The organism is Phytohabitans sp. LJ34 (assembly GCF_052068095.1).
Lineage (GTDB): Bacteria > Actinomycetota > Actinomycetes > Mycobacteriales > Micromonosporaceae > Phytohabitans.
Window position 1 is genome coordinate 1 of record NZ_JBQHDG010000026.1, and the last position, 112254, is coordinate 112254.

Genomic DNA, 112254 nt, shown 5'->3' on the forward strand with positions numbered 1-112254 from the left:
AAGACCCGAAGTCAGTCCGTCGTAGGGTCAGACCCCCGACGGGAGGTGCTCACAAACATCATCTCTGTCCGTCGTGGTCCCGACCGTCGCTCCCGCGGCCTCACCCCTGCTTCGTTGGTCGCGCCGCGACAACGGATCGTGGTACCTAGCTGTCCCTATGGCGGCAGCTGAGTACCACGATCTTTTGAGTTGAGCGCTCGACGGATCAGCAGAAGGCTCCCACTTACCCAGGACAACGACGCTCGGCTCGCCTGTCGATCCAGCGAAAGAGCACTGGGGTGGGCGTGACCCGCGGACCCGGCAGTGGAGGTCGGGGTTTCGGCGAGCCCCGCGAGCCGCCGACCGGAGCGGTGCCCGCGGGAGCATACGGTCCGCAGCTGGCGCGGGCCGGGGCGTATGAGACGGATTGCGCCGGGCGGAAGCCGCAGCGATGCGGGGGGCTGGACCTTTATTCGGCTACTTGCTGTCGACCAACGGGAGGTCGATGCGGGTGCCGGCGCCGCCGCCGGGGAGGGCGATCGACGAGAAGTGCGAGACCACGCGGTCGTCCACCGGGTCGTCGGCCGGCGTGTGGTGCACGGCCAGGTGGCGGTAGAGCGTGTCGCGCTGCGCCGGGATGCGGCCCGCCGACCGGATCATCCAGATCAGGTCGTGCAGGTTGGAGCGGTGGCGGGCGCCGGCCGAGGAGATCACGTTCTCCTCCAGCATGATCGAGCCGAGGTCGTCGACGCCCATGTGCAGCGAGAGCTGCCCCGCCTCCTTGCCGGTGGTGAGCCACGAGGCCTGTAGGTGCGCCACGTTGTGCAGGAAGATCCGGGCGACCGCGATGAACCGCAGGTATTCGATCGTGGTGGCCTGCGTGCGGCCCTTGAGGTGGTTGTTTTCCGGCTGGTAGGTCCACGGGATGAACGCCCGGAAGCCGCCGGTGCGGTCCTGCACGTCACGGATCATCGCGATGTGCTCGATCCGCTCGGCGTTGGTCTCGCCGGTGCCCATCATCATCGTGGCGGTCGACTGGACGCCCAGGCGGTGGGCCGCCTCCATGACCTCCAGCCAGCGCGCGCCCGACTCCTTCAGCGGCGCGATCGCCTTACGGGGGCGGTCGGGCAGCATCTCCGCGCCCGCCCCGGCGATCGAGTCGAGGCCGGCGGCCTTGATGCGCACGATCGCGTCTTCGATCGAGACGCCGGAGACCTTGGCCATGTGCAGGATCTCGCTCGGGCCGATCGAGTGGATGGCCAGCTGCGGATACGCGCGCTTGACCGCGGAGAAGAGGCCCTCGTAGTACTCCACCCCGTACTCCGGGTGGTGGCCACCCTGGAGCATGACCTGCGTGGCGCCGAGCTCGACCGCCTCGCCGCACCGCCGCAGGATCTCCTCCATCGGGTGCGTCCAGCCCTCGGCGTGCTTGGGCGCCCGGTAGAACGCGCAGAACTTGCACGCCGTCACGCAGACGTTCGTGTAGTTGATGTTGCGGTCGATGAGGTACGTCACGATGCCGTGGGGGTATCGGCGGCGACGCACCGTGTCGGCCGCCTCGCCCAGCGCGTGGAACGGCGCATCGGTGTAAAGCAGGAGCGCCTCGTCGGGCGTGATCCGCCCGCCACCGGCCCCACGCTGGAGGATGTCGTCGATCTCAGCGCTCGCGTTCACGAATCCGAGACTACGGGAAGGTGAGCGCCTCGATATGCTGGCGCCGCGATCTGTGAAGGGCGCCGCACAGCGGGCATTGTCCAGGCTGTGGGGTGCGCCGGCATGGGCTTGCCCAATTCGCCTCAAGTGCGGGCAAAGGGCTCCTAGTCTGACGGCTGACCGCCACCGGAAGCGAGGCGATCCGTGACCGCCACCCTCAGCCACGACGACGTGGAGGCGCAGCCGGCACCCGCCGACCCGCCAAGCCGACGAAGGCGCATGGAGCGGCTCTTCCGGCTCGCCCGGCGCCACAGCGCCTTTCTCGCGATCATCGCGCTCGGCGGCCTACTGCGGGCGCTGTTCATGCTCTCGTACAAGCCGGCCTTCTGGTACTTCGGCGACAGCGGCGTCTACATCTCGATGTCCGAGGCCAAAGACCTCGTCGCCAGCCCCACCCGGGCCCTGGGCTACGTGGTGGCGCTGAAGTTCCTAGAGCCCACCCACACGTTCATGTCGCTGATCTTCCTTCAGCACCTGGCCGGGCTCGTGCTGGCCGCCACCATGTACGCGTTTCTCCAGCACCGCGGCGCGCCCCGCTGGCTGTCCTGCCTGGCGATCGTGCCGGTGCTCTTCGACTCGCTCTTCCTCACCGTCGAGCACTACCTGCTGCCCGACCTGATCCTCACGTTCTGCATCGGCATGGCCATCATCGCCGTGCTCTGGAACAAAAAGCCCAGTTGGCGGGCGACCGGAGTGGCCGGCTTCCTGCTGGCCTGCGCGTGGTTCACCAAGCCGACCGCGCTGCCCGTCGTGGTCCTCATCGGGCTCGTGCTGATCATCCGTTGGGTGGGCTGGCGCGCGCTCGTCGCCTACGCGGTCACGTTCCTCATCCCGTACCTGCTGGTGATGAACTGGATCGGCGACCGGCAGAGCGTCTACGGCTCGCAGTCCGGCATCGCCCTCTACGGGCGAGCCGCGATGATCGCCGACTGCTCCCGGATCGATCTCACCTTCGAGGAGCAGACCCTCTGCCCGACCCGGCACTTCGACCGCGCCGACGCGTACTTCTGGACGAGTCCGCCGAAGCGGCGCTACATGGCGTACACACCGGAGGGCGCCAAGCTCTACACCGACTTCTCGATGGCCGTGATCAGGCAGCAGCCGGGCGACTACCTGCGCTCGGTGGGCAAGGAGAGCCTCGCGCACTTCATCCCCGGCTTCCGGCTCGGGCCGGACAACGACTGCCTGCGCCTTCGCTGGTCGCCGCCGACCGAGTTCCGCGATACGCAAACCGTGCCCAACCGCTGCTATCCGGCACAGGCACGGGGCGATTTCCAGAGGTGGGCGGCCGATCCGAAGACCGGTCCGGAGGCGACGGCGGTGACCCGCACCCTGCACTGGTACGGCCAGTATGTGCGGTTCATCCCGACCACGCTGTCGATCAGCCTGCTGCTCGTGATCGCGTCGCTCGTCTGCGGCGTGCGGCTTTTCCGGTGGCGCAGTCCCGGCCCCATCGTGCCCGGACGCATCCGGCTCGACGTGGTCGTGCTGCTCTTCGCCGGTGTCGGCCTCACGATCCTCACGGTCGCGATCGGCATGTACGAGGCCAGATACGCCATGCCCGCAGTGCCGCTCGCCTCCCTGGGCGCCGCACTCGCCATATTCGGTCTCACAAGCGGGAGAGTGCGGCCGTCACCCCCGGACGATGCGGAAAAGGCGGAAGAGGAGAAACCTGAGCCTCAGGCGTCGTAGTCGACGATCAGCCGCTCGGTGTCGGGGCTGGACTGGCAGGTCAGCACGTAGCCGGCGGCCACCTCGTCGGGCTCGAGCGCGAAGTTGCGCGCCATGGTGACCGAGCCCTCGACCACCCTGGCCCGGCAGGTCGAGCAGACCCCGCCCTTGCACGCGAACGGCAGCTCCGACCGCACCTTGAGCGCCGCGTCGAGCACCCGCTCGCCAGCGCCCATCGTGAAGCTCGACGCCCGCCCGTCCAGCAGGATCGTCACCTCGGTGCCGCCACGTCCGTCGGGCTCCGGCCGCCGGGGCGGCTCCGGCACCTCGTCGACGTGGAAAAGCTCGGTGTGTACGGCCTTGTCCGGCACGCCCCGCCCGGACAGCACCGCCCGGGCGTCGGTGACCATCCCGTACGGCCCGCAGAGAAACCACTCGTCGATCGAGTCGCCGGGCACGAGCGTGTCGAGCAGCTCGGCCAGGCGCGCCGCGTCGACCCGGCCGGAGAGCAGCCGCGCCTCCTGCGGCTCGCGGGAGAGCACGTGCACCACGTGCAACCGGTGCCGGTGCACGTCTTTCAGGTCGGCCAGCTCCTCGGCGAACATGACGCTGCGCGCGTACCGGTTGCCGTACACGATGGTGAACCGGCTGGCCGGCTCGACGGCAAGGGCGGTCGCGACAAGCGAGAGCACCGGGGTGATGCCCGAGCCGGCGACCACCGCGCCGTAGTGGCGGGCCCGGTCGGGCGCGAACCCGGTCGTGAAGTGCCCCAACGGTGGCATGACCTCGACGGTGTCGCCGCGCCGCAGCGAGCGGGCGGCGTAGGCGGAGAACGCGCCGCCCGGGATCTCCTTCACGCCGATCCGGAGGCGGCCTTGTGCGGCCAGGTCGGCCGGGGTGGAGCAGATCGAGTACGACCGGCGCACGTCTTCGGCCTCGCCGGCGAGGCGCACGGTCAGGTGCTGCCCGGCCCGGAAGTCGAACGTCTCGCGCAGCTCCGGCGGCACCTCGAAGGTGACCGCCACCGCGTCGTCGGTCAGCCGGTCGACGGCCTCGACGGTCAGGTGGTGAAACACCGGCCGGCGGCGCACCGGCGTCTTGATCGTGACCGTCATAGCGCCCTCACGTGGTCGTGCCGCGGCGGACGCTGAGCCGGCGGCCTGGGCAGCGTGCGCGTCATAGCGCCTTCATGTGGTCGAACGGCTCGGAGCATGCGCGGCACCGCCACAGCGCCTTGCACGCCGTGGAGCCGAAGCGGCTCAGCTGCTCGGTGTCCGGCGAACCGCAGCGCGGGCAGCGCACGCTCAGCGTGAGCGTGACCGGACCGGCGGGGTGCGGCGGCGCGATGTGCGCCGCGGCCAGCTTCGCCCGGCCCGACTCGCTGATCCAGTCGGTCGTCCACGGTGGACCGAAGACGGTGCGCACCTCCGCGTCGGCGTGGCCGGCGGCGGTGAGCGCGGCGCGGATGTCCGCGCGGATCACGTCCATCGCGGGGCAGCCGGTGTACGTCGGTGTGATCGTCACCGTCACGTGACCGGTGCCGGCGTCGACGCTGACGTCGCGCAGGATGCCCAGCTCTTCGATCGTGACCACGCGCAGCTCGGGGTCGACGACGGCCGCGGCGGCCTCGCGGGCGGTCACCATTTCGCCCCCGGATGGGCGCGGTGCAGCACCTGCATCTCCGCCAGCAGGTACGACAGGTGCTCGGTGTGCACACCGGCCCGGCCACCGCCCGGCGCCCAGCCGTCAACGGGCCGGTCGAGCGTCGCCTCGGCCAGCACCGGCTCCACGTTGGACAGCCAAATGTCGCGGCTCACGTCACCGCTGGTCAGCTCGTGCGTGTACGGCCACAGGGCGTCGACCGCGTCCTGCGCGCGCCGGTGCGACTCCTCGGTGCCGTCACCGAGCCGGATCATCCACTGTGCACTGTGGTCGAGGTGGTACGCCGACTCCTTGCGCGCCTTGGCCGCGATCGCCGCCAGCCGCTCGTCGTCACCACCGGCCAGCTTCGTATAAAGCGGCAGCTGGTACGCGGACAGGAACAGCAGCTTGGCGATCGTGACCGCGAAGTCGCCGTTGGGCAGCTCGACAAGCAGGCAGTTGCGAAACTCCCGGTCGTCGCGGAGGAAGGCGAGCGCGTCTTCGTCGCGGCCCCGCCCCTCGATCTCGCCGGCGTACGTGAGCAGCAGCCGCGCCGCGCCGAGCTGGTCGAGGGCGAGGTTGGCGAGCGCGACGTCTTCCTCCATCTCCGGGGAGCTGGCATGCCACTCGGCGAGGCGCTGCGCCGCGATCAGCGCGTCGTCACCGAGCTGGAGCAGGTAGTCGGCCTTCACAGGTGCTGTGTCCCCTCGGGCACCTCGTAGAAGGTGGGGTGCCGGTAGACCTTGTCGGCGGCCGGGTCGAAAAACGCGTCCTTTTCGTCCGGGCTCGACGCGGTGATCTCGGCCGCCGGCACCACCCAGATCGAGACGCCCTCCTGGCGACGGGTGTAGAGGTCGCGGGCGTTGCGCAGGGCCATCGTGGCGTCCGGTGCGTGCAGGCTCCCCACGTGCCCGTGTGACAGCCCGCGTCGCGGCCGGATGAACACCTCCCACAGCGGCCAGTCGTTTCCGCTCATGCCGCCGCCTTCTTCTTGGCGTACGCGGCGGCCGCCTCGCGCACCCAGGCGCCTTCGTCGTGGGCCCGGCGGCGGTGTGCCATCCGCTGGCGGTTGCACGGCCCGTCGCCCTTGATGACGCGCATCAGCTCGTCGTAGTCGGGCTGGGTGTAGTCGTGCGCCTGCCGCTCCTCGTCCCACCGGAGGTCGGGGTCGGGCAGCGTCAGGCCGAGCACGCCGGCCTGCTGCACGCACATGTCGACGAAGCGCTGGCGCAGCTCGTCGTTGGAGAAACGCTTGATCTTCCAGGCCATCGACTGCTCGGAGTGGGTGGAGTCGGCGTCCGGCGGGCCGAACATGGCCAGCGACGGATACCACCACCGGTCGACCGCGTCCTGCGCCATCGCCCGCTGCGCCTCGGTGCCGTGGGAGAGCGTGTGCAGGATCTCGAAGCCCTGCCGCTGGTGGAAGGACTCCTCCTTGCAGATGCGGATCATCGCCCGCGCGTACGGCCCGTACGAGCAGCGGCACAGCGGCACCTGGTTGACGATCGCGGCGCCGTCGACCAGCCAACCGATCGCGCCCACGTCGGCCCAGGTGAGCGTCGGATAGTTGAAGATCGAGCTGTACTTTTGCCGGCCGGCCAGCAGCATGTCGACGAGCTCGTCGCGGCTGACCCCGAGCGTCTCGGCGGCGGCGTACAGGTAGAGGCCGTGGCCCGCCTCGTCTTGCACCTTGGCGAGCAGGATCGCCTTGCGCTTGAGCGTGGGTGCTCGGCTGATCCAGTTACCCTCCGGCTGCATGCCGATGATCTCGGAGTGCGCGTGCTGGGCGATCTGCCTGATCAGCGTCTTACGGTACGAATCCGGCATCCAGTCGCGCGGCTCCACCTTTTGGTCCGCCTGGATCACGGCATCGAAGTACGCGACCTCACCATGGGTCGCCTCAGTGTCACGGGCCGCAGCCTCGCGAAGTGCCGCCTCGGCCGCCTCAACCTCGCCCAGGAGGTCCGGGATGTCGTTGCCGTACACCTCCCGAGTGTTACATCTCGTGGACGTCTTGGCCAGTACGTGTAATAGATCAGGGCGGAAAGTAACGCCGCCGTAACCGTGGGTATCCACTGTGGAGTGAGCCGCGTCACGGACGCTTCGGTAATACCGGCTTCTATGTACCGATAAGGGCGCAAATGGGTTCGAGTACTCATGGCAAGGCGAGTTTGGAGCCGTAGACTCCGGGACGCACATCCCTCGGTATTGACCCCATGAAAGCCCCCTCATGCGTCTTCGCACGACGGGCCTCGCTATCGCCGCACTCGTTCTCGGTGGCGGAGCCCTGTTCGCCGTCACCTCGCAGTCGGGTGACGATCCGGTGACGCCGGCCGCCAGCGGCGTCGGCGCGGGTGGTGCCGTACCCACAACACCGTCGCAGTCACCGTCTTCCTCGCCGGAGACCACCATGGCCACGCTCGCCGCCGGTCCAGTCGAGGTCTCGGTGGACGGGTTCGCGGCCTGGGCGCTGCTCCACCGCCAGACCGGCAAGATCGCCGGCTCCGACAACATGACCGCGACCAGCTCCACCGAGTCGATGATCAAGGTCTGGCTCGTCGCCGACTACCTGCGCCGCAACCCCGAGCCCTCGGCCGACCGCCTGGCCGAGGCGAGCACGGCGATCCGCGACAGCGACGACGACGCGGCCCAGTCGCTGTACCTGGCCGGCGGCGGCGACGAGGTCGTACAGCGAATGATCTCGATGTGCGGCCTGACCGACACGAGCATCGCCCGGCCGGGCTGGTGGAGCTACACCCAGATGTCCCCGCGCGACGCCGTGCGGCTCGGCGAATGCGTGAAGAACGGCACCGCGGCCGGGTCGAAGTGGACCGCGTGGGTGCTCAAGGAGATGACGCTCGTCCGCGGCACGACCGCGGCCGAAGACCAGCACGAGACGTCCGGCGGCGGCCGGTGGGGCATCATCGACGGCCTGCCCGAGGAGATCGTCAAGCAGGGCGTCGCCATCAAGAACGGCTGGACGGCCATCTGGGCCGACGGCAACTGGCACGTCAACTGCCTGGCCGTGACCGACGACTGGGTGCTCGCGGTGATGCTGCGATACCCCACCGCGCACGGGCTCGACTACGGCGCCAACATCTGTCGCACCATCACCGAGCAGCTCGTCCGGAGGTAGTTCGAATGGCGGCAAAGCGGCAGTCCAACCGATGGATGTGGTGGCTGCTCGGCGGCACCGCGCTGCTGGGGCTGGTGCTCGCCGGTGTCGGCCTGCGTACGCTCCCCGGCTCCCCGATCTCCGCGAATGCCGCGTCGCGTTTCGAAACCGCGACCCCATCGGCGTCCCCGTCGGTCAAGCAGACACCGAAGCCCACGCCGAAGCCCACTCCCTCGCTCAAACCCCTTGCCGTACACCCGGCGAAGGTCACGATCGACTCCAGCGGCTGGTGGTCGTGGTCGATGATCGACCGCCGCACCGGCAAGGTCTACGGCTCGTCCAACATGACGCAGACCAACACCACCGCCTCGCTCATCAAGTCGTGGATCGGGGCGGACTACCTGCGCCGGGCCGCCGAAAACGGCCAGACCCCGAGCGCCGCCCGCATGCAGCAGCTCAGGATCATGATCCGAGACAGCGACAACCAGGCCGCGCAGTCACTGTGGGAGGCGAGCGGCGGCTCCGCGTCGATCAGCCGACTCATCAAGACGTGCAAGCTGACCGACAGCAGCGCGGACAAGACGAGGTGGAGCAACACCAACCTCTCCGCCCGCGACACCGCGCGGCTGGGCGTGTGCATCGCGGACGGCCGCGCCGCCGGCCCCAAGTGGACGAAGTGGCTGCTCAACGAGATGCGCGCGGTACGCGGCGTGGGCGACTTCGGGATCCGCAAGGCGTTCCCGGCGACCACCCAGAAGAACATCGCGATCAAAAACGGCTGGGTGACCCGCGACGCGCTCGGCGAATGGCACGTCAACTGCCTCGCCATCGGCGACGGCTGGACGATGGGCGTGATGACCCGCTACCCGGCCAGCCTCGGCTACACCCACGGCGCCAAGATCTGCGAAAACGTGGCCCGCCAGCTCAAGAGCTGAAGAACGCCGGCCCGTCCGCGGGCAACGACGGCACGTCGCCCCGCTCCGCGGCCCGGGCGGCAAACTCGCGCAGCCCGGCCACCTGCCGTTCGCCGAGCGAAAAGTCCAGCGTCCGGAAGTACGACGCGAGGGTCGCCGCGTCGAACGGCTCCCACCGCGCCGCGCTGGCCGCCACGTCGTCGAGCTCGGACAGGCACAGGTCGCGCGAGTGCAGGAACGACTCGTGCACCTCCTTGACCACGCCCGGATGGTCGGCGGCGAAGTCGCGGCGCACCGCCCACACGGCGAAGACCATCGGCAGGCCCGTCCACTCCCGCCACGCCTGCCCCAGGTCGGTGACCGAGAGGCCGCGGCGCGGCGCCTCGTACAGCGCGCGCAGGGCCACGTCGCCGATCAGCACACCGGCGTCCGCCTCCAGCAGCATCTGGGTGAGGTCGGGCGGGCAGCTGAAGTACTCGGGCCGGGCGCCGTACCGCTCGGCGAGCAGCATCTGGGCGAGCAGCACGCCGGTGCGCGAGGTCGAGCCCAGCGCCACCTTGGCGCCGTCGAGGTCGGGCAGCGGGCGGGTGGAGACCACGTTGACCGAGAGCACCGGACCGTCGCTGCCGACCGCGAGATCGGGCAGGAGCAGCAGGTCGTCGGCCTTGCGCAGGTACTCGACGAGCGAGATCGGCCCGATGTCCAGGTCGCCGGCGACGAGCGCGGCGCTGAGCCGGTCGGGCGAGTCTTTGTGCAGGTCGACGTCGATGAGGGCGCCGGAGCGCATGAGGCCCCAGTAGATCGGCAGGCAGTTGAGGAACTGGATGTGGCCGACTCGTGGACGCCTCATGATCCCCACCGTATCGGCCGGTAGGCGTCAGGAATCAGGCGGATGCCGCAGAAGTGGCCCACGCCGCACGCGGTGCTTTTCGTTCACCGCGTACCGCCCGCGTCACGGGGATCGCCACCAGCGCGACCACGACGAGGCCGGCCAGGCCGCACGCGGCGACGAGGGGCCGCGGCGCGAAGCTCTCCAGCAGCAGCCCACCCGCCAGGTATCCGAACATGCCGGCACCTTGGATCGCCGCCCCCTGCACCGCGAAGGCTCGCCCACGCGCCTCCGCCGGCACCCGCCGGGCCATGACCATGGCGAGGAAGACGTTGAGGCCGCCGTTGAGCACGCCGCCGGCCAGCCAGAGCGGCACGAGCCAGCCCACGGCGGGCACGGCCGCGCCGGCCAGCACCGCCAGACAGCACAGCCCGAGCATCAGCACCAGCCCGTTGACCAGCGCACCGTCGTCGGCCGCCCGTCGCGCCGGCCGGGTGAGCAGCCACGCGCCGGCCAGCATGCCCGCCGTCCAGGTGGCCTGGACCAGCCCGAACGCGGTGGTCGAGCCACCCAGCGTCTCCCGCACGAAGAAGATCTCCACGACGCTCACGGCACCCACCCCGGCGATCGTCGCGGCCACGGCCGCGGTCACCGCCAACACCATCGGATCCCGCCGCAGCCGCCACGCGACAGTCGCTGTTTTGTGGGTGTTCCGGCTATTTCTGGTGGTACGCAGGAGAAGTCCTGCCGCCACCAGAGCGAGATAACTCGCACCATCGATGAGCAGCGGGACCTTGGTGCCGAACTCCCCGACCAGCAGGCCGGCGAGCGCGGGCCCGACCAGCACGCCGACCGAGCCGGCGGTCTGGTTGAGCGCGGTGGCGCGAGGCAGGTCGTCCCGGCGCACCATCTCGGGCAGCAGCGCGGAGAGCGTCGGCTGGGTCACCGCCAGCCCACAGGCGAGCAGCGCCACCAGCGCGATGATCAGGGCGGTGCCCTCCGCGTACGCCAGCACGACGCAGATCCCCGCCTGCGCGACACCCGCGCCGACCAGCAGCGTGCGGCTGTCCACCCGGTCGGCGAGCCGCCCGGTGAGCGGGGCGAGGACGACCAGCGGCAGCACCGCCGCCAGCATCAGCCCGGAGACGGCCAGCCCGCCCGCACCCGCCGACTGGAGGGCCAACGCCAGCGCGGTCGCGGCGAGAAAGTCACCGCACGTCGAAACCCCACGCGCCCCTGCCGCGAGGTAGACGTCACCCCACCGTGAACGCGCCTGTTCGGCAGATGCGAAAGACATACTTCGAAAGTAATGCTTCACATCTGCGAGGGCAAGGGGTGGCGTTCAGTCGAGCGGCACCGCCTTGTAGGTGACCGCCACGGTCCGCGCCCCCTCGGGCGGGTCAGCGACGCGATGCCGCCGCTTGTACGGCTCGATCAACCGCATCACCTCGGCGTTGAAGGACCTGAGCTCGTCGGCGGTGAGCAGCAGCACCGACTCGTTCATCAGCGCGGACGACGCCCACTCCGCCGGCTCGTCGCCCACGCGGGACAGCCACCCACGGATCCGGTCGACCTCCCGGGACAGGTACGCGTCGACCAACGCCCCCTCGGCCGCCTGCGTCTCAGGATCACCGGACACACCGGGATCCACCTGCCACGAATGCACCGTGCTGCGCCAGACCCGCTCGCGCGCGTCACCCCGGCTCGGCGCCTCCTCGACCAGCCCGTAACGCGCCAGCGCACGCAGGTGGTAGCTGGTCGCACTCGGCGAAAGCCCAGCCACCTCGGCCGCCTCGGTCGCCGTCAGCGCCGCACCGCTGGTGCCCAACTCCTCCATGATCGCCAGCCGCGCCGGATGCGCGAGCGCCCGCATCACCTGCGGGTCGGTGATCGTTAACCGCTGCTGCTCCGCCGTCACCCCCGTAGTCTCCCGCCCCCTCATGCGATGGCCGCAATGTCCCCGTCGTCGCGAGCCCGTCGCCGCACCTGCTCGGCGGGAACGTCCAATTCGCGTGCCCTCGATAAATGGATGGAGGTAGGCGGGCTACGGAGCGTAATCTGGATGGCCGCTTGACGGCCGTGGTGAGCATGCACCGCATCGGACGTCCCCTACGCGCCGAGGCCGCTTGTTTCTCGGATACGCGAGCAGTCACCAACCACTGCTGAAGGATGACCGTGCCCGCACAGGATCTTGACACCGAACTCACTGCCGAACAAGAACATCTGGCCGCCTCCCGGGCGGCGCTGAAACGGATGCGGGAGCGGGCCGAGGCGCTCTTCGCTACCGGTGACCAGGTGGCCGGCGACGCGTACGCGGCCGAGACGCTCGGGCGTACCCTCTCGCGCCGGGTGGCCGAGCTGGCCGACAGCCCGGACACGCCGCTGTTCTTCGGGCGGCTGCGATTCTCCGAGAGCGACCACCACATCGGACGGCGGCATGTCGTCGACGCGGTTGGTGAGCCGATGGTGCTCGACTGGCGGGCGCCGATCTCGCGGGCGTTCTACCGGGCCAGCGCCCGCGACCCGCAGGACGTGCGGGTGCGGCGCCGCTTCGGCTACAGCGGTGGCGTCCTGACCAGCTTCGAAGACGAGCACCTCGACCGGGGTGAGGAGCTGGGCACCGCGAGCCGCATCCTCACCGCCGAGATCGAGCGGCCGCGCGTGGGGCCGATGCGCGACATCGTGGCCACGATCCAGCCGGAGCAGGACGAGCTGGTGCGCGCGGACCTGGCCGACTCGATCTGCGTGCAGGGCGCGCCGGGCACGGGCAAGACCGCGGTCGGCTTGCACCGGGCGGCCTACCTGCTCTACCTGCACCGCGAGCGGCTGCGCCGCAACGGCGTACTCATCGTGGGGCCCAACCGGGCGTTCCTGTCGTACATCTCGGCGGTGCTGCCCGCCCTCGGCGAGGTCGAGGTGGCGCAGACCACGTTGGAAGACCTGATCGCCCGCGTACCGGTACGTGCCACCGACCCGCCCGAGGTGGCCGCCCTCAAGCACGACGAGCGGATGGCCAGGGTGCTGCACCGGGCGCTGTGGGGCGGCATCCGCAAGCCGGACGCGCCGATCGTGGTCTCCGACGGCTCGTACCGGTGGCGGATCGCCGAGGAGCCGCTGCGCCGGATCGTCGACGAGGCGCGCCGCGAGGGGCTGCCCTACGAGACGGGCCGCGAGCGGGTACGCGCCCGCGTCGTCGGCCTCCTCCAGCGCCAGAGCGAGGCCCGCCGCGGCGACTCGCCGGGCGAAGCGTGGCTGCGGCGGATGGGGAAAGCCAAGCCGGTGACCGAGTTCCTCGACGCGGTGTGGCCGGCCGCGACGCCCGAAGGGCTCGTGTACCGGCTGCTCGCCGACGCCGACACGCTCGCCCGCGCGGCCGGTGACGCGCTCACCCCCGAGGAGCAGGCGGCTCTACTGTGGACGAAGCCGGCGCGTACCCCCAAGGCGACGCGGTGGAGCGCGGCCGACGCGGTGCTGCTCGACGAGGCGGCCGGGCTGATCGAGCGGCCCGGCGGCTTCGGCCACGTCGTGCTCGACGAGGCGCAGGACCTCTCCGCCATGCAGTGCCGCGCGATCGCCCGCCGCAGCGAGCACGGCTCGATCACACTCCTCGGCGACCTGGCGCAGGGCACCGCGCCGTGGGCCGCCACCGACTGGCGGGAGTCGCTGCGTCACCTCGGCAAGCCGGACGCGCCGGTGGTGCCGTTGACGGTCGGCTTCCGGGTACCCGAGGCGGTCGTGGCTCTCGCCAACCGGCTGCTGCCGGCGCTCGCGGTGCGTGTACCCGAAGCTCGGTCGCTGCGGCATGACGGGGAGCTGACGGTTCGCGCGGCGGACGACCTGGATGCCACGACGGTGGGTGAGGTGCGGGCGGCGCTGGCGCACGAGGGTTCGGTGGCGGTGATCGCGGCGGACGCCGCAGTGGAGCGGCTGCGCGCGGCGCTGGCCACGGCCGGCGTGGCGGCCGCGACCCTGGAGGACCAGGAGGCGCGGGTCACGGTGGTGCCGGCGAGCATGGCCAAAGGCCTGGAGTACGACCACGTGGTGGTCGTCGAGCCGGCGGAGATCGTGGCCGCGGAGCCGCGCGGGCTGCACCGGCTGTACGTGGTGCTCACCCGCGCCGTGTCCCGCCTCTCCGTCGTCCACGCACAACCACTGCCGGCGGCCCTTGTGTAAGACGTGTTGCAGTGTAATTGTGTAATCATGCGCGACAGGACATGGGCGGGAGCCCGCCAGGAGCCGCCGCCGGCACACGACGCGGCGGCGTGGGTCACGGGTGCGGTGCCGGAGGGGTGGTTCACCGAGCCGCCCGAGATCGTCATCGACCGGGACGAGATCGTGATCGTCGGGCGGCTGCCCGAGCCCCAGCTCGCCGAGGGTGCGAGCGACACCGACAAGGCCGCCGCCGAGGCCGGCCGGATCAACCAGCACCGCGAGGACACCCGCGACCGGCGGATCAAGATCGCACAGCAGCTTGAGCGCCGCTACCAGCGCAAGGTGGCCTGGGGAGCAGCGTGCGGCGGCACACAGGTGCTCTTCACCAACCTCTCCGCCCCCGTCATGACCCGGCTCCGCCAGCCCGAGCGCCAGGTGCTCGACACGCTGGTCGAGGCCGGCGTCGCCCGCTCCCGCTCCGACGCGCTCGCCTGGTGCGTACGGCTGGTCGGCGAGCACACCAACACCTGGCTCGACGACCTGCGCGGCGCGATGGGCGCGGTCGCCGAGTTGCGCAAACGAGGTCCAGAGGTCTCCTAGCGTCGAGAGACGCGACGGGGCAGCATGCAGGACATGCGTACCCAGGTTGCGATCGTCGGTGCCGGCCCCGCCGGCCTGATGCTGGCCCACCTGCTGCGGCTCGGCGGCATCGACTCGGTGGTGCTGGAGCGGCGCAGCCGCGACTACGTCGAGCGGCGGGTCCGCGCCGGCGTGCTCGAGCACCCCACCGTCGAGCTGCTGCGGGAGGCCGGCGTCGCCGACCGCCTCGACCGCGAAGGCATGCCACACCACGGCATCTCGCTGCGCTTCGACGGGGCCGACCACCGCATCGCGCTGTCCGACCTGACCGGCAGGAGCATCACCGTGTACGGGCAGCAGGAGGTCGTCAAGGACCTCATCGCGGCTCGGGTGGCCGCCGGCGAGCCGCTGCTGTTCGAGGTCTCGGACGTGATGCTCGACCCCGCGACGCCACTGGTCACCTTCACCGACGCCGGCGGCACGCGGCAGGAGTTGGAGTGCGACTTCATCGCCGGCTGCGACGGCTCGCACGGCGTCTGCGCGCCCCACGTGAAGGCGACGGTGCACGCGCACGACTACCCGTTCGCGTGGCTGGGCGTGCTGGCCCAGGCGCCCCCGTCGCACAGCGAGCTGATCTACACGCACCACGAGCGGGGCTTCGCCCTGCACAGCATGCGCACACCCGAGATCACCCGCCTGTACCTCCAGGTCGCGCCGGACGAGCGGATCGACGACTGGTCCGATGACCGCATCTGGGACGAGCTGGGCAGGCGGCTCGCGGCGGACGGGTTCACGCTGGCGACCGGCCCGATCCTGGAGAAGGGCATCACGACCATGCGCAGCGTGGTCACCGAGCCGATGCGCCAGGACCACCTCTTCCTGGCCGGCGACGCCGCACACATCGTCCCGCCCACCGGCGCCAAGGGCATGAACCTGGCCATCGCGGACGTGTGGGTGCTGGCGGAGGCGCTGGGCGCGTATCTCAGGGAGGGCCGCTCGGACCTGCTCGACGCGTACGACGAGACGTGCCTGCGGCGAGTGTGGCGGGCCGAGCACTTCTCCTGGTGGATGACCAGCATGCTGCACCAGGCCCCCGGCGCGGACGACTTCCAGCGCAAGCTCCAGCTCGCCCAGCTCCGCTACGTCGCCTCATCCGAGGCCGCCGCGACAAGCCTCGCCGAGAACTACGTCGGCCTTCCGCTACGACGTTGAGCCGAACAGACCGCCATATCGGAGTCTCAATCTCCGCGTGCCGACCACCACTGTGGACGATCATCCGCTAGCGTTCGGGCCTGTGTCTCCCGACCATGGCGCGCCCTTCGGGCGGATCGATCGGCGACTGGGGTCGACGCCCCAGGAACGCGGCAGTATGGACAACGGCACGTGCCCGGACATTTTTGAGCTGAGCGATGGCCGGTTCGCCATCGTCGGCACCGACGCCACCGCCGAACTCGACGGGCACCTACCTGCCGACGCGGGCAGGGCGAGCTATGAGCGCATCGTCGTCATCAGTAGGGAGACGCTTCTGCACGCCAAGCGCCACATTCCCGATCTTTAACCAGAGGGATTCGTCACGGGCCGTGCGTCCGCGTCTAGGTGTTTCCAGGCCTTGGACGGCGTCTCCCGCCCCTGATCAGCCGATCGCGCAGCCGCGAGGAGGTCTTCGTACTCCTCGCAGATGCGATTCGCCGCGGACGCGAAGGCGTACTCGTCGGTGCCCGGGACCAGCGACGTACGCGCCTTGGCGGCCGCGCGCCAGTACTCTCGCATGAGCGAGCTGGTGAAGAGCTGGCGCAGATGGTTCTGCACTTGTTCGTCGGTGGTGTAGTCACTGATGCGCAAGCCCAGGCGCATGTGCTGAAAGATCAGGTTTGCGTAGAGGTACTGACGCTCTTTCTCGCGGGATACGCCAGGTTCCAGGGGTGGCCACACGGCAGCCAACGAGGGGTCGTCGATGCTCATGCGGATAAGATCGACATGCAGCATCCGCAGGCTAGCTTCGGCACTACGATGCAACTCGATTTGGGATTGGTGAAGCGACTCACGCTGCATCGCGAGCTCGGTCCGCTGCAACGCCAGCTCCCGAGACTGAAGCCAGAGCGTAGCGATCAGGGCCGCCAGCGCGAGCCCGGAAACGATCGCGTTGACCACACCGAAGCTGTCGCCGACACTCGCCCGCTCAGCCCAGTCAGTGGGTGTGTCCAGTCGTTGCAGTGCGGCCACGACTCCCAGCCCCAGCAGCAGAATAACGAAGATCACCAGCGCGGACGCGGCTATCCACTTACTGGTTCGGACCGTGACCTCGGCATTGATCTCGGGGCCACCGGATCTCGTACTCATGGCTGTTCCGTTAGAAGTACCGAACTTGCATACAGGAACCCGTCCGCTACAGGCCAGTCCTGCAATTGCAATTTTCGGCGCGTGAACCCGATCGCCACTATTTCCGCACGGAGATCTTTGCGTCGAACGCCGTCGTTCCTCCCCATGGATACATAGTGTGCTAACCTGCGCAAGGTTGCCAGCATGCAGCGATGACTGATTGATGAAAGCCGCCTTCACGACATTCAGTCGGCACAGTCATCAATGCGAAATGAAATCTGTCGAATAGCCACGTGGCGATTGGCAACCTCTCTGATCTCGGCAATAGCCACCCGCCTGGACGGCTGCTAGCGTCGGGGCGGGAGGAGGCGCCGATGTCCCTCGCTGAGCTGCGTGACGAGCTGACCGCCCGCCTTGGCCGTGACGGGGTGATCACCGATCCGGCGCACCTGCGGACGTACGAGTGTGACGCCCTCACCGGCTACCGCGTGGTGCCGGCCCTCGTTGCCCTGCCGCGCGACGCCGCCGGGGTCGCGGCCGCCGTCGCCGCATGCGCCGCCTACAAGGTGCCCTTCGTGGCGCGGGGCGCGGGCACGGGGCTCTCCGGTGGGGCGTTGCCGGTCGCCGACGGGGTGGTGATCTCGCTACAGCGGCTGCGGCGGGTGGTCGAGGTCGACCCGGTCGACCGGCGGGCCACGGTGGAGCCGGGCGTGACCAACCTCGACATCAGCCGCGCCGCCGCGCGGTACGGGCTCTACTACTCGCCCGACCCGTCCAGCCAGCAGGTCTGCACGATCGGCGGCAACGTGGCGGAAAACTCGGGCGGGGCGCACTGCCTCAAGTACGGGTTCACGGTCAACCACATCCTCGCGGTCGACGTGGTCCTTCCCGACGGGAGCACCACGCGCCTCGGCGGGGACGCGCCGCACCAGGCGGGGTTCGACCTGCTCGGGGCGTTCGTGGGCACCGAGGGCACGCTGGGCATCGTGACCGGCGTGGTCGTGCGGCTGCTGCACACGCCGGCGACGGTGCGCACGCTCGTCGCCAACTTCGACTCGACCAAGGACGCCGGCGACGCGGTCACCGCGGTGATCGCGGCGGGCATCGTGCCGGCGGCGATCGAGATGATGGACAACCTCGCGATCCAGGCGGTCAACCAGGCCGTCGACGCGGGCTTCGACCCGGACACCGCGGCCGCGCTCATCGTGGAGCTGGATGGGCCGGCCGACGAGGTGGAGGCGCGCTTCGCCGACCTCACGCGGCTCTGCGCCAGGGCCACCGAGGTGACGATCGCGCGGGATGCCGCGCACCGGGCGAAGATCTGGCAGGGGCGGAAGGCGGCGTTCGCGGCGGTGGGCCGGCTCAGCCCCAACTACTTCGTGCAGGACGGGGTCGTGCCGCGCACCCGGCTGGGCGAGGCGCTCACCCGGATCGCGGAGATGGGCGACGCGGCTGGCATCCGTGTGGCGAACGTCTTCCACGCCGGCGACGGCAACCTCCACCCCCTCGTGTTGTACAGCGAGGAGCGTGGCGAGCACGAGCGGGCCGAGGCGCTCTCCACCGCGATCGCCGAGCTCTGCGTCGAGCTGGGCGGCTCGCTCTCCGGCGAGCACGGCATCGGCACCGACAAGGCCTGTTCGATGCCGCGCATGTTCTCCGAAGACGACCTGGCCACGATGCAGCGGCTGCGGGCGGCGTTCGACCCGGAAGGGCTGTGCAACCCGGGCAAGGTCTTCCCCACCCCGCGGCTGTGCGGGGAGCGGCCGGGGCCGTACCGCCCGCACCCGCTGGAAGCGGCCGGCGTCATCGAGCGGCTATGAGGCCGGGGTCGCTGGCCGAGCTGCGTGACGCGGTACGCGACACGCGCGGCACCCTGCTGGTCAAGGGCGCGGGCACGGCGCAGGGCTGGGCCGGCTCGCCTGACCCGACCGACCATGTGCTGGAGACGACCGGGTTGACCGGTGTGGTCACGTACAACCCCGCGGACATGACCGTAGCGGTGCGGGCCGGCACGCCGTTGACGGTGCTACAGCAGGAGCTTGCGGCGGGCGGGCAGCGGGTCTCCCTGGATCCCGCCCGCCCCAAGGCGACCGTCGGCGGCCTCGTCGCCACCGCCGACTCGGGGCCGTTGCGGCACGCGTTCGGCGGGCCGCGCGACCTGCTCATCGGCGTCACCGTGGTGCTCGCGGACGGCACTGTCGCCCGCTCCGGCGGCCACGTCATCAAAAACGTCGCCGGGTACGACCTCGGCAAGCTGCTCTGCGGCTCGTTCGGCACGCTCGGGGTGATCGCCGAGGTGGTGCTGCGGGTACACCCGCTGCCGCCCGCCTCCCGGACGGTCTCCATCCCCTGTGACGCGGCGGAGGCCGTCGAGCACACGGGACGGGTGCTGGAGGCGCGCCTGGAGCCGGCCGCGCTGGAGTGGTGCGACGGCGAGCTGCTCGCCCTGTACGAAGGCGTCGAGTCCAGTGTGGAGCTTCGTGCGGCCGCGACGCCCGGCGGTACGACACTGTCCACAGCGGACGCCGAGGCGGCATGGCGGCGGGTTGCCGCGGTGCACGACGGCGACGTGGTGGTGCGCTGCGGCAGCCGGCCCAGCCAGCTCGCCGCGGTCGCCAAGCACGCGACGTCGATGACGAGTAGCGCGGCGGTGGGCGTGCACACGCTCGAAGTGGCCGACGTCGATCGGCTGCGCGAGGAGTTCGCGCAGGTGACGACGATCCGCCGGGCGCCGGACACCGCAGCCTGGGGCGAGCCACACCCGGCAGTGCCACTCATGCGCGCGGTCAAGCAGCGCTTCGACCCGGACGGGCGGCTCGGCCCCGGCCGGTTCAGGCCGTGGTTCTAAGGGGGAGACGTGGCCTTCGACCTGGACCGGGCCCTGCTCGACGAGTGTGTCCACTGTGGCTTCTGCCTGCCCACCTGCCCCACGTTCGTCCTGACCGGTGACGAGGCCGAGTCGCCGCGCGGCCGCATCTACCTCATGGGCCTCGCCACCCGCGGCGAGGCGCCGGTCGCCGGGCCGGTCACCCAGCACCTCGACTCCTGCCTGGGCTGCCTCGCGTGCGTGCCGGCCTGCCCGTCCGGCGTGAAGTACAACGCGTTGATCGAGTCGGCCCGCCCGCAGATCGACCGCGAGGTGCCCCGCGACAGGTTCTTCCGGTCGGCGGTGTTCGCGCTCTTTCCTTATCCACGACGGCTGCGGGCGGCCGCGCTCCTCGGTCTGCTCTACCGGCGGCTGGGCATCCGCTGGCTGACTCACCGCTCAGGTTTGCTGAAACGCCTGCCGGCCAGGGCGCGCGCGCTCGAAGGGCTGCTGCCGCCGGTGCGGCTGAAGGACCTGTTCACGAAGACGAAGGGTGATGAGAAAGGCACCGTGGCCCTGCTCACGGGCTGCGCCCAGCGGGTCTTCTTCAAGCCGGTCAACGACGCGACCGCGCGCGTCCTCGCGGCCGAGGGCTGCGCGGTCGCCGTGCCGAAGGGGCAGGGGTGCTGCGGCGCGCTCAGCCTGCACACCGGGCGCGACGAGGAGGCGCGGGCGTTCGCGCGGCGCACGGTGGACGCGTTCGAGGGGTACGAGACGGTCGTCGTCAACGTCGCGGGCTGCGGCTCGGTGCTCAAGGAGTACGGCGAGCTGCTGCGCGACGACCCGGAGTACGCCGAGCGGGCGGCCGCGTTCGCCGGCCGGGTGCGAGACGTGAGCGAGGTGCTCGCCGGGTTGGAGCCGGTGGCGCAGCGGCACCCGCTGCCCATCCGTGTCGCCTACCACGACGCCTGCCACCTGGCGAACGCCCAGCGGATCACCCGCGAGCCGCGCGACGCGCTGCGCACGATCCCCGGGCTGGAGCTCGTCGAGGTGCCCGAGGAGAAGATCTGCTGCGGATCGGCGGGCGTCTACAACCTGCTCCAGGCCGGCACGGCCGAGCAGCTCGGGCGGCGCAAGGCGGAAAACCTGACGTCCGCGCGCCCCGATGTGATCGCGACCGGCAACGCCGGATGCCTGCTGCAAATCCGCCGGTACACAGAGGACGGTCCGCTGATCATGCACCCGGTGGAACTGCTCGACCACTCAATTCACGGGCGTCCGCTGACGCGGTGACGCTGCCGAGCAATGCCAGCGCCTGCGCGGACGGGCTGCCCGGCTCGGCGTGGTACACGACAAGGAACTGCCCCGGGCTGCCGTTCACCGCGAACGTCTCGTACGCCAGCGTGAGCTCGCCGACCAGCGCGTGGAGGAAGCGCTTGGTGCCCGCGGTCTTGACGCCCACGTCGTGCCGCGCCCAGAGCCGCCGAAAGTCTTCGCTCTTCAACGACAGCTCGCCGACAAGCTCGGTGAGGCGCGGGTCGTCGAGGTCGGTGCCGGCGCTGGCGCGGAGGGTGGCGACCGTCTCCGCGGCGACGGTGTCCCAGTCGGCGTAGATCCGCCGGGCTTCGGGATCCAGAAACATCACTCGCAGCTGGTTGGCCCCCTTGACCGAGCAGTGGTTGAGCGCGGCGGCGAGCCGGTTGTTGGCCAGCACGTCCAGGTAACGGCCCAGCACGAGGGCCGGTGTGTCGACCCACGCGTCCAGCAGGCGCGCCAGCCGCGGACTGGCCCGCTCCGGCTGGCTGGAGCGGCGCCGGCGGCGGGTCGCCGGGCGGGCCAGCTCGCGCAGGTGTGCCACGCCCTCGTCGTCGAGCGTGAAGACCCGGGCGAGCGCCTCGATGATCTGCTCGGACGGGTGCTTGTCGCGCCCCTGCTCGAGCCTGATGTAGTAGTCGGCGCTCATGCCGGCGAGCAGGGCGACCTCTTCGCGGCGCAGGCCGGGCACCCGGCGTCGCCCCGGGTCGGGCAGGCCGAACTCTTCCGGGCGGGTCAGCTCCCGCCGCGCTCGCAGAAACTCACCGAGCCGGTTGTCGCTGTCCATCCCCCGAGCCTAGGCCGGCCCCCGGGCGGCGAGCCTGGTCCCCGCACTACCAGGATGCGAACCCCCAGGAAAAGGCCGTCCTGGTAGCCCGTCCGCGAGGCGGCGACGGTGGAGCCATGACTGACAACAACACCCTCTCCGGCCGGGTCGCGGTAATCACCGGCGCCACCAGCGGCATCGGTGCCGCCACCGCCCACCGCCTCGCCGCGGCCGGCGCGTCCGTCGCCCTCCTGGGGCGGCGCGAGGACCGCCTCAAGGGGCTGGCCACCGAGATCGGCGCGGCCGCACTGCCGGTCGCCGTCGACGTCACCGACCAGGACGCCCTGAACGCGGCCGCGACCACCATCCGCTCGGCCCTTGGCCGGGTCGACCTCGTGGTGGCGAACGCGGGCGTGATGCTCCCCGCGCCCTTCGAGTCGGCGCAGACCGCCGAGTGGGACCAGATGGTCAGCACCAACATCAACGGGCTGCTCTACACCGCCCGCGCGTTCGTCGACGACCTGCTCGCCGCGGCGGCGGACGGCAAGCCGGCGGACCTGGTGCTGGTCGGCTCGATCGGCGGTCACACCGTGTTCTCCAACTACGCCGTCTACACCGCCACCAAGGCGGCCGTCGCGCACCTGACCCGGGGCCTGCGTGCCGACTTCGGTCCACGCGGGGTACGGGTCAAGAACGTCGAGCCGGGCTTCGTCAGCACCGAACTGGGCGACGGCATGCTCGACGGCGGCCAGCGCGAGGTACTCGCGCAGATGCGGCAGGCCGTGCCGCCGCTGCCGCCGGAGGACATCGCGGACGCGATCGCGTACGCCACCGCCGCCCCCGCGCGGGTGAACGTGGCCGAGATGATCGTGCTCCCCACGGTGCAGGGCTAGCCGTTACGGCGGTATGACGCGGGTCGCCGGCTCGGTCTGGTGGATGCGGGAGCGGTCGTCGAAGATGATCGGGTCGTGGTCGCGGGTCTGGTTGAGCGCCCAGAGGCCGATCAGATCGGCAAGTGCGAAGACGATCGCGACCAGCACCGCCAGCACGAGCCGGCGCCGGCGCTCGCGGCGCAGCCACTCGGCGCGCGCCTTCTTGTACGCGGGCGGCGCGGCCTCGATCCCCGCGGCGAGCGCGCCGAGCGTCTCCCGCAGCTGGTCTTCAGTGCCGCTCACGACCGTCCTCGCTTCGCCGCGGGCGGCCGCGAGGCTCCAAGTCCGCTGAGCCTGATGATTCGCTCGCTTCGCTCCCTCATTGTCGTTCCTCCAGCACCCGCGTGAGGGCGGCCATCCCGCGCGAGGTGTGTGACTTCACCGCGCCGGGCGAGATGCCCATCGCCTCGGCGATCTCGGCTTCACGCAGCCCCAGCCAGTGTCGCAGCACGAGCGCCTCCCGCTGCCGTGCGGGCAGTTCTTTGAGCGCCGCCACCAGCGCCCGCTGGTCGTCGTGGAGCAGCGCCTCCGCCTCGGCCGAGCTGCCGGCCGGCGGGGCGGTCTCCGGTGTGGCGTGCTTTCGCACGACCTGGAGGTGGCGCAGGCGCATGCGGGTGAGGTTGCAGACCACCGACCGCAGGTAGGGCAGGGCCTTGTCCGCGCCTTGGAGCTTCTTCCAGCGCCGGTACAGCTGGTAGAACGCCTCCGCCACGATGTCTTCCGCGTCGTCGGCGCCGAGCAGCACGGCGAGGCGGTGCATGGCCGCGTACTGCGTCTGGAAGAGCTCGGCCAGCGCGGCGTCGGCCTCGGCGGCGTCCTGCTGTGCCCGGATGAGCGGTGAGGTCATGTGGCGCGCACCGCCTGCCGTTCACCGGCCCGCGCGAAGAACGGCGTGAGCAACACCGCCACGGCCAGGTTGAGGGCGAACGCGACAAGGGCCGCGTAGACCGGCACGTCCGCGCCGCCGATCCCCACCGAGACCACCGACGAGAAGCCGCCCCAGACCACGAGCAGCGTGCCTGCGACCATGCCGACCGCCCAGCCCGCGAGCAGCGCTCTCCGGTGCAGCCAGGTGGTGAAGAGGCCGATCGCCACCGCGGGGAACGTCTGGAGGATCCACACCCCGCCCAGCAGCTGGAGGTTGATCGCGTCCTGGTTGCGCAGCCCGAGGACGAACGCGACCGCGCCCACCTTCGCGGTCAGCGACACCGACTGGGCGATGCGCATCTGGTGCTTGGGCGTGGCGGTCGGATGGAAGTACTCGACGTAGATGTTGCGGACGAAGGCGGTGGCCGCCGCGATCGACATGACCGCCGCGGGCACCAGCGCCCCCACCACGAACGCGCCGAACAGCACGCCGGTCAGCGCGGCCGGCATCAGCTGGTCGACCAGCAGGGGTACCGCCGACTCGGCGTTGCCCGGCGGCGCCTGCACCCCGGCGGCGAGCGCGGCGATGCCCAGCACGCCGAAAAGTCCCAGCACCGCGGTCCAGGCCGGCAGTGCCACCGTCACCTTGCGCAGCGTGTCCGGCCCCTTGGCGGCGAACGCGGCGGTCAGCACGTGCGGGTACATCAGCAGCGCCATCGCCGAGCCGAGCGCGAGCGTGGCGAAGGCCGGGAACAGCTCGGGCTCCAGCGCGAGCGCGGTGTGGCGGGTCGCCGCCGTCTCGAACATCCGGCCCGGCCCGCCCAGCTCGTCGAGGACCACCGCGACCACCGCGAGCGTGGCCCCGAAGATCGCCGCGCCCTTGACGATCGAGATCACCGCGGGCGCGCGCAGCCCGTGCCGGTAGGTCGCCAGCGCCAGCACGCCGAACACCGCGATCAGCGCGAGGTCACCGGCCAGCCCGCGGGGGTACAGGCCACCGGCGGTGAGCACGGCCCGGATGCCGAGGAGCTGGAGCGCGATGTACGGCATCGTGGCGAGGATGCCGGTCAGCGCGACCGCGAGCGCGAGCGGCGGCGAGTCGTACCGACCCTTCACGTAGTCGGCCACCGTGATGTAGCCGTTGTCGCGTGCCGCCGTCCACAGGCGCGGCAGCAGCACGAACGCGAGCGGGTAGACGATCACCGTGTACGGGAGCGCGAAGAAGCCGAGCGCGCCCGCGCCGTACACGAGGCCGGGAACCGCCGCGAACGTGTACGCCGTGTAGATCGTGCCGCCGAGCAGCAGCCACGTCGTCGGTGCGCCGAAGCGGCGGCCGGCCAGCGCCCAGCCCTCCAGTGTGGGCAGCGAGTCGTCCCGCCGGAACCAGCGCGCACCGACCGCCACCAGCGATGTCCCGCCGACGACGGCGAGGAACGCGGCCACGGTGGCGAGCACGAGATCTCCCTGAAACATCGGGTAAACCGAATGCACTGGTTGGGCAACTCTGCCATGTGACGTCGAACACTGCACGGGCGATCGCGGGCGGCTGCCTGGCCGCCCCATTTGTCGCCTTGCTGTGGGTGCCCTTCTATGCCGGCGGCGGTCCCTCACTCGCCGGGGTGCCGTTTTTCTACTGGTACCAGATGCTTTGGGTGCCCTTGAGTGTTCTACTCATGTTCATCGCCTACTTGCTGCTGCGTCGTTAGCTCTCGGAGGCCCCCTATGACGACCACCACTCCCGCGAGCCCGCCGAGTTCCCCCGCCCCCGCCCGCCGCCAGCTCAACCCGAGATCGATCGCGATCTGGGGCGCCGTGGCCATCGCCGGCGCGATCGCCTGGGGCGTGCTCGCCCTGTCCCGCGGCGAAGAGATCAACGCGATCTGGCTCGTGGTGGCCGCGATCGCCTCGTACGCGATCGCGTACCGCTTCTACGCCCGCTTCATCGTCCGCAAGGTGCTCAAGGTCGACGACACCCGAGCCACCCCCGCGGAGCGCCTGGACAACAGCATCGACTACCAGCCGACCGACCGCCGGATCCTGGTCGGACACCACTTCGCGGCCATCGCCGGCGCCGGCCCGCTGGTCGGCCCGGTGCTCGCCGCGCAGATGGGCTACCTGCCCGGCACCATGTGGATCATCTTCGGCGTCATCTTCGCCGGCGCCGTACAGGACATGGTGATCCTGTTCTTCTCGATGCGGCGCAACGGCAAGAGCCTGGGCCAGATGGCCCGCGACGAGATCGGCACGGTCGGCGGCATCGCCGCGCTCATCGCCGTCTTCTCCATCATGATCATCCTGCTGGCCGTGCTCGCGCTGGTCGTGGTCAACGCGCTGGCCAAGTCGCCGTGGGGCACCTTCTCCATCGCGATGACCATCCCGATCGCCCTGTTCATGGGCTTCTACCTGCGGACACTGCGTCCGGGCCGGGTCATCGAAACCACCGCGATCGGCGTCGCCCTGCTGCTGCTCGCGATCGTGGCGGGCGGCTGGGTGCAGGAGTCCGGCCTGGCCGACACGTTCACGCTGAGCCCGGAAACCCTCACGATCTGCCTGATCATCTACGGCTTCTTCGCCTCGGTGCTGCCGGTCTGGATGCTGCTGGCCCCACGCGACTACCTGTCCACGTTCATGAAGGTGGGCACGATCGCACTGCTCGCCATCGGCGTGATCATCGCCGCGCCGGCGCTACAGACCGAGGCCGTGACGAAGTTCGCCAGCAGCGGCACCGGCCCGGTCTTCTCGGGCGAACTGTTCCCGTTCGTCTTCATCATCATCGCCTGCGGCGCCCTCTCCGGATTCCACTCGCTGATCTCGTCCGGCACCACGCCCAAGATGATCCAGAAGGAGTCGCAGGTGCGGCTCGTCGGCTACGGCGCGATGCTGATGGAGTCGTTCGTCGCGGTGATGGCCCTGATCGCCGCCTGCATCCTCGAGCCCGGCCTGTACTACGCGATGAACGCACCCGCCGGCCTCCTCGGCTCCACAGTGGAGAGCGCGTCGGCCGCGGTGACCAACCTGGGCTTCACGATCACCCCGCAGGACCTCAGCGCCGCGGCCGCCGAGGTCGAGGAGCAGACGCTCGTCGCCCGCACCGGCGGCGCACCAACCCTCGCCGTGGGCATGTCGGAGATCTTCTCCAGCGTGATCGGTGGCTCGAGCCTGAAGGCGTTCTGGTACCACTTCGCCATCATGTTCGAGGCGCTCTTCATCCTGACCACTGTGGACGCCGGCACCCGCGTCGGCCGGTTCATGCTCCAGGACACGCTCGGCAACATCTGGAAGCCGATCGGCCGAGTCAGCTGGAAGCCGGGCCTGTGGGCCACCAGCGCCGTAGTGGTGCTCGCCTGGGGCTACTTCCTCTACACCGGCGTCACCAACCCGCTCGGCGGCATCAACCAGCTCTTCCCGCTCTTCGGCATCGCCAACCAGCTACTGGCGGCCGTCGCCCTGGCGGTGGCGACCACGATCCTGGTCAAGAGCGGCCGGCTGAAATGGGCCTGGGTGACGGCGATTCCGCTGGCCTGGGACGCCACGGTCACGCTGACCGCGAGCTGGCAGAAGGTCTTCTCCGACCAGCCGGCGATCGGCTTCTTCGCCCAACGCGACCGGTACGCCGACGCCCTGGACCGCGGCGAAGTGCTGGCACCCGCGAAGAACCTCGACGACATGCGGGCGGTGGTGACAAACTCCACGGTGGACGGTGTGCTGTCGGCGCTGTTCGCCATCCTGGTCATCATCGTGATCGCCAACGCCGCCTGGGTCTGCTTCAAGGCGATCCGCGCCCGCGCGCCACTGCCCACGACGGAGGCGCCGTACGTGAAGTCCACCATCGTCGCCCCGGCCGGCCTCTTCGCCACCGCCGAGGAAAAGCGCGAGATGGCGGCGGCGTCGGCCGGCTCCGGGGGTGACCGGACATGAGGCGCGCGCTGGCGGCCGTCCGCTGGTACTTCCGGGAGCTGAGCGGCGAGGCGGAGTACGACCACTACGTCGAACGCCACCGCCGCCTCCACCCGGACCAGCCCCTGATGACCCGCCGCGAGTTCGAACACTGCCGCACCGACCGCCGCGACGAAAACCCCACGGCCAGCTGCTGCTAATGCGGTGACCATGACCATGCCGGGTCCGCCCTCATCGGGGCGGACCCGGCCGATTCCCGAAATGTGACCTACCGCGATGCCCGTCGTGGTCCATGCCGCCGCTCCTGCGGCTTTATCCGCCCGCCGCTGGTCGCACCCAACTCCCGGCCGCGCCCACCCCACTCATTGAGATCCAGAGACCTTTCGGGATCAAGGTCGCCGTCCGTCGTGGCGTTGCCTCGAGGCAGATTTGCCCACGTCCGCGTCAGCGGCGGACCGTATGCTCCCGCGGGCACCGCTCCCGGCCGGCGGCTCGCGGGGCGAGCCGAAATCCCCGGCCGTCCGCTGCCGGCTCCGCGAGACAAGCCCCGAGGGGGTCTTCGCGGCCCTTACCTCCGCCATCCAGACGCACCGTAACCAGCCCAGGGTCGGGACTTCGGTTGCTTTCCGATTGCCGATCCCGGAAAGAGACATTGTGGGACGAACGTCGACCCCGGCCTGGCGCGAGCCACTTCACCCGCCCTGTTTCCTCGGCCGGCTGGGCGCAGGGGTGAGTGTGACCAGCGGCGGACGGGTGAGGCCGCGGGAGCAACGGTCTGGACCACGACGCACATCGCGGTAGCTCAAATCTCTGTCGGCATAAGGGATTCGCGGCACCAGCCGGGCTGGGGGTATGCGACGGGTAACCCCACGTCCACGCTGCGGTAACGTGCAGACGACCGCCCGCAGCGAATCCGGACGACAAACCGGAGCTGTCCCGCAACTGTGATGCCGTACCGGCGCAAACCGGACGGACTAGCCAGGTCGCCTGCGGACGGTCGCGAACAAGCGCTCTCGAGGAAGGGCGCCTCGCGGACGGAGCGGACGACCCCTCCAGTCGGCGAAGCACCAGATCCTCGACCGACAGGAGGACCATGAGAAGACAGGTCACAGCGGCCGCGATAGCGGCTGCCGCGGCGATCGCGATGAGCGGGTGCGCCAGCGACGACAACGCCGACCCCGGCTCGGGCGCCACCAGCGCACCGGCCGCCGCCTACCCGGTCACCGTGGGCACGATCACGCTCGACAAGCGGCCCGAGAAGATCGTGTCGCTGTCGCCGAGCGCGACCGAGATGCTCTTCGCCATCGGCGCGGGGTCGCAGGTCACCGCCGCCGACGACAACTCGAACTACCCACCTGAGGCGCCCAAGTCGGAGCTGTCCGGCTTCCAGCCCAACGCGGAGGCCATCGCCGCGAAGTCGCCGGATCTTGTCGTGCTCTCCAACGACACCAACAAGGTGGTCGACCAGCTCACCACGCTGAAGATCCCGGTGTACCTGGCGGCGAGCGCGGTCACGCTGGACGACACGTACAAGCAGCTCGACGACCTCGGCGCGCTCACCGGGCACGCCACCGAGGCGGCCTCCACCGTGCAGCGGATGAAGGAGGACATCGCCAAGCTGGTCAAGGACGTGCCGCAGCGGGCGACCAAGCTCACCTACTACTACGAGCTCGACCCCACGCTGTACTCGGTGACGAGCAAGACGTTCATCGGTGCGCTTTTCGCCCAGGCCGGCCTGGAAAACGTGGCCGACGCCGCCGACGCGGACGGCAAGAAGGGCGGCTACCCGCAGCTCTCGGCCGAGGCCCTGGTCAAGTCCGACCCGGATCTGATCTTCCTGGCCGATACCAAGTGCTGTAAGCAGTCGCTGGAGACGGTGAAGGCGCGCACCGGGTGGGCGAACATCACCGCGGTGAAGAACGGCAACGTGATCGAGCTCGACGACGACATCGCCTCCCGCTGGGGTCCGCGGGTCGTCGACCTCGTGCGGGTCATCACGGAAGCGGTAGCCAAGGTCCCCGCGTGACGAACGCCAGATCAAGGGCCGGCTGGATCGTCGCGGGCGTCCTCTCCGTCGTCGTCGCGGCGCTGGCCGGCCTGGCGTTCGGCCCGGTCAACCTGCCACCGGGCAGCGTGGCCGCCGAAGTGCTCAACCTCGTCCCGGGCGTACACATCCACAGCGGCCTGGACGAGCGCGAGATCGCCATCATCACCGAGATCCGGCTGCCCCGCGTCGTGCTCGCGCTGCTGGTCGGCGCGATGCTCGCGCTCGCCGGCGGCTGCTACCAGGGCGTCTTCCGCAACCCGCTGGCCGACCCGCACCTGCTCGGCGTCGCGGCCGGCGCCGGCCTGGCGGTGACCGCGGTCATCGCGTTCCGGATCGGCACCGGCTCAGCGGGCGGCGACGTCACCTCCGGCCTGCCGCTCACCACGCCGGTGGCCGCGTTCGTCGGCGCGGTGGGCGCGGTCGCGCTCACGTACCTGCTCGGCGTCTCCGGTGGCCGGGACCGCTCGCCGGCCACGCTGATCCTCGCCGGGGTGGCGGTCTCCGCATTCCTCGCCGCCGGCCAGACGTACCTGATGCAGCGCAACGTCGACGCCATCCGCGAGGTGTACTCCTGGCTGCTGGGGCGGCTGGCCACCGCGGGTTGGCACGACGTGCTGGTCATCCTCCCGTACGCGGTGGTGACCGGCGCCGTCCTGCTGCTCTTCCGCCGCGAGCTCGACGTGCTGTCCGTCGGTGACGACGAGGCGAGCAGCCTGGGCCTGCATCCGCAGCGCTCGCGCTACATCCTGCTCGCCGCCGCCAGCCTCGGCACTGCCGCGGCCGTGTCCGTGTCCGGCCTGATCGGGTTCGTGGGCATCATCGTGCCGCACACCGTGCGGTTGCTGGCCGGTGCCAGCTACCGCGTGATCCTGCCACTGTCGGTGCTCTTCGGGGCCGCGTTCCTGGCCCTCACCGACCTCGTCGCGCGCACGGTCGCCAGCCCGGCCGAGATCCCGATCGGCGTGGTCACCGCCTTCTTCGGCGCACCCTTCTTCGTGCTGGTGCTGCGCACCACGAAGCGGGTCACACTATGAACGCCGCGCTGGACGCGCTCGACGTGCGGGTCACCCTGGGCGGCGCACGGATCCTCGACGGCGTCGACCTCACGGTCGCCACCGGCGAGTGGGTCGCGGTCATCGGACCGAACGGCGCCGGCAAGTCGACGTTGTTGCGCGCCGTCGGCGGCCTCCTCCCCGCCGCCGGTGCCATCTCCATTTTTGGTACGCCCACCGAGCGCCTGTCCCGGCGGCAGCGCGCCCGGCTCGTGGCGACGGTCGCGCAGTCACCGGTCGTGCCGGCCGGCATGGCCGTCTTCGACTACGTGCTGCTCGGCCGCACTCCGCACATCCCGCCGCTGGGCCGGGAGTCCACCGCCGACCTGGCCGCCGCCGGCGAGGTGCTGGCCCGGCTCGACCTGCACCGCTTCGCCGACCGCCAGCTGGCCACGCTCTCCGGCGGCGAGCGCCAGCGGGTGTTTCTGGCCCGCGCGCTCGCCCAGGGCGCCCCGCTGCTGCTGCTCGACGAGCCGACCACCGCGCTCGACATCGGCCACCAGCAGGAGGTGCTCGACCTCGTCGACGAGCTGCGCCAGGACCGCGGTCTGACCGTGCTCGCCACCATGCACGACCTCTCCATCGCCGGCGAGTACGCCGACCGTATGGTGCTCCTCGCGAACGGCCGCGTGGCCGCGAGCGGCACCGCCCGCGAGGTGCTGACCGAGGAGCTGCTGGCGACCCACTACGGCGCCCGCGTACGGGTCATCGACGGCGATCACGGTCCCCTGGTGGTGCCCGTCCGCTAGGGCGCATGACAGGGGTGTCGGGCCTTGATGCGGTTGGCTACCTTGATCCCCGAGGTGGTGACGGTGACGACTCTCGTACGTGAACCGGAAACCCGGGCTCCCGCCGCCGCACCCGCGGCCCGGTTGCGCAGGCGGGCGGCAGGACAATTCCGCGGCACCCCGGGCCGGCTCGTGCTCGCCACGGTGGCACTCGTCGTGCTGGGCCTCGCCACCGGCGTCGCCGGCGTCGTGGGTGTGCGCCAGCGGGCCGGCCTCGTCGACGGCGCCGTGGCACAGAGCGGCGAGCTGGCCGTCGCGGCACAGCGGCTCTACCGCGCGCTCTCCGACGCCGACGCGACAGCCGCGAGCGCGTTCCTGACCGGTGGCGTGGAGCCGGTGGCCCTGCGCGAGCGCTACCAGGCCGACATCGCCGACGCGGCGGCCGCGCTCGCGATCGTCTCCGGCGGTGGCGCCGGCGGCGAGGAGGGTGCCGGCGCGGTTGCCCGGATCGCCGCGCAGCTGCCGGTCTACACCGGCCTGGTGGAGACCGCCCGGGTCTACAACCGCCAAGGCGTGCCGGTGGGCGGTGCGTACCTGCGCGAGGCCTCCGGCGTGATGCGCGAGCGCCTGCTGCCCGCCGCACAGGCGCTCTACAAGGCGGTCTCGGACGACCTCGACGAGGCGCGCGGCGACGCGGGCGCCTTCCCGTGGTTCGCGGTGGCGCTCGGCCTGCTGACGATCGCCGCGCTCGTGGTGGTCCAGCGCTACCTGACCCGGCGCACCAACAGGGTGTTCAACGTGGGGCTCGTCGTGGCCACCGTCGCCGCCGTGGCCGTGCTGCTCTGGCTGGGCGTATCCGCGCTGGTGACCGCCGGGCGGCTGGAGGCCAGTCAGGACCGCGGCTCGGAGGAGGTGGCCCGGCTCGCCGACGCCCGGATCGCCGCCCTCCAGGCCCGTGCCGACGAGTCGCTGACGCTCGTCGCGCGCGGCAACGGCAAGGTCTTCGAAGACGACTACGACAAGATGATGGACCGGCTCGCCGGTGACAAGCGCGACGGCGGTCTGCTGGTCGCGGGCGACGCCGACGGGCCCACGCGCGAATTCCTCGCGGCCGCGCTCAACGAGGCGAGAAACTGGGACTCGGCACACGGCAAGGTGCGCCAGCTCGACAACGACGGCCAGTACGACCAGGCGGTCACCTCGTCGGTGGGCACCGACCAAAACAGCACCGCCACCATCGCCAACCGGCTCGACGAAAACCTGTCCAAGGCGATCGACCACAACAGCGAGGTGTTCCGGGAAGAGGTGCGCGGCGCCGGCGGCTCGCTCTCCGGAGCCGACATCGGGGTCGGGTTCCTGGCCGCGCTGCTGGTGTTCGGCGCGGCGGCCGGCATCCAGCGGCGGCTGGCGGAATACCGATGAAAAAGCCCTTCGCCGCCGCGGTGGCCGCGCTGGCCGCGTTGGTGCTGGCCGGGTGTGGTGGCTCGGACAGCCCGCCGCCGGGTCCCGATCCGGCCCAGCCGGCCCGCCCCGTGGGCGTGCAGGATCCCGCGGTGCTGCCCACCACCAGTGCGGCGCCGACCGGCTCGTGCGACCCGCGGGCCAGTTACCGCCCCGCCGGCACGCTCCCCGCGCCCGGCCGGATGCCGTCCGGCTCGACGATGGCGCGCATCCAGCAGTCGGGCCGGCTCGTCGTCGGCGTCGACCAAAACAACTTCCGCTTCGGCTACCGCGACCCCAAGACCGGCAACCTCGTCGGCTTCGAGATCGACCTGGCCCGCGAGCTCTCCCGGGCCATCTTCGGCAGTCCCGACAAGGTGCTCTTCCGGGCCATCACCACGGCCGACCGGATCCCGGCGATCAACGAGGGGCGGGTCGACATCGTCATCCGCAGCATGACGATGAACTGCGACAGGTGGGAGCAGATCACCTTCTCCACCGAGTACTTCTCCGCGGGGCAGGCCATCATGGTCGCCCGTGATTCGCCGATCAAGGGGATCAAGGACCTCGCCGGCAAGAAGGTCTGCGCGGCCACCGGCAGCACCTCGATCCGCAACATCGCCGCCAAGGCGCCGGAGGCGAAGCCGGTGTCGGCCAGCGACGCGCTCGACTGCCTCGTGCTGCTCCAGCAGCTTCAGGTCGACGCGGTCTCCACCGACGACGCGATCCTGGCCGGCTTCGCCGAGCAGGACAAGGGCACCAAGATCTTGCCGGAGCGGTTCACCGAGGAGCCGTACGGCATGGCGATGAAGAAGGAGTCCGTCGACCTGGCGCGGTTCGTCAACGGCGTGCTGGAGCGGATCCGCTCCGACGGCACCTGGACCCGCCTGTACGACCGGTGGCTCTCCTCGCTCGGCGCCACCCCGCAGCCACCCGCACCGCGCTACAAGGGCTGACCGTGTCGACGCCGCCGCCGATGATGAGCCGCGACGAGGTCGATCGGGCCATCGTCGGGCTTGTCGCGGCGTACGACCGGATCTCCGCGGCGATGTTCGAGATGGACGCGCACCCGGCGCTCGTCCTGCTGCGCGGCGGCGGGCTGCGCGGGCGTACGGCGGATGTGGCGACCGAGGTGCTCGGGGCGGTCGAGGTGCTCTGGTCGCAGTTCGCCGCGCTGGGCGCCCACCTCGACCGCGCGAAGACGGTACGTGCCGAGCGTTCCCGGCCCGGCGAAGGCGAGCTGCGCCTGCTCACCTCGGTGCTGCGCCAGCCGATCGTGGGGCTGAGCGCCTCCGGCATCGTGCTCGACACCCTCGCCGGCGGCACACCGGCCTCGTGGCAGACCGTCCCCGGGCTCGCCGACGACCTGGAGACCGTGGCCGCCGAGGTCGTGCACGCGCTTGGCGAGGTCGAGGCGGCCACCACCCGGGTCGCCACGCTGTACGGGCAGCCGACCAGGGCATTGGAGAAGGCGACCGCCGACGCGACGAACCTTGGCGGTGACGCGCTCAAGGGGTCCGATGTGGACGGACTCGCGCGCAGGCTCGCCGACGCGCACGCCGAAGCGCTCAAAGACCCGATCGGCGCGAAAGCGCCACCGACCGGGCTGGTGTCCGAGATCGAGGCGCTGACCACACGGATCGCCGGCTTGGCGGCACTGCGCGGCGCGTACCCGGAAAAGATCCGGAGCCTGACCACCGCGGTCGACGAGGTGGCCGCGGCGGAGGCGGAGGCGCGCAGGGTCGGCGACCTCGCGGCGACGAAGATCGCCAACGCCGGCCTGCCGGCGGTGCCCGACGCGGTGGGTGGGCTGCGCGCACACATCGCGCAGCTCGGGCAGCTGCACCGCGAGGGGCGGTGGCTGCGCCTGGCCGACGAGCTGTCCATTGTGGAACGCTCGGTGGCGCAGGCGAAGGAGCGGGCGGCCCACCTCTTCGAGGCGGCCGACGGGCTGCTGGAGCGCCGCACCGAGCTGCGCGGCCGGCTCGACGCCTACCGCGCGCGGGCCGGCCGGATGGGGCTCGTCGAGCACGAGGAGCTCGCCGCCCTGCACCGCGCCGCACAGGATCTGCTCTACACAAGCCCTTGCGACCTGCCCGCCGCCACCCGCGCGGTGGTCGCCTACCAGCGTTACCTCAACCAGCTCACGGAGAGGGGCAACCCATGAGGTGTGTCCGGCCCGGCTGCTCCGGCACGTACGGCGCCGAGGGCTACTGCGACGAGTGCGGGCGGCGCGCGCCCGCCGGCGCGGTGCCGGCACAGCCCAAGGCGCCGTCGACGGTGTCGCCGGTCAGCGTCGCCACGTCGGCCGGCTCGGTGCCGACCACCACCGGGCGGGGCTCGACGCGCGGCTCCGGCCGCAGCCGCGGCGCCTCGCGCGGCGGGCTCGGCGCCGGCCTCATCGAGCTGCCCCGGGTGCCGCTGCGCGACCCGGCGACGGCCGTCATGCGCGACCCCAAGGTCTCCGAGTCACGCCGCTTTTGCAGCAAGTGCGAGGAGCCGGTCGGCCGCGGGCGCGACGGCAAGCCGGGCCGGAGCGAGGGCTTCTGCCCCAACTGCGGCACGCCGTTCTCGTTCGTTCCCCGGCTGTCGCAGGGCGACCTCGTCAACGACCGGTACGAGGTGCTCGGCGCGCTCGCGTACGGCGGGCTCGGCTGGATCTACCTGGCCCGCGACCGCAACCTCGCCGACTCGGCCACCGAACGCTGGGTCGTCCTCAAAGGACTGATCAACACCGCCGACGCGGACGCGATGGCAGCGGCGGTGACCGAGCGGCGATACCTGGTGGAGATCGACCACCCGAGCATCGTGAAGATCCACGACTTCGTGCAGCACCCCGACCCGAAGACCGGCGTGCCGGTGGGCTACATCGTCATGGAGTACGTGGGCGGCCAGTCGCTGCGCGATCTGCTGATGGCTCGCCGCGCCGAGGGCCAGCGGGTGCTGCCGCTCGCCGAGGTGCTGGCCTACGGCGCCGAGGTGCTTCCCGCCTTCGGTTACCTGCACGGGCGCGACCTGATCTACTGCGACTTCAAGCCCGACAACGTGATCCACGCCGAGGAGCAGCTCAAGCTCATCGACCTCGGTGCGGTGCGCCGCGCCGACGACGACGTGAGCGCGGTCTACGGCACGCCCGGATACCAGGCGCCCGAGGTGGAGCAGGTGGGTCCGTCGGTGGCCGGCGACATCTACACCGTCGGGCGGTCGCTGGCGGTGCTGAGCTTCGAGTTCCGCGGCTTCTCCACCACGTACGCGAAGAAGCTGCCGGACCGTGCCGACGTGCCGCTGTTCCAGCAGGAGGAGTCGTACCACCGGTTGCTGCTCCGTGCCACGCACATCGACCCGGCCCGGCGCTTCCAGACCGCGGCCGACATGAGCGAGCAGCTGCTCGGCGTGCTCCGCGAGGTGCTCTCGGCCGCCGACGGGCTGCCGCGGTCGGTGGTGTCGCGGCAGTTCACCCCCGAGCGGCGGGCCTTCGGCACCGCGGCGGGCGAGGTGACCCCCGAGTCGGTGCCGGCCGACCTCCTGCCGTCGGGAGTGGCCGCCGCGCTGCCGCTGCCCCAGGTCGACGTGCTCGACCCGGGCGCCGGCTTCCTCGCCACGCTCAGCAGCACCGACCCGGCCGAGCTGGTGCGGCAGCTGGAGTCGCCGCCCGTGCAGAGCACCGAGGTCGCGCTGCGCCTGGTCCGCGCCCGCATCGAGGCAGGCGACCTGGACGGAGCGGTGAACGGGCTGGACGTGCTGTCCGTCACGGACCCGTTCGACTGGCGGATCGACTGGTACCGGGGCATCGCCGCGATGGCCGCCGGCAAGGCCGGTGAGGCGCGGGTGGCGTTCGACGCCGTGTACGGGGACCTGCCCGGCGAGCCCGCCGCCCGCCTCGCGCTCGCCGCCGCGGTGGAGTGCACCGGCGACAAGGAGGCGGCCCAGCGGCTGTACGACCGGGTGTGGCGGATGGACCGGGGGTTCATCAGCGCCGCGTTCGGGCTGGCCCGCATCATGCTTGCCGCCGGCGACCGGAGCGGTGCGCTGGCCGTGCTCGACCAGGTGCCAGACAGCTCCAGCCACCACGTGACCGCGCAGGTCGCCGCCGTGCGGGCCAGCCTGCACGCGGGCGGGCCGCTCGCGCACGCCGACGACCTGCTGCGCGCGTCGGGCCGGCTGGAGCGGCTTGGGCTCGACGTGGAGCGGCAGGCCCGGCTGACCGTGGAGATGCTGGAGGCCGCGCTCGCCTGGCTCACCGCGGCCAACCTGCCGGCACACCGGCTGCCGGCCGGGGCGAAGGTGCTCGGCCACGAGCTCTCCGAACGGGGCCTGCGGTTCGGGCTGGAGCGGGCATACCGCACGATGGCCCAGATCGCCCGCGACCCGGATACGAAGATCGCGCTCGTCGACCGGGCCAACGCCGTACGCCCCCGGACGCTCGTATGAGGGTCTGTCCGGAGCACGGCCCGCCGAGTTCGCCGGAACACAAGTTCTGCGAGGTGTGCGGCCGCAACCTCGTCACCGGTGAGACGCTGCCGGTGCTTACGGTGTCGCTCTCCTCTCGCGCCGGCCTGGCGTGCACCGGGTGCGGTGAGTCCGGCACCGAGCCCTACTGCGACAACTGCGGGCGCCGGCGCTCCGCCGGGCGCGACCACGCGGAGCTGGACCTGAGCGCGGTCGCGGCGGTGACCGACCGGGGCCGGCGCCGCCCGCGCAACGAAGACGCCGTGGTGATCGCCCGATACGACGGCGGCCTGGTGTCGATCGTCTGCGACGGCGTCTCCACCTCGACCCGCTCCGACGCGGCCTCGCACGGCGCCGCCGAGGCGGGCGTGGCCGCGCTCCTCGACGCGCTCACCACCGGGGCCGACCCCGCCGAGGCGACCGCGCTGGGCGCCCGCGCCGCCGCGAAGGCCGCCCGCGCCGCCGCCGTACCCGACGAGAGCGACACCCCGCCCAGCTGCACGTACGTCTCCGGCATCGTCACGGCGGACGCGGTGACGGTGGGCTGGATCGGCGACAGCCGGGCGTACTGGCTCGGCGCCGACCCCGCCTGCCTCACCATCGACGACTCGATCGCCGGGCAGCTCGCCGCCGGCCGCCCCGCACCGGCCACAGTGGACGCCGATCCCACCTCGCGGGCGCTGATCCGCTGGCTGGGCGCCGACTCCGACGACGCCGAGCCGCAGGTGGTCTCGCTCCAGCCGGGCGGGGAGGGGCGGCTGCTGCTCTGCTCCGACGGCCTGCACCACTACCTGTCCGACCCCGCCGAGCTCACCGCCGCGGCCACCGGCACCCCCATCGAGGTGGCCCGCCACCTCACCACCGTGGCCCTCGAGGGCGGCGGCCACGACAACATCGCCGTCGCCATACTGTCGTTCCCCGCTGTAGGAGGCTCCTCCGCATGACCGCGCAGTTCACGGCCGAGGTCGACCAGAACGAGTACCTGCCCGAAGGCGGCCGCGTCGTCGACGCGATCGTCACGGTGACCGCGCAGGGCGGCGACCTGCGCACCGCATCCCCGGCGCTGAGTGCCGCGCAGGTCATCATGGTCGACACGTCGGGCTCGATGGCGATGCCCGGCACGAAGATCGCGGAGGCAAAGAAGGCCACCGCCGTCGCGATCGACACGCTCCGCGACGGCGTGGCGTTCGCCGTCGTCGCCGGCACCGCGGGCGCCCACATGATCTACCCGGGTGACACCCGCATGGTGCCGGCCAACGCGCAGACCCGGGCCGAGGCCAAGGCCGCCGTCTCCCGCCTGCGTGCCGACGGTGGCACCGCCATCGGGCGCTGGCTCGACCTGGCCAACTTCCTCTTCGCCGGCCAGCAGGCCGAGGTAAAGCACGCCATCCTGCTGACCGACGGGCAAAACCAGCACGAGACGCCGCAGGACTTCCAGAAGGTGCTGGACGCCTGCGAGGGCAAGTTCATCTGCGACAGCCGCGGCGTCGGCACCGACTGGGTGGCGACGGAGCTGCGTAAGGTCGCCTCCACCCTGCTGGGCACGGCCGACGGCCTCGAAGACCCGTCCGAGCTGCCCGCCGCGTTCCGCGCGATGACCGAGGCGGCGATGGGCAAGTCGGTGGCGGACGTCTCGCTCCGCGTCTGGACCCCAGCCGGCTCGACGATCCGGTTCGTCAAGCAGGTGTACCCGCAGGTCGAAGAGCTGACCGGCCGCCGCGTCGAAGTCAGCGCCCGCATCGGCGACTACCCGACCGGGGCCTGGGGCGCGGAGAGCCGCGACTACCACATCTCCGTCGAGGTCGAGCCCGACGCGGTCGGCGAAGAGGTGCTCGCCGCCCGGTTCAGCCTGGTCAGCGGTGGCCAGGTGCTGACCGAAAAGCTCGTGCTCGCCCGCTGGACCGACGACACCGCGCTCTCCACGAAAATCAACCCGCAGGTCGCCCACTACACCGGCCAGGCCGAGCTCGCCGAGGTCATCCAGGACGGTCTCAAGGCCCGCGACCAGGGCGACATCGAGACCGCGACGGCCAAGCTGGGCCGGGCGGTGCAGCTCGCCAACGAGTCCGGCCACGAAGGCACGGCCAAGCTGCTCGCCCGCGTGGTCGACGTGGTGGACGCACCCACCGGCACGGTACGGCTGAAGAAGCAGGTGGCCGGCGTGGACGCCGAGCTGACCAACGTCCGCAGCACCAAGACGGTCCGCGTGAAGAAGAAGCAGCCGGAGGAGGGCTGATGGCCACCTGCCCCAAGGGCCACGAGTCGGCGACGCTCGACTACTGCGAGGTGTGCGGCGCCCGCATGGGCGCGGCGCCCGCCGCTGCCGCTCCTTCGCCGGCGCCCGCCGCTGCTCCTCCTCCCGCCCCGGATGCCGTGCTGTGCCCCGTGTGTGGCACTCCCAAGACCGGCCGCTTCTGCGAGGAGGACGGGTACGACTTTCTGCTCGCCCCGCCGGTGTCCACTCCCGCGGCCCCGTCGCCGGCCGCGGAGGCTCCGGTTGCCCCGCCCGCTCCGCCAGCCCCCGCCGCGTCCTGGGAGGTCGTGGTCCGCGCGGACGCGGCCTACTTCGAGGTGGTCAAGGCCATGGGCGGCGAAGACGCCGGCGGGCTGGCCATGCCCCGCTTCGTGGCCGAACGCCGCTTCCCGCTGACCGGCCAGCAGATGGTCATCGGCCGCCGCAGCCGCTCGCGCGGGGTCAGCCCGGACATCGACCTCGTCGGCCCACCCGAGGACCCGGGCGTCTCGCACGTACACGCGCTGCTGGTGCCCCAGGAGTCCGGGTGGGCGGTGGTCGACATGGAGTCCGCGAACGGCACGTACCTGAACGACCCGAACTCCAACCCGCTCGACCCCAACGTGGCGGTGGCCCTGAAGGACGGCGACGTGGTGTACCTGGGCGCCTGGACCGCGCTGACCATCCAGTCGACCTGACGGCGGTGCTTGGACGAGAGTAGGCCCCGGGCGCGTGCCCGGGGCCTACTCCTGTGGGGAACTGCCGCTAAGCCGAGGTGATGGTGACGTTGTCGAACCCGGCCTCGACCAGGCTGGCGCCCGACGCGTCGGTGGCCTCGATCAGGATGCGGATCGACTGGCCGGCGTACGGGGTCAGGTTGGCCGTCGCCGTGGCCCAGGAGCCGTTACGGTTGCTCGCCGCGCCCGCCTGGGTGAAGACCGGCGTCGTGCCGCCGGAGTGCACCACGCTGACCCGGAAGAAGTCGGCGGACGAGGAGTTCGAGCCGTGCGCCAGGTACCAGGCGAACGACAGGGACAGCGTGCCGCTCGACGGGAGCGTCACAGCCGGCGAGCGGGCGCTCGTCAGGCCGCCGTCGATGTCGAAGTCGCCGGCGGCGGCGCCGGCCTGGAGACCGGTCGCCAGGTCGTTGCCGCCGGCGAACGGGGTGAGCTGCTTGGCGCCGCTGGAGTTGGTCGCCTGGGCGGCGCCCCGCGCCCACTGCCCGGTCGTGGCGGTGTCGGTGCTGGACGGGTTGACGGTCCAGCCGGTGTCGGTCTCGAGCGTGTCCGACCACACCGTCGTGCCGCCGCCGGTGCCGCAGTACTGGGCCTGCTTGCCGGTCGCGCGGTACGGGCAGTCGGCGTACTCGCTCAGGATCAGCACCGCCTCACGGTTGCGTGAGGTCTGCGCCGGGATGACCTCGTCGGGCGGGTAGAAGCCGCCGCCGGTGGCCGAGCCCGGGTACATCTCGAACGTGTACGCCCAGATGCCGTGCTGCCCCCACATCCAGTCGATGCTGTCGCCGTCGGTGATGTACAGGTCGGAGGACTGCTCCGGCGTGTACCCGTTGGTGGCCGCCATCTGCTGCCCGATCGTGCGGAAGACCGCTTCCTGGTCGGCGTTGAGGCCGGGAGCGGTGTTCGCGGTGGTGTAGCCGAACGGCCAGAGGACGAGCTGGGAGTACGTGTGGAAGTCGATGTTCATCTTGATCTGCTGCGTGCCGCCGACCACCCGGCTGTTGACGAAGTCGCGCAGCCGCTGGGTTTCCGGAGCCGAGAAGGCGGACGGGCCGCGGTAGGTCTCGGAGCCGGTCGAGCCGGACGAGCCGCCGCAGCAGCCCCAGTTGTACGACCAGTTGCGGTTGAGGTCGGTGCCCACATTGGAGGAGCCCGAGTTGGGCTGCCGGTTCTTGCGCCAGGACCGGTACGAGCCGGTGGCGACGTCGTACTCGCTGCCGTCCGGGTTGACCGTCGGGATGATCCAGATCTCGCGGCTGTTGACGATGTTGGTGACCCGCGAGTCCGAGCCGTAGCTGTCCGTGAAGAGGTTGAGCAGGTAGATCGCCATCTCCACGGTCAGGTGCTCGCGCGCGTGCTGCTGCGAGTTGAAGAGGATCTCCGGCTCCGCCTCGTCAGTGGCGACGTTGTCGGAGATCTTGACGGCCATGATGTCGCGGCCCTCGTACGAGTTGCCCAGCGAGATCCGGCGGGCGATCGAGGGGTGGTCGGCCACCACCTGGTTGACCACGGTGTTGAGCTCGGCGTAGTTGTGGTACGCGGAGTCGGCCGGCGGGAAGTCGAACGTGGTCACGCCGTCCGGCGCCGCGACCGGCACCGGCACGACCTGGAAGCCGAGCTTGCGGATCGCCAGCACCTCGGACTGGATCGCCGAGACGTAGATCTTCCCGTGCTCGATGTAGTCGACGGCCGCGCCGGTACGGGCGATGGCGTCACGGTCCGCGAACGTGCGCGGGCCGATCACCGTGTACTGCACGGCGACCTCGGCCGTCTTCGGGCCGGGATCTGGCTGGGCGCGGCCGGGGCTGCTGGTGATCAGCAACAGCCCGGCCGCGAGAGCCGCGCCGAGGATGATCGCCCGGCGTGGCTTCAGACGGGTGGACATCAACGACCTCCTGGGGGTGGGGAGATCCCATGTGTACTGAAGAAACTGCACCACATCCCGAGCCATCGCCGTAATGCCAATGTGGTCGTCCCGCCGACAAAGACTTTCTTGAGTGCCACCTCTGGCGAAACTTCCCTTCAAACGGGATAGTGTCCGCATGGTCAGAACCACCGCCGTAGCCGTCACGGCCCTCGCGCTGTTTGGCCCCGCGGCACCGGCCGTCGCCGCCTCCGCGGCACCGGCCACAACCGGAGGAGCCATCAGCCAAGACGAACAAATCACCTTCCAGCGCTGGTCCACGTATCAGGACTGGCGCGGCGGCACGCACCAGGGCACCGTGGCCCTCCCGGGCGTGCGTACGGGCATCACCATCGGCCGGCCCGCCGGCACCGTCGACTACACCGACCCGCACACGGGAGCGACGAAGACCTGGGCGTACGCGACCTGGACCTCACCGGTCCGCAAGGTCGGCTTCGACGCCAGCGAGCTGGTCGCCTCGTGGAACGCCGAGACGCCTGCCGGCACGTGGATCCAGGTCGAGATGCAGGGCACCTACAACACCGGTGACCGCACACCGTGGTACGTCATGGGCCGCTGGGCCTCCGGCGACCAGGACATCCGCCGCACGAGCGTCAACCGCCAGGGCGACCCGTGGTCGACGATCTTCACCGACACGTTCTCCATCGACGACGTGGCCAACGGCGTGATGCTGCGCGGGTACCAGCTGCGCCTCACCCTCTACCGCGCGCCGGACCAGTGGCGCTCGCCGCGCGTGTGGATGGTCGGCGCGATGAGCTCGTTGGTGCCCGACCGCTTCACCGTGCCGCTCAGCAAGGGCCGCATCGCGTGGGGCCGGGAGCTGGTCGTGCCGCGCTACTCGCAGAACGTCCACGAGGGCCACTACCCCGAGTACGACGGCGGCGGCGAGGCCTGGTGCTCCCCCACGTCGACGGAGATGGTCGTGGAGTACTGGGGACGGCGACCCTCTGAAGAGGACACGTCCTGGGTGGACCCCACCTACCCCGACCCGACGGTCAACCACGCGGCCCGCATGGTCTACGACTACACGTACGACGGCGCGGGCAACTGGCCCTTCAACACCGCGTACGCGGCCTCGTTCCCCGGGCTGGACGCGTTCGTGACGCGGCTGCACTCGCTCGACGACGTGGAGCGCCTCATCCGCGCCGGCATCCCGGTCATCACGAGCCAGTCCTTCCTCGCCAGCGAACTCGACGGGGCCAACTACGGCACCTCGGGCCACCTCTTCGTTGTGGTGGGATTCACAGCCGAGGGCGACGTGGTGATCAACGACCCGGCCAGCTCCTCCAACGAGGCGGTGCGCAACGTCTACCCGCGCGAGCAGTTCGAGACCGTGTGGCTGCGCACCAAGCGCATCAACGTGAGCGGCGGCGTGTCCAGCGGGTCCGGCGGCATCGCGTACCTGATCAAACCCTGGTGGAAGCCCTGGCCGCAGGCGGCGGGCCTGCCGCGCTGAGGGCTCCGCGGGCCCGCCGCCATTTGGCGGCGGGCCCGCGACAGGGTATTCGGTTGACCATGACCGACGTGTTTCCGCCCGAGACCCATGCGGACCTCCTCGACCGTCCCCTCTTCGCCCACCTGGCCACCGTCCGACCCGACGGCTCACCGCAGAGCAGCGTCATGTGGTTCGACTGGGACGGCAAGCGGATCCGCATGACGCACACCAAGACCCGCCAGAAGTTTCAGAACCTCGCCCGAGAGCCGCGGATCGCGCTCTCCATCGCCGACCCGGAGGACGGGTACCGCTTCCTCGAGGTGCGCGGCGTGGTCGAGACCATCGAGGACGACGACGCCGAGGCATCGTTCTACAAGTCGCTCCAGCAGCGGTACGGCATGGACTACCCGATCAAGGACGCGCCGGTGCGGGTGGTCATGACGATCCGCCCGACATCGTTCGTCGCGGTGACCAACGGCGGCGTGGTCGCGCGGGTCCCCTAGCCGTCGCTCTTCTTCGGCTCGTCGTCTCCGGCCAGGGCGGCGCGCAGGCGATCCTTCTCCGCCTTGCGCCGCTCTGCCGACGAGGACATCTGGTTGGCCACCTGGTCGCGCAGCCCGCGCAGCAGGATGAACGAGAAACCGGCCGACGCGACGAGCGCGATCAGCAGCTTGACGAAGATGTCGAGGCTGACCGGCACCAGCGCGGCGAAGACGACCGCGAACAGACCGACCCGAGCCAGGGTGTACTTGACTACCGGGCTCATGCCGTATTCCTTACCCTGTCCGGTGGGCCAGCCACCGGATGCCGTAGAACCAGATCAGCGAGTAGGCCAGAGCAAAGGCCACCGCGGCCGCGGCGCCGGACCAGAGCGGACCCGCCTCGTTGAGCAGGCCGGCGATCAGCAGCCCGAAGGTGATCGAGACGGCCGCGCCGACCAGCGCGACGACCACCCGGGCGGCGCCGAACGACCAGGCCCGAAACTCCTCGACGAACGCCCACGCCGGCAGGATCACGGCCAGCCAGCCCGAAGCCCGGCCGAAGTCGCCGAAGCCGAGCAGCGAGAAGCCGCCGTCGAAGACGAGCAGCGCGAGCACGCCGATGACCAGGCCGGCCAGGACCAGGCCCAGCAGATCGGTCACGGCGAGGATCCGCCCGTCGGCGTCGCGCCGGGGAAAGCCACTCTGCGCCTCAGTCATGACCCATTGAGGGTACTGCCGCCGGGGTGAGCCCCTGTGCTCAGGCCCAGACCTGCTGCGGCGTGGCGCGGCGCTCGGCCAGTGAGACCGGCGGGTCGAACTCGCGGACCACGTTGCCGTCCGCGTCCCGCTCCACCGGCCGGAAGCCGGCGTCCCAGATCAAGTGAAGGATCTCGTCGCGGTCGGCGTCCGCCGGGGCGACAAGGTCGTCGACGCCGAAGTTGAGGGCGAGCTGGGCCAGCGCGGTGGAGTGGTCCGCGGTCGAGCAGGTCACGTGGCGCGGGCCGATGATCGCGAGACGGGCGACCGCGAACCGCCGGAGCACCTCGGCCGGCGCCGGCGCCTCCGCCGTCTTGTCGGAAACCCGACCGCCGCCGATCATGAAGGTCACCCGGTCGCCGTGATGGGCCGCGCGACGGTCGTCGGCGAGCCGCCCGAGCCAGGCGAGGTCGTCGCAGGCGGCCAATTCCTCGCTGTCCCGCCCGGTAAGCCGGTCACCTGCGTAAACACGCTCTTCGATCTCTTGCCTGCGCGCCGCGTCCATGCCGACGAGCCTAGTCACCCCTTACGTCATCCAGCTCTCAGGTACCCGTTACCTGCTCTCCAATCGACATAGCTGCCTCCGTGCGGTAGGACAGAATAGGACGCGAGTGGCGGGGAGAGACGCGTATGGCGAAGCGCAAGGGCAGGCATCAGGCGCGACCGGACGGGTTCATCAGTCCCGTCCTACGGCCGCTGGCCTGGTCCGCCATGCTCGGCGCCGCCGCGGCGGCCGCGTTCGCCGCGCCGAGCTACGCGGAGCCGACGCCCAACACGATCCCCGACGCCGGCTCCCGGCCCGCGACCTCGGGCACGTTCCAGCTGCCCGGCGCGACCACGCCGCCCACCGGCAGCACCTACACGCCGCCCACCTCGGTCACCGGCCCGCTGGCCACGCAGATCTACAACGCCGAGGTCGAGATCGGCCTGCTCAGCGAAGACCTGCTGAAAAAGCGCGAGGAGCAGGCGCAGGCCCGCACCGACCTCGCGATCGCTCACCGCCAGCTCGACGAGGCACGCGCCGCCGTCGCCAAGGCCGAGTCCGCGGCCGAGAGCGCGGCCGCCCAGGCGATCAAGGAGGCGGCCGAGCTGCCGCCGGGTGCGTTCGGCTCCGACCTGCACGGGCTGAGCGAGCTGTCCCGCATCCAGCGCGGCGAGTCCTCCACGGCCAAGAGCGACGCGGCCGAGCACGAGGTGGCCCGGGCCAAGGACGCCGAGCGGGTCGCCCAGGAGGCGTACAACACGGCGCTTGCCAAGGAAAAGACGCTCGTCGGGCAGTTCAACACCCTCGAGGCGACACTCAAGACCAAGGAAGCCGCTCTCACCGAGGTCAAGGACCGCAACGCGGCCCAGCTCGCGGTGATCGAGCAGGAGCGCGAGGTCAACGAGTCCAAGCTCAGCAAAGACTTCCTCAACGACGAAAACATCGCCGGGATGGCCGCCCACCCGCTGGCCATCAAGGCGGTCAACTTCGCGCTCGGCGAGCTCGGCAAGCCGTACGTGTGGGGAGCCGAAGGTCCAAACGCGTACGACTGCTCCGGCCTGATGTGGGCCGCCTACCGCAGCGCCGGCTACCAGCTGCCTCGGGTTTCCCGCGACCAGTTCGCAAACACCCGCTCCAAGAGCGTCTCCACCAGCGCGCTGCTCCCCGGCGACCTGCTGTTCTTCAGCTCCAACGGCCTGGCCAGCGGCATCCACCACGTCGGCATGTACCTCGGCGACGCCAAGATGGTCCACGCGCCCAACAGCCGCGAAAAGGTGAAGGTCTCCACGGTCTGGTATTCGCGGCTCTTCGCGGCCACGCGGATCTACGGCGCGGTGTCGGCGCCCACCACGCCGCCGACGACGACCCCGCCCACCAAGCCGCCCACGACCAAGCCGCCGAAGACCACCCCGCCGCCCACCAGCAAGCCGCCGACGACGCCACCGACCACCCCGCCCACGACGCCGCCGACCACCCCGCCGACGACGCCACCCACCACGCCGCCGACGACCCCGCCAACTCCGACGCCGTCCCCGACGCCCGACCCGCCGGATACGGAGGAGCCGAGCAACCCGCCGGCTACCGCCACCAGCAGCGCGGCTCCGGCCACCTCGGAGGCAGAGCCCAGTTCGTCCGCTTCCTCCGATTCGCCCGAGGCGACGACCTCTGGCGGCTGACGGCGCCGTCCGCATGGTGGGCGGCATGGTTTGACGGTTGGGGCAGGTAGGCGCCCACAACCCGACTCCGGGTGTCCGGGCGCCGGTCGATGTGGCACGGTAAACCTGAAGGGCGCTCCGGTCCGGCCGTCACCGGTCCGGCGCGGCGGGGGAGCGGGAGGCGATGATGGACGAGCGACGAGATCCGCCGGCCGCCGGAAAGTCCGGCGAGCCGACCGGGCCGGCGGCTGAGCTGCCGCCACTGCCGCCTCCCCCACCGGTGGGCACGATGCTGCCCGAGCCGCCGCCGGAGTACCTGCCGGAGGCGTACGAGATGCCGCCGCCCCCGCCCGAGGGTGCGCTGTGGCCCGGCTTCGCCTCCCCCGCCGAGCCGGACGCCGCTGCCACGCCCAGCCCGCCACCACCGCCGGCCGCCTCCACGCCTGTCAGCGCGCCACCGACCCCCGCGTCCGTGAGCGCGCCGCCGGCGTCTCCCACCTTCGGGTCCGTCAGCGCGCCACCGGCGGCCGCCGCTTCCGCGTCCGTGAGCGCGCCGCCGGTGTCGCCGGCCGGGGCGCCGGGTTCCGGCGCGGCGGTTTGGCCCGCGCCCACGCCACCGCCGTCACCGGCGGCCGCAGTCGCGCCGATCGTGCCGGCCTGGAGCAATCCGACGCCCAACGACCCGCCTGAGCCGGTGCGCTCACGGCCCGGCATCGTCGGTCGGGCGTCGGTCTCGGGTGCGGCCCCACCCGCGCCGTCCGACCTGGCCGCGCTGCCGGCACCGCCCGCGACGGGGCGTACGTACCGGGCCGGCGAGTCGAGCGCTCCGCCCGCGCCCAGCGTCCCGCCGGTGGTGCCGCCGCCCAGCCCGGTCGCCTGGGCCGCCTCCGCTTCGGCGCCGCCCGCACCGGTGTCGGGTGCATCGGCCTCCGCGCCTCCGGCACCCGTCTCCGGCGCGCCGACCTCGTCGCCGCCGGCATCTGTCTCGAGACCGCAGGCGTCCGTTTCGACACCGCAGGCGTCCGTCTCCTCGCCGCCCGCGTCGTCGCACGCGTCTGCGTCGCCACACGCGTCGGCGTCGTCGCCTGCGTCGTCGGCGGCTGGGCTGCCGGTGCCGGTGAAGTCGCCGGTCCCCGGCCCGCCCTTGGAGCGGCGCCAGCCGAAGGTGCCGCAGGCCGAAGCCTCGCCGTGGTCCGCTTTCGAGGTGCCGTGGCGTGACTCCGCCTCCGGATCTAGCGACGCCAAGCCCGAGGAGCGCGCGTCGCAGCCGCCCGAGCCGCCGGCGGTGCGCGAAGTCCCGGCGTACTCGGTGCCGTCCGCCACGCCCACCCCGCCCGGTGGTGCGCTCACGCCGCCTGCTCCGCCCGGTGGCGCGCTCTCGCCACCCGCTCCGCCTGGTAGCGGGCTCACGCCGGCCGCTCCGCCCGGTGGCGCTGCCGCGTCGGAGAGCGGGCCGGCCGAGCCCGAATACCTCGTGCCGCAGCAGCGGCCGGCTCCTCGCGGCGACTCGCTCGCCCCCGCGCTGGGCGCCCGCGCCAGGGTGAGCGTGCCCGGTGCGGGTCCGGTCTCGGCCGAGGAGGCGGCGGTCGCCGCGCAGCCCGCGGCGGGTCGCGCCCGGGTCTACCGTGCCGGCACTCCGGACCCGGAGCCACCCGAGCCGCCCGGCCCGCCCGCTCCGGAGCCACCCGGTCCAGGGCCGGCGCCCAACCCGTTCCCGCCACCGGAGCCGGTGCCGCCGGTGCCGATCCCGCCGGCGCCGGGGCCCGATCCTGGGCCGTCGCCGGGGCCGGGGCCGCAGCCGCCGGAGCCACCGCCGCCGTTCCCGCCGCCACCGGCGATGTCGGTGCCGCAGGTGGTGCCCCCGTCGTCGGCCGCACCCGTCCGTGGTGCGGCCAGCCCGCTGACACCCCGCGGAGCGGCCTCGCCCGCCGTGGCGCCGTCGCCGCACCTCGCGTCGCCATCCGGGCCGCAAGCGGCCGCGCCACCGTCACACCTCGTGCCGCCACCCGGGCCGCAAGCGGCCGCGGCGCCGCCATACCTCGCGCCGCCGTCATCTGGGCCGCCCATAGCCACGCCGCCGTCACACCTCGCGCCGCCGTCCGGGCCGCCCGCGCCCGCGGGGGCGCCGGTCGTGCCGGCGGCCGCGCTGCCGAGTTGGCCGCCGGCCGGTAACCCCACGGCGCCCGGCCGGTGGAGCGCTGTCGACCAGCCGCCGCCGGTGAGCGAGCCGGCAGCAGCACCACCACCGCCCGCTCCGAGCCTTTTCTCGGCGGCGCCGGCACCGGCGGAGCCAGCACCCGCCCCGAGCAGCCCGCCGCCTACCTCGGCACCGCCGGTCTCCACCTCCCCCGAGTACGGGGAATGGGCACGTGACCAGGGCGTCCGCGGCGATCAGCGTCCACAAGGGACGGTCTACGGTGGCGGCGGTTCCGCGCCCGCCCAGATGACCATGGCGGTGGCCGGCGGCAGCCCGCTGGAAAACTCCGGCTCGCTGACCGGCCACATCCTCTCCCAGGGGCGGTCCGATGGGCCGGCGCCTCGGGCCAATACCGCCAAGGTCTTCCTGATCATGGCGCTTGTGTTGGGAATCCTCGTGGCCGTCGGTGCGTTGGTCGTACTGGCAACCGGAGACACGTTCTCCAACCTGTTCGACAGCTTCCTCAACAGCTGACCCCAGGGTGAGCCTCCCCACGACCGGGTATATGCGTGTGGCCGCGCGAGCGGCTGCCCGTACACTTGTCGAGATCTACTGACCCGGCGCGCTTGAAGATCGCGCGTCCTTGGGCGTTCTTTGGGGCGATACACCGGCGGCTGCCCATGGCCGCGGCGGGGCCACGCGAAGAGGCGCCCTCCGCTGAGAGGTTTACTTGACCGCGTTCGCTGATCCCAGCACGTTCCCATCCGCCTTCGACTCCTCCACCACTGAGGCTTCTTTCGCCGACCTCGGCCTGCCCACGCCGCTCGTGCGCGAGCTCGACCGGGAGGGCATCCTCACCCCGTTCGAGATCCAGAGCGCGACCGTCCCCGACGCGCTGGCCGGCCGTGACGTGCTCGGCCGCGGCCAGACCGGCTCGGGCAAGACGCTGGCATTCGGCCTGCCGCTGCTCACCCGGGTCTCGGCCGGCGAGCGGGCCCGGCCGCGCCACCCGCGCGCGCTCATCCTGGTGCCGACGCGTGAGCTGGCCATGCAGGTCGCCGACGCGCTGCGGCCGCTCGGCCGCGCGGTGGGTGTGTTTATGAGCACGGCCGTCGGCGGTGTGCCCTACGACCGGCAGATCGACTCGCTGCGCCGCGGGGTCGAGGTCCTCGTGGCCACGCCCGGCCGGCTCAAAGACCTGATCGAGCGCGGCGCCTGCTCGCTCGACGACATCGCCATCACCGTGCTCGACGAGGCCGACCAGATGGCCGACATGGGCTTCCTGCCCGACGTCACCGAGCTGCTCGGCAAGACGCCGGCGGGCGGCCAGCGGCTGCTCTTCTCGGCCACGCTCGACGGCGACGTCGACACGCTGGTGCGGCGCTTCATGACCGACCCGGTGACGCACTCGACCGCCCCGCCGGTGGCGACCGTCACCACGATGGACCACCACCTGCTGCTGATCCCGCCGCACGACAAGTTCGGCGTGACGGCCGCGATCGCCGCCCGCAAGGGCCGCACGATCATGTTCGCGCGCACCCAGATGGGCGTCGACCGGCTGGTCGGGCAGCTCGCCGCGGTGGGCGTGCGGGCCGGTGCGCTGCACGGCGGCAAGACCCAGCGGGCACGCACGCGGACGCTCGCGGAGTTTCGCGAGGGCCGCACCAACGTGCTCGTCGCCACCGACGTCGCCGCGCGCGGCATCCACGTCGACGGCATCTCGCTGGTGGTGCACATCGACCCACCCAAGGACGAGAAGGACTACCTGCACCGGGCCGGGCGCACGGCGCGGGCCGGCGAGTCCGGCGCGGTGGTGACGCTCGTGCTGCCCAAGCAGCGCAAGCCCACCCTCGCGATGCTCAAGCGCGCCGGTGTCGAGCCGGGCGAGACCCGGGTGCGCGCCGGTGAGGCCGCCCTGGCCGAGCTGACCGGCGCCCGCGAGCCCAGCGGCGTCCCGGTGGTGGAGGAGCCCACGTCCCCGCCCGCGCGCCGGAGCGACCGCCCACGCGGCTACCGCCACGACGGCCGTCCCCGTGGAGACCGTCCGCACGGCGGCCGCCGCCCCGGCGGCAACGATCGCCGTCCGGCCCGCACGCACTGAGGAACGCCCCAAGAGGGCAGCCCTGTTGGGCGTGAATTCCTGAAAGGGCTCCCCTATACCCGTCCAGACGGGTACAGGGGAGCCCTCTTGGCTCCTCGGAGGGGTGGCGCGGCGGTAGCGTCTCCACCATGGCGCCGCTACCCAAGGCACTGCTGTGGCAACGTACCGACACGACCGGCACCGATCTGGCGCTCGTCGACGACCGGCGCGGGCTCTACGCGCGGGGCATCGCGACCGCCGTCGACCCGATCCCGTACGTCTGCCGCTACGAGCTCGTCACCGACGAGACCTGGGCCACCGCCCACCTCGACGTGAGCGTCGAGGGGGCGGGCTGGCTGCGCACGCTGCGGCTGGAGCGGGCGGTGGGCCGGTGGCGGGCGACCACCGCCGAGCAGGGTGACCTCGACCGGGCATTGGCCAGCGCCGGACACGCGCCGGTGGGCCTGCCCGGCACCGAGGACCCGGGCCGGCTGCACGACGCGACAGACGTCGACCTCGGCGGCTCGCCGCTGCCCAACACCCTGCCGATCCGGCGGCTTTCCCTGCTCACCGAGCCGCCCGGCACCACTCACCGCCTCAACATGGCGTGGGTGCTGGTGCCGAGCCTGGAGGTGCTGCCGAGCGAGCAGACCTACCGGGTGGTCGACGAGAGCACGGTCCGCTTCGACATCGACGGGTTCGGCGCCGAGCTGGCCGTCGACAAGGAGGGGTACGTGGTCAAGTACCCGGGGCTGGCCGAGCGGAAGGCATGACCCCGGTCGCCAGGAAGCGGTCGAGGATCCCCAGGTAGGGGGCCATGTCGAGGCCCTGTGCGGCGACCCATTCGTCCGAGTAGTAGGTATTGACGTAGCGCTCGCCGCCGTCGCAGAGCAGTGTCACCACCGACCCCGCCGCGCCGGCCGCGCGCATTTCGGCGATCAGGCCGAAGGCGCCCCACAGGTTGGTACCCGTGGATCCGCCGACGCGGCGGCCGAGCAGCGCGGAGGCCGCGCGCATCGCGGCGAGTGAGGCGGCGTCCGGCACCCGCACCATGCGGTCGACGAGCGTCGGCTGAAACGACGGCTCCACCCGCGGCCGCCCGATGCCCTCGATGCGCGAGCCGAGGCCGGTCTCGTGGGTCCAGTCGGCCGCCTGCCAGGCCGGGTAGAACGCCGAGTTTTCCGGGTCGACCACACACAGCTTGGTGGGGTGGCGGCAGTAGCGGGCGTACCGGCCGATGGTGGCGCTGGTGCCCCCGGTGCCAGCGCCGACGACGACCCAGGCCGGCACGGGGTGCCGTTCCAGCGCCATTTGCGCGTAGATCGACTCGGCGATGTTGTTGTTGCCCCGCCAGTCGGTGGCCCGCTCGGCGTACGTGAACTGGTCCATGAAGTGCCCGCCGGTGTCTTCGGCCAGCCAGCGGGCCTCGACCACGACGGACGCCGGGTCCTCGACAAGGTGGCACTTGCCGCCCTGAAACTCGATCAGCGCCACTTTCTCCGGCTGCGTGGAGGCCGGCATCACGGCGATGAAGGGCAGGCCGAGCATGCGGGCGAAGTACGCCTCGGAGACGGCCGTGGAGCCGGACGACGCCTCCACGATCGTGGTACGAGGGCCGATCCAGCCGTTGCAGAGGCCGTAGAGGAAGAGCGAGCGGGCGAGCCGGTGCTTGAGCGAGCCGGTGGGGTGGACGGACTCGTCCTTGAGGTACAGGTCGATGCCCCAGTCGGGGGGCAGCGGAAACGGCAGCAGGTGGGTGTCGGCGGAGCGGTTGGCGTCGGCCTCGACCTTGCCGATCGCGTCGGTCACCCAGGCGCGGTCGGAGTCATTACACCGATCGAGGAGTTCCATCCTCGGACCGTAACAGGGGCTGCGGCCGGTCTTCCCACTTGGTGGAGAGGGCGATCGCGGTCCGCGTAGAGGCCACGCCCGCGGTGCGGTTGAGCCGCACGATCAGGGTCTCCAGCTCGTGGATCGTGGCCACCCGCACCTTGATGAGGAACGACTCCACGCCGGCCATGAAGTAACAGGACTCGATCTCGGGCAGGGCGCGCAGGGCGTCGAGCACGTCGTCGGGGTCGGCGGCGGAGTCCTGCACGATGCCGATCAGGGCGGTGACACCCAGCCCGATCGCCTCCGGCTCAGCATCCGCGCGGTATCCGCGGATCACCCCGCCGCTCTCCAGCTTGCCCACGCGATCGTGCACCGCGGGCGCGGAGAGGCCGACCTGCCGGGCCAGCTCGGCGTAGGAGAGCCGGGCATTCGCCCGCAATAGCTCCACAAGCCTCAGATCTATGTCGTCCACCGGTGGTAGACATTAACAGTCGGGGAGATGAGCAAGGCTCGCAAATCCTACTGGCTAACTTCCCAGACAGTGCGTTTTCCCTGTTTCCCGGACACGGCACGCTCGCGGTGCTGTAATGACCGTACGTCCCTATCGAGGCTGTCGGGTCCAACCTATGGCCATCGTGCGACGCGAGGGAGGGGCCGTGGACACTGGAGATCGTCTGCTGACGCCGGGCGAGGTGGCTGCGCTGTTCCGCGTCGATCCAAAGACCGTGACCAGATGGGCGGCCGCGGGCCGGATCGGCAGCATTCGCACGCCCGGGGGCCACCGCCGCTTCCGCGAGTCGGAAGTGCGCGCGCTCCTTGAGGGTGAGGGCGAGCTGGACGAGCTGCGCGATGAGCAGCAGCCTCCGTCCACCGCCAACAGGCCGCGCAACGAGGGTCCAGGCGCACATCCTGGTCCGTCTCGGAGCGCCGGCCACCACACGCCCAGCCCGGGCAACGTCAACATGCGCTGACGCGCTCCGGGCTCCCGTGACGATGCGCCATGGGCTGACATGAGGCCCTTAGTGCCTGTTGTTGGAGTTTGCCGATTCGGCGACCGCCTTGACGCCGGCCAGCCAGGAATCCACGCCGGCCTGTAGGGCGGCGCTCGGCAGAAACCGCGCCAGGATCGGGGCGGCCAGCGACTCGCGGCAGCTCAGCACGGTGCCGGTGCCCTTGGCCGCCAGCTCGTAGACGTGCGCCACCCGTGTGCCAGCGGCGACGCTCGTATACGTGAGCCGCTGGCCCGGCTCCACCAGGGCGAAGCGCGACGTGAGCCGGTTGGCACCGGCCTGCCAGGTGAACCGGACCCCGGGCGCGGCCGGCCCTTCGGCACGCACGTCCGAGATGTCGGCCCGGATCGTGGGCCAGCTCTCGACCTCGGCGAGCACCGCCCAGACGCACTCGGGCGTGGCCTCGATCACAATCTCGCCAGCGGCCTGCGTGGGCGCGAGCTCGTCGACCCGGCCGCGGCCCACATAATCCGAGTGAAGCGTCTCCGCGCTGGGCCCGGCGTAGGTGAGCTGCGCGACCGGGTCGTCCACGGACCCTTGCCCCAGCAGGTCCAAGTCGAGGAGCAGGGCTCCCGCGGTGAAGCCGGCGCCCCGGGCCGAGGCGAGCAGCTCCTCGGGCGCGTCGACCTCGGTGACCTCCAACCCGCCCGTCGCCTTCGAGATCGTGACGACCCTCCCGTCGCCGGCACCCGGCGCGATGATCGCGTACTGCATGTTTCCTCCCCGATCTTTGGCGTTACCGTACGTCGTACGATACACCGTACGATAGACGGTACGTTAAGCACAATGGAGGCCATGCCCATCCCAGTCGACCCGGCTCGGTCGCTCGCGTTGCTGTGGCGCACCCAGGAGCGCACCTCGCGCCGCGGCAGCGAGCTGTCGGTGGACCGCATCGTGACCGCGGCGATCCAGCTCGCCGACGCCGAAGGGCTGGCCGCCGTGACCATGCGCTCCGTCGCCGGCGTCCTCGGCGTCGGGACGATGAGCATCTACACCCACGTGCCCGGCAAGCCCGAGCTCGAGGCGCTGATGCTCAACCAGGTTCTCGGCGAGGGACTCGACGGCGCCGTCGCCCAGCTGCCCTGGCGCGCCGCACTCGAAGAAGTGGCGCTGCGCGACTGGGACCGATATCACCGGCATCCCTGGCTGCTGGAGCTGGCGACCCGGCGGCCACCGGTCGGTCCCAACGTCATCGCGAAGTACGAGGGCGACCTGCGGGCGATGGCCGGCACCGGCCTCGGACCCGCGGAGATGAAGGCGGTCCTGATGACGCTCATCTCGTACGTCCAGGGCGCCGCCCGCGCCTCCGTCGAGGCGGCACAGTCCGGAGTCAGCGAGCAGCAGTGGTGGGCGGCACACCAGCCGTACCTGTCGACGGCCTTGGACCCGAAGCGGTTTCCGACCGTGGACGCGGTCGGCCTCCTGGAGCCCGGGTCCGGGGACAGCGCCGCCGATCACCGGTTCGCGTTCGAGTTCGGCCTCGCGCGCATCCTCGACGGGATCGACGCCTTCGTCCGCGGCTCCTAGGACCCGAGCTCACCCCGCCAGCGGCGGAAGAGCGAGTGCGGCACACCCAGTGCGTCCAGCGCCTTCCCCGCGACGAAGTCGACGAGCTGCTGCGCGGAGGCGGACGCCCCGGCGCCGTAGAAGCCCGGACTGGCCGGCAACACCACGGCACCGGCGTCGTGCAGCGCGATGAGATGGCTCAGGTGGCTGCGGGTCACCGGCGTCTCCCGTGGCACCACGACGACCCTGCGCCGTTCCTTGAGGTTGACCTCGGCGGCCCGCTGAAGCAGGTCCTTCGAAAGGCCGATCGCGATGCCGGCGCACGCGGCGGTGCTCGCCGGAACGACCACCATCCCCCGCGCCGGGTAGGAGCCGCTGCTCGGCCCGGCAGCCAGGTCGCCGGCCGGCCAGTGCGCCACGTCGGCACCACCCAGGTCGCGCCCCAGCCACTTGGCCAGGTCGTCCTTCCAATGGGCGTCACGGAACGGCGCGCCGGTCTCGTCGAGGATCGTCAGCCGGGCCGCCCGGGACACCACAAGGTCGACGGACTCACCTGCATCGAACAGTCCACGGAGGACCGCCGCAGCGTACGGCGTCCCGGATGCACCTGAAACACCGACGATCCACGGATTCCGCATTGTTCCAGCGTAGGGCTACCGTCGGCCAAAGCTGATGTTGGCGGGACAGCAGGAGGCTGCGATGTTGCCGACGATCTCCCTCGATCTCCAATGCCCGATTCATCCGGTTATCTCACCCTACGCGGAAGACGCCCACAACTGGCTCGACGGTTGGACCCGCGGCCACGGGTTGCCCGACGTATACGCCGACCGACTCGCCGAGGGTCGCATCGCGCGGTACGCGGCGCGCCTCTACCCCGACGCGAGCCCCGGCGACCTGCGCGTGCTCTCCGCGCTGTTCACCTGGTTCTTCCTCATCGACGACGAGTGCGACCGGGCCAGCGTCCCGGAGCCGGAGCGGGTACGCGCGCTCGTCGGCGGTGCGCTGTCCCTGCTGCGTGGCGAGCCCGCCACCGGCGGTCGCGCGCTGCCCGGCCCGCTCGGCACCATGCTCGCCGACGCCTGGCGCGAGCCGAACCGCCGCATGCCGGCACGGTGGCGGGCCCGGTTCGTCGCCGCGGTCGAACATCACCTCAGCGGCGTGATCGTGGAAGCCCGCAACAAGGCCGGCGGCCACCGCCCGCGCGTCGAGGAGTACGTCGAGCTGCGCCGGGCCACCTCCGCGGCGTACGTGGCGCACACGCTCATCGACTTCGCCGGCGGCGGCCAGCCGGTGAGCGAGTCGTTCTACCGTCACCCGGCCGTGCGAGCCTTCAGCCGAACGGGTAACGACCTGCTCTCGTGGTTCAACGACCTGCTCTCACTGGAGCGGGACGCGGCCACGTCGGGCGGGCACAACCTCGTGCTGGCCGTGGCCGCCGAGCGTCACGTCCCGATCGAGGAGGCGGCCGCAGCGGCCCGGGAACGCTGGCACCGCGCCATGCGCGAATTCCCATCCCTGCGAGCCGCGGCGCCCCCTCACGGCCCAGCCGGCCGCCGCTACCTGGACGGCGTAGAACACGCCGTCCGCGGCACCATCGACTGGTCCCACGAAAGCGCCCGCTACAACTGACGCCGAGGCACACCCGAACAAGGCTGTTGATCAGGGACTTGGTGGCGCACCACGCCGGCCGCCACGCCCACCAAATCCCTGATCAACAGCGCGAGCCGCGCGGGCGTCGACCCCAGCAAGGTGCCTTGGGCTTGAACCGCGGACGTGGCAGCGGAGGTCGGGGATCTCGGCGAGCGCCAGCGAGCCGCCGACCTCCGCGTTCTCCGGCGGGAGCAGCGGTCCGCCGCTGACGCGAACCCGGGAAAGTAAAGGCCTTAGGAGTAGTAGTCAAGGACGGCGAATGCGAAGAGGGCGATGCCGACGAAGCCGTTGGCGGTGAAGAAGGCGCGGTTGACCCGGGACAGGTCCGTGGGCGTGACCACGACGTGCTGATAGCCGAACGCGACCGCGGTCAGCGCGAGCCCGACCCACCACAGCCAGCCGAAGTCGACAAGCTCGCCGTAGTAGACGAACAGGGCGAACGTCACCAGGTGGACTACCGACGACAGGCCGAGCGCGAACGGTACGCCGTAGCGCGCCGGGACGCTGCGCACGCCGATTTCGCGGTCGACGGTGGTGTCCTGGCAGGCGTAGATCAGGTCGAATCCGCCGATCCACAGGCCCACCGCGATGCCGAGCACCCAGGCGGGCCACGAGCCCTCGAACGTGCCGGTCACGGCCAACCAGGCGCCGACCGGGCCGACCGCCTGCGCGACCGCCAGGATCGCGTGGGGCCAGTCGGTGAAGCGCTTGCCGTACGGGTAGACGACGAGCGGCACCACCGCGAGCGGTGACAGCACCAGGCAGAGCGGGTTGAGCAGGGCGGCGGCGCCGAGGAAGACGACGAGCGCGACCGCCGCGCCGGTCCAGGCCGTGCGCACCCGCACCGCCCCGGTCACCAGCTCGCGCTTGGCGGTGCGCGGGTTTTGCGCGTCGATGTGACGGTCGATGATGCGGTTGGCGGCCATCGCGAACGTGCGCGCGCCCACCATCGCGACCGTGATCAGCAGCAGGTCGCCCCAGCGCACGCCGCCGCCCAGGTGGCGCATGGCGGCGAGTGCGGAGAGGTAGGCGAACGGGAGCGCGAAGACCGAGTGTTCGATGGCGACGAGACGCAGGAAAGCTTTCATGAGATCCCGTACTCTTTCCAGCGCTTGTCGACCAACGCCTTGACCTCGGGCGACATGACCGCCTCGTCCGGCCAGCCGCGCGTGTACCCCTCGGTGGCCAGCTTGCGGGTCGCGTCGACGCCCGCCTTGCCGCCCCAGAACTGCTGGTACGACGAGTGGTCGAGGTGGTCGACCGGGCCCTGGGTGAGCAGCAGGTCGTGGTCGTAGTCGACGTTGCTGAACGCGCGGAACGCGACCTCGTTGTAGTCGTGCACGTCGCAGTCGTCGTCGACCACCACGATCAGCTTGGCCAGCGAGAGCAGGTGGGCGCCCCAGATCGAGGACATGACCTTCTGCGCGTGCTTCGGGTACCGCTTGCGGATCGAGACGATCACGCAGTTGTGGAAGACGCCGGCCTCCGGCATCGAGTAGTCCACGATGTCCGGGATGAGCAGCTTGAGCAGCGGTAGGAAGATCCGCTCGGTGGCGTGGCCGATCGGGCCGTCCTCCTGCGGCGGCTTGGAGGTCACGATCGAGTGGTACACCGGATCGCGCTGGGTGGTCATGCATTCGACGTGGAACACCGGAAACGGCTCGACCGGCGTGTAGAAGCCGGTGTGGTCGCCGAACGGGCCCTCCGGGAGGCGCTCGCCCGGCTCGACGTACCCCTCCAGCACGACCTGGGCGTGCGCCGGCACCTGAAGCGGCACGGTCAGGCAGTCGACCATCTCCACCCGCTCGCCGCGCAGGAAGCCGGCGAACAGGTACTCGTCGATGTCGCTCGGCAGCGGCGCGGAGGCGCTGTACGACACCACGGGGTCACACCCGAAGGCGATCGCGACCGGCAGCCGCTCGCCCCGCCGCTCGGCCACGGCGTGGTGCGCGGTCGAGTCCTTGTGGATCTGCCAGTGCATGCCCAGCGTGGTGGGCGAGTGCTGCTGGAGCCGGTACAGCCCGAGGTTGCGCTTGCCGGTCTCCGGGTGCTTTGTATGGGTCAGCCCGTAGTTGTGGAAAATCCCACCGTCATCGGGCCACGTCTGCAAGCCGGGCAGGCGGCCCAGGTCGACGTCGGCGCCCCGGTAGATCACCTGCTGGCAGGGCGCGGTCTTGACCTTCTTCGGCGGCACGGACTTGAGCTGCATCACCTTGCCGAGGCCCTCGCGGATGCCCGACCAGCCGACCGGCAGCTCCGGCTTGATCAGCTCGCCGATCCGGGCACCGATCTCCTCGACGCTCTCCACGCCGAGCGCCATCGCCATGCGGCGCTGGGTGCCGAAGAGGTTGATCGCCAGGGGCATCTCGCCGCGGGTGGGGCGCTCGAAGAGCAGCGCCGGCCCCCTAGCCGCCACCGTGCGGGTGACCACCTCGCTGATCTCCAGCGTCGGGTCGACCGGCACCGTGACCCGGCGCAGCTCGCCGGCCTGCTCCAGGGCCCCGAGGAAGTCCTTCAGCCCCGCGTACGGGAATCCGCGTACCGCCATGGGTGCAAGTCTCGCCTACCGGCTCGTAACCCCCATGACGCGGGTGGCCGCCGAGTCAGGTGCGACACCTGGCTCGACGGCCACCCGAGGTGGAGCTTGTCGATCAGTACACGTAGCCGAAGGCCTGCCACGTGTCGAAGGACTCGCGGCTGGCGATCAGCGGCTTGGCACCGGCCTGCTCAGCGGTCACCAACAGGAAGTTGGCCTGCGACTGGAGACCGATGGAGCCGTCACCGAGGTGGTAGTACCAGAAGCTCTGCCACTCGGCGATCGCCGTACGGCTGGCGATCAGCGGCTGGGCACCGGCCGCCTCGGCGGTGACGTACTTGTTGTTCGCCTTGGCCCGGAAGGCAACCGCGTCGCCGCCCAGGTCGATCATGTCGAACTGCTCCCACCCGCCGACCGCCGTGCGGCTGGCGATCAGCGGCTTGGTGCCACCGCTCTCCGCCGACACGATCTTGCCGTTGGCCAGGGCCCGCAGGCTGATCACGGAGACCGGAGAAGCCCAGTTGAACTTTTCCCAGTTACCGATCGCGGGGCGGCTGGCGATCAGCGGCTTGGTGCCACCGCTCTCCGCCGACACGTAGTTGCCATTGGCCAGCGCCTTGAGGCTGATCGTGCCGTCGGCGTTGTTGACCAGCTCGTACTTCTCCCAGTTACCGATCGCGGGACGGCTGGCGATCAGCGGCTTGGTGCCACCGCTCTCCGCCGACACGTAGTTGCCGTTGGACTTGGCCTTGAACGAGATCGTGCCATCGGCGTTGCTGACGACGTCGAACTGCTCCCAGGTGTTGACCACGCTGCCGCTCGCGATCAGCGGTGACGCGCCCGCGCTGGGAGTGGTGACGAACTTGTTGTTGGCCAGCGCGCGGAGACCGGTGGTCACCGGCAGCGCCGAGCCGATCCGCAGGAGCCGGTCGGTCGAGCCCGGCCCAGGGTTGCGCACCGCGGCGCGGGTCGCGGCGCCGACGATCCGGGCGTGCACCTGCTGCGGTGTCCACCCCGGGTTTTCGGAGAGGAGCAGGGCGGCCGCGCCGGCGACGTGCGGGCTGGACATCGAGGTGCCGGTGTACCGGGCGGTCGCGGTGTCGCTGTCGTTGACCGAGGACAGGACGTTGTTGCCCGGTGCGAAGATGTCGACGCACGTGCCGTAGTTGGCCCACGACATCCGGAAGTCGGCCTGGTCGGTGCCGCTCACCGTGATGGCCGCCGGAATGTGCGCCGGCGACTGGTCGCAGGCGTCGAGCGGCAGACCGAACTCGTCGCCGTTACCCGCCGACACGACGTAGGTGATACCCGAGTTGATCGAATTCTGCACGGCCTGGTCGAGCGCCACGCTCGCGCTGCCGACCCCGAGACCGAGGCTCATGTTGGCCACCGCCGGCTTGACGGCGTTGGCCGTCACCCAGTTGACACCGGCGATGATGTCGGCGACCTCACCGAGCGGGCCGCAGGGGAAGACCCGCACCGCCACCAGCTGTGCGCCCTTGGCCACGCCGTAGTCACGGCCGCCGATGGTGCCCGCGACGTGCGTGCCGTGCCCGTCACAGTCGTTGGCGTTGGTCGGCTCCTGGTCGTCGACCGTGTTGATGCCGTAGCTGGCGCGGCCGCCGAACTGCTCGTGCGAGATGCGGATGCCGCTGTCGATCACGTACGCGTGGACGTTGCCGGCCACGTTGGGGTACGTGTACGAGCGGTCGTAGGGCTGCCACTGCTGGTCGATCCGGTCGAGGCCCCAGGCTTGCGTGTTTTGCTGCGTGTCATTGAGCGCCACCAAGCGGTTTTGCTCGACATACGCCACATCGGGGTGCTTCGCGACGAGCTTGGCCTGAGCGGCCGTCATCTTCGCGGCGTAGCCCCGCAGGCCCTCGGTGTAGGTGCGGCGGACCGTGCCGCCGTACGTCTTGGCGAGGGACTTGGCATCGGCGTTCACGTCGGCGGCCTTCGCCTTACCGTCCTTGAACACCACGATGTAGCTGTCTTTGATGACTTTGCCGTTGTCCGGGTGGACGACGGCGGGCCGCTTGACGCTGCCCCGATCGCTAGGCGCGGCAGAGGCCGCACCACCGCTGACGACCGCGGTGACGGAGGACGCCATCGCGGTAAGGACGACGGCGGCCACAGCCGAGCGACGCGCTCGGCGAAGTTGGAACACGACAGACTCCCCGTAGGTTCAGCGTCCACTGTGGAGGGGTGGACGGACACTGCCTTCCGGCAAAAGACGAGGCCCATCCTCGTCTATGGGGTGCGATGTACGGCTCATCCGTTCGGACGAAAGGCTCTGAACGGAAACAGCCCATCGGGTGAATCACTCCCGAGGCGAATGTGGGTTTGTCAAATGTGGGACGTGTCAGATGGCGCCGATCGGCGCGGCGATTGGCGATCGGCGGGCTTTGTGTGGCAATCCTGGCGGTCGCCGAACCGGCCAGATCGGTAGCTTACGGCCAGTACCATCACCTCGGCGCCGGGACTGTCGGCGAATGGACAGGCGTAGTCGGACGTTTGACAGTGCGTGATACCGGTGTACGCGCCGGCACGCACGACTTCGTCGCGACCCGCTTTCTGGCCAAGCGCGAATCGGGCGGGCGCACGGCGTGGCTCGAGGCGGGCTGGGCGGAGACGGGTTGGTCCGGCAGCGGGCGGCAGCGGGTCTACACGTACGACACCAACCGCGGCCAGTGGACCTTCTACGACCAGTACGAGCTCGCCGACGGCGACCAGATATGGATTTCCGTACACACCAAGCGGGACGGCGTGTGGGAGGCCTGGCTCTGGTGGCGGGGCGGCTGGCACCTGTTGACCAACCAGCGCCTGGGCACCGAGCGGGCTCAGCTGGAGCAGTACGTCGAGGTGCACGTCGACGGCGAGGGGGCGATCGCGGTGCCACGGGTCGCGGTCGACAACGTCCAGGTGCGTGACGGAAACGCGGTCCGGTACTGGCGCGAAGCCGACGTGCGTACGGCCTCCGGCGGTGGCTCCGGCGGCTACTGCCTCGACTGGGCCACCCGATTCGACACCTGGACCGCGGGCAGTTGTTGACGGGGCGGCGCGCCTGCGGCGAGCTGGGGCCACAGGTGCCACAACTCTCCGCCGGTACGGTCGGCGAACGGCGCTGTCGCGCCGGTGTTCAGCCACGTATGGCTGCTCGTCCAAGCCTCCCTGTCGGTGTTCTGCGCGGTGACCTGGATCCCGCCGTACCGTCCCAAGGTTGTCCACATAGGAATACGTCAGCGGCATGAGTGCGGTGCCGGACGGTTGGCCCTGCATCGCGACGGTCGGCGCGTGGGAACTCAGCGGGAAGGACGCCGCTGTCGAGCACGGTGCCGCTTCGGTCCAGCAATCGAGCCGGCGCCACCTTGCGAAACCCGGCGCCGGTGAGGCACGCTCACCGATCAGCCGGCGGCGTCAGGCAGGATGGTGGATTTCGAACTTCCAGCCAGCTCCCGAACCAGCCCTGATGATGGTGGTGACATGTGGGAGTGTGCCCGCCCGCCATACTCTGGCCCGCCTCCGGTTCGGGCAGGCCGACCTCACCAGCCGTGTTGACGGCTAACCGCAACCGGACCGCGCTGCCGCAATTGTGGACGAGGACGGGAGTGGCGCCGGCGAGGATTTAGTAGGTGCGGACCTTGTCGACGGTGAGGTCGTAGACGCGCTGGTGTTGACTCAGGCGCGGGTGCACACAACGGTTGGCGACCGGTGGTCGGCGGTCTCGAAGGCGTACCCGGGTTTGGGGTCCTGGCGTACACCCAGCGGTTTTCGCCGTTTACCGGAATGGGTGTTCGTCGGTCGCGGTGGTCGTCGCCATCCGGTCGCCCTTATCGCCGTCTACGTCGACGGTGACATCGACAAGCTTCTTCTCGCTTGCTGGTGCCGTCGGCCATGAGCACGGTGGTGCCGCCGGTGAAGCGCCGCGCCCGTGGGCAGCTCACAGCTGGTTGGCGCGGTCGAAGCCGGGCGCCTTGGCGGCCGGCGGCGGCGCCACGGACGCCGCGTTGCGCGCCGGCTGCGGCCGCTTGTCCAGCTGCTTCAAACGGGTACTGGCGGCGCGGCGACCGCGGCACGCGGACAGAACGTCCGATTGGGGCTACAAGCCGCCGTACGAGTGGAGGCCGGTGAAGAAGATGTTGACGCCGAAGAGGTTCATCAGCATCGTGAGCCAGCCGATCACCGCGATCCACGTGGCGGTCGTGCGCTTGACGCTCGGCGTCGCGCGGGCGTGCAGGTAGCCGGCGTAGACGATCCAGGAAATGAACGCCCAGACCTCCTTGGGGTCCCAGCCCCAGTAGCGGCCCCATGCCGCCTCCGCCCAGATCGGGCCGGCGATCAGGGCGCCGAACGTCCAGATCGGAAACGCGAACGCGTGCAGCCGGAAGGTCAGCCGGTCGAGGGCCGCCGCCTCGGGGACGCGCGGACCCAGCGAGTACGGGAAGCTGCGCTTGCCCCGGTCGTAGCCGCTGCGGATGAGGAACATGGCCGCCGGCACGAAGCCGAGCAGGAAGATGCCGGACGAGAGCACCGCGGCCGAGACGTGCACGACGAACCATGTCGACTTGAGCGCGGGCACCAGTGGCGCCACGTCGGTGTAGAGCACCATGCCGGCGACGCCGAGCAGCAGCACCATCGCGGTCGCCACGAAGAGGCCGAGGTGGCGGATCGCCGGCCGCTGGGAGAGCACGACAAGCCAGGCCACGCTGCCCACGAACGTCACCGAGAGCACGAACTCGTACATGTTGCCCCACGGCATGCGCTCCGCCGCGATGCCGCGGGTGACGAGCGTGCCGAGGTGGACGAGCGCGGCGAGGGCGGTGACCGCTACGGCCGCCTTGCCGGCTAGGGCGGCCCGGTCGCGCTTTGCGAGAGGCGGCTCCAGCGGCTCTTCCACCTCGACCGCGGCGGACGGGGCCCCGACCGCGACCAGCTCGCGTGCCGGCAGCGCGGCAGCCCGGCCGATATGGCTGCGGTTGCCGAAGGCGTACTCCGCCGCGTGGCAGACCATCGCCGCGACGTATGACAAGATCGCGACGACCAGGAGCTGATCGGACAGTGCGGACATCAGCGTTTCTCCACGGCCTCGATGGTCTGCTTGAACTCCTCGGCGAACCCGGAGTAGTCGGTGCGCGGCAGCCCACCGGCCTCCACCAACCTACTACCTCCCGTAGTGGCACGGAAGAACACCCTCCGGCGCTTGCCGGTCAGCGAGAGCAATAGCCCCAGCAGGCCGATCGCCGCGCCACCGAGCGCGATCTTTTCGCCCGGGTCGTAGCGGATGGAGAGCGTGGCGTACTGCCGCGTGCCGAGGAACTCCACCGTGCTGCCGTCGTCGAGCGTCATCTTCTCGCCGACCCGCAGTAGTGTCGCGTCGCCCACGCGCTTGAGCCGTCCGTTGGCGACCTGCCGCTGGTCGAGGCGGTAGATCGAGCCCGGGATGCCGGCGTCGAGCCCGAGGTTGCCCCGGTAGGCCCACAGCATCAGCGCCGGCGAACGCTCCGCGGGGAAGACCGAGCGGGTGTACGGCGGCTGGTTGGGCGCGGTGGGCAGGTAGAGGCCCTCGAACGCCACCTGCGCGTCGGGGTCGCGGGCGCCGGACGCCTTCGGGTCGACGTTGGCGTCCGGGAACGCGGCGACGCCCTCGCTGGTCAGCATGCCGTCGACGGTCAGGAACGGCGCGACGGTGGTCTGCGCCTGCCCGTACTTGTCGGTGTATCGGATCACCGGCGCGTACCCGTGGCCGAGGAGGTAGACGTTGGCGCCGTCGAGGCGCAGCGGGGAGTTGACCGAGAAGTCGCGCGGCGCGCCGTCGTCCACCCGCACCGTCGCCCGGAAGGAGGACGGCTGCCCGCTCGGCAGGAAGTCGGCGTGGAAGTCGGTCAGCTCCAGGCAGAAGCGGGGCAGGTCGGCCCCGTCGACCCGAGGACCGAGGCCGGACTCGTCAAACTGCTGGAGCGTGTTGCAGAACGCCGTGTCGGCGCCGGCGACGAGCAGGCGGTTGCCGTGCCAGCCGTACCAGGAGCCGAAGGCCACGCCGGCGAGCACCGCGAGCAGCGCGAAGTGGAAGAGCAGGTTGCCGGTCTCCTTGAGGTACCCCTTCTCGGCGGAGACGGTGTCGCCGCGGACCGCGACCCGCCAGCGGCGCTTGCGCAACGCGGCGCCGATCTCCTCGGCACCACCCACGGCCTGCTCGACGGTCGCGTGCTGCGGCAGCCGGTCGAGCCGGGCCGGCGCCTTGGGCGGGGCGCTGCGCATCGCCCGCCAGTGCTCGGCCAGGCGCGGCACGACGCAGCCCACCAGCGACGTGAAGAGCAGCAGGTAGATCGCGGAGAACCAGATCGAGGCGAACACCTCGAACATGCCGAGCCGGTCGAGCACCGGTGCGAGGTCGGGATGCTCGGCGAAGTACCGGTCGACGTCGTCGATGTTGACGCTGCGCTGGGGCAGCACCGAGCCGGGGATCGCGGCGACGGCGAGCAGGAAGAGCAGGATCAGCGCGGTGCGCATGCTGGTCAGCTGCCGCCAGGAGTTGCGCAGCATCGCGATCAGCGGGTTGGCCCGCCCCGGCCCCGGTGCCGGCGAGGTCGCGCGCTCCTCGGTGGCCACCATCAGATGCTGACCTCTCCGACGCCGACGGTCGTCTGTAGCCAGATGAGGAAGCTCTGCCACCCGCCGGTGACCAGCGCGAGCCCGACCACGATCAGCAGCGCGCCGCCCGCCCGGGTGACCCATTGGCTGTTGCGCCGGATCGCCTTGAACACCCCGAGCAGCTGGCGGAAGCCCAGCCCGAAGGCGACGAACGGCAGGCCGAGCCCCAGGCAGTACGCGACCGCGAGCACCACCGCCCGGTCGGCCTTGCCGCTGACCGACGCCATGGTCAGCACCGCGCCGAGCGTCGGGCCGACGCAGGGCACCCAGGAGAGCGCGAAGACGGCGCCGAAGATCGGCGCCCCGATCAGGCCCGCGTTGGGCAGCTTGTGGATCCGGAACTCGCGCTGCATCCCCGGTACGAGGCCGAGGAAAGCCAGCCCCAACACAATGATCAATGCACCGCCGATGATCTCCAGCAGCCGCCTGTTGCCCAGCAGCGCACCGGTGGCGCTGGTGAAGAGCACCGCGGTCAGCGTGAACACGACCGTGAAGCCGGCGATGAAGAGCGACGTGCCAGCGAGTACCCGGCGCATCCGCTGGGTGCCGGCGTCGAGTTCGGCACCGGACAGCCCGGTGACGTACGACAGGTAGCCCGGCACCAGCGGGAGCACGCACGGCGAGAGGAAGCTGACCAGCCCGGCGAGGGCGGCCGCGCCGATCGCCAGCGCGAGGGGACCGCCGTTGGCCAGCTCCCGAAACGTCTCGCCCATCTCAGCTCTTCTCGGCCGCCACCCGGGCGACGATCGGCTCGAAGTCGGCCGCCTTGACCGAGGCGCGGATCACCACCGCGATCCGGCCCTCGCGGTCGAGCACGATCGTCGCCGGGATGGTGTTGGGCGGGATGTCGAAGTCGAGGGCCAGCTTGCTGGACGGGTCGATGACGCTGGGGTAGGTCACCTTGCCCTGCTGAAAGGCCTTGGCCTTGTCACGGTCGTCGCGGATGTTGATGCCGAGGAAGCGCACGCCGCGATCTTTGGTGGCGAGGTAGACCTGCTCCAGGTCGTCGATCTCGGCCCGGCAGGGCGCGCACCACGAACCCCAAAAGTTGATCACCACGACCTGGCCGCGATCCTGGCTCAGGTCGTACCGGCCGCCCTCGAGCAGCTCACCGGAGAGTCGCGGTGGGGTCGGGCGCTTGTCGACGGGACACTCGATCGTCCCGGTCGAGGAGGTGTCGCAGCCGTCGCGCTCGCCCCCGTCGCACGCGGTGAGTGTCGCGGCGAGGAACAGAGCGGCGAGCGCGGCCCGAAGTCGCATCAGGCGCCTTTGGCCGTCCGGGCGCCCGGCGACATCGCGACAAGGTGTGCGGCCGGCTCGGAGTAGCCGATGCCGACGATCTTCTCGTCTTCGAAGTGGAACGAGGTGAGGCTGGCCAGGCCGCACTGCCGGCGCCGAGGGTCGTGCCAGAGTCGTTTGCGCTCGACGTACCGGCGGAGGATCCACACCGGCAGCTGGTGCGAGACGCAGACCGCCTCGCGCCCGTCGGCCGCCACCCGCGCGGCGTGCAGCGCGGCGAACATCCGCTCGGCGATCTGCTTGTACGGCTCACCCCAGGAGGGGGTCACCGGGTCGCGCAGCACCCACCAGTTGCGCGGGTCGCGAAACGAGCCGTCGCCCGGACCCACCTTCTTGCCCTCGAACCAGTTGGCGCTCTCGATCAGCCGCTCGTCGACCGCCACCGGCAGCTTGAACTGGGCCGCGATCGGCTCGGCCGTCTCCTGGGCGCGCTCCAGCGGACTGGCCACCACGTAGGCGACGTCGCGCTCGGCGAGGGCCTGCGCCGCCGCCTTGGCCATCTGCCCGCCCAGCTCGGAGAGGCGGAACCCGGGCAACCGGCCGTACAGGATCTTGTCTGGGTTGTGCACTTCCCCGTGCCGAAGCACATGCACCACCGTGCTGCTGGTCATGAATCGCTCCCCGCTGCCGCCGCGGCGGCCGCTGCCGCGGGCAGTGCCGCCGATATCACTTCCAACGCGTCGTCGCCGATCGCGGTGGATACGAACCATGCCTCGAACGCGCTGGGCGGCAGGTAGACCCCGCGGCTCAGCATCGCGTGGAAGAACGCCTTGAACGCGGCGACATCCTGCGTCTTGGCGCTGTCGTAGTCGAACACCGAGCCGCCGGTGAAGAAGATCGAGAACATGTTGCCCGCGTACGCGAGGCGGTGCGCGACTCCGGCCTTGCCGAGCGCCTCGCTGGCGAGCCCGCCGACGACGGTGGCGGTCTCGTCGAGGCGGCGGTAGACCTCGGCGTCGGCCAGGCGGAGGCTGGCCAGCCCGGCGGCACAGGCGAGCGGGTTTCCGGAGAGCGTGCCGGCCTGGTAGACCGGGCCGGCCGGGGCGAGGCGACCCATGATCTCCGCGCGCCCGCCGAAGGCCGCGGCGGGAAGGCCACCGCCCATGACCTTGCCGAACGTGTACAGGTCGGCGTCGACCGGCTCGATCTCGGCCCAGCCGCCGCGGGCCACCCGGAAGCCGGTCATGACCTCGTCGACGATCAGCAGGGCGCCGTGCCGGTGGGCGATCTCGGCGAGCGCCTTGTTGAACCCGTCGTGGGGGGCGACGACGCCCATGTTGCCCGCCGCGGCCTCGGTGATCACGGCCGCGATGTGCTCGCCGTCGGCGGCGAAGGCGGCCTCCACGGCGGCCACGTCGTTGTACGGCAGCACGATGGTCTCGCTCGCGGCCGCGCCGGTGACGCCCGGCGAGTCCGGCAGCCCGAGCGTCGCCACGCCCGACCCGGCGGCGGCGAGCAGCGCGTCGACGTGCCCGTGGTAGCAGCCGGCGAACTTGACGACCTTGGCGCGGCCGGTGAAGCCGCGGGCCAGCCGGATCGCGGACATCGTGGCCTCGGTGCCGGAGTTGACCAGGCGCACCTGGTCGATCGGCGTACGCGCGACGATCTCCTCGGCGAGGTCGACCTCACCCGGCGTGGGTGTGCCGAAGCTGGTCCCGCGCGCCGCGGCGGCCTGCACGGCCGCGACCACCTCGGGGTGCGCGTGGCCGTGGATCAGCGGGCCCCACGAGCAGACAAGGTCGACGTAGCGCCGGTCGTCCGCGTCGTACATCCACGGACCGTCACCACGGACCATGAAACGGGGCGTGCCGCCGACCGCGCGGAACGCTCGAACGGGTGAGTTGACCCCACCCGGCACTATGGCTCGGGCGCGGTCGAAGAGGGCGTCGGATCTCGGCGTGTCACTCACGGTCCAGCCATTCTGACAGCGTTACCTGACGTGGGGGCAAAGCCCCCCGGCCGGGGGGCTTCCACCGGGCGGCCTCCCCTAGATCACGATAGGCTGATGGGGTGGAACGTCCGGAGTTGTCCATCGCGGTGCTTCGCGATCCCGACGAGATCGTGCTCAAACTCGCGGGTGAGATCGACATGCTCACGGCCGCCCGGCTTTCCAGCGTCGTCAATGAGCTCCTGACCGACGCGCCCGTGCGCATCGTGCTCGATATGGCAGGGGTCACGTTCTGTGACTCGCAGGGCCTCGGCACGATCGTGGTGCTGACCAAGAAGGCGAGCCACACGCAGAGCGTGCTGCTCCTCACCAACCTGGGCGACTTCCTGCTACGCGTGCTGGACATCACCGGCTTGCGGTCGGCCCTCACGGTCCGGTAACCGTCCGAAGATCAGGAGTCCGCGCAGCGAGTCGGCGAGCTTGGGCGTGATCACCTGGCGGGCGACCATGTGTTCGACGGAGGCGTAGGGCCCGTGGAGCGCGCGGTCGGCCACGATCATCTGCGTGAGGTACGTGGTCACGCCCGGTAGCATCGCGATCACGTGTTCGGGCACGGCATTGATGTCGACGAGCCCGCCGTCGTCAAACTGGCGGGGCAGGTCGGGGCGGCCGATCAGCAGCTCGCGGGCCAGGTCGGGCCTCCAGCGCACGATCTGGAGGGCCTGCTCGCGGCGGGCGGCGCGGTGGGGATCGGCGTCCCGCGCCCGTTTCACCGTCAGCGCTCCGATGATCGCGGCGTGTACGGTGCTGGCGCTCCACACGACGAAGGCGGCGAGGAACCACGCCCAGCCGTGCGCCTCCGAGAGCTCCGCGTCCGGATCGTCGAGGTTGGGATCGGTGAACAGCGCGACCAGCGACACCACCGCGAGGAGCAGGTAGCCGGCCGCGGCCAGCGCGTTGGGCCAGCTCCGCCGCCGCAGTGCGTAGACGCCGACGACGAGCCAGCTGAGGTAGCCGCAGGTGCCGAAGGTCAGCACGATCGCGCCGACCAGCCAGACCCACGCCCACCACCGCGACGGCCGGTCGGGCGGCAACCGCAGCGGCGGAAGCATCGCCGGGCTGGGCATCGAAGGAGGCGTGGGCGGCGCACCCGGCGGCGGTGACACGGGTGGTGGCGAGACAGGCGCGGCCGGTGCCGGACTGTCCACCGGGGCGGCGAGCGTGGGATCCGAACGCAGGATCCGCTGGTGCAGCTGCTGGAGTGGCTCGCCCGGCTCGGCGCCGAACTCCTCCACGAAGAACGCGCGCGCGTCCCGGTATGCCGCGAGCGCCTCCGCCTGCCGGCCGGTGCGGTAGAGCGCCAGCATCAGGTGGTGGCGCAGCTGCTCGCGGAGCGGGTATTCGGCGATGAGGCGGACCAGCTCCGGCACGAGCGTGGCGTGGCGGCCGAGCATCAGCTCGGTCTCGGCCCACGACTCCAGCGCGGCCGCCCGGCTCTCCGACAGCCGGTCGCGTGCCGCGTCGAACACCGCCCCGGTCAGCCCGGCGAGCGGATCCGCCCGCCACAGCGCGAGGGCGGCCTGAAGCTCCGCCGCGGCCCGGACCAGCTGGCCCGCCTCGCGCGCGGCCAAAGCCTGCCGGACGCGGTCGCGGAAGACGTCGGCGTCCAGCGCGCCGGGCTCGATGCTGAGCATGTATCCGGCCTCGGTCAGCGTCAGCAGCTGCCACGGCGCGCGCAGCGTGCGCTCGGGCTCGAGGGCGCGGCGCAGGCCGGCGACGTACTTCTGCACGACGTTCGCGCCGTTTCCCGGCGGCTCGTCCTGCCACACCGCAGTGACGATCTGGGACGCGCTGACCGGACGGTTGGCGTTGAGCAGCAGCACGGCCAGGACCGCGCGCTGCTTTACCGGGCCGAGCGCTATCTCGTCGTCGCCGTCGAAGGCGCGTACGGGACCCAGGATCTCAAAGCGTTTCAGCTCAGCCTCACCCCGTCTGACCAGGCCATGTCGCGAAAACGGCAAGCGACCGCAGCGATGCGGCAGCCATGCGCAGCATAACGGCAGCGTTCCAGCAGGGTCGCTTTCCACGATCGCTGGGCGCACCACCCGCGCATCCGGAAAACGCATAGAGAGACTGAGATGAGGCGAAGGATCTTCCTCGCGCTCACCGCGAGCGCGCTACTGATCACCGGCTGCCAAGGCGCCGTCGACGCGGCCGATCCGCCGCCCACACCGGCCGAGAAGCTTCGGGACGCGGTGCCGGACGGCTCGCAGGGCACTTTCCGGTACACGATGAAGGAGCTGGAAGGCGACGCGAAGGGTGAGGTAAACCCGAAAGACAAGCGGATGACCTACACGGCGGTATTCAAAGACAAAGATCTGGGCTTCAGCATGACGATGGCGATCGTCGTCATCGACCAGCAGGCCTGGACGAAGGTCACGTTCAGCGGGACCAAGGGCATCACCGGGCTGCCCAAGCTGCCGCCGAAGTGGCTGGAGCTGGACACGTCCAAAGTGGACGACCCGGAGGACGTGAGGTACACGCACCCGGACCCGACCGGCGCCGTGGTACTGCTCGACCACATCGTGGACGCGACGGAGACGTCACAGGGGGCGTTCAAGGGGACGGTCGACCTCACGGCGGCGGCTGAGGTGGAGGTGGTCGACGCCGAGGCGCTGACCGCCCTGGGCGAGAAGGCCAAGGCGGTGCCGTTCGAGGCGGCCGTCGACGGTTCCGGGCGGCTCACGTCGCTCGCGCTCGACGTGCCCGCGGCGGGCAAGGCGGCCGCGTTCACGTGGGAGGCGACGTTCAGCGACTACGGCACCGCACCGGCGGTGAAGGCACCGCCGGCGGCGCAGACAGTGCCCGCACCGCCGGAGGCGTACGACCTGCTGAACGGCTAGCTTTCTCGGTCGAGGCTCCTCTCACATCGAGAGGAGCTTCGACCATGGGCGCCGGGTTCAGACGCAGTTGCCGCAATGTGGCACCGGGTCGTCGTCGTCCCGCCCTGGCGGCGGGCCAACCGTGACGCGATGGGCCACCAGAGGGTCGTAGACCGGGATCGGCCTCACGCTCAGCTGCTCGCTCCCGTCCACCGGATCAAGGGCGTAGCACGACAGCCGGCCGTTCTGTTCGGGGTTGAAGACGAGGCATATCGCCCGAGGCGGGTAGTCCGGTCGTTGCGCGTCGAGAGTCCGGGTAAAGCCGGCCGCATCGGCCGTGCCAGCAAGATCGTCGGCATTGGAGTATCCGATGAGCCGCCCGGTCGTCGCGGACAACCCGTAATAGGCGACGGTGAACGCGGCGCCGGGCGGCAGGGGGCTGGATGGACAGGGCAGGATCCAGCCGCTCACGCTGACGTTTCCCAGCGGGGCCGGCCGCGCGCTCATCTCACCCGTGGCGCACGCCGCCGTGGTCCACGACACCGGCACCGCGCTGGCCGGGGCGGGTGCCGCCACGATCAGCGCCGCCACGGCGACGAACAACGGGCGGGTCCACAGTTTCACCGGATGTCTCCTTCGGTCGTCGTCGTGCTCGCGGCGGGTGAGGTGGCGACGCCCAGGGCGCCGATGGCGACGCCGAGCTGGAACCGGTTTTCCACACCGAGGCGGTCCATGAGGCCGCGGAGCAGGTTGGACACCGTGCGCCGGCTCACCCGCAGCACGGCGGCGGCACTCGCGTCGGTGTGACCCGAGACCAGCAGCGCGATGAGGTCCTGCTCCCGCGTGGACAGCGAAAGCCTCGCCATACGCTGCTCCTGTCCCGGGACGGCCATCGACCAATGCCGCTCGAAGAGCTCGACCAGCGCGGCGACGACGGACCCGTCGGTCACTTCGAGGTATCCGTGGTCGAGGTTGTCGGCGGTGACCGGCATAAACGCCACCCGGCGGTCCAGGACGATCAGCTTCGTCGGCACGTCGATCGCCTGCCGGTAGTCCGGGCGTTCGTCTCCGGACGATCGGCCGTGTGCCACCAGCGGATCGGCATCCACCGGCTGCACACCCAGCACGCGCATGCGCACTCCCCTGGACAGCAGTGTCCGGTCGAGCGGCACCGCGGAGCGGGCGGACTCCGCGTCGAACTCCCGGTCGGGTTGCATCGCCAGGTGTTCGTGCCGGACGACGCCGTTCAACTCGGCCAGGCGCTCGCGGGTCATCGCGCGACTCGGCAGGTGCCGCAGGCCGTCACCGAGCGGCACCGGCGCCGCGCCGGCCCCGCGCGACCGCTGCCTCGCCGGCGTCGACCGGCGACGGTGCTGACGCAGTGCCGAAATGACATCGTCTGGTTTCCCAGCCGTCCAGACGGTCTCCGTCCGATCCGGGCGCCGGCGCCCGCCGACCACGCCGAGGGACGCCAGCTCTTCGATCGCCGCCGCCACTCGCGACGGCGGCAGGCCGAGATCATGCTCCAGCCGCACCGCCGTCCGCGCCCCCAGCGTCAGCAGGCAGCGGTACACGAGGTCGGCATCGACCGACGAGCCATATCTGACCAGTGACGGTGCCGGTGGACCAAGGACTTTTGAACCCCCCACGCCGCCCAGAAAACCACGACGCTTGTCCATGTACGAGCGTGTTACCGAGTCGTGATGTGCCGATGCACAATCGCGCATGATCGCTTGCCAGGCCACGGATACGCGTTGATGCGCGATTGCGAATGTGGCGCGTAACGAAACAGATACGGCGACGAGCCGTGGCGTCGCGAATGGTTTCCTCCCTTGGCATTGCCTGAAGGGAGTGGTGGGTTGAGAGGGTTGTTGCGTGGTCTGGCCGCGACCATTCTGGTCGTGGTGGCCACAGTCGGGTTGGCGCGGCCGGCATTGGCCGACTGGCAGCCGAAGACACCAGAAGACATGAACGAGTTCACCGAGCTGACCGACGCCTATCTCCGGCTGACCGAGGCGTTCGGCGGCGGGGGCGGTGGTGGCGGCGGGGGGCCGGAGCTGGAGGAGGCGATCCGCCAGATCATCGAGGCGGTCGAGCAGGCGAAAGACCAGATCGTCCAGCACATCGACGAGATCACCAGCGCCGAGGTACAGGCGTGCGTGCGTACGCACACGATCGAGTTCGCCGACATCGAGAACATGAGCCGTACGGTCCTTCAGCTGTGGGCGCAGGACGCCACGTTCTGCGCGTCGCAGGCGACCGAGTACTTCTCCGCGGTGAGCACCCTGCGAGCGGCCGACAACATCGGCTTTCTCACCGGTGAGATCTACATGATCGCGTCCGCCGCCCGGGCCAAGGCGGGCTTCAGCATCGTGGCGCTGGTGGAAAACAACATCCGCGCCAACGAAGCCATCATCGCGAGGCTTACCCCGACGAACTGCGCCATCAAGCGGCACCCGCCGGAGCAGGGAACTCCGCCGGAGCGGTGGTGGGAATGCACCGCGTACAACGGCGACGTCGGAAGGTCGGGCATCTGCACCGGCTTCGCGTGCCAGCCGAATCGGGCGGTCGCCGAGGATCGCGCCACGCTCAAGACGAGCCGGGCGATCGCCAAGGACGCGTTGCCGAGACTGCGGGCGGCGTTGGAGGGAGCCGCTTGAGCGCGAAACTGACGCGCCGGTTGGCGGCGTCCGCCGTCGTGGCGGGGATGGTGCTGGCGGGCACGGCCACGCCGGCGCGGGCGGAGGTCGTCCCGGCTCCGCCCCCGGCCGGCCCGGTCATCACCGTGGTGATTTCGATCTCCAGCTTCTTCGAGGAGGAAGAGGAGGAACTGTCGGCCCAGGAGGTCGCACTGCTGATCCGTGAGTCAATTGGGGCGATCGACACCGCCCGTGCCGAGGTGCAGCAACACCTCGACGCGCGCATCGCCGCAGATGTCAACGTGACCCTTGCGGCGGCGCGGATCGAAATGCTCGACTACGCGGCCTGGCGCGACGACGAGATCGCACTCTGGGAAAACGCCAGGAAGTTCAACACCTGGGCCAACAACGCCAGCGCCTACCTCGGGGCCGTCCAGAGCAGGGCCGCCGAGGACAAGCTCGGGCTGGCGGTCAACACGCTGTATCCGCTTGCCGTGATGCTGCGCGTCGATGCCGGAGCGGTCAACGGGGCACGGGAATTGCTGCGGGACCAGATCGACATCAACCGGTGGCTCGTGGACCGGCTCGCGCCGGCCTGCCACCAGACCCAGCAGCACTACGAATGTGTCGGGTACGACGGCACGACGGTGCGCGAGGCGGAGCCGACCACCGAAGAGAAAAAGCAGGAGATCAAGTTTCGGGCCGGGCAGCACACGAGCTGGGCGGTTGCCACGCGGGTCCTGCCCGAGCTCGAGCGCGCCCTGGCGGAGCTGTGAGGAAGGGGTTGTACATGAGAGGTCTCACATGGCGGCGCGGTATCGCCACGCTGGTCGTGGCGCTGGCGGTGATCCTGCCCGGCACAGCCCGGCCCGCACAGGCGGCCGATGACGTCCATCGGGTGCCGGCCGTCGAAAACCTCGTCAACGTCGTGTTCGTCGGTCTCGACATGTTCGTCAATCGGGACGCCTCGCCGTCCCGATTCCTGGAAATGGCGAGGCAGCTTTCCGGCGCCGTGGGCCAGGCCGTGCCGACCACGGCGGAAGAGGTCAGGAAGCACACCGACAGCGTGGTGGTCGCGGACGTGAACGGCTACCTGAACCACATCAGAGTCGAGATGGTCGACTTTACGGTTTGGGCGGACAACGAGATCGCCGCCAGCGACAACGCCAGAGACTTCGCGCGGTATGCGGGCGCGGCCAAGGCTCAGCTGGAGCGACCCGGCATCGACCAGACTTCGGCCAACGCGATCGGGTTCGCCATCAACGTGCTCTACGCGAACGCGGTCGTTGTTCGTGACCTGGAGATTCTGGGCTACCCGGGCGGAGGAACCCAGCTTCTCGTCGATCAGATCGCCGCCAATCGACACATGAGCCAACGGCTGGCGCCGGAGTGCCGCTACGTAGCCCTTCCGGCGCCGGAAGGCTCGATCCACCAGGTATACCGATGCAGAGGAGCCGACGGCACGGTCAAGGAAGGCCCGCTGGAGGTCTTCATGGTCGGCGTCGGCTGGTTAGAGCCCCAGCTCACCGACGCGCAGCGGAAGGCACTCGCGGAGGCCGCCGGCGCAAAGACGAGCTGGGCGGTGGCCGTCTCGATCCTGCCCGAGTTGGAGCGCGCGCTCGCCCAGCGGACGCCATAACGCACCTCGGTCAAGGCTCCCCTCGAGTCGCCGGCTCGAGGGGAGCCTTGCTCACGCGTACTCGATCCGCGTCTGTCGCCTCAACGGGTGGCTAGCCCCAGCGGGCCTGCTCCAGGAGGGTGACCGCGCGTTCTTGGGCGTCCGGGTCCGACGAGCGCAACAGTGTCGTGGCCTCGTCGACCGCCTCGGTGAGCGCGCGCCACTGGGTCTCGCGCTCACGGACCACTTCGGACTGTGCCTGTAGCTGCTGGGTCTTGATCCAGAGGTCGACGAAGACCGAGACCTTCGCGCGCAGCACCCACGGGTCGAACGGTTTGGTGAGGTAGTCGACCGCGCCGACCGAGTAGCCGCGCAGCGCCAGCTGGGCGTCGCGGTCGGCGGCGGTCAGGAAGATGATCGGGACGTGGCGGGTGCGTTCGCGGCGTTTGATGTGGCTGGCTGTCTCGAAGCCGTCCATATCGGGCATCTGCGCGTCGAGCAGGATGACCGCGAAGTCGTCTACCAGGAGTTGCTTGAGCGCGGCCTCACCGCTCTCCACGGCCACCGTGTGTACCGGTAGGCCTTGGAGGATGGCTTCGAGCGCGACTAGGTTGTCGCGCCGGTCGTCGACCAGCAGCGCCTTGGCGACACCCATTAGCTGATTACCTCCCGGCCGCCCCCGTTTACCCAGGCTGCCATCATCTCGATCAGCTCGTCGAGGTCGACGGGCTTGGTGATGTAGTCGCTCGCACCCGCTCCGATGGCCGACTCCTGGTCGCCGGGCATGGCCTTGGCGGTGAGGAAGACGACCGGCAGCTCGGCGAAGCGGTGGTTGCGGCGGATGGCGCGCGTCGTCTCGTAGCCGTCCTGGTCCGGCATCATCGCGTCCATCAGCACGATGTCCACCTCCGGGTGCTCTGCCAGCAACCGTACGCCATCGACCCCGTTGTCCGAGTAGAGAACCGTCATGCCGTGTAGCTCCAGCGCGCTGGTCAGGGCGAAGACGTTGCGCACGTCGTCATCGATGATCAGCACTGTGGCGCCGTCCAGCTGGCGGGCGGCGGGTGACGCCGGGCGCTCGGCCTCCGCCGGCTGCCGCAGCAACGGCAGGTCGGCCAGGGCCGGCAGGTCGGGCAGGTTGGACTTGGTCACCGGCAGCGCGATCGGCAGCGGCGTCTGCACCGCGTCGGGCATCAGCACGTCCGGTAGCAGCAGCGTGAATGTGGAGCCCTGGCCGGGCGACGAGGACACCGTGATCGTGCCGCCGAGCAGGCGGGCCAGGTCGCGGCTGATCGACAGGCCCAGTCCGGTGCCGCCGTAGCGACGGCTTGTCGTGCCGTCGGCCTGCTGGAACGCCTCGAAGATCAGGTCGAACTTGTCCGCCGAGATGCCGATGCCGCTGTCGGCCACGGTGAACGCGACGAGCGGCCGCGCCGACGCCGCCTGCTCTTCCGGCGCGGCGGGGGCGATGGTGAGCGTGACCGAGCCGCTGTCGGTGAACTTGACCGCGTTCGACAGCAGGTTGCGCAGGATCTGCTGGAGGCGCTGCGCGTCGGTGACCACGGCCGCGGGCAGCCCCGGCTCGACGGTCACCGCGAAGTCGAGGCCCTTCTCCTCGGCCTGCGGTGTGAACGCCTGCTCGACGTACGCCCGGATGTCCTGGAGGTTGACCTCGGTGGGCTCGACGTCCATCCGGCCCGCCTCGATCTTCGCGACGTCGAGGATGTCGTCGATCAGCGAGAGCAGGTCGGATCCGGCACTGTGGATGGTGCGGGCGAACTCGATCTGCTTGTCGGTCAGGTTGTGCTCGGTGTTGTCGGCCAGCAGCCGGGCCAGCAGGAGCAGCGAGTTGAGCGGCGTGCGCAGCTCGTGGCTCATGTTGGCGAGGAACTCCGACTTATACGCCGAGGCCCGGGTGAGCTGCTGCGCCTTCTCCTCCAGGCCGATCCGGGCCAGCTCGATCTCGCGGTTCTTCGTCTCGATGTTGGCCTTCTGCTCGGACAGCAGCTGCGCCTTGTCTTCCAGCTCGGCGTTGGTGCGCTGGAGCTCCGCCGACTGTTCCTGGAGCTCGTGCGCGAGCCGCTGCGACTGGGAGAGCAGCTCCTCGGTACGCCGGTTGGCCTGGATGGTGTTGAGCGCGATGCCGATCGTGGAGACGAGCCGCTCCAGGAACGAGATGTGCAGGTCGGAGTAGGCGTTGACCGAGGCGAACTCGATCACGCCGAGCATCTCTCCCTCGAAGAGGATCGGCAGCACCACGACGTCGCGGGGCTTGGTGGTCAGCAGCCCGGAGCGGAGCGTCAGCGCGCCGGTGGCGTCGGTGCTGACCCGGATCATCCGCCGCGATACCGCCGCCTGTCCGATCAGCCCCTCGCCGGGACCGAAGACCACCTCGTTGGTACGCGTGACGTAGCCGTACGACGCGGCCAGGCGCAGCCGCGTGGTGGCCTCGTCGTTGTCGACCAGGAAGAACGCGCCCAGCTGGGCCTCCACGAGCGGGGTGACCTCGCCCATCAGCATCCGGCAGACCTCGCCGAGGTCGCGCTGGCCCTGGAGCAGGCCGCCGATCCGGGCCAGGTTGGAGTCGAGCCAGCTCTGCTCGGCGTTCTTCCGGGTGGTCTCCCGCAGGGCCACGATCATCTGGTTGATGTTGTCTTTCAGCTCGGCGACCTCGCCCTGGGCCTCGACCGTGATCCGCTGGGTCAGGTCGCCCTTGGTCACCGATGTGGACACCTGCGCGATCGCCCGCAGCTGCGTGGTGAGCGTGGCGGCGAGCTGGTTGACGTTTTCGGTGAGGTCACGCCAGGTACCCGAGACGCCCTTGACCCGGGCCAGGCCGCCCAGCTTGCCCTCGATGCCCACCTCGCGGCCGACCCGGGTGATCTCCTCGGCGAACGAGGAGAGCTGGTCGACCATCGTGTTCACGGTGTTCTTCAGTTCGAGGATCTCGCCCTCGGCGTCGACCGTGATCTTCTGCGAGAGGTCGCCCTTCGCCACGGCGGTGGTGACGCTGGCGATGTTTCGCACCTGGCCGGTCAGGTTGGAGGCCATGAAGTTGACGTTGTCGGTGAGGTCACGCCAGGTGCCGGCGACGCCGCGTACCTGGGCCTGACCGCCGAGCTTGCCCTCGGTGCCCACCTCGCGGGCGACGCGCGTGACCTCCTCGGCGAACGAGGAGAGCTGGTCGACCATCGTGTTCATGGTGTTCTTCAGCTCCCAGATCTCACCCTGCGCGTCGACGGTGATCTTCTGGGAGAGGTCGCCGCGCGCCACGGCGGTGGAGACCTGGGCGATGTTTCGCACCTGGGCGGTGAGGTTTGACGCCATGAAGTTGACGTTGTCGGTGAGGTCGCGCCAGGTGCCGGCGACGCCGCGTACCTGGGCCTGACCGCCGAGCTTGCCTTCGGTGCCCACCTCGCGGGCCACGCGGGTCACCTCGTCGGCGAACGACGACAGCTGGTCCACCATCGTGTTCACGGTGCTCTTGAGTTCGAGGATCTCGCCGCGGGCGTCCACTGTGATCTTCTGGGAGAGGTCGCCCTTGGCCACGGCGGTGGTGACGCTCGCGATGTTTCGCACCTGAGAGGTCAGGTTGGAGGCCATCGAGTTGACGTTGTCGGTGAGGTCGCGCCAGGTGCCGAGCACGCCCTTCACCTGGGCCTGGCCGCCGAGCTTGCCCTCGGTGCCGACCTCGCGGGCCACGCGGGTCACTTCGTCGGCGAACGAGGAGAGCTGGTCCACCATCGTGTTCACGGTGTTCTTCAGCTCGAGGATCTCGCCGCGGGCGTCCACTGTGATCTTCTGCGACAGGTCGCCCTTCGCCACCGCGGTGGAGACCTGGGCGATGTTTCGCACCTGGGCGGTGAGGTTGCCGGCGAGCTGGTTGACGCTCTCGGTCAGGTCGCGCCAGGTGCCCGCGACGCCGCGCACCTGGGCCTGGCCGCCGAGCTTGCCTTCCGTACCAACCTCGCGGGCGACCCGGGTGACCTCCTCGGCGAACGAGGAGAGCTGGTCGACCATCGTGTTCATGGTGTTCTTCAGCTCAAGGATCTCGCCCTGGGCGGCCACGGTGATGGTCTGCGAGAGGTCGCCCTTCGCCACGGCGGTGGAGACCTGGGCGATGTTTCGTACCTGGGCGGTCAGGTTGGAGGCCATCGAGTTGACGTTGTCGGTGAGGTCTTTCCAGATGCCCGCCACGTTGGGCACCTCGGCCTGACCGCCGAGCTTGCCTTCGGTGCCCACCTCGCGGGCCACCCGGGTCACCTGCTCGGCGAAGGTGCGGAGCGTGTCGGTGAGCGAGTTGATCGTGTGGGCCAGCTCGGCGACCTCGCCCTTCGCCGACACGGTGATCTTCTGGGAGAGGTCGCCGCTGGCGATCGCGGTGGTCACCTGCGAGATCGACCGCACCTGGCTGGTGAGGTTGGAGGCCATCGTGTTGACCGAGTCGGTCAGGTCGCGCCAGGTGCCGGCGACGCCGCGCACGTCGGCCTGCCCGCCCAGCGCACCCTCGGTGCCGACCTCGCGCGCCACGCGGGTCACCTCGTCGGCGAACGAGGAGAGCTGGTCGACCATCGTGTTGACCGTGCGGCCGATGCGGAGGAACTCACCGCGTAGCGGGCGGCCATCGATCTCCAGCGCCATGTGCTGGGAGAGGTCGCCGTCTGCCACCGCCACGATGACCCGGGAGATTTCGGTGGTCGGGCGGCCCAGGTCGTCGATAAGTGAGTTGATGGCCCGCGCGTGGTCGGCCCAGGCGCCGTCGACGCCTTCTTCGTCGAGGCGCTCGGTGAGCCGGCCGTCCCGACCCACGATCCGGCTGATCTTGCGAACTTCGAGGTTTTGCCGCTCCTGAAGAGCCACGACGTCGTTGAACGCGTCGGCCACCTCGCCGGCCACTCCGGCCCGGCGGGGAAGGCGCACCTTCAAATCACCGCGGCGCACCCGCCGCAGCGCGTCCGCCAGCTCATTGAGGACAGCGGCCTCGTCCGACGCCGGCCGGGTGCTCACCTGCTTTGCCGTGGTCATGCAGTCCTCGCTCACCTTGGGTGGTTCTCCACATCATGGCCCGTGGTGTGCGGCAGATGCGAGCGCGCGAAGCGGGAGTCGTGAGGCTACGGGCCTTAGCCACGATGGCGGACCGACGCCGCTTGGATGAACCCGGTCGGTCGGTAGAGGATGCAAGCGTGTCAGCGGAGGTCAGCGGGTCTTACCCGGCGGCGGAACACGTCCGGCGCGTCAGGCTGCCCGCCGACCGGCGAACGCCGGCCGCGGCGCGTGCGGTCGTGCGGTCGGTACTCGCCGAGGCAGACCTCGATGAGCTGCTCAACGAGGCGTTGCTGCTGACCACCGAGCTCTCCACCAACGCGGTGGTGCATGCCGGCACGGAGCTGGACATCGAGGTCATCGCGGGTCCTACCGGCCTGATGGTCACGGTCACGGACTACGAGGCCAGCCCGGCGGAGAGCCTGACAGCCGGCCCGCGCAACAACGAGATAGACATCTCGGACGTATCGGAACGCGGCCGCGGGCTGCTGCTGGTCGACCACTTCGCCAGCCGGTGGGGCACGACACACATGCCGACCGGCAAGGGCGTGTGGTTTCGGCTCGACCGCAAAGACGTGCCACCCGTGGGCTTGCTCCCGGAGGCACCCGCGCCGACCGCCGGTGCCATCACGGCGCTGCTCCAGATCGCGCCCGAGGCGCACGCCGAAGACGCGCTCGCCGACTTCGCCGCCCACCTGCTGTCTCGGGTGTCCGAGCTGGTGGGCGCCGCCGGCGGTGCGGTCCGCCTCGACCGGGGCGAGGGCGGCGGGGCGCAGCTGCTCGCCCGGTACGGCCGCCAGCCGCGCCCCGGCGCCCAGCTGCTGCGGGTGCCGCTCAACGTCAACCGGCCGTACTCCGGGGAGCTGGAGCTCGATGTCGCGCCCTCCGGGTACGCCGGGCCGCTCGCCGGGCTGGCCGCCGAGCGCCTCGCCCTGCACCTGGAAAACGACCGCCTGCGCCGGGCCGACATGCGCCGCCAGACCTGGCTGACGTTTCTCGCCGAGGCGAGCGAGCTGCTCGCCCAGTCGCTCGACGTCAACCTCACGCTCGCGCTCATCCCGCAGCTCGTCGTGCCCCGGCTCGGGCAGTGGTGCGCGGTGCACACCACCGACGAGTGGGGCCGCCTTCAGCTCGCCGCCGCCACCCACGCGGACGAGTCGGCCCTGCCGCAGGTACACGAGATGTTCCAGGAAAGCGGGCCGGAGTCGCCGATCGCGCGGCTGCGCGAGGCGTCCCGCAGCGGCTCGCAAGTGCCGCTCGGCCCGCCGCTGGAAGGTTTCGCCGTGCCGCTGGCCGCGCGGGGGCAGCGCCTCGGCACGCTCTCCGTCGGCCGGCACCAGCGGCACCGGCATGACGCCGAAGAGATCGCGATCCTCGAAGACGTCGCCCGCCGGGCCGCGCTCGCCGTCGACAACGCCCGCATCCACGGGGAACGCCGCAAGGTCGCGCACACCCTCCAGCAGTCGCTGCTGCCGCCGGTGCTGCCGGTGGTCAAGGGCATCGGCTTCGCCGCCGAGTACGTGCCGACCGGCGACGCGGCCGAGGTGGGCGGCGACTTCTACGACGTCGTACCGCTGCCGGACGAGCGGTGGCTCGTGGTCGTCGGCGACGTCTCCGGCAAGGGCGTGCAGGCGGCCGCCGTCACCGGGTTGGTACGCGACGTGATCCGGGTGCTCGTCCGCGACGGCAAGCCGCTGCCGGAGGCGCTCGGCCGGCTCAACGACACGCTCGTCGAGCGGGGCGGCGGGCGATACTGCACGCTCGCGCTCGCCGCGGTCGGCCGTGGCGACGGCGACCAGCTCGACGTCGCGCTGCACCTGGCCGGCCACGACCGGCCGGTGCTGGTGCGGGCCAACGGGCGCGCCTCGTTCGTCGGCACCGGTGGCACCGCGCTCGGCCTGCTCGACACGATCGCCACGCCGGTCGCCACCGTGCCGCTCAGCCCCGGGGACGCGCTCGTCTTCTACACCGACGGCGTCACCGAGCGGCGACGCGGGCGCGAGCTGTTCGGCCCGGAGCGGCTGCGCGACACGGTGGCGCCGCTGGCCGGCTACTCCGCCGACATCGTTGCCGCGCGCGTCCGCTCCGCCACGATGGGCTTTTCCGTGGAGGATCCCCGCGACGACATCGCCATCCTGGTCCTGCGCAACGATCCCGAGAGCTGACTTTCGACGGCGGCCCGACGCCTGCGCACCGGGCCGCCGCCACGCGTGTCGCCGTTACAGGCCGGGGATCTGCTCCCTGAGCCGGCGGTCCCGCTCGCGCTGCTCGTCGGTCACGTTGACGAGCTCGTCGGTCTCGCCGACCTGGCGTACCTCGATGACACCCTCGACGCCGGGCGGGACCGCGACCTCGATCGGGCAGCGGGAGGCCCACTCGATGGCTTCCTCCTTGGACCGCACCTGGATCAGGTAGAAGCCGGCGATCAGCTCCTTGGCCTCGGCGAACGGGCCGTCGACCACGGAGCGCTTGCCGTCCTTGTAGACCACCCGGGCGCCGGCCGAGCTCGGGTAGAGCCCCTCGGCGGCGAGCAGGACACCGGCCTTGGCCAGGTCTTCGTTGTACTTCAGCATCGCGCCGACGACCTCCTCCGGCGGCTGGGTGATCGCCTCGCCGTCTTCCGGCGCTGGCGGGTCGCCCTTGAGAAGCAGCATGAATCGCATCGTTCGACTCCCTCGTTCGTTCGTAGCACCTTGGCTTACCAACGCGTCGAACGAAGCGCACGCCAATCGACACTCAGACGCCGAAAAATTTGCCAGGGGCGAGACGGCCGGCCGGGTCGAAGCGGTCCTTGACCCGGCGCACGAGGTCTGGGCTGGCCATCGGCCCCCACATGTCGACGGTGTCGCGGATGTGGGGCGGCGCGGTGACCACGACGCACGAGCCGGCGCGGGCGAGCAGCACCCCGCGCACGGCCTCCAGCACGGCGGCGACCCGGTCGGGGTGGGCGTCGCCGGGCAGCGACGCGTGGATCACGCCGGTGCCAGCCGAGCCGCGCACGGGCACGGCCGCGCCCGCGGCGTCGCGGATCGCGTAGATGGCCGCGTGCAGGTCGGCCGCGGGCACGGTGACCCGCAGCGCGACGTCGTCGGGGCCAAACGGGTAGCGCCCCCACCAGGGCGGTGGCTCGGAGCGGATCGAGGAGTCGCCACCGAGCATGTCGGCGATCTTGGTGGACCGCTCGAGCACCTCACCTGGCTCGCCCTCCAGCAGCACCGCGAGCGTGCCGGGACCGCGTGGCGCGCGCTGGCGGGGCACCAGTATCGGCCGGCTGGCCGGGAGGTCGAGCTCGACGGCGGCGGTCTGCACCCGGCTCCGGAGCACGCCACGCACCAGGTCATACAACTCCAGGGGAGTCCAGACCGAGCGCCGCACCCAGGCCCGGGAGGCCGGCTCGGGCAGCACCTTGACGGTGGCCGCGACGATCACGCCGAGCGCCCCCGACGACCCGCACAGCAGCCGGCCGACGCCCCGGTCGGGCGCGCCCTCAGCGGCCCGACCGCCCGAGTGGGTCAGGATGCCGGTGGCGCTGACGTAGCTCACGCCGGCGAGCTGGTCGGCGACCGAGCCGTAGCGGTGGGCCAGCGGGCCGGCCTCGTCGGCGGCGATGACGCCGCCGATCGTGGCGCCGATCGACGGGCCGTCGAGCGCCAGCCGCCAGCCGCCCCGGGCGAGCGCCGACTGCGCGGCCCGCAGCGGTGTGCCGGCGCCGATCTCGGCGACGCCCTCGGTGGGCGCGTGGTGCCACACGCCGGCCAGCCGGCCGGTGTCGAGCAGCAGGTCGGCGCGGGTAGGCCGGGCACCCCAGTCGAGCTTGGTGGCGGCACCGCGGGCCACCACGGCCAGGTCGTGCTCGACGGCGAGACGCACGATGGCCGCGACGCCGTCGATCGTGGGTGGTGCGGCGACCCAGCTGGCGGGGGTGCCGCCGACGGTGTCGGCCGGACCGGCGAGGCGCGCGAAGCGCATGCCGCAGATGTCGACGAGGCTCCGGAAGAGGGCTCCCCGCGACGTCATCGAACAAGTGTACGAAGACCACCACGCTCACGCCAGCCCTCATGACGCCCGGTAACGTGGTCGGACGTGACGACCGAAACCGCCGCGACCCCACCGGTCGCCAAGCGCGTCCCCGCCGAACGCACCCACCACGGCGACACCGTCGTGGACGAGTACGCGTGGCTCGCCGCCAAGGACGACCCGGAAACGATCGCGTACCTCAAGGCGGAGAACGCCTTCACCGAGGCGGCGACGGCACACCTCAAGGGCCTGCGCGAGACGCTCTTCGAGGAGACCAAGCGGCGCACCAAGGAGACCGACCTTTCGGTGCCCACCCGCAAGGGCGACCACTGGTATTACACGCGCACGGTCGAGGGCCAGCAGTACGGCATCCACTGCCGGCGGGCGGTGCGCGACGGCGAGACCGAGCCACCATCCACTGAGGACGGCACCCCGCTCGACGGCGAAGAGGCGCTGCTCGACGGCAACGCGCTCGCCGAGGGGCACGACTTCTTCTCGCTCGGCACGTTCGACATCAGCTCCGACGGGCGGTGGCTGGCCTACTCCACCGACTTCGCCGGCGACGAGCGCTTCACCCTGCGGGTCAAGGACCTGAGCACCGGCGAGGTGCTGGCCGACGAGGTGCCCGGCACGTTCTACGGCAGCGCCTGGTCCGCGGACGGCTCCACGCTCTTCTACCTCACCGTCGACGAGGCCTGGCGGCCGTACCGGGTGTGGCGGCACGCGGTCGGCACCGCCGCCAGCGACGACGTGATCGTGTACGAAGAGGCCGACGAGCGCTTCTGGGTCGGCGTCGAGCTGACCCGCTCGGAGAAGTTCATCGTGATCGACGCGCACAGCAAGATCACGAGCGAGGTGCGGGTGATCCCGGCCGGCAACCCGACCGGCGAGCCGGCGATCGTCGCGCCGCGCCGCCAGGGCGTCGAGTACTCGGTGGAGCACCACGGCCACCGTTTCCTGATCCTGCACAACGACGGCGCCGAAGACTTCGAGCTCGCGTACACGTCGGCCGACGCGCCCGGCGACTGGGCCACGCTGATCCCGCACTCGCCGGGCACCCGGCTGGAGGGCGTCGACGCGTTCGCCAACCACCTCGTCGTCTCGCTCCGCAAAGACGGCCTGACCGGCCTGCGCGTGCTGCCGGTGGGGTCGACGGACACGTACGACATCGACTTCCCCGAGCCGATCTACAGCGTGGGCCTGGACGCCAACCCGGAGTACGGCACGTCCACCGTGCGGCTCAACTACGCCTCGTTCGTCACGCCCGAGTCGGTCTACGACTACGACCTCGTTACCCGCACCATGGTGCTGCGCAAGCAGAAGCCGGTGCTCGGCGAGTTCGACCCGGCGGCGTACGAGCAGCACCGCGACTGGGCACTGGCCGACGACGGCACCCGCGTGCCGATCTCGCTGGTCTGCCGCGCCGGCACGCCCAAGGACGGCACCGCGCCCGCCGTCATCTACGGGTACGGCTCGTACGAGGCGAGCATGGACCCCTGGTTTTCCATCCCCCGCCTGTCCCTGCTGGACCGTGGCGTGATCTTCGCGGTCGCACACATCCGCGGCGGCGGCGAGCTCGGCCGCCGGTGGTACGAAGAGGGCAAGCTACTCGCCAAGAAGAACACGTTCACCGACTTCGTGGCCTGCGCCCGCCACCTCGTCAAGGCGGGCTGGACCGCCACCGACCGGCTGGTCGCCCGCGGCGGCTCGGCGGGTGGCCTGCTGATGGGCGCGGTGGCCAATCTGGCGCCGGACGCGTTCGCCGGCGTGGTCGCGCAGGTCCCGTTCGTCGACGCGCTCAACTCCATCCTCGACCCGTCGCTGCCGCTGACCGTCACCGAGTGGGAGGAGTGGGGCAACCCGCTCGACGACCCCGAGGTGTACGCGTACATGAAGTCGTACACGCCGTACGAGAACGTGGCCGCGGTGGACTATCCCGCGATCCTGGCGGTGACGAGCCTCAACGACACCCGGGTGCTCTACCACGAGCCGGCCAAGTGGATCGCCCGCCTGCGCGCCACCGCACCGGCTGGCGAGTACCTGCTGAAGACCGAGATGGGTGCCGGTCACGGCGGCCCGAGCGGCCGGTACGACGCCTGGAAGGAAGAAGCCTTCGTGGCGGCGTGGATCCTGGACCGCCTGGGCGTCGCCTAATAACCCACCTCCAAGATGGGGCTAGCCATTCGTCGGCGACTGAGGCGGCGTCCCTAGCGTCACGGATGGCGGGCGGGGCCGCCCGGCAGGGCGGCCAGCTCCGACCAGAGGGCGTCGTCGACTGGGATGCCGTCGCGGATGTGGGTGGCGCGGGTCGCGGCCTCGGCCTCGCCGGGCACGGCCATCGGCACGGCTGTCGCGACCAGCAGCGCGCAGAGCCGCTCCGCGTGCTGCCGAAACTCGTCGACCGGCCGAAACGCCCCCACGTCGATCGCGACGATGACTGTCCCGCCGGGCTGGTCCGGTCCGGACGTCGCGGGCTGAAACGCGCCGGAGAGCAGGCCGCCGATCACCTCGACCATGAAGGCCAGACCAGCGTCCGCCGCCACCTCGGCGACCAGGGGTGGCCGGCCGCCCGCGCGTGGCGCCGCCCAGGTGAGCGGCCGCGCGTGGCGCAGGGCGAGGCCCACCGCGCCCTCGGTGGCGAGAGTCCGCACGTACGCGCCGAGCCGGCCCACGTCGCCGCAGTTGCCGATCGTGGCGCTGGCTACGCCGTACTGCCGGGCGAGCCGGCGCACGTGCTCGACCGCCGCGCGTAAAGCTAGCTCGCCGAAACCGCGCTGGCCGTCCACCACGGCGGCCGCGGCGCGCACGCCGCCCAAGCGGGGGACGGCTTTGGGGTCGAGTGTGCCGGCTCTGATCGATGCCAGGTAGGGCACGAGGCGGCGCACGCCGAACTCTTCGTGTCCGGCCAGGTCGGCCTCGACCAGGGCGGCGGCCACGATCTCGGCGCCCGCGCGCGTCGCGCCGGCCGCCAGCAGCACCTTTGTGGCGATCGCGACCAGGTCGTGGGCGTGGACCACCGTCATGCATCCCTCCGGGCAGCCGCGTTCCACCGGACGGAACACACACATCCATAGAGCTGTGTCACATTATGGGCGTCGGCGCGGAAGCCGTAAACCCGGACAGGTCACGATATGGCGGCTATCAACAGTTGTGGATCGACGTTGCCGCCGGAGACCACCGCGACCGTACGCCCCGCCGGAAGTTCGGCGGCGTGGAAGAGGCGGGCGGCCGCCGCCACGGCGCCGGTGGGCTCGACCACCAGGCGGGTTTCCCGGACGATCTGGGCCATCGCGGCGCGGATCTCGTCTTCGGTGACAGTGACGATGCGGTCCAGGCGCTCGCGCAGGTGGGCGAAGGTCAGCTCGGAGAGGTTGGTCCGCACGCCGTCCGCGATCGTGCGGTAGGTCAGCTCGGTCGGCCAGGTCACCAGCTCGCCCTTGGCCAGCGACTCCTGGGCGTCGGCGGCGAGCTCGGGCTCCACGCCGATCACCTTGGCGTGCGGCAGCAGCGCGGTGATGGCGGTCGACACGCCCGCGCCGAGGCCGCCGCCGCCGACCGTCACCAGCACCACGTCGACGTCCGGCATGTCCTCGGCGATCTCCAGCCCGATCGTGCCCTGGCCGGCGATGACGTCCCGGTGGTCGAACGGCGGGATCAGCGCCAGCCCGTCCTTCGCCGCGCGCTCCTGGGCGGCGTCGAGGCGCTCGGGCGGCGGCACCAGCACCACCTCGGCGCCGAACGCCCGTACCTGCTCGACCTTGACCGCCGGCGCGACGTCCGGGATCACGACGACGCAGGCCGCGCCGGCGCGGCGGGCGGCGTACGCGAGCGCCTGCCCGTGGTTCCCCGAGGAATGGGTGATCACGCCACGGGCCCGCTGCTCGGCGCTGAGCCGGGCCACCGCGTTGGTGGCGCCGCGGAGCTTGAACGAGCCGACCGGCTGGAGGCTCTCGGGCTTGAGCCACAGCTCGTCGTCCCAGCGGGCGGGCAGGAGCGGCGTGCGGACGGTCACGCCGGCGATGTTGCGGGCGGCGGCGCGGACGTCGTCCAGGGAGATCAGCTGCATGGGGTCAAGCGTGCCTTATCAGGAAGCCGACCCAAGAACATCGGACAAAAGCCTAGAATCACCCAATGGGAGAGCGTGGAGCACGTACCGCGGTGTTGCTCGGCGCCGCCATCGTGCTTCTCTCGCTGTGCGGCTGCGCGGGAGTGGTGGCCGCGACGGTGACCTGGGGCGACGACATGTACCGCCGGCTCACCCAAGACCGCGGCGACACGGTGGCGGTCGGTGAGGCCGGGCGGGACGGCGCGTTCGAGTTCACCGTCAACCGGATCGACTGCGGCGTCGCCCAGATCGGTGACTCGTTCGTCAACCAGACCGCGGTCGGGCAGTTCTGCCTCACCGAGCTGACCGTGCGCAACGCGGGCAACCGCCCCGCCACGTTCGCCGACGCGCTCCAGCGGGCGTACGGGCCGGACGGCGACCGCTACGCCGCGGACAGCGCGGCCGGGATCCTGGCCAATTCGGAGCAGCAGCTCTTCCAAAACCAGATCAACCCTGGTAACCGAGTGACTGGCGTGGTGGTATACGACATACCACGCGACAGTCACATCGCCGAGCTGGAACTGCACGAGTCCGAACACACGGCCGGCCTCCGGGTGAGGGCCTAGGCCCCTCTCCTGCGCGCGGAACGCAGGAGGAGTACCTTCGTCCCCGTACGGGAGGTAGCGAATGTCCTTGACGGTGAGTACGGTTCAACACGGTGACGTGGTCGTCGTGACGGTTGCTGGCGAGCTTGACATGGGCACGGCGCCACAGCTCCAGGACCAGATCACTGATCTGCTCGACAAGGGGCGGAGCCGGCTCGTGTTCGACCTTGCCGACCTCTCCTTCTGCGACTCGACCGGCCTGTCGGTCTTCGTCCGCGCCAAGAACAACTGCGACGAGGCCGGCGGCATCTTCCGCCTCGCCGCACCACAGCGCGGCGTGCTGCGGATCCTCGAGGTCAGCGGCCTGGTCGAGGTGCTGGAGACCTACCCGACGGTCGAGGAGGCGCGGACGGCGGGCGCCGCCGCACCCGCCGCCGACTGACCTTCCCGCATCAGGTGACCTTGAGGCGTTCGGCGTCCGCCGCCTCGTCGTCCTCCTGCTCCTGCGAGGCCCGTTCCGCGCGCACCCGTGCGTGGTAGTGCTCGACCTCCTGGTCGACCCGATCCGGAGACCACCCCAGCACGCCGGCCATCAGCTCCGCGGCGGGCCGCGCCGCCGCGTCTCCACGGTCAAAGACCTCGATCGAGATCCGGGTACGGCGGGTGAGCACGTCCTCCAGCCGCAGTGCCCCCTCGTGGCTGGCCGCGTACACGACCTCGGCGCGCAGGTAGTCGTCCGCGCCCTCCAGCGGCTCGCCGAGCTTGTGATCCATGTCGATCAGGTCGAAGACCTCGTCGGCCAGCGTGCCGTACCGGCTGAGCAGGTGCTCGACCCGCGCCACGTGCAGGCCGTGCTTGGTCGCGAGCGCGCGGCGCTGGTTCCACCGCGCGGCGAAGCCGTCGGCGCCGACGAGCGGGATCTTGTCGGTCACCGACCGCGGGGCTCCCCCACCCATCCCGTCGACCGCGGCGTCCACCGCATCCGCCGCCATCACCCGGTACGTGGTGAACTTGCCCCCGGCCACCACCACCAGACCAGGCGACGGGCTGCCCACCACGTGCTCGCGGGACAGCTTCGAGGTCAGCTCCGACTCACCGGCCAGCAGCGGGCGGAGTCCCGCGTACACGCCCTGCACGTCCTCCCGCGTGACCGGGGTGACCAGCACCCGGTTGACGTGTTCGAGCAGGTAGTCGATGTCCTTGCGGGTCGCCGCCGGGTGCGCCTTGTCCAGGTGCCAGTCGGTGTCGGTCGTCCCGATGATCCAGTGCCGGCCCCACGGGATCACGAAGAGCACGCTCTTCTCGGTTCGCAGGATGATCCCCGTGGAGGAGCGGATGCGGTCGCGTGGCACCACCAGGTGGATGCCCTTGGACGCCCGCACGTGAAACTGCCCCCGCTCGCCGACGAGCGCCTGCGTGTCGTCGGTCCAGACGCCGGTCGCGTTGATCACCTGGCGGGCGCGCACCTCGATCTCGCGCCCGTGCTCCTGGTCGACCACCTGGACGCCGGAGATCCGGTCTCCCTCCCGCAGGAAGCCGGTCACGCTGGCCCGGGAGGCGACGTGCGCGCCGTACCCGGCGGCGGTCCGCACCAGGAACTCCGTGAACCGCGCGTCGTCGACCTGCGCGTCGTAGTACCTGAGCGCCCCGACGAGCGAGTCCTTGCGCAGGCCGGGCGCCACCCGCAGCGCGCCCCGGCGGGTCAGGTGCCGGTGCCGGGGCAGGCCGCGCGCGTTGCCACTGGAGAAACCGAGCGTGTCGTAGAGCAGCACGCCGGCGCCCGCGTACACGCGCTCCCAAGCGTGGTGTTGGAGCGGATAGAGGAACGGGACCGGCCGCACCAGATGCGGGGCGAGGCGCTGAAGGAGCAGCCCACGCTCCCGCAGCGCCTCCCGCACCAGCGCGAAGTCGAGCATCTCCAGGTAGCGCAGGCCACCGTGGATCAGCTTGCTGGATCGGCTGGATGTGCCGCTGGCCCAGTCGCGAGCTTCGAGCAGGCCGACGGAGAGGCCGCGGGTGACGGCGTCCAGCGCGGCGCCCGCGCCGACCACACCGCCACCCACAACCACGACGTCCAGCTCGCGCCCGTCGCCCATGGCGTCAAGCGCCCGCGTCCGGGCCTGTGGCGAGAGCTGGCTCATACGTCCACCCAGTCCAGGGTCCGCTGTACCGCTTTCTTCCACTTGGCGTACCCCTCGTCGCGCTGCTCGTCCGACCAGGTCGGCGACCAGCGCTCGCTCTCGTTCCAGTTCTGGCGCAGCTCGTCGGTGTTCTTCCAGAAGCCGGTGGCGAGGCCCGCCGCGTAGGCGGCGCCGAGCGCGGTCGTCTCCGCCACCACCGGGCGGCTCACCGGCACGCCGAGGATGTCCGCCTGGAGCTGCATGCACAGCTTGTTGGCGGTGACGCCACCGTCCACTTTGAGCACGTCGAGGTGAACGCCGGAGTCCTGCTCCATCGCCACCGCGACGTCCCGGCTCTGGTAGCAGATCGCCTCGAGCGTGGCGCGGGCCAGGTGGGCGTTGGTGTTGTACCGGGAGAGACCGACGATCGCGCCACGCGCGTCGGAACGCCAGTACGGTGCGAACAGGCCGGAGAAGGCGGGTACGAAGTAGACGCCCCCGTTGTCCTCCACCTGCGCGGCGAGCGACTCGCTCTGCGCCGCGCCGCTGATGATGCCCAGCTGGTCGCGCAGCCACTGCACGGCGGAGCCGGTCACCGCGATCGAGCCCTCCAGCGCGTACACGGCCGGCGCGTCGCCGAGCTTGTAGCACACGGTGGTGAGCAGGCCGGACTTCGAGCGCACGAGCGACGTACCCGTGTTGAGGAGCATGAAGTTGCCCGTGCCGTAGGTGTTCTTCGCCTCGCCCTCGGCGAAGCAGACCTGGCCGACCGTCGCCGCCTGCTGGTCACCGAGGTCCGCGGTGAGCGCCACCTCGCCGCCGAGCGGGCCGTTGGCGAGCGTCACGCCGTACCGGTTGGGATCGGACGAGGGGCGGATCTCCGGGAGCATCGCCCGCGGGATGTTGAAGAACGAGAGCAGTTCGTCGTCCCAGTCGAGCGTCTCGAGGTTCATCAGCATGGTCCGGCTGGCGTTGGTGACGTCGGTGATGTGCACGCCGCCGTCGACCCCGCCGGTGAGGTTCCAGAGCAGCCAGGTGTCGGTGTTACCGAAGATCGCCTCGCCGCTCTCCGCCGCCGCGCGCACCCCGTCGACGTTCTCCAGGATCCACTGGATCTTGCCGCCGGAGAAGTAGGTGGCCGGTGGCAGGCCGGCCTTCTGCCGGATCACGTCACCCCGCCCGTCGCGGTCGAGTGCCGCGGCGATCTGGTCGGTGCGCGTGTCCTGCCAGACGATCGCGTTGTAGTAGGGCCGGCCGGTGCGCCTGTTCCACACCACGGAGGTCTCGCGCTGGTTGGTGATGCCGAGGGCGGCCAGGTCGGTGGCACTGAGCCCGCGCTGGTTCATCGCGGTGCGGACGACCGCCGTGGTGCGCTCCCAGATCTCCAGCGGGTTGTGCTCGACCCAGCCGGCCTTCGGCAGGATCTGCTCGTGCTCCAGCTGGTGGATGCCCTTCACGTTGCCGCCGTGGTCGAAGATCATGAATCTCGTACTTGTCGTGCCCTGGTCCACCGCACCGACGAAGTCAGCCATTCTCGTTCTCCTTTACTGTCCGGCCCGCACGGTCTCCGCACCGGATGGCGACGGGATCTCGCCTGGCTCCGGCGGCCCCTCCTTGGGCAGGAAGCGACCGATGAGCAGCTGGTACAGGCCCGCACCGCCGAGCCCACCGAGGAGCGGCCCGACGATCGGCACCCAGAAGTAGAAGTCGTTGTTCTGATCGCGGAAGGCTGTGCCGTACCCCGTGATGAAGGATGCCAGCCGCGGCCCGAAGTCACGGGCGGGGTTGATCGCGTACCCGGCGTTGGTTCCCCAAGCCATGCCGATGCCGACGACGAGCAGGCCGATGACGACCGGGGCGAGGTTGGCGGCGGGTGTGTTCTGGCGGAGGTCGGTGAGAGCGAGGATCACGAAGAGCAGGATCGCGGTACCGATGATCTGGTCGCGGAAGCCGCCCCACATGTCGACCGGGAGGGCACCGTTACCGGGGAGCGTGGAGAAGACGCCTTGCGACTTGATCGTGTGGCCGGGATCGAAGGCACCGAGGACCTCGGTGTAGTTCCACCGCACGATCAGCGCGGCGACGAACGCACCGAGGGTCTGAGCGCCCATGTAGGGCAGGACCTTGCGCCACTCGAAGCCCTTGAAGACCGCGAGGGCGAGGGTCACCGCCGGGTTGAGGTGTGCGCCGCTGATCCGGGCCGCCACGTAGACGCCGAGTGTGACGCCGAGGCCCCACGCCCACGCGATGCTGTCGTGGTCACCGATGCCGCCCGCGACGACCTGCGCTACCACCCCCACCCCGAAGAGGATGAGGATCATCGTGCCCGCGAACTCCGCTGCCAGCTCGCCAAGGAGTCCCGGGAGTCTCATGCGCTGTGCCATGTTTCCTCCTCGTACCCGGGATGTTACGAAGCGCCACGGTAGGTACGTACGAGCTTTGGGTCAACGAACCCTGGTCGGCATTGTCGAACACTGTTGCTACAGGCAGAACGGGGTTAGCATGCGGCCGTGCCCGGACAGGTGCAGTCCATCGCTCGCGCCGCCGCCATCCTCCGGTTGCTCGCCGGGGGCTCGGGGCGGCTCGGGTTGCTCGAAATCGCCCGCGCCCTGGACCTGCCGAAGGGCACCGCGCACGGGATCGTCCGCACTCTCCAGGACGTCGGCTTCGTCGAACAGGACAAAACGTCCGGGAAGTACCAGCTCGGGGCGGCCCTGCTGCACCTCGGCACCAGCTACCTCGACGTCAACGAGCTGCGCTCCCGCTCGATCAACTGGGCCGACCCGCTGGCCGCCCGCAGTGGCGAGGCCGTGCGGATCGGCACGCTGCTGGACAGCAAGGTGCTGGTCGTGCACCACGTCTTCCGGCCCGACGACACCCTCCAGACGCTCGACGTGGGCGCGCTCCTCCCGCCGCACGCCACCGCGCTGGGCAAGGTGCTGCTCGCGTACCAGGCCGGAGGGCTGGCGACGTCCGATCCGAGGAGCGAAGCGACGAGGACGGACGGAGCCGGCACCCCCGGCCGGCGCGAGCGGAGCGAGCGCCAACCAGCCCAGTCGCGCGGCGGCGGGTACGGCGACCTGGCGCCCTACACCCGGCGCACCCTCGCCACTCCGCGCACCCTCGCGCGGGCGCTGACGGCGATCCGGGAGGCGGGCTGGGGGTCGGAAATCGAGGAGATGACCGTCGGCGAGGCCGGCATCGCCGCGCCCATCAGGGGTTACGGCGGGCTGGTGGTCGGCGCCATCGGCATCTCCGGACCCGTCGAGCGGGTCTGCGACGCGCACGGCCAGCCCCGGGTCGCCCTCGTGACACAGGTACGCGAGGCAGCCCGTGCCGTATCCCGTGACCTTGGAGGTCGGGGCGTATGAACGGTAGCTACGTCGTCTCCATCGATCAGGGCACCACATCCACCCGGTGCATCGTGTTCGACCACCGTGGCCAGCTCGTCTCCGTCGACCAGCGCGAGCACGCCCAGCACTTCCCCCGCCCTGGCTGGGTCGAGCACGACGCCATGGAGATCTGGCGCAACGTGGAGAAGGTCGTCCCCCGCGCTCTCTCCCGCGCCGGCATCGACGCCAGCCAGATCGCCGCGATCGGCATCGCCAACCAACGCGAGACCACCGTCGTGTGGGATCGCCGCACGGGGCTACCGGTGGCGCACGCGATCAACTGGCAGGACACCCGCACCGACGCGCTGGTCGAGGAGCTGGCCCGCGCGCCCGGGGCCGAGGAGGTGCAGCGGCGGTGCGGGCTGCCGCTGAACACGTACTTCTCCGCGCCCAAGCTGCGCTGGCTGCTCGACCACACGCCTGGGCTGCGCACCCGGGCCGAGCGCGGCGACGTGCTCTTCGGGACGATCGAGAGCTGGCTGATCTGGAAGCTGACCGGCGAACACCTGACCGACGTCACCAACGCCAGCCGCACCATGCTCATGGACCTCTCCACACTGTCGTGGCATCCCGACTCGCTCGACTTCTTCGGCATCCCTGTGTCCATGCTTCCGGAGATCCGTTCGTCGGCGGGCATCTTCGGCACCGTGCGCACCGTCTTGCCCGGCGTACGCCTCGCCGCCGCCCTCGGTGACCAGCAGGCCGCGCTGTTCGGGCAGACGTGCTTCACGGCCGGCGAGGCCAAGTGCACGTACGGCACCGGCAGCTTCCTGCTGCTCAACACCGGCGCCGGCCCGGTGCGCTCGCAGCACGGGCTGCTCACCACGGTCGGCTACCGCATCGAGGGGCAGCCGGCGGTGTACGCCCTGGAGGGCTCGATCGCCATCACCGGGTCGCTGGTGCAGTGGTTTCGCGACGGGCTGGGCATCATCACGTCCGCGCCGGAGATCGAGACGCTCGCCCGCACGGTCGAGGACAACGGCGGGTGCTACATCGTGCCCGCGTTCTCCGGCCTCTTCGCGCCGCACTGGCGGAGCGAGGCGCGCGGCGTGATCGTGGGCCTGACGTCGTACATCACGAAAGGACATCTCGCGCGAGCCGTGCTGGAGGCCACCGGCTGGCAGACCCGCGAGGTGGTCGACGCGATGAACGCCGACTCGGGCCTGCTGCTGCGGTCACTGAAGGTCGACGGCGGGATGACCTCCGACAACCTGCTCATGCAGTTTCTCGCCGACGTGCTGGACGTGCCCGTGGTACGCCCGATGGTCGCCGAGACGGTGTCGCTAGGCGCGGCCTACGCGGCCGGGCTGGCGGTCGGCTACTGGCCCGACCTGGAAGGGCTGCGCCGAAACTGGCACCGCGCGGCGCAGTGGCTGCCCAATGTGGACCCGGCGTGGCGCAAGACCGAGTACGACAACTGGCAGCGCGCCGTCGAACGCACCTTCGGCTGGATCCAACCCCACTAGTTGTCGACAACCCCCCCGGTCCGCGTCACTGCGGACCCCATGCTCCCGCGGCGCAAGCCCACCTCGCTCCGCGCCCGCAAGAGGGCTGCCCTCTTGGGCGTGAATTCTGAGGAGGGCTCCCGTATACCCGGCCAGACGGGTGAAGGGCTGCCCTCTTGACGCCGCGAGCCGCCTCCCGTGCACGGGCCCAGTCTTGAACGCCGCCTGCGGGATAGCGTACCCGCGTGGATCTTCGGGAGGTGGAGCTGCGGGATCGGGTGGCGGACGAGCGGCTGCCGCAGCTGATGGCGCTCTTCGCGGCCGGCTGGTGGACAGCCGACCGCGCGCCCGAGGACGTGGCCGCGATGCTCGCCGCGTCCGATCTGGTCTTCGCGCTCGTCCACCGGCCGGACGACCGCATGGTCGGTTTCGCGCGCGTGCTCACCGACGGGGTGTACCTCGCGCTGGTGCTCGACGTGCTCGTGGCGCCCGACATGCGGGGCTCGGGCGTCGGGGCGATGCTGATGGACGCCGTCGTGCGGCACCCGCGGCTGGCGGCGGTCGGCAGCGTGGAGCTGGTCTGCCAGCCGGAGCTCTTTCCCTTCTATCGGCGGTGGGGCTTTACCGAACAGGTGGGCCGCTCGACGCTGATGCGCCTCACTCGGTCTTCGTGACCGAGGTCGCGGCGACGGTGCCCTCGCTGTCGGCGCCGCCCTCCACGCTGACCTTGTCGCCGGACTTGAGGTCCTTGAGCTTGCCCGGCACCCGCACGGACGTCTCGCCGTCGGTGCGGATGGTGACCACCTCTCCGGACTCGGTCTCCACGTACACGGTGGTGCCGTCGACCAGCTTGACCGTGCCGGTCGTGGCTTGCTCGCGTTGGGTGGTGCCGCCCGGCGGGCCTCCACCGGTGTAACCCCCGGGGAAAGCGAAGCCGCCCTGCCCGCGCTGCCCACCGACGCCCGGTGTGGCCGCGGTCGGTGTGTCGCCGTACGCCTTCTGCACCTCGATGCCGGCCACGAAGCCGCTGACCAGCAGCAGTGCCAGGCCGAGGGCGATGGTCCACCTATTCCACCAGCGGCGGCTCGCGGCGGCGGCCAGCTCGGCGTCCAATGTAGATGCGGTCACGCGGTCTCCCGGGTCACTCGTAGCGGAGGGCGTCGATGGGACGCAGGCCGGCCGCGCGGTTGGCGGGGACGCTGCCGAAGAAAAGGCCGATCGCCACCGAGACGCACAGCGCGAGAGCGATCGAGCTGGGCACGATCACCGGCTCGACGCCGACGATCGTGAAGTTGCTGCCGATGAGCGCGGCGGCCACGCCCAATCCGCCGCCTAGGAGGCTGAGCATCGTCGCCTCGGCCAGGAACTGGGTCAGGATCACCCGCCGGGGTGCGCCGAGCGCCTTGCGGATGCCGATCTCGCGGGTCCGCTCGGTCACCGTGACCAGCATGATGTTGGTGATGCCGATGCCGCCGACCAGGAGGCTGATGGCGGCCACCGCGCCGAGCAGCGTGGTGAACGTGTCGGCGGTCTCGGTCTGCGTCTCCAGCAGCTGCGAGGCGTTTTGGATGCGATAGGGCTGCGTCGTCGACGAGGCGGACGTCTCGATCCGAGTCGAAAGGATCAGCGAGACCTCCGACTGCGCGTCGGCCACCTTCTCCGAGGAGGCGGCCTCGACGATGATCGAGTTGAACGGGCCGTATCCGGTGAGCGCCTGCTGCACCGCGGTGAGCGGGGCGATCGCCACGTCGTTGGCGTCGTTGAAGCCGGAGGCGCTGCTCTTTTCGTCGAGCACACCCAGCACCGTGAAGAGCGCCCCGCTCACGGTGATCTCCTCGCCGACCGGGTCGACACCGGGGAAGAGCTCCTCGGCGACGGTCTGCCCGATCACCACGACGCGACGACCCTGCGCCAGGTCGTCGGCTGTGAAGGCGGCTCCGGTGCCGACCGGTGAGTTGGACGCGCCGAAGTAGCTCGGATAGCTCCCGACGAACTGCTGCACCGAGTGGTCGGTGCCCTGGTAGGTGAGCGTCACCTGGGTGCTGGTGACCGGCGATACCGACGTGACGTCGGGCGCGAGCACCGGGTCGTCGAGCGCGTCAGCCACTTCTGCCGTGAGCACACCGCTGCCGCCGATGCCCTGCACGGTCAGCGTCTTTGTGCCCAGCGCCTCGATCCGCTCGGCGACCTGCCGGGCCGAGCCGTTGCCGACAGCGACGAGCAGGATCACGGCGGCCACGCCGATCAGGATGCCGAGCATGGTGAGGCCGGAGCGCAGCTTATTGGCACCGATGCCGCGCGCCGCGAAGCGCAGCACTTCGAAGACGCTCATGTCAGCACCGGCTCCTGCTTGACGTCGGAGGAGATCTGGCCGTCGAAGAGCCGGATCAGGCGGCTGGCCCGGGCGGCCACGTCTGCCTCGTGGGTGATGAGCAGGATGGTGCGGCCGGCGGCGTGCAGGTCGTCGAGGATGTCGAGGATGTCCTCTGTGGAGCGGCTGTCGAGATTGCCCGTGGGCTCGTCGGCGAGCAGCAGCGCGGGCTCGGTCACGAGTGCGCGGGCCACCGCCACACGCTGCTGCTGGCCGCCGGACAGCTGGTTGGGCTCGTGGTCCGCCCGGTCCGCGAGCCCAACCATGTCCAGCGCGACCCGCGCCCGGCGCCGGCGCTCCGCCGCCTTGACCCCCGCGTAGGCAAGTGGAAGCTCCACATTGGCCAGTGCGCTCGTGCGAGGAATCAGGTTGAAAGACTGGAAGACGAAGCCGATCCGCCTGTTTCGCACGAGGGCGAGCTGGCGGTCGTTGAGCCGGCTCACGTCGACGCCATCCAGCAGATACCGCCCCGCGGAAGGGATGTCGAGACATCCCAGGATATTCATCAACGTGGACTTGCCGGAGCCGGACGAACCCATGATGGCCACATACTCACCGCGCTCGACGGTCAGCGAGACTCCGCGCAGCGCGTGCACCACGGCCGCGCCTTCGCCGTAGACCTTCGTGACGCCGCGGACGTCGAGGACGCTCACCGGCCGCCTCCCGGCCGCACGCCGCCACCCTGGAGCCCGCCGCCGGGGAAGCCGCCGCCGGGGAGCCCGCCACCGCCGGGGAATCCGCCCTGGTTGGTGGATGTGGTGGGCATGTTGATGACCACCTGGTCGCCGACCGCGAGGCCCGACGTGATCTCGGTGGCGCTGTCGCCCTCTAGGCCGATCTCCACCGGGCGGACCACGCGCTGGCCACCCTCCAGCACGGTCACCGTATGGCGGGTGCCGACGCTGGTCAGGGCGGCCGAGTTGACGTAGACGACGTCGTCGACCTGCCCGACGGTCACCGACACCTCGACGCTCTGCCCGGCCCGCACGCCCTCGGGCAGCTTGTCGAGCGTGAAGGTCACGCCGTAGGTCACGACGTTGTTTTGCGATGTGGCATTGGGGTCGATTGCGGCGAGCTTGGCGGTGGCCTCGGAGCCGGGCAACGCATTCCACGTGACGGTGCCGGTCTGCCCGCCTTTGAGCTTCGTGGCGTCGGCCTCGGCGACGGAGGCGGAGACCTCCAGCCGGGTCAGGTCGGCGATCTCGACGAAGCCGGACGACGACGAATCCGACCCGGAGCTGCCGCCGCCGCTCGTGCCGGTCGATCCGGTGCTCCCACCGCTGCTGCCGTCGCTCGATCCGCTGCCGCTCGATCCGCTGCCGCCGCCGGATGCCGAGCTGCCCACCGTGCCGTTGACGGCGGTCACCGTGCCGGCCATCGGCGCCTTGAGCGTCGTGCCCGCGACGCCATCCTCCGCCTCCGCGACGTCGAGCTCCGCCTGCTCGACCTCGGCCTCCGCCTCGGAGGTGTCGCTGTCTGCCTCCTCGGCGCGGTCGAGCGCGGCCTGCGCGGCGTCGAGATTGGCCTCGGCGGCGTCGAGCTGCCGCTGCGCTGCCGTGTCGTCCACGATGGCCAGCACCTGGCCTTTGCTCACCTTGTCGCCGACCTGGACGCGGATCTCGGTGACCGTGCCCGAGGTGCCGAACGAGGCACTCGCCGTCGAAGCGCTCCGCACGGTGCCGGACGCGGAGACGGTGGCGGTGACCGTGCCCCGTGCCACCGGGACCGTCCGGCTCCCGCCGGCGCCCGACTCGGCGGCCTCGGCCCTGGCAAACGACGTATACGCCCACGTCGCGGCGCCGGCCACGGCCAGCGCGAGCACAACGTTGACTAGCAGGGCCGGCGACAGGCCCAGCCTCGGGAGAGAGCGGCGCATGCGCGACAGCTTGGAGGAGGCGGCTCGGAGCAGGCCCCGGGCTAGCTCAAAGCTGACTGGGAACCCGTCGGCAGCAGCACCCGGAACGCGGAACCCTCGCCCGGCCCGGACTCCAGCTCGACCCGGCCACCGTGGCTGCTCACGATCGCGGCCACGATCGACAGCCCCAGCCCAGAGCCGCCATTGCGCCGCGCGCGGCTCGGATCCGCCCGGTAGAGCCGCTCGAAGATGCGCCCGGCGTGCTCGGCGGGCACGCCCGGCCCGTTGTCGGCGACCTCCAGGACGGCGACCGGCACCCGCCTGGGCAGGTCGTCTCCCACCGCGGCGACCGTGGCGCCGTGCGACCGGTATGCACCCAGCCGCCCCACCCGCACGGTGATGTCGGCCTGCTGCGGCGTGTGCTGGAGCGCGTTGGCGACGAGGTTGGTGGCGACCTGGCGGAGCCGGTGCTCGTCGCCGAACACGGTCACCGGCTCGAAGCCACACCGGTCGCCCCCGAAGCTGGCGAGCCGCACCGGCCGGTCGGGCCGCCGGGCGTGCGCGTCGCGGATCGTGTCGGCGGCGATGGCGAGCAGGTCGACGGGGCGCCGCTGCGGCTCGCGCTGGCGGTCGAGCTTGGCGAGCAACAGCAGGTCTTCGACCAGCAGGCCCATCCGCGCCGCCTCCGCCTCGATCCGCGACATCGTCTCGTCGAGCATCGGGCCGGCCGGTGCGCCACCGCGCCGGTACAGCTCGGCGAAGCCCCGGATCGACGTAAGCGGCGTGCGGAGCTCGTGTGACGCGTCCGCGACGAACTGCCGGATCCGCTGCTCGGACGCCGTGCGCGCGGCGACCTCCGACTCGATCCGGTCGAGCATCGAATTGAGCGCGATGCCCAGCCGCCCCGGCTCGGTGTGCGGGTCTGCGTCGTCGACGCGGCGGGTCAGGTCGCCCGCCGTGATCTCGGTCGACGTGCGCTCCATGCTGGTCAGCGGGCGCAGGCCGATGCGGACCACCAACGCGGCGACGAGCCCGAGGAGCAGGAGCACGATGAACATCACGACCAGGTCGATGACCAGCAGCAGGTCAGCGGTGGCGTCGACCTGCCGCAGCGAGACGGCCGGGACCGCGATGCCACCGTCGGCGTGCTCGATCACCACCACGCGCCAGTAGTCTTCACCGTCGGCCGACTCCACCGTGAACGGCTTGCCGCCGAGCCGCTCGGACAGCTCTTCATACGATCCGACGCGTGGTGGCGAGATTTCGTCGGCCGTGGTCTCGGGCATGGGCATCTGGTTGCCCTGTGCGTCGAAGACGACCATCGTGCGGAACGTGTCGAACGGCCCCCGGGTGAAGCCGTCATTGGGGCGGGGCTTGAGCTGCCTGGGCTCTTCGGCGATGCGGCGCATCCCCATGAGCTGGTTGTCGACTTGGTCGGTCAGGTATTGCTTCAGCAGCAGGATGCCGGCCGCGTTGGACGCGACCAGGGCGACCGCGGTGAGCGCGGCCACCACGACGACGAGGCGGGACCGGAGCGTCCAGTGCCGCCACCTCGGCATCCTCATTCGTCCGGGGCCCGGGGCAGGCGCAGCGCGTAGCCGACACCGCGCACCGTGTGGATGAGCGGCGGCTCCCAGCAGTCGATCTTTTTGCGCAGGTAGTACACATACGACTCGACGATCCGGCCGTCGCCGCCGAAGTCGTAGCTCCACACGCGATCGAGGATCTGCGCCTTGCTCACCACCCGACCGGCGTTGACCAGCAGATAGCGAAGCAGGTTGAACTCGGTCGGCGACAGGTCGACGAGCCGCCCGGCGCGGCGCACCTCGTGCGCGTCTTCGTCAAGCTCGAGATCGGCGTAACGCAGGACCCCGCCGTCGCCGTCGCCATTGGGCTCGATGCGGCTGCGGCGCAGGATCGCCCGGATGCGGAGCACGACCTCTTCGAGACTGAACGGCTTGGTGACATAGTCGTCGGCGCCGACCGTCAGCCCGGAGATGCGATCCTCGACCGCGTCGCGCGCGGTCAGAAACAACACGGGCACGCCCGGTCCCGAGCCGGCCCGCAGGCGCTGGGCGACCTGAAACCCGTCGAGGTCGGGCAGCATCACGTCGAGCACCACCAGGTCTGGCTCGAACTCGACCGCCGTGGCCAACGCCTCGTGCCCGCCGCCGGCCACCCGCACGTCGAAGTCGATGAGGCGCAGCGTCGCGGAGAGCAGCGCACAGATATTGGGCTCGTCGTCGACGACGAGCACTCGGGTCAAGCGGCCAGCCACGTCACCCTTCTACGGGAACTGCCTCAGAGTTCGCTGGGAACTACCTAGGCGCCAGCTATGACGATCTCATCACCTTCGATGAGTCCACTCTTGATCTCGGTGTACTGATCGCCGCGCAGGCCGACCTCCACCGTGCGGGTCTCGTCGCCGGCGGCCGTCCTGACGACGACCTCGCCGCCGCCCCGCACCGCCGTCGAGGGCACCCGGAGCACACCGGTGACCTCGCTCGTCTCGACCCGGACGCTTGCGCTCTGGCCGACGAGGAGCTCCGCCGGGACCTCCTCGAACGCGAGCACCGCGCCGTATCGCACCATGTTGCCATCGGCGACGCCCACCGGGCTGACCCGGACGACGCGGGCGGCGAACTCCTCGCCCGGCCGGTTGGCCAGCGTCACCACCGCGCTCAGGCCGACCGTGAGGTGGCCGGCGTCGGCCTCGGGGAAATCGGCCGCCACCTGCATGCCGGCCACGTCGGCCAGCGAGACGAACGTGCTGCCGGCACCCACTTCGGCGCCCACCTCGCCGGCGACGGAGAGCACCTTGCCGGCGATCGGCGCCTCGATCTTCGTGCCGGCCAGCTGATCCTTCGCCTCGGCGAGGGTGAGCTCGGCGCTCGTCACCCGCTGCTGGGCCGAGAACACGGGGTCGCCGGACCGCGCGCCGGCACAGCCGGAACTCTGCCCGCCGCCCGGCGCGGAGCCGCCGCCGGGCGCGGAGCCGCCGCCGGGACGGGACGGTGTCGTGGAGCGCGGCACCTGACGCGGCGGCGACTGCGCCGAACGGGACGGCGAGGGCGACGCGGACGGCTGGACGCTCGGCGAGGGCGCTGGCGACGGAGTGGGAGACGGGGAGGGAGAAGTCAGCGCCACCGGGACGGCGCAGGCGCTCCCCGCGCTGTCGGCGGCCTCCTCCGCCTCGTCGAGCGCCTCCTCGGCTTGGTCGAGCGCGTCCTGGGCGTCGTCGACCCGCTCCTGCGCGTCGGTGGCGTCGATCTCGGCTAGCACCTGGCCGGTCTTTACCTGGTCGCCGGCGCGCACTTTGACCACCGTGACCGTGCCGTCGGTGGCGAAGCTGAGCGTGCGCGTCTGCGCGGGCTCGAGCGAGCCGGTCGTCGCGACCGCCGTGGCGACGTCACCCCGATCGACCCGGGCCGTGCCGCTCGCCGCCGGCGGCGCGGGCTCGCCGCTGGTCAACGCATATGCCCCCGCGGAGCTGAGCACGACGACCAGCACGACGAGAGCGCACACGACAAGCCGCGTGCGGCCACGCCATTTCTTCCGGCGAACGCCCATGAGCCGCGAGTCTCGGTGGTCCACCTCGCAGGCGGCTGAGCCGTACCTCGGAGTTTGCTCAGAGTCGATTTGAAGGGTTCTCCGAGCTTCGCCTGACGCGGCGTGGAGGTAGCGGCGGTTGCATAAGCCGGCGTGCCGCGGCGCTTCCCCCAAGCGGCCGCGGCACGACCAAAGATGGAGGACCTGTGTCTCTGCGCACGCGTTGGACCCTCGCGCTGGCGGCCGGCTCGGCGGCTCTGCTCCTCGCCGCCGCGTGCGGCTCAGACAGCGATTCCGGTGATCCCGCCGACGCCGCGGGCGGTTTCTCGGCATACATGGACTGCCTGCGCGACCAGGGCATCGACATCCCGGACACGGTGCCGTCCGGCCGGCCGAGCGGCTTCCCGTCCGGCCGGCCAAGTGATTTCCCGTCCGGGCGGCCGACCGCCTTCCCGTCCGATCGGCCCTCGGGTGCGCCGGGCGGCGGGCGGATGGGCGGCTTCCGGCCGGAGGGTGTCGACGACGCGACCTGGCAAAAGGCGCAGGAGGCCTGTGCCTCGGTCCGGCCCACCGGCGGTCCCGGTGGCGCCGGCCCGGGCGGCGGGGCCAACCGCGAGGCCGGCGCCGCCTATCGAAACTGTCTCGCGGACCGTGGCGTCGACCTGGGTGCCAACCCGAGCACGACCGACCCCAAGGTCGCCGAGGCCATGCAGGCCTGCGCGGTGCTCCGCCCGAGCGCCTCGCCCACCCCTTAAGCTCGCGAGTCAAGCACCGCACGTGCTAGCACGGCCCACCCCCGAGCCCACGAATCAAGCCACCGCTCCCCAGGCCTGAGCGAGGCCAGCGTTCAACGACGGCCCAGCCCCGGGCCGGGAGAGGAGCCGCGTCAGTCTTCGACGAAGCGGCGCCGTGCGACCGCCAAGCCCGCCACCGTCTGGATGAGCGCCGCCGCTACGAGGAAGCCGATCGGCAGGTGCCAGCCGCCGGTGATCTCGTAGAGCGTCCCGACCACCAGCGGGCCGAGTGCGGCGATGAGGTAGCCCACGCACTGGGTGAAGGCGGACAGCGCTACGGTCCCCTCCGGAGTCCGCGCGCGCAGCCCGATCATCACCAGCGCGAGCGGAAACGCGCCCTGGCCGATCGAGAGCAGCACCACCCACGCGACGGCGCCGCCGTGCGGGGCGAGGGCGAGGCCGACATACGAGGCGACCATCATGGCCGACAGGCCCAGTATGAGCGGCCGGAGGTTGCCGAGCCGCATCGCGAGCGCGGGCATGACCAGTGCCACCGGGATGCCCACAGCGGTCACGCCGGCGAGCAGCAGGCCGGCCGTCTGCGGGCGATAGCCGGAGTCGCGAAAGAGCTGGGCCAGCCAGCCCATCGTCGCGTAGCCGCTCAGTGCCTGCGTGCCGAAGTAGATGGCCATCGCCCAGCCCACCCGCGTACGGGCGGGGCGCACCCGGCCGGTCAGCGGTGCGGTCGCCGCGTGAGCGCCGGAGCCGCGGAGCACCGCGGGCAGCCACGGAAGCACGGCGATCACGGCAAGCACCGACCACGCGCCAAGACCGGCCCGCCACGAGCCGAAGGCGTCCGCGATCGGCACGGCGGAGGCGGCGGCGACCGAGGCACCGGCGGTCAGCGAAACCGTGTACGCGCCGGTGACAAGCCCGGTGCGGTTGGGAAAGTGCTGCCGCACCAGCAGCGGGAGCAGGATGTTGGCGACCGCGATGCCGGCCAGCGCCAGCGCGCTCGTGGCCATGAAGACGATCGTGGAGCCGGTGGCGACCCGCACCACCTCGCCGGCCACCAGCGCGACCATCGCCGCGACCACCACCCGGCCGGGCGTGAAGCGGCGCACCAGCCACGGCGCCACCGCGCCGAAGGCGGCGAACGCGATCGTCGGCATCGTCGTCACCACGCCGGCCATGGCGCCGGACAGGTGCAGACCGGTGCGCACCTCCTCGAGGAGGGCGCCGAGGCTGGTGATCGCGACGCGCAGGTTGAGCGCGACCAGCAGGATGCCGGCGAGGACGAGGGCGGTGCCCCGTGTGCGGGCGGGCGCGGCGGCGGAAACAGGGGCGGTGAGTGTCGATGCTGGCGGAGCCACGATCACCATCCTAAAATCATGGGATGATTTATGGTCGGGTGATGTAACCGATGCCACTCGCCCCAGCTCAAGGCGTGGGAGCGGACCACAAGCCCACGCCAGCGGGCCACCACCCCACCCCGGCCAGCCAGCCACCCACAGCGGCTCAAGACGTGGGAGCCGGCCACCAAACCACACCGGCCCGCCGGCCCACCCTCGTGCGCCAGGTGATCGACCAGCTCCGCGAGCAGGTCGCCGCCGGTGCTTGGCCGGTGGGCAGCCGCATCCCGACCGAGCCGCATCTGGTGGAGGCGCTCGGCGTGGGGCGCAACACCGTCCGTGAGGCGGTGCGCGCGCTCGTCCACGCCGGGGTGCTGGAGTGCCGCCAGGGCTCCGGCACCTACGTGATCTCGGCCGACGAGATGACCGGCGCGGTGAGCCGCCGCCTGGCCGGTGCGCAGGCAGCCGAGGCGGTCGAGGTGCGCCGTGCGTTCGAGGTCGAGGCCGCTCGGCTGGCAGCTCTGCGCCGTACCCCGGAGGACATGGCGGCGCTCGACGGAGCGCTCGCCGACCGCGAGGCCGCGTGGCGATCAGGCCGCGTCGACGATTTCGTCGAGGCCGACGCCGTGCTGCACACGGCGATCGTGGCCGCCGCGCACAATTCGATGCTGGCCGAGCTCTACGCCTCGTTCGGCGCGGCGATGCTCCGCGCCTCGATCGCGACCTGCGTGGGCGACGAGCTGCGCCCCGAGCACCGCGTGGATCACGACCGCCTGGTCGACGCGATCCGGGCCGGCGACCCGGCGCGGGCGGCCGCCGAGGCTGGGGCATTTCTGGAGGTATGACGCCGGGACCACTACGGTGCTGGGCATGCTCAAGGGTTTTAAAGACTTCGTCATGCGCGGCAACGTGGTCGACCTGGCGGTCGGCATCGTGATCGGCGCCGCCTTCACCACCGTGGTAGGCCAGTTCACCAAGTCGTTCCTGGAGCCGCTGATCCGGGTCATCTCAGGCGGCGAGGGGATCAAGGCCGGCGCGCCGGAGCTCCGCGGTGTCCCCTTCGACTGGGCGGCGTTCGTCAACGCCGCCATCGCCTTCCTCCTCACCGCCGCCGCCCTCTACTTCTTCGTCGTCCTCCCGATGAACAAGCTCGCCGAGCGCCGCCGCCGTGGCGAAGAGCCCCCGCCCGCCGCACCTAGCGAGGAGGTCAAGCTCCTCACCGAGATCCGCGACGCGCTCGTCTCCGCGCGCGTGCCCGAGCAGCAGCGGGGCGCCATCGACAACCTCGTCAACAAAGATCGACCCGCCGAACGATAGTCGAACATCTGTTCTATACAGTGCTCCGATGGAACGGCGAAAGCACTGGTGGAACGGCAAATGGGGGCGGCTCGCGCGCCGGGATGTGTACCTGCGCGCCGACGCCGACCAGTGGTTCGTGGAGCAGCGCGCGGGCGGGGCCGAGGGAGTGTCCCGCTTCTACGAGTACGACAGCGAGGACGAGGCCTACGAGGCCGTCCGCGCGCTCCTGAGCGGTCCGGACGATTGGCGCCCACTAGATGGCGACACTACCTAGATAGCTGTGCTACCTTCTCCGCCGTGGATCAAGACCGGCGGGGACAGTGGCTGCGCGGCGTGCTCGACGTCTGCGTGCTCGCCCTGCTGGCCCGCCGCGAGTCGTACGGTTACGAGCTCGCCCAGGCACTCGACCGGGCGGGCCTCGGCCAGATCCAGGGCGGCACGCTCTACCCCGTGCTCCTGCGCCTTCAGCGCACCGGCCTGGTCGCGGCACACTGGCGCGACGGTGAAGCCGGCCCCGCCCGCAAGTACTACCGGCTCACCCCGTCCGGGGAAGAGGCCGTGCGTCGCCTGTCGACGGAGTGGCGCGCGTTCGCCGGCCGCGTGGACGACCTGCTTATGGAAGAGGTGACCAGCCCATGATCGACGAGCGATGGTTGCAGGCACTGGGCCAAGAGCTCGCCCGCCACCGCCTCGCGCCGGACGTGGCGCACCACGTGGTCGCCGAGGCCGCCGCACACCTGCGCGACAGCGGGCAGCAGCCACTGCGGGCGTTCGGCACGCCGCAGGCGTACGCGGCTGCCGTCGCGGAGAGCCTGGCCAGCCAGCGCCGCCCGGCGCGGCGCCCACCGGGCCGCGTGCGGTTGCGGGCCAGCCAGATCACCAAGCGATACGGCCGCCGCACCGTCCTCAAGCCCACCGACCTGACCGTCCGCGCCGGCGAGGTGGCGGCGATCGTGGGTGCGAATGGTTGCGGCAAAAGCACGTTCCTGCGCATCTGCGCCGGCCTCCTGTCGCCCGACTCCGGCGAGGTGATGGTCGACGGCGTGTTGGGCTACTGCCCGCAGGACGGCGGCACATACGACTTCCTACTCCCCGAGGAGCACTTCGTGCTCGTGGGCGCCGGCCGCGGCCTCGACCGGGCCCGCTCGCGGCGACTCGGGCGCGCGGGCGCCGCGACCCTCCAATGGGACCCGGCCGGCGGCGTGCAGGCCCGCCACCTCTCCGGCGGCACCCGCCAAAAGCTCAACCTGGTCATGGCCGCCCTCGGCGACCCCGACGTGCTGCTGCTGGACGAGCCGTACCAGGGCTTCGACCGCGGCACATACCTCGACTTCTGGCAACACGTGTGGCGCTGGCGCGACGAAGGGCGGGCGATCGTCGTGGTCACCCACCTGCTCAACCAACTGGACCAGGTCGACCAGGTGCTCGACCTGACGCCCGGCACCCGGGAGGTCGCCGCATGAAGCTCCTGACCGTCGCCGAGATGGCACTGCGCGAGCTGTCGCGCCGCCGCGGCGTACTCCTGCTGCTCCTCACCCTCCCCCTGCTCTGCTACGTGGTGCGGCACGGCCAGATCGGCCAGTCGATCCGCTTCCTCATGCTCGGCCTCGCCTGGGCCGTGAGCACAGCGGCCCTCTTCGCCAGCGGCACAAGCCGCCACATCGAGCCGCGACTGCGCCTGTCCGGCTACCGCAGCCACCACCTCTACCTGGGCCGGCTTGTCGCGATGTGGCTGCTCGGCCTCACCGTCGCCACCCCGTTCTTCGCGCTCGTCGCCCTCGACCACGGCGGCGAGGTCCGGCTCGGCGCGCTGGCGGCGGCGATGGCGCTCGCGGTGACCGTGGCCGCCCCACTCGGACTCCTGATCGGCGCGCTCGTCCCCCGCGAGCTGGAGGGCACGCTCATCCTGCTGCTGACCATCAGCCTGCAAATGATGATCGACCCCGCCGACTCCATCACGCGCCTGACCCCGTTCTGGTCCAGCCGCGAGATCGGCACCTACGCCGTCGACCACACCGGCTCCGAGTACCTGGCCCGCGGCCTCGCCCACGGCCTGCTCTTCACGGTGATCGTGACCGCGGTGGTCGCCACCCTCTCCTCGATCCGCCTACGCACCCGGACCCACCTGCGCTACGCCGGACGGTGACGTTCCTAAAGGCAGATATACCCCGGTCCGCGTCACCCGCGGACCGCATGCTCCCGCGGGCACCGCTCCCGGCCGGCTCCTCGCTGGCGCTCGTCGAAACCCCGGCCGTCCGCTGCCACGTCCGCGGGACAAGCCCAAACCCACAGGCGTCTGCTTATGCGTGCACACCTGACAGCAACGCGGGCAAACTACTGAGGGCCCAATCAATACGTGTAAGGGATAGCGCATTTCGCTCACTATGTGGCTGTCCGAAGCGTCGATGTCAGCTAGACCGTACAGCGACTTCCACCGTCTCGCCGACCTACGCGACGCGCCATCACGCCTGCGTTTTTCAAGTGATCGGCCGGCATCGTTGGGCTCATTTCTGATCACTCGGCGTGTAACTTCCAGTTTCTACCGGTGAATCGAGGAGGTTATGGATGTCCGAAGACACGTGGCTTGCCGCTCGACTCATACCAACGTCCGGCATCAACGGGGCTGAGGAACAAGAACGTCGCGCCACCTCGGCGGTTCTCGCGGTGATGAGTGCGGTGCGAGAGTTCGGGCGGGCGCTCACCCAGCCACTTGGTGCTCCAGCCGGACCAGTTCAAACCTTCATCGAGGTCCCGTTCAAGCTCGGCGACAAGCAACTCTTTCCAGACGGCCTCATTCGGGTATCCCGTGGCCAACGCCAGTGGACCGCCCTTGTCGAGGTGAAGACGGGGAGCAACGAGTTGCGGGCGGACCAGGTGGAGGCATATTTGGAGATCGCACGCGAGCACAGCTTCGACGCCTTGATCACGATCTCCAACGAGATTCCACCGGTCGCGGGACAGCATCCCACTCCAATCGACAAGCGAAAGCTGCGAAAGGTCAGCCTCTACCATCTGCCTTGGACGGAGATCCTCACGCAGGCCGTCATGCAGAAGGAATACCGCGGGGTTGCCGACCCGGATCAGGCTTGGGTACTCGGCGAGTTGATCCGCTACCTCGAACACCCTCGTTCCGGCGCCATGGAGTTCAGCGATATGGGTCCGGCCTGGGTCGGCGTCCGCGACGGCGTGGCGGCGGGCACGGTCCGCGCAGGCGACACCGCAGTCGCCGAAGTGGCTGGCCGCTTCGACGCCTTGACCCGATATGCCTGCCTGCGGCTGGGCCGGCGGCTTGGTGCCGAAGTAACGCCAGCCCTCAGCCGACGCGACGTCGCGGAACCGGCCCTGCGCACACAAGCTTTGGCCGGCCAGCTGAGCGCGACCGGCGCCATGACCGGGGGCATCAAGATTCCCGGGGCGGTCGGCGCGATGCAGGTGACCGCCGACCTACGAGCTGGGCAAATCATTTGCCATGTCGACGTGGAGGCACCGAAGAGCGGAAAGCCGACCACGCGAGTCAATTGGCTGGTACGCCAGCTGAAGGACGCTCCGGAAAACACCCGTCTCGAGGCGTTCGTAATGCACGGCAGGGGCGAAGGCACCGCTGGGCTCCTTCGCCAGGTTCGCGAGGATCCGAGCACATTGATCAGCGATCCGACCCGCGAGCTTCGCGCGTTTCGGGTCGCGATGCACGCGCCGGCTGGTGCGAAACGCGGGAGTGGGCGCGGTGCCTTCATCGACTCGGTCCTCACCGCAGTCGACAATTTCTACGAACAGGTGATCCA

At 70.8% G+C, this 112254-nt stretch carries 106 protein-coding genes (1 of these 106 only partly in view); 54 read left to right on the forward strand and 52 right to left on the reverse strand.

Features of this window, described 5'->3' with window-relative positions; translation table 11 throughout:
* Nucleotides 1-456: 456 nt before the first annotated feature.
* A complete protein-coding gene (gene mqnC / locus ACTMTJ_RS36760; protein ID WP_441223318.1) occupies nt 457-1653 on the reverse strand; it encodes a cyclic dehypoxanthinyl futalosine synthase in 1197 nt (398 codons plus the stop codon).
* Nucleotides 1654-1836: 183 nt separating this feature from the next.
* Here mqnC and ACTMTJ_RS36765 point away from each other — a divergent pair, with 183 nt between their 5' ends.
* Nucleotides 1837-3384 (forward strand): phospholipid carrier-dependent glycosyltransferase, encoded by a 1548-nt coding sequence (locus ACTMTJ_RS36765; RefSeq protein WP_441223319.1) that lies wholly within the window; start codon nt 1837-1839, stop codon nt 3382-3384.
* Here the strand turns inward: ACTMTJ_RS36765 and paaE are convergent.
* The 5 genes from paaE to paaA form a co-directional block, all read right to left on the reverse strand.
* Nucleotides 3372-4478, reverse strand: a complete 1107-nt coding sequence (paaE, locus tag ACTMTJ_RS36770) for a 1,2-phenylacetyl-CoA epoxidase subunit PaaE (protein ID WP_441223320.1) — start codon at nt 4476-4478, stop codon at nt 3372-3374. The genes ACTMTJ_RS36765 and paaE overlap by 13 nt on opposite strands.
* 61 nt (nt 4479-4539) lie before the next feature.
* A complete protein-coding gene (gene paaD, locus ACTMTJ_RS36775; protein ID WP_441223321.1) occupies nt 4540-5007 on the reverse strand; it encodes a 1,2-phenylacetyl-CoA epoxidase subunit PaaD in 468 nt (155 codons plus the stop codon).
* Entirely contained in the window at nt 5001-5696 is a 696-nt protein-coding gene (gene paaC / locus ACTMTJ_RS36780) for a 1,2-phenylacetyl-CoA epoxidase subunit PaaC (protein ID WP_441223322.1), read from the reverse strand. Before paaC ends, paaD begins: the two co-directional genes overlap by 7 nt.
* Complete coding sequence (paaB, locus tag ACTMTJ_RS36785) at nt 5693-5980, reverse strand: 1,2-phenylacetyl-CoA epoxidase subunit PaaB (RefSeq protein ID WP_441223323.1); 288 nt, start codon at nt 5978-5980, stop codon at nt 5693-5695. Before paaB ends, paaC begins: the two co-directional genes overlap by 4 nt.
* Nucleotides 5977-6990 carry a 1,2-phenylacetyl-CoA epoxidase subunit PaaA gene (gene paaA / locus ACTMTJ_RS36790; protein ID WP_441223324.1) on the reverse strand — a complete coding sequence of 338 codons (1014 nt, stop codon included), beginning with the start codon at nt 6988-6990 and terminating at the stop codon, nt 5977-5979. Before paaA ends, paaB begins: the two co-directional genes overlap by 4 nt.
* A gap of 244 nt (nt 6991-7234) precedes the next feature.
* Here paaA and ACTMTJ_RS36795 point away from each other — a divergent pair, with 244 nt between their 5' ends.
* Nucleotides 7235-8140, forward strand: coding sequence for a hypothetical protein (locus ACTMTJ_RS36795; protein WP_441223325.1), 906 nt, complete (start codon nt 7235-7237; stop codon nt 8138-8140).
* A gap of 5 nt (nt 8141-8145) precedes the next feature.
* Nucleotides 8146-9054 (forward strand): serine hydrolase, encoded by a 909-nt coding sequence (locus ACTMTJ_RS36800; RefSeq protein ID WP_441223326.1) that lies wholly within the window; start codon nt 8146-8148, stop codon nt 9052-9054.
* On the opposite strand, the gene ACTMTJ_RS36805 is transcribed toward ACTMTJ_RS36800, so the two are convergent.
* Genes ACTMTJ_RS36805 through ACTMTJ_RS36815 form a run of 3 tightly spaced genes read right to left on the reverse strand, consistent with a single transcriptional unit; the run spans nt 9044 to nt 11780 of the window.
* Entirely contained in the window at nt 9044-9883 is an 840-nt protein-coding gene (locus ACTMTJ_RS36805; RefSeq protein ID WP_441223327.1) for a menaquinone biosynthetic enzyme MqnA/MqnD family protein, read from the reverse strand. The two genes, ACTMTJ_RS36800 and ACTMTJ_RS36805, sit on opposite strands and share 11 nt — an antisense overlap.
* A gap of 34 nt (nt 9884-9917) precedes the next feature.
* Nucleotides 9918-11159, reverse strand: a complete 1242-nt coding sequence (locus ACTMTJ_RS36810) for an MFS transporter (RefSeq protein WP_441223328.1) — start codon at nt 11157-11159, stop codon at nt 9918-9920.
* A 45-nt stretch (nt 11160-11204) separates the two neighbouring features.
* A complete protein-coding gene (locus ACTMTJ_RS36815; protein ID WP_441223329.1) occupies nt 11205-11780 on the reverse strand; it encodes an ArsR/SmtB family transcription factor in 576 nt (191 codons plus the stop codon).
* Nucleotides 11781-12031: 251 nt separating this feature from the next.
* Here ACTMTJ_RS36815 and ACTMTJ_RS36820 point away from each other — a divergent pair, with 251 nt between their 5' ends.
* The 4 genes from ACTMTJ_RS36820 to ACTMTJ_RS36835 all read left to right on the forward strand — a co-directional run bounded on the left by ACTMTJ_RS36820 (nt 12032) and on the right by ACTMTJ_RS36835 (nt 16151).
* Nucleotides 12032-14035, forward strand: a complete 2004-nt coding sequence (locus ACTMTJ_RS36820) for a HelD family protein (RefSeq protein WP_441223330.1) — start codon at nt 12032-12034, stop codon at nt 14033-14035.
* Nucleotides 14036-14062: 27 nt separating this feature from the next.
* Nucleotides 14063-14614, forward strand: coding sequence for a hypothetical protein (locus ACTMTJ_RS36825; protein WP_441223331.1), 552 nt, complete (start codon nt 14063-14065; stop codon nt 14612-14614).
* Between the two features lie 33 nt (nt 14615-14647).
* Nucleotides 14648-15805, forward strand: coding sequence for a 4-hydroxybenzoate 3-monooxygenase (locus ACTMTJ_RS36830; RefSeq protein ID WP_441223332.1), 1158 nt, complete (start codon nt 14648-14650; stop codon nt 15803-15805).
* An 82-nt stretch (nt 15806-15887) separates the two neighbouring features.
* Nucleotides 15888-16151 carry a hypothetical protein gene (locus ACTMTJ_RS36835; RefSeq protein WP_441223333.1) on the forward strand — a complete coding sequence of 88 codons (264 nt, stop codon included), beginning with the start codon at nt 15888-15890 and terminating at the stop codon, nt 16149-16151.
* On the opposite strand, the gene ACTMTJ_RS36840 is transcribed toward ACTMTJ_RS36835, so the two are convergent.
* The gene (locus tag ACTMTJ_RS36840) at nt 16148-16933 is read right to left on the reverse strand and encodes a DUF6082 family protein (protein WP_441223334.1); all 786 of its coding nucleotides are present in this window, start codon (nt 16931-16933) and stop codon (nt 16148-16150) included. The two genes, ACTMTJ_RS36835 and ACTMTJ_RS36840, sit on opposite strands and share 4 nt — an antisense overlap.
* A 353-nt stretch (nt 16934-17286) precedes the next feature.
* Here ACTMTJ_RS36840 and ACTMTJ_RS36845 point away from each other — a divergent pair, with 353 nt between their 5' ends.
* Genes ACTMTJ_RS36845 through ACTMTJ_RS36855 form a run of 3 tightly spaced genes read left to right on the forward strand, consistent with a single transcriptional unit; the run spans nt 17287 to nt 21011 of the window.
* Nucleotides 17287-18732 carry an FAD-linked oxidase C-terminal domain-containing protein gene (locus tag ACTMTJ_RS36845; protein ID WP_441223335.1) on the forward strand — a complete coding sequence of 482 codons (1446 nt, stop codon included), beginning with the start codon at nt 17287-17289 and terminating at the stop codon, nt 18730-18732.
* Nucleotides 18729-19760, forward strand: coding sequence for an FAD-binding oxidoreductase (locus ACTMTJ_RS36850; RefSeq protein WP_441223336.1), 1032 nt, complete (start codon nt 18729-18731; stop codon nt 19758-19760). The genes ACTMTJ_RS36845 and ACTMTJ_RS36850 overlap by 4 nt, the downstream gene beginning before the upstream one ends.
* Nucleotides 19761-19769: 9 nt before the next feature.
* The gene (locus ACTMTJ_RS36855; protein WP_441223337.1) at nt 19770-21011 is read left to right on the forward strand and encodes a (Fe-S)-binding protein; all 1242 of its coding nucleotides are present in this window, start codon (nt 19770-19772) and stop codon (nt 21009-21011) included.
* Here the strand turns inward: ACTMTJ_RS36855 and ACTMTJ_RS36860 are convergent.
* A complete protein-coding gene (locus ACTMTJ_RS36860; protein ID WP_441223338.1) occupies nt 20953-21819 on the reverse strand; it encodes a helix-turn-helix transcriptional regulator in 867 nt (288 codons plus the stop codon). The two genes, ACTMTJ_RS36855 and ACTMTJ_RS36860, sit on opposite strands and share 59 nt — an antisense overlap.
* A gap of 116 nt (nt 21820-21935) precedes the next feature.
* Here ACTMTJ_RS36860 and ACTMTJ_RS36865 point away from each other — a divergent pair, with 116 nt between their 5' ends.
* The gene (locus tag ACTMTJ_RS36865; RefSeq protein ID WP_441223339.1) at nt 21936-22691 is read left to right on the forward strand and encodes an SDR family oxidoreductase; all 756 of its coding nucleotides are present in this window, start codon (nt 21936-21938) and stop codon (nt 22689-22691) included.
* Nucleotides 22692-22694: 3 nt separating this feature from the next.
* On the opposite strand, the gene ACTMTJ_RS36870 is transcribed toward ACTMTJ_RS36865, so the two are convergent.
* The 3 genes from ACTMTJ_RS36870 to ACTMTJ_RS36880 form a co-directional block, all read right to left on the reverse strand.
* On the reverse strand, nt 22695-22973 hold the full coding sequence (locus ACTMTJ_RS36870; protein ID WP_441223340.1) for a hypothetical protein: 279 nt from the start codon (nt 22971-22973) through the stop codon (nt 22695-22697).
* 76 nt (nt 22974-23049) lie between these two features.
* Nucleotides 23050-23577 (reverse strand): SigE family RNA polymerase sigma factor, encoded by a 528-nt coding sequence (locus ACTMTJ_RS36875; protein WP_441223341.1) that lies wholly within the window; start codon nt 23575-23577, stop codon nt 23050-23052.
* The gene (locus ACTMTJ_RS36880) at nt 23574-25052 is read right to left on the reverse strand and encodes a sodium:solute symporter family protein (protein ID WP_441223342.1); all 1479 of its coding nucleotides are present in this window, start codon (nt 25050-25052) and stop codon (nt 23574-23576) included. The genes ACTMTJ_RS36875 and ACTMTJ_RS36880 overlap by 4 nt, the downstream gene beginning before the upstream one ends.
* Here ACTMTJ_RS36880 and ACTMTJ_RS36885 point away from each other — a divergent pair.
* The 13 genes from ACTMTJ_RS36885 to ACTMTJ_RS36945 all read left to right on the forward strand — a co-directional run bounded on the left by ACTMTJ_RS36885 (nt 25007) and on the right by ACTMTJ_RS36945 (nt 40141).
* Entirely contained in the window at nt 25007-25303 is a 297-nt protein-coding gene (locus ACTMTJ_RS36885; protein WP_441223343.1) for a DUF3311 domain-containing protein, read from the forward strand. The two genes, ACTMTJ_RS36880 and ACTMTJ_RS36885, sit on opposite strands and share 46 nt — an antisense overlap.
* A gap of 16 nt (nt 25304-25319) precedes the next feature.
* Nucleotides 25320-27515: a carbon starvation CstA family protein gene (locus ACTMTJ_RS36890; protein ID WP_441223344.1), complete on the forward strand. Its 2196-nt coding sequence runs from the start codon at nt 25320-25322 to the stop codon at nt 27513-27515.
* The gene (locus ACTMTJ_RS36895; protein WP_441223345.1) at nt 27512-27694 is read left to right on the forward strand and encodes a YbdD/YjiX family protein; all 183 of its coding nucleotides are present in this window, start codon (nt 27512-27514) and stop codon (nt 27692-27694) included. Before ACTMTJ_RS36890 ends, ACTMTJ_RS36895 begins: the two co-directional genes overlap by 4 nt.
* Nucleotides 27695-28587: 893 nt before the next feature.
* Nucleotides 28588-29520 carry an ABC transporter substrate-binding protein gene (locus ACTMTJ_RS36900; RefSeq protein ID WP_441223346.1) on the forward strand — a complete coding sequence of 311 codons (933 nt, stop codon included), beginning with the start codon at nt 28588-28590 and terminating at the stop codon, nt 29518-29520.
* The gene (locus ACTMTJ_RS36905; RefSeq protein WP_441223347.1) at nt 29517-30575 is read left to right on the forward strand and encodes a FecCD family ABC transporter permease; all 1059 of its coding nucleotides are present in this window, start codon (nt 29517-29519) and stop codon (nt 30573-30575) included. The genes ACTMTJ_RS36900 and ACTMTJ_RS36905 overlap by 4 nt, the downstream gene beginning before the upstream one ends.
* A complete protein-coding gene (locus ACTMTJ_RS36910; RefSeq protein ID WP_441223348.1) occupies nt 30572-31342 on the forward strand; it encodes an ABC transporter ATP-binding protein in 771 nt (256 codons plus the stop codon). Before ACTMTJ_RS36905 ends, ACTMTJ_RS36910 begins: the two co-directional genes overlap by 4 nt.
* 63 nt (nt 31343-31405) lie before the next feature.
* Nucleotides 31406-32743, forward strand: coding sequence for a hypothetical protein (locus ACTMTJ_RS36915; RefSeq protein ID WP_441223349.1), 1338 nt, complete (start codon nt 31406-31408; stop codon nt 32741-32743).
* On the forward strand, nt 32740-33717 hold the full coding sequence (locus tag ACTMTJ_RS36920) for a glutamate ABC transporter substrate-binding protein (protein WP_441223350.1): 978 nt from the start codon (nt 32740-32742) through the stop codon (nt 33715-33717). Before ACTMTJ_RS36915 ends, ACTMTJ_RS36920 begins: the two co-directional genes overlap by 4 nt.
* A complete protein-coding gene (locus ACTMTJ_RS36925; RefSeq protein WP_441223351.1) occupies nt 33660-34928 on the forward strand; it encodes a hypothetical protein in 1269 nt (422 codons plus the stop codon). Before ACTMTJ_RS36920 ends, ACTMTJ_RS36925 begins: the two co-directional genes overlap by 58 nt.
* Nucleotides 34925-37192: a tetratricopeptide repeat protein gene (locus ACTMTJ_RS36930; RefSeq protein ID WP_441223352.1), complete on the forward strand. Its 2268-nt coding sequence runs from the start codon at nt 34925-34927 to the stop codon at nt 37190-37192. Before ACTMTJ_RS36925 ends, ACTMTJ_RS36930 begins: the two co-directional genes overlap by 4 nt.
* Nucleotides 37189-38154, forward strand: a complete 966-nt coding sequence (locus ACTMTJ_RS36935; RefSeq protein ID WP_441223353.1) for a PP2C family protein-serine/threonine phosphatase — start codon at nt 37189-37191, stop codon at nt 38152-38154. The genes ACTMTJ_RS36930 and ACTMTJ_RS36935 overlap by 4 nt, the downstream gene beginning before the upstream one ends.
* Complete coding sequence (locus ACTMTJ_RS36940) at nt 38151-39446, forward strand: VWA domain-containing protein (protein ID WP_441223354.1); 1296 nt, start codon at nt 38151-38153, stop codon at nt 39444-39446. Before ACTMTJ_RS36935 ends, ACTMTJ_RS36940 begins: the two co-directional genes overlap by 4 nt.
* The gene (locus ACTMTJ_RS36945) at nt 39446-40141 is read left to right on the forward strand and encodes an FHA domain-containing protein (RefSeq protein WP_441223355.1); all 696 of its coding nucleotides are present in this window, start codon (nt 39446-39448) and stop codon (nt 40139-40141) included. Before ACTMTJ_RS36940 ends, ACTMTJ_RS36945 begins: the two co-directional genes overlap by 1 nt.
* A gap of 67 nt (nt 40142-40208) precedes the next feature.
* Here ACTMTJ_RS36945 and ACTMTJ_RS36950 read toward each other — a convergent pair whose 3' ends face one another.
* On the reverse strand, nt 40209-42065 hold the full coding sequence (locus ACTMTJ_RS36950; protein WP_441223356.1) for a M14 family zinc carboxypeptidase: 1857 nt from the start codon (nt 42063-42065) through the stop codon (nt 40209-40211).
* 157 nt (nt 42066-42222) lie between these two features.
* On the opposite strand from ACTMTJ_RS36950, the gene ACTMTJ_RS36955 reads away from it, so the two are divergent.
* Together ACTMTJ_RS36955 and ACTMTJ_RS36960 are read left to right on the forward strand one after the other, a co-directional pair.
* Nucleotides 42223-43560, forward strand: coding sequence for a C39 family peptidase (locus ACTMTJ_RS36955; RefSeq protein WP_441223357.1), 1338 nt, complete (start codon nt 42223-42225; stop codon nt 43558-43560).
* 59 nt (nt 43561-43619) lie between these two features.
* Nucleotides 43620-44042, forward strand: coding sequence for a PPOX class F420-dependent oxidoreductase (locus tag ACTMTJ_RS36960; RefSeq protein WP_441223358.1), 423 nt, complete (start codon nt 43620-43622; stop codon nt 44040-44042).
* On the opposite strand, the gene ACTMTJ_RS36965 is transcribed toward ACTMTJ_RS36960, so the two are convergent.
* The 3 genes from ACTMTJ_RS36965 to ACTMTJ_RS36975 are packed head-to-tail and all read right to left on the reverse strand — an operon-like array spanning nt 44039 to nt 45282.
* On the reverse strand, nt 44039-44305 hold the full coding sequence (locus tag ACTMTJ_RS36965; protein ID WP_441223359.1) for a DUF4229 domain-containing protein: 267 nt from the start codon (nt 44303-44305) through the stop codon (nt 44039-44041). The genes ACTMTJ_RS36960 and ACTMTJ_RS36965 overlap by 4 nt on opposite strands.
* 10 nt (nt 44306-44315) lie before the next feature.
* Nucleotides 44316-44738 carry a hypothetical protein gene (locus ACTMTJ_RS36970; RefSeq protein ID WP_441223360.1) on the reverse strand — a complete coding sequence of 141 codons (423 nt, stop codon included), beginning with the start codon at nt 44736-44738 and terminating at the stop codon, nt 44316-44318.
* Between the two features lie 40 nt (nt 44739-44778).
* Nucleotides 44779-45282, reverse strand: coding sequence for a hypothetical protein (locus ACTMTJ_RS36975; RefSeq protein WP_441223361.1), 504 nt, complete (start codon nt 45280-45282; stop codon nt 44779-44781).
* A gap of 125 nt (nt 45283-45407) precedes the next feature.
* Between ACTMTJ_RS36975 and ACTMTJ_RS36980 the strand changes: the two genes are divergently transcribed.
* On the forward strand, nt 45408-46937 hold the full coding sequence (locus tag ACTMTJ_RS36980) for an NlpC/P60 family protein (RefSeq protein WP_441223362.1): 1530 nt from the start codon (nt 45408-45410) through the stop codon (nt 46935-46937).
* Nucleotides 46938-47066: 129 nt separating this feature from the next.
* On the opposite strand, the gene ACTMTJ_RS36985 is transcribed toward ACTMTJ_RS36980, so the two are convergent.
* Entirely contained in the window at nt 47067-48266 is a 1200-nt protein-coding gene (locus ACTMTJ_RS36985; RefSeq protein ID WP_441223363.1) for a hypothetical protein, read from the reverse strand.
* A gap of 124 nt (nt 48267-48390) precedes the next feature.
* On the opposite strand from ACTMTJ_RS36985, the gene ACTMTJ_RS36990 reads away from it, so the two are divergent.
* The 3 genes from ACTMTJ_RS36990 to ACTMTJ_RS37000 all read left to right on the forward strand — a co-directional run bounded on the left by ACTMTJ_RS36990 (nt 48391) and on the right by ACTMTJ_RS37000 (nt 51906).
* A complete protein-coding gene (locus ACTMTJ_RS36990; RefSeq protein ID WP_441223364.1) occupies nt 48391-49587 on the forward strand; it encodes a hypothetical protein in 1197 nt (398 codons plus the stop codon).
* 277 nt (nt 49588-49864) lie between these two features.
* Complete coding sequence (locus ACTMTJ_RS36995; RefSeq protein ID WP_441223461.1) at nt 49865-51154, forward strand: DEAD/DEAH box helicase; 1290 nt, start codon at nt 49865-49867, stop codon at nt 51152-51154.
* Between the two features lie 128 nt (nt 51155-51282).
* Nucleotides 51283-51906, forward strand: a complete 624-nt coding sequence (locus ACTMTJ_RS37000; protein ID WP_441223365.1) for a putative glycolipid-binding domain-containing protein — start codon at nt 51283-51285, stop codon at nt 51904-51906.
* Here ACTMTJ_RS37000 and ACTMTJ_RS37005 read toward each other — a convergent pair.
* Complete coding sequence (locus tag ACTMTJ_RS37005) at nt 51872-52984, reverse strand: PLP-dependent cysteine synthase family protein (protein ID WP_441223366.1); 1113 nt, start codon at nt 52982-52984, stop codon at nt 51872-51874. The two genes, ACTMTJ_RS37000 and ACTMTJ_RS37005, sit on opposite strands and share 35 nt — an antisense overlap.
* Nucleotides 52962-53438, reverse strand: coding sequence for an Lrp/AsnC family transcriptional regulator (locus ACTMTJ_RS37010; RefSeq protein WP_441223367.1), 477 nt, complete (start codon nt 53436-53438; stop codon nt 52962-52964). The genes ACTMTJ_RS37005 and ACTMTJ_RS37010 overlap by 23 nt, the downstream gene beginning before the upstream one ends.
* A 184-nt stretch (nt 53439-53622) precedes the next feature.
* On the opposite strand from ACTMTJ_RS37010, the gene ACTMTJ_RS37015 reads away from it, so the two are divergent.
* The gene (locus tag ACTMTJ_RS37015) at nt 53623-53937 is read left to right on the forward strand and encodes a BldC family transcriptional regulator (protein ID WP_441223368.1); all 315 of its coding nucleotides are present in this window, start codon (nt 53623-53625) and stop codon (nt 53935-53937) included.
* 48 nt (nt 53938-53985) lie between these two features.
* Here ACTMTJ_RS37015 and ACTMTJ_RS37020 read toward each other — a convergent pair whose 3' ends face one another.
* Nucleotides 53986-54690 (reverse strand): SRPBCC family protein, encoded by a 705-nt coding sequence (locus ACTMTJ_RS37020; protein ID WP_441223369.1) that lies wholly within the window; start codon nt 54688-54690, stop codon nt 53986-53988.
* A gap of 81 nt (nt 54691-54771) precedes the next feature.
* On the opposite strand from ACTMTJ_RS37020, the gene ACTMTJ_RS37025 reads away from it, so the two are divergent.
* Entirely contained in the window at nt 54772-55503 is a 732-nt protein-coding gene (locus ACTMTJ_RS37025) for a TetR/AcrR family transcriptional regulator (RefSeq protein WP_441223370.1), read from the forward strand.
* On the opposite strand, the gene ACTMTJ_RS37030 is transcribed toward ACTMTJ_RS37025, so the two are convergent.
* Nucleotides 55500-56120 (reverse strand): UbiX family flavin prenyltransferase, encoded by a 621-nt coding sequence (locus tag ACTMTJ_RS37030; RefSeq protein WP_441223371.1) that lies wholly within the window; start codon nt 56118-56120, stop codon nt 55500-55502. The two genes, ACTMTJ_RS37025 and ACTMTJ_RS37030, sit on opposite strands and share 4 nt — an antisense overlap.
* Nucleotides 56121-56181: 61 nt before the next feature.
* On the opposite strand from ACTMTJ_RS37030, the gene ACTMTJ_RS37035 reads away from it, so the two are divergent.
* Entirely contained in the window at nt 56182-57111 is a 930-nt protein-coding gene (locus ACTMTJ_RS37035; protein ID WP_441223372.1) for a terpene synthase family protein, read from the forward strand.
* A gap of 254 nt (nt 57112-57365) precedes the next feature.
* Here the strand turns inward: ACTMTJ_RS37035 and mqnP are convergent, their stop codons facing one another.
* From mqnP to ACTMTJ_RS37050, 3 genes are all read right to left on the reverse strand, one after another.
* Entirely contained in the window at nt 57366-58220 is an 855-nt protein-coding gene (gene mqnP / locus ACTMTJ_RS37040) for a menaquinone biosynthesis prenyltransferase MqnP (protein ID WP_441223373.1), read from the reverse strand.
* A complete protein-coding gene (locus tag ACTMTJ_RS37045; protein WP_441223374.1) occupies nt 58217-59680 on the reverse strand; it encodes a menaquinone biosynthesis decarboxylase in 1464 nt (487 codons plus the stop codon). The genes mqnP and ACTMTJ_RS37045 overlap by 4 nt, the downstream gene beginning before the upstream one ends.
* Nucleotides 59681-59783: 103 nt before the next feature.
* Nucleotides 59784-61778: a S8 family serine peptidase gene (locus ACTMTJ_RS37050; protein ID WP_441223375.1), complete on the reverse strand. Its 1995-nt coding sequence runs from the start codon at nt 61776-61778 to the stop codon at nt 59784-59786.
* A 410-nt stretch (nt 61779-62188) separates the two neighbouring features.
* On the opposite strand from ACTMTJ_RS37050, the gene ACTMTJ_RS37055 reads away from it, so the two are divergent.
* Entirely contained in the window at nt 62189-62719 is a 531-nt protein-coding gene (locus ACTMTJ_RS37055) for a hypothetical protein (RefSeq protein ID WP_441223376.1), read from the forward strand.
* A 1048-nt stretch (nt 62720-63767) separates the two neighbouring features.
* On the opposite strand, the gene ccsB is transcribed toward ACTMTJ_RS37055, so the two are convergent.
* From ccsB to hemL, 6 genes are read right to left on the reverse strand one after another with little or no spacing between them, the layout of a single operon-like run.
* On the reverse strand, nt 63768-64736 hold the full coding sequence (ccsB, locus tag ACTMTJ_RS37060) for a c-type cytochrome biogenesis protein CcsB (RefSeq protein ID WP_441223377.1): 969 nt from the start codon (nt 64734-64736) through the stop codon (nt 63768-63770).
* Nucleotides 64736-66280, reverse strand: a complete 1545-nt coding sequence (gene resB / locus ACTMTJ_RS37065) for a cytochrome c biogenesis protein ResB (RefSeq protein ID WP_441223378.1) — start codon at nt 66278-66280, stop codon at nt 64736-64738. Before resB ends, ccsB begins: the two co-directional genes overlap by 1 nt.
* A complete protein-coding gene (locus ACTMTJ_RS37070) occupies nt 66280-67032 on the reverse strand; it encodes a cytochrome c biogenesis CcdA family protein (protein ID WP_441223379.1) in 753 nt (250 codons plus the stop codon). The genes resB and ACTMTJ_RS37070 overlap by 1 nt, the downstream gene beginning before the upstream one ends.
* 1 nt (nt 67033) lies before the next feature.
* Nucleotides 67034-67579 carry a TlpA family protein disulfide reductase gene (locus tag ACTMTJ_RS37075; protein WP_441223380.1) on the reverse strand — a complete coding sequence of 182 codons (546 nt, stop codon included), beginning with the start codon at nt 67577-67579 and terminating at the stop codon, nt 67034-67036.
* On the reverse strand, nt 67579-68229 hold the full coding sequence (locus ACTMTJ_RS37080) for a histidine phosphatase family protein (RefSeq protein ID WP_441223381.1): 651 nt from the start codon (nt 68227-68229) through the stop codon (nt 67579-67581). The genes ACTMTJ_RS37075 and ACTMTJ_RS37080 overlap by 1 nt, the downstream gene beginning before the upstream one ends.
* Nucleotides 68226-69527 (reverse strand): glutamate-1-semialdehyde 2,1-aminomutase, encoded by a 1302-nt coding sequence (gene hemL / locus ACTMTJ_RS37085; RefSeq protein ID WP_441223382.1) that lies wholly within the window; start codon nt 69525-69527, stop codon nt 68226-68228. The genes ACTMTJ_RS37080 and hemL overlap by 4 nt, the downstream gene beginning before the upstream one ends.
* 101 nt (nt 69528-69628) lie before the next feature.
* On the opposite strand from hemL, the gene ACTMTJ_RS37090 reads away from it, so the two are divergent.
* Entirely contained in the window at nt 69629-69946 is a 318-nt protein-coding gene (locus tag ACTMTJ_RS37090; RefSeq protein WP_441223383.1) for an STAS domain-containing protein, read from the forward strand.
* On the opposite strand, the gene ACTMTJ_RS37095 is transcribed toward ACTMTJ_RS37090, so the two are convergent.
* Nucleotides 69896-71527, reverse strand: coding sequence for a BTAD domain-containing putative transcriptional regulator (locus tag ACTMTJ_RS37095; protein ID WP_441223384.1), 1632 nt, complete (start codon nt 71525-71527; stop codon nt 69896-69898). The two genes, ACTMTJ_RS37090 and ACTMTJ_RS37095, sit on opposite strands and share 51 nt — an antisense overlap.
* Before the next feature lie 117 nt (nt 71528-71644).
* On the opposite strand from ACTMTJ_RS37095, the gene ACTMTJ_RS37100 reads away from it, so the two are divergent.
* Nucleotides 71645-72409 (forward strand): hypothetical protein, encoded by a 765-nt coding sequence (locus tag ACTMTJ_RS37100; RefSeq protein WP_441223385.1) that lies wholly within the window; start codon nt 71645-71647, stop codon nt 72407-72409.
* Between the two features lie 57 nt (nt 72410-72466).
* Here the strand turns inward: ACTMTJ_RS37100 and ACTMTJ_RS37105 are convergent, their stop codons facing one another.
* Together ACTMTJ_RS37105 and ACTMTJ_RS37110 are read right to left on the reverse strand one after the other, a co-directional pair.
* The gene (locus ACTMTJ_RS37105; protein WP_441223386.1) at nt 72467-73012 is read right to left on the reverse strand and encodes a hypothetical protein; all 546 of its coding nucleotides are present in this window, start codon (nt 73010-73012) and stop codon (nt 72467-72469) included.
* Nucleotides 73009-74037, reverse strand: a complete 1029-nt coding sequence (locus ACTMTJ_RS37110; RefSeq protein ID WP_441223387.1) for a LuxR C-terminal-related transcriptional regulator — start codon at nt 74035-74037, stop codon at nt 73009-73011. The genes ACTMTJ_RS37105 and ACTMTJ_RS37110 overlap by 4 nt, the downstream gene beginning before the upstream one ends.
* A 252-nt stretch (nt 74038-74289) precedes the next feature.
* Here ACTMTJ_RS37110 and ACTMTJ_RS37115 point away from each other — a divergent pair, with 252 nt between their 5' ends.
* The 3 genes from ACTMTJ_RS37115 to ACTMTJ_RS37125 are packed head-to-tail and all read left to right on the forward strand — an operon-like array spanning nt 74290 to nt 76666.
* Complete coding sequence (locus ACTMTJ_RS37115; RefSeq protein WP_441223388.1) at nt 74290-75048, forward strand: hypothetical protein; 759 nt, start codon at nt 74290-74292, stop codon at nt 75046-75048.
* Nucleotides 75045-75803, forward strand: coding sequence for a hypothetical protein (locus ACTMTJ_RS37120; protein ID WP_441223389.1), 759 nt, complete (start codon nt 75045-75047; stop codon nt 75801-75803). The genes ACTMTJ_RS37115 and ACTMTJ_RS37120 overlap by 4 nt, the downstream gene beginning before the upstream one ends.
* A 56-nt stretch (nt 75804-75859) precedes the next feature.
* Nucleotides 75860-76666, forward strand: a complete 807-nt coding sequence (locus ACTMTJ_RS37125) for a hypothetical protein (RefSeq protein WP_441223390.1) — start codon at nt 75860-75862, stop codon at nt 76664-76666.
* 91 nt (nt 76667-76757) lie between these two features.
* Here ACTMTJ_RS37125 and ACTMTJ_RS37130 read toward each other — a convergent pair whose 3' ends face one another.
* Nucleotides 76758-77300, reverse strand: a complete 543-nt coding sequence (locus ACTMTJ_RS37130) for a response regulator (RefSeq protein WP_441223391.1) — start codon at nt 77298-77300, stop codon at nt 76758-76760.
* On the reverse strand, nt 77300-81670 hold the full coding sequence (locus ACTMTJ_RS37135) for a HAMP domain-containing protein (RefSeq protein WP_441223392.1): 4371 nt from the start codon (nt 81668-81670) through the stop codon (nt 77300-77302). The genes ACTMTJ_RS37130 and ACTMTJ_RS37135 overlap by 1 nt, the downstream gene beginning before the upstream one ends.
* 104 nt (nt 81671-81774) lie before the next feature.
* Here ACTMTJ_RS37135 and ACTMTJ_RS37140 point away from each other — a divergent pair, with 104 nt between their 5' ends.
* Nucleotides 81775-83853 carry a SpoIIE family protein phosphatase gene (locus ACTMTJ_RS37140; protein WP_441223393.1) on the forward strand — a complete coding sequence of 693 codons (2079 nt, stop codon included), beginning with the start codon at nt 81775-81777 and terminating at the stop codon, nt 83851-83853.
* A gap of 54 nt (nt 83854-83907) precedes the next feature.
* On the opposite strand, the gene ACTMTJ_RS37145 is transcribed toward ACTMTJ_RS37140, so the two are convergent.
* Together ACTMTJ_RS37145 and ACTMTJ_RS37150 are read right to left on the reverse strand one after the other, a co-directional pair.
* Complete coding sequence (locus ACTMTJ_RS37145) at nt 83908-84351, reverse strand: YciI family protein (RefSeq protein WP_441223394.1); 444 nt, start codon at nt 84349-84351, stop codon at nt 83908-83910.
* A 73-nt stretch (nt 84352-84424) separates the two neighbouring features.
* A complete protein-coding gene (locus ACTMTJ_RS37150) occupies nt 84425-85705 on the reverse strand; it encodes an FAD-binding oxidoreductase (RefSeq protein ID WP_441223395.1) in 1281 nt (426 codons plus the stop codon).
* Nucleotides 85706-85771: 66 nt separating this feature from the next.
* Between ACTMTJ_RS37150 and ACTMTJ_RS37155 the strand changes: the two genes are divergently transcribed.
* Nucleotides 85772-87859 (forward strand): S9 family peptidase, encoded by a 2088-nt coding sequence (locus tag ACTMTJ_RS37155; RefSeq protein WP_441223396.1) that lies wholly within the window; start codon nt 85772-85774, stop codon nt 87857-87859.
* Nucleotides 87860-87918: 59 nt separating this feature from the next.
* On the opposite strand, the gene ACTMTJ_RS37160 is transcribed toward ACTMTJ_RS37155, so the two are convergent.
* Both ACTMTJ_RS37160 and ACTMTJ_RS37165 read right to left on the reverse strand, forming a co-directional pair.
* Nucleotides 87919-88728 (reverse strand): Ldh family oxidoreductase, encoded by an 810-nt coding sequence (locus ACTMTJ_RS37160; RefSeq protein ID WP_441223397.1) that lies wholly within the window; start codon nt 88726-88728, stop codon nt 87919-87921.
* A 101-nt stretch (nt 88729-88829) separates the two neighbouring features.
* Nucleotides 88830-89771, reverse strand: a complete 942-nt coding sequence (locus ACTMTJ_RS37165) for a threonine ammonia-lyase (protein ID WP_441223398.1) — start codon at nt 89769-89771, stop codon at nt 88830-88832.
* A 65-nt stretch (nt 89772-89836) separates the two neighbouring features.
* Here ACTMTJ_RS37165 and ACTMTJ_RS37170 point away from each other — a divergent pair, with 65 nt between their 5' ends.
* Nucleotides 89837-90376, forward strand: coding sequence for a DUF4352 domain-containing protein (locus tag ACTMTJ_RS37170; RefSeq protein WP_441223399.1), 540 nt, complete (start codon nt 89837-89839; stop codon nt 90374-90376).
* Nucleotides 90377-90437: 61 nt separating this feature from the next.
* Nucleotides 90438-90797 (forward strand): STAS domain-containing protein, encoded by a 360-nt coding sequence (locus tag ACTMTJ_RS37175; protein WP_441223400.1) that lies wholly within the window; start codon nt 90438-90440, stop codon nt 90795-90797.
* Between the two features lie 10 nt (nt 90798-90807).
* Here ACTMTJ_RS37175 and ACTMTJ_RS37180 read toward each other — a convergent pair whose 3' ends face one another.
* From ACTMTJ_RS37180 to ACTMTJ_RS37190, 3 genes are read right to left on the reverse strand one after another with little or no spacing between them, the layout of a single operon-like run.
* Entirely contained in the window at nt 90808-92496 is a 1689-nt protein-coding gene (locus tag ACTMTJ_RS37180) for a glycerol-3-phosphate dehydrogenase/oxidase (protein WP_441223401.1), read from the reverse strand.
* Nucleotides 92493-94007 carry a glycerol kinase GlpK gene (glpK, locus tag ACTMTJ_RS37185; protein WP_441223402.1) on the reverse strand — a complete coding sequence of 505 codons (1515 nt, stop codon included), beginning with the start codon at nt 94005-94007 and terminating at the stop codon, nt 92493-92495. The genes ACTMTJ_RS37180 and glpK (ACTMTJ_RS37185) overlap by 4 nt, the downstream gene beginning before the upstream one ends.
* 12 nt (nt 94008-94019) lie before the next feature.
* Entirely contained in the window at nt 94020-94859 is an 840-nt protein-coding gene (locus ACTMTJ_RS37190; protein WP_441223403.1) for an MIP/aquaporin family protein, read from the reverse strand.
* Nucleotides 94860-94985: 126 nt separating this feature from the next.
* Between ACTMTJ_RS37190 and ACTMTJ_RS37195 the strand changes: the two genes are divergently transcribed.
* The 3 genes from ACTMTJ_RS37195 to ACTMTJ_RS37205 all read left to right on the forward strand — a co-directional run bounded on the left by ACTMTJ_RS37195 (nt 94986) and on the right by ACTMTJ_RS37205 (nt 97986).
* A complete protein-coding gene (locus ACTMTJ_RS37195) occupies nt 94986-95846 on the forward strand; it encodes an IclR family transcriptional regulator (RefSeq protein ID WP_441223404.1) in 861 nt (286 codons plus the stop codon).
* A complete protein-coding gene (gene glpK, locus ACTMTJ_RS37200) occupies nt 95843-97333 on the forward strand; it encodes a glycerol kinase GlpK (RefSeq protein WP_441223405.1) in 1491 nt (496 codons plus the stop codon). Before ACTMTJ_RS37195 ends, glpK (ACTMTJ_RS37200) begins: the two co-directional genes overlap by 4 nt.
* A 224-nt stretch (nt 97334-97557) precedes the next feature.
* On the forward strand, nt 97558-97986 hold the full coding sequence (locus ACTMTJ_RS37205; protein ID WP_441223406.1) for a GNAT family N-acetyltransferase: 429 nt from the start codon (nt 97558-97560) through the stop codon (nt 97984-97986).
* On the opposite strand, the gene ACTMTJ_RS37210 is transcribed toward ACTMTJ_RS37205, so the two are convergent.
* The 7 genes from ACTMTJ_RS37210 to ACTMTJ_RS37240 are packed head-to-tail and all read right to left on the reverse strand — an operon-like array spanning nt 97970 to nt 105108.
* Nucleotides 97970-98440, reverse strand: coding sequence for a hypothetical protein (locus ACTMTJ_RS37210; RefSeq protein ID WP_441223407.1), 471 nt, complete (start codon nt 98438-98440; stop codon nt 97970-97972). The two genes, ACTMTJ_RS37205 and ACTMTJ_RS37210, sit on opposite strands and share 17 nt — an antisense overlap.
* 13 nt (nt 98441-98453) lie before the next feature.
* Nucleotides 98454-99644, reverse strand: coding sequence for an ABC transporter permease (locus ACTMTJ_RS37215; protein ID WP_441223408.1), 1191 nt, complete (start codon nt 99642-99644; stop codon nt 98454-98456).
* Complete coding sequence (locus ACTMTJ_RS37220; RefSeq protein ID WP_441223409.1) at nt 99641-100336, reverse strand: ABC transporter ATP-binding protein; 696 nt, start codon at nt 100334-100336, stop codon at nt 99641-99643. The genes ACTMTJ_RS37215 and ACTMTJ_RS37220 overlap by 4 nt, the downstream gene beginning before the upstream one ends.
* Nucleotides 100333-101559 carry an efflux RND transporter periplasmic adaptor subunit gene (locus ACTMTJ_RS37225; RefSeq protein ID WP_441223410.1) on the reverse strand — a complete coding sequence of 409 codons (1227 nt, stop codon included), beginning with the start codon at nt 101557-101559 and terminating at the stop codon, nt 100333-100335. Before ACTMTJ_RS37225 ends, ACTMTJ_RS37220 begins: the two co-directional genes overlap by 4 nt.
* Before the next feature lie 41 nt (nt 101560-101600).
* A complete protein-coding gene (locus ACTMTJ_RS37230; protein ID WP_441223411.1) occupies nt 101601-103097 on the reverse strand; it encodes a sensor histidine kinase in 1497 nt (498 codons plus the stop codon).
* A 2-nt stretch (nt 103098-103099) separates the two neighbouring features.
* The gene (locus ACTMTJ_RS37235; RefSeq protein ID WP_441223412.1) at nt 103100-103816 is read right to left on the reverse strand and encodes a response regulator transcription factor; all 717 of its coding nucleotides are present in this window, start codon (nt 103814-103816) and stop codon (nt 103100-103102) included.
* A 44-nt stretch (nt 103817-103860) separates the two neighbouring features.
* The gene (locus tag ACTMTJ_RS37240; RefSeq protein WP_441223413.1) at nt 103861-105108 is read right to left on the reverse strand and encodes an efflux RND transporter periplasmic adaptor subunit; all 1248 of its coding nucleotides are present in this window, start codon (nt 105106-105108) and stop codon (nt 103861-103863) included.
* Nucleotides 105109-105293: 185 nt separating this feature from the next.
* Here ACTMTJ_RS37240 and ACTMTJ_RS37245 point away from each other — a divergent pair, with 185 nt between their 5' ends.
* On the forward strand, nt 105294-105842 hold the full coding sequence (locus ACTMTJ_RS37245; protein WP_441223414.1) for a hypothetical protein: 549 nt from the start codon (nt 105294-105296) through the stop codon (nt 105840-105842).
* A gap of 131 nt (nt 105843-105973) precedes the next feature.
* Here the strand turns inward: ACTMTJ_RS37245 and ACTMTJ_RS37250 are convergent, their stop codons facing one another.
* On the reverse strand, nt 105974-107203 hold the full coding sequence (locus tag ACTMTJ_RS37250) for a CynX/NimT family MFS transporter (protein WP_441223415.1): 1230 nt from the start codon (nt 107201-107203) through the stop codon (nt 105974-105976).
* A gap of 188 nt (nt 107204-107391) precedes the next feature.
* Between ACTMTJ_RS37250 and ACTMTJ_RS37255 the strand changes: the two genes are divergently transcribed.
* The 7 genes from ACTMTJ_RS37255 to ACTMTJ_RS37285 all read left to right on the forward strand — a co-directional run.
* A complete protein-coding gene (locus tag ACTMTJ_RS37255; protein WP_441223462.1) occupies nt 107392-108018 on the forward strand; it encodes a FadR/GntR family transcriptional regulator in 627 nt (208 codons plus the stop codon).
* A 25-nt stretch (nt 108019-108043) separates the two neighbouring features.
* A complete protein-coding gene (gene mscL / locus ACTMTJ_RS37260; RefSeq protein WP_441223416.1) occupies nt 108044-108490 on the forward strand; it encodes a large conductance mechanosensitive channel protein MscL in 447 nt (148 codons plus the stop codon).
* Nucleotides 108491-108518: 28 nt separating this feature from the next.
* Nucleotides 108519-108746 (forward strand): hypothetical protein, encoded by a 228-nt coding sequence (locus ACTMTJ_RS37265; protein WP_441223417.1) that lies wholly within the window; start codon nt 108519-108521, stop codon nt 108744-108746.
* A gap of 23 nt (nt 108747-108769) precedes the next feature.
* Nucleotides 108770-109111 carry a PadR family transcriptional regulator gene (locus ACTMTJ_RS37270; protein ID WP_441223418.1) on the forward strand — a complete coding sequence of 114 codons (342 nt, stop codon included), beginning with the start codon at nt 108770-108772 and terminating at the stop codon, nt 109109-109111.
* On the forward strand, nt 109108-109935 hold the full coding sequence (locus ACTMTJ_RS37275) for an ATP-binding cassette domain-containing protein (RefSeq protein ID WP_441223419.1): 828 nt from the start codon (nt 109108-109110) through the stop codon (nt 109933-109935). The genes ACTMTJ_RS37270 and ACTMTJ_RS37275 overlap by 4 nt, the downstream gene beginning before the upstream one ends.
* A complete protein-coding gene (locus ACTMTJ_RS37280; protein ID WP_441223420.1) occupies nt 109932-110618 on the forward strand; it encodes a hypothetical protein in 687 nt (228 codons plus the stop codon). The genes ACTMTJ_RS37275 and ACTMTJ_RS37280 overlap by 4 nt, the downstream gene beginning before the upstream one ends.
* 419 nt (nt 110619-111037) lie before the next feature.
* On the forward strand, nt 111038-112254 hold the 5' portion of the coding sequence (locus ACTMTJ_RS37285) for a stress response protein (protein WP_441223421.1). The gene runs 226 nt beyond the window's last position; only the first 1217 of its 1443 coding nucleotides appear in the window; its start codon is at nt 111038-111040; its stop codon lies off the right edge, out of view.

Excerpts from the sequence above, each read along its gene's own strand:
- paaE (WP_441223320.1), bottom strand. The coding sequence starts at position 4,478 with ATGACGGTCACGATCAAGACGCCGGTGCGCCGCCGGCCGGTGTTTCAC.
- paaD (WP_441223321.1), bottom strand. The coding sequence starts at position 5,007 with ATGGTGACCGCCCGCGAGGCCGCCGCGGCCGTCGTCGACCCCGAGCTG.
- paaB (WP_441223323.1), bottom strand. The coding sequence starts at position 5,980 with ATGAGCGGAAACGACTGGCCGCTGTGGGAGGTGTTCATCCGGCCGCGA.
- ACTMTJ_RS36795 (WP_441223325.1), top strand. The coding sequence starts at position 7,235 with ATGCGTCTTCGCACGACGGGCCTCGCTATCGCCGCACTCGTTCTCGGT.
- ACTMTJ_RS36800 (WP_441223326.1), top strand. The coding sequence starts at position 8,146 with ATGGCGGCAAAGCGGCAGTCCAACCGATGGATGTGGTGGCTGCTCGGC.
- ACTMTJ_RS36805 (WP_441223327.1), bottom strand. The coding sequence starts at position 9,883 with ATGAGGCGTCCACGAGTCGGCCACATCCAGTTCCTCAACTGCCTGCCG.
- ACTMTJ_RS36810 (WP_441223328.1), bottom strand. The coding sequence starts at position 11,159 with ATGTCTTTCGCATCTGCCGAACAGGCGCGTTCACGGTGGGGTGACGTC.
- ACTMTJ_RS36820 (WP_441223330.1), top strand. The coding sequence starts at position 12,032 with ATGACCGTGCCCGCACAGGATCTTGACACCGAACTCACTGCCGAACAA.
- ACTMTJ_RS36825 (WP_441223331.1), top strand. The coding sequence starts at position 14,063 with ATGCGCGACAGGACATGGGCGGGAGCCCGCCAGGAGCCGCCGCCGGCA.
- ACTMTJ_RS36830 (WP_441223332.1), top strand. The coding sequence starts at position 14,648 with ATGCGTACCCAGGTTGCGATCGTCGGTGCCGGCCCCGCCGGCCTGATG.
- ACTMTJ_RS36840 (WP_441223334.1), bottom strand. The coding sequence starts at position 16,933 with ATGAGTACGAGATCCGGTGGCCCCGAGATCAATGCCGAGGTCACGGTC.
- ACTMTJ_RS36845 (WP_441223335.1), top strand. The coding sequence starts at position 17,287 with ATGTCCCTCGCTGAGCTGCGTGACGAGCTGACCGCCCGCCTTGGCCGT.
- ACTMTJ_RS36850 (WP_441223336.1), top strand. The coding sequence starts at position 18,729 with ATGAGGCCGGGGTCGCTGGCCGAGCTGCGTGACGCGGTACGCGACACG.
- ACTMTJ_RS36860 (WP_441223338.1), bottom strand. The coding sequence starts at position 21,819 with ATGGACAGCGACAACCGGCTCGGTGAGTTTCTGCGAGCGCGGCGGGAG.
- ACTMTJ_RS36865 (WP_441223339.1), top strand. The coding sequence starts at position 21,936 with ATGACTGACAACAACACCCTCTCCGGCCGGGTCGCGGTAATCACCGGC.
- ACTMTJ_RS36875 (WP_441223341.1), bottom strand. The coding sequence starts at position 23,577 with ATGACCTCACCGCTCATCCGGGCACAGCAGGACGCCGCCGAGGCCGAC.
- ACTMTJ_RS36885 (WP_441223343.1), top strand. The coding sequence starts at position 25,007 with ATGTCCCGCCGACGACGGCGAGGAACGCGGCCACGGTGGCGAGCACGA.
- ACTMTJ_RS36890 (WP_441223344.1), top strand. The coding sequence starts at position 25,320 with ATGACGACCACCACTCCCGCGAGCCCGCCGAGTTCCCCCGCCCCCGCC.
- ACTMTJ_RS36895 (WP_441223345.1), top strand. The coding sequence starts at position 27,512 with ATGAGGCGCGCGCTGGCGGCCGTCCGCTGGTACTTCCGGGAGCTGAGC.
- ACTMTJ_RS36900 (WP_441223346.1), top strand. The coding sequence starts at position 28,588 with ATGAGAAGACAGGTCACAGCGGCCGCGATAGCGGCTGCCGCGGCGATC.
- ACTMTJ_RS36910 (WP_441223348.1), top strand. The coding sequence starts at position 30,572 with ATGAACGCCGCGCTGGACGCGCTCGACGTGCGGGTCACCCTGGGCGGC.
- ACTMTJ_RS36920 (WP_441223350.1), top strand. The coding sequence starts at position 32,740 with ATGAAAAAGCCCTTCGCCGCCGCGGTGGCCGCGCTGGCCGCGTTGGTG.
- ACTMTJ_RS36930 (WP_441223352.1), top strand. The coding sequence starts at position 34,925 with ATGAGGTGTGTCCGGCCCGGCTGCTCCGGCACGTACGGCGCCGAGGGC.
- ACTMTJ_RS36935 (WP_441223353.1), top strand. The coding sequence starts at position 37,189 with ATGAGGGTCTGTCCGGAGCACGGCCCGCCGAGTTCGCCGGAACACAAG.
- ACTMTJ_RS36940 (WP_441223354.1), top strand. The coding sequence starts at position 38,151 with ATGACCGCGCAGTTCACGGCCGAGGTCGACCAGAACGAGTACCTGCCC.
- ACTMTJ_RS36945 (WP_441223355.1), top strand. The coding sequence starts at position 39,446 with ATGGCCACCTGCCCCAAGGGCCACGAGTCGGCGACGCTCGACTACTGC.
- ACTMTJ_RS36950 (WP_441223356.1), bottom strand. The coding sequence starts at position 42,065 with ATGTCCACCCGTCTGAAGCCACGCCGGGCGATCATCCTCGGCGCGGCT.
- ACTMTJ_RS36955 (WP_441223357.1), top strand. The coding sequence starts at position 42,223 with ATGGTCAGAACCACCGCCGTAGCCGTCACGGCCCTCGCGCTGTTTGGC.
- ACTMTJ_RS36960 (WP_441223358.1), top strand. The coding sequence starts at position 43,620 with ATGACCGACGTGTTTCCGCCCGAGACCCATGCGGACCTCCTCGACCGT.
- ACTMTJ_RS36965 (WP_441223359.1), bottom strand. The coding sequence starts at position 44,305 with ATGAGCCCGGTAGTCAAGTACACCCTGGCTCGGGTCGGTCTGTTCGCG.
- ACTMTJ_RS36970 (WP_441223360.1), bottom strand. The coding sequence starts at position 44,738 with ATGACTGAGGCGCAGAGTGGCTTTCCCCGGCGCGACGCCGACGGGCGG.
- ACTMTJ_RS36975 (WP_441223361.1), bottom strand. The coding sequence starts at position 45,282 with ATGGACGCGGCGCGCAGGCAAGAGATCGAAGAGCGTGTTTACGCAGGT.
- ACTMTJ_RS36980 (WP_441223362.1), top strand. The coding sequence starts at position 45,408 with ATGGCGAAGCGCAAGGGCAGGCATCAGGCGCGACCGGACGGGTTCATC.
- ACTMTJ_RS37000 (WP_441223365.1), top strand. The coding sequence starts at position 51,283 with ATGGCGCCGCTACCCAAGGCACTGCTGTGGCAACGTACCGACACGACC.
- ACTMTJ_RS37005 (WP_441223366.1), bottom strand. The coding sequence starts at position 52,984 with ATGGAACTCCTCGATCGGTGTAATGACTCCGACCGCGCCTGGGTGACC.
- ACTMTJ_RS37020 (WP_441223369.1), bottom strand. The coding sequence starts at position 54,690 with ATGCAGTACGCGATCATCGCGCCGGGTGCCGGCGACGGGAGGGTCGTC.
- ACTMTJ_RS37025 (WP_441223370.1), top strand. The coding sequence starts at position 54,772 with ATGCCCATCCCAGTCGACCCGGCTCGGTCGCTCGCGTTGCTGTGGCGC.
- ACTMTJ_RS37030 (WP_441223371.1), bottom strand. The coding sequence starts at position 56,120 with ATGCGGAATCCGTGGATCGTCGGTGTTTCAGGTGCATCCGGGACGCCG.
- ACTMTJ_RS37035 (WP_441223372.1), top strand. The coding sequence starts at position 56,182 with ATGTTGCCGACGATCTCCCTCGATCTCCAATGCCCGATTCATCCGGTT.
- mqnP (WP_441223373.1), bottom strand. The coding sequence starts at position 58,220 with ATGAAAGCTTTCCTGCGTCTCGTCGCCATCGAACACTCGGTCTTCGCG.
- ACTMTJ_RS37045 (WP_441223374.1), bottom strand. The coding sequence starts at position 59,680 with ATGGCGGTACGCGGATTCCCGTACGCGGGGCTGAAGGACTTCCTCGGG.
- ACTMTJ_RS37050 (WP_441223375.1), bottom strand. The coding sequence starts at position 61,778 with ATGGCGTCCTCCGTCACCGCGGTCGTCAGCGGTGGTGCGGCCTCTGCC.
- ccsB (WP_441223377.1), bottom strand. The coding sequence starts at position 64,736 with ATGTCCGCACTGTCCGATCAGCTCCTGGTCGTCGCGATCTTGTCATAC.
- resB (WP_441223378.1), bottom strand. The coding sequence starts at position 66,280 with ATGGTGGCCACCGAGGAGCGCGCGACCTCGCCGGCACCGGGGCCGGGG.
- ACTMTJ_RS37070 (WP_441223379.1), bottom strand. The coding sequence starts at position 67,032 with ATGGGCGAGACGTTTCGGGAGCTGGCCAACGGCGGTCCCCTCGCGCTG.
- ACTMTJ_RS37075 (WP_441223380.1), bottom strand. The coding sequence starts at position 67,579 with ATGCGACTTCGGGCCGCGCTCGCCGCTCTGTTCCTCGCCGCGACACTC.
- ACTMTJ_RS37080 (WP_441223381.1), bottom strand. The coding sequence starts at position 68,229 with ATGACCAGCAGCACGGTGGTGCATGTGCTTCGGCACGGGGAAGTGCAC.
- ACTMTJ_RS37100 (WP_441223385.1), top strand. The coding sequence starts at position 71,645 with ATGAGGCGAAGGATCTTCCTCGCGCTCACCGCGAGCGCGCTACTGATC.
- ACTMTJ_RS37130 (WP_441223391.1), bottom strand. The coding sequence starts at position 77,300 with ATGGGTGTCGCCAAGGCGCTGCTGGTCGACGACCGGCGCGACAACCTA.
- ACTMTJ_RS37135 (WP_441223392.1), bottom strand. The coding sequence starts at position 81,670 with ATGACCACGGCAAAGCAGGTGAGCACCCGGCCGGCGTCGGACGAGGCC.
- ACTMTJ_RS37140 (WP_441223393.1), top strand. The coding sequence starts at position 81,775 with ATGGCGGACCGACGCCGCTTGGATGAACCCGGTCGGTCGGTAGAGGAT.
- ACTMTJ_RS37145 (WP_441223394.1), bottom strand. The coding sequence starts at position 84,351 with ATGCGATTCATGCTGCTTCTCAAGGGCGACCCGCCAGCGCCGGAAGAC.
- ACTMTJ_RS37150 (WP_441223395.1), bottom strand. The coding sequence starts at position 85,705 with ATGACGTCGCGGGGAGCCCTCTTCCGGAGCCTCGTCGACATCTGCGGC.
- ACTMTJ_RS37160 (WP_441223397.1), bottom strand. The coding sequence starts at position 88,728 with ATGACGGTGGTCCACGCCCACGACCTGGTCGCGATCGCCACAAAGGTG.
- ACTMTJ_RS37165 (WP_441223398.1), bottom strand. The coding sequence starts at position 89,771 with ATGCAGCTGATCTCCCTGGACGACGTCCGCGCCGCCGCCCGCAACATC.
- ACTMTJ_RS37170 (WP_441223399.1), top strand. The coding sequence starts at position 89,837 with ATGGGAGAGCGTGGAGCACGTACCGCGGTGTTGCTCGGCGCCGCCATC.
- ACTMTJ_RS37175 (WP_441223400.1), top strand. The coding sequence starts at position 90,438 with ATGTCCTTGACGGTGAGTACGGTTCAACACGGTGACGTGGTCGTCGTG.
- ACTMTJ_RS37180 (WP_441223401.1), bottom strand. The coding sequence starts at position 92,496 with ATGAGCCAGCTCTCGCCACAGGCCCGGACGCGGGCGCTTGACGCCATG.
- glpK (WP_441223402.1), bottom strand. The coding sequence starts at position 94,007 with ATGGCTGACTTCGTCGGTGCGGTGGACCAGGGCACGACAAGTACGAGA.
- ACTMTJ_RS37190 (WP_441223403.1), bottom strand. The coding sequence starts at position 94,859 with ATGGCACAGCGCATGAGACTCCCGGGACTCCTTGGCGAGCTGGCAGCG.
- glpK (WP_441223405.1), top strand. The coding sequence starts at position 95,843 with ATGAACGGTAGCTACGTCGTCTCCATCGATCAGGGCACCACATCCACC.
- ACTMTJ_RS37215 (WP_441223408.1), bottom strand. The coding sequence starts at position 99,644 with ATGAGCGTCTTCGAAGTGCTGCGCTTCGCGGCGCGCGGCATCGGTGCC.
- ACTMTJ_RS37225 (WP_441223410.1), bottom strand. The coding sequence starts at position 101,559 with ATGCGCCGCTCTCTCCCGAGGCTGGGCCTGTCGCCGGCCCTGCTAGTC.
- ACTMTJ_RS37230 (WP_441223411.1), bottom strand. The coding sequence starts at position 103,097 with ATGCCGAGGTGGCGGCACTGGACGCTCCGGTCCCGCCTCGTCGTCGTG.
- ACTMTJ_RS37240 (WP_441223413.1), bottom strand. The coding sequence starts at position 105,108 with ATGGGCGTTCGCCGGAAGAAATGGCGTGGCCGCACGCGGCTTGTCGTG.
- ACTMTJ_RS37250 (WP_441223415.1), bottom strand. The coding sequence starts at position 107,203 with ATGGTGATCGTGGCTCCGCCAGCATCGACACTCACCGCCCCTGTTTCC.
- mscL (WP_441223416.1), top strand. The coding sequence starts at position 108,044 with ATGCTCAAGGGTTTTAAAGACTTCGTCATGCGCGGCAACGTGGTCGAC.
- ACTMTJ_RS37265 (WP_441223417.1), top strand. The coding sequence starts at position 108,519 with ATGGAACGGCGAAAGCACTGGTGGAACGGCAAATGGGGGCGGCTCGCG.
- ACTMTJ_RS37275 (WP_441223419.1), top strand. The coding sequence starts at position 109,108 with ATGATCGACGAGCGATGGTTGCAGGCACTGGGCCAAGAGCTCGCCCGC.
- ACTMTJ_RS37280 (WP_441223420.1), top strand. The coding sequence starts at position 109,932 with ATGAAGCTCCTGACCGTCGCCGAGATGGCACTGCGCGAGCTGTCGCGC.